General features: G+C 58.7%; 81 protein-coding genes and 1 pseudogene (1 of these 82 cut by a window edge). 29 read left to right on the plus strand and 53 right to left on the minus strand.

What is annotated here, in order from left to right:
- On the minus strand, positions 1-1,279 hold the 5' portion of the coding sequence (locus tag KW848_RS24510) for a bifunctional diguanylate cyclase/phosphodiesterase (protein WP_218538352.1). The gene continues 1,028 nt to the left of window position 1, outside the view; only the first 1,279 of its 2,307 coding nucleotides appear in the window; the start codon lies at positions 1,277-1,279; its stop codon lies off the left edge, out of view.
- Positions 1,280-1,536: 257 nt separating this feature from the next.
- Between KW848_RS24510 and KW848_RS24515 the strand changes: the two genes are divergently transcribed.
- From KW848_RS24515 to KW848_RS24530, 4 genes are all read left to right on the plus strand, one after another.
- Complete coding sequence (locus KW848_RS24515) at positions 1,537-2,889, plus strand: HD domain-containing phosphohydrolase (protein WP_218538353.1); 1,353 nt, start codon at positions 1,537-1,539, stop codon at positions 2,887-2,889.
- 238 nt (positions 2,890-3,127) lie between these two features.
- Positions 3,128-3,562 carry an NUDIX domain-containing protein gene (locus KW848_RS24520; RefSeq protein WP_111452009.1) on the plus strand — a complete coding sequence of 145 codons (435 nt, stop codon included), beginning with the start codon at positions 3,128-3,130 and terminating at the stop codon, positions 3,560-3,562.
- A 24-nt stretch (positions 3,563-3,586) separates the two neighbouring features.
- On the plus strand, positions 3,587-4,225 hold the full coding sequence (locus KW848_RS24525) for a LysE family translocator (RefSeq protein ID WP_192410286.1): 639 nt from the start codon (positions 3,587-3,589) through the stop codon (positions 4,223-4,225).
- Positions 4,226-4,227: 2 nt separating this feature from the next.
- Entirely contained in the window at positions 4,228-4,725 is a 498-nt protein-coding gene (locus tag KW848_RS24530) for a GNAT family N-acetyltransferase (RefSeq protein WP_218538354.1), read from the plus strand.
- Between the two features lie 124 nt (positions 4,726-4,849).
- Here the strand turns inward: KW848_RS24530 and metR are convergent, their stop codons facing one another.
- Entirely contained in the window at positions 4,850-5,767 is a 918-nt protein-coding gene (gene metR / locus KW848_RS24535; protein ID WP_008155262.1) for a transcriptional regulator MetR, read from the minus strand.
- Positions 5,768-5,886: 119 nt separating this feature from the next.
- On the opposite strand from metR, the gene metE reads away from it, so the two are divergent.
- Positions 5,887-8,199 (plus strand): 5-methyltetrahydropteroyltriglutamate--homocysteine S-methyltransferase, encoded by a 2,313-nt coding sequence (gene metE, locus KW848_RS24540; protein ID WP_218538355.1) that lies wholly within the window; start codon positions 5,887-5,889, stop codon positions 8,197-8,199.
- A 74-nt stretch (positions 8,200-8,273) separates the two neighbouring features.
- Here the strand turns inward: metE and KW848_RS24545 are convergent, their stop codons facing one another.
- The 3 genes from KW848_RS24545 to KW848_RS24555 form a co-directional block, all read right to left on the minus strand.
- Complete coding sequence (locus tag KW848_RS24545; protein WP_218538356.1) at positions 8,274-11,180, minus strand: hypothetical protein; 2,907 nt, start codon at positions 11,178-11,180, stop codon at positions 8,274-8,276.
- Positions 11,181-11,214: 34 nt separating this feature from the next.
- Positions 11,215-12,327: a hypothetical protein gene (locus KW848_RS24550; RefSeq protein ID WP_218538357.1), complete on the minus strand. Its 1,113-nt coding sequence runs from the start codon at positions 12,325-12,327 to the stop codon at positions 11,215-11,217.
- A gap of 180 nt (positions 12,328-12,507) precedes the next feature.
- A complete protein-coding gene (locus KW848_RS24555; RefSeq protein WP_218538358.1) occupies positions 12,508-18,099 on the minus strand; it encodes a dermonecrotic toxin domain-containing protein in 5,592 nt (1,863 codons plus the stop codon).
- A 189-nt stretch (positions 18,100-18,288) separates the two neighbouring features.
- On the opposite strand from KW848_RS24555, the pseudogene KW848_RS24560 reads away from it, so the two are divergent.
- A pseudogene (locus KW848_RS24560) lies at positions 18,289-19,324 on the plus strand (alpha/beta fold hydrolase).
- 115 nt (positions 19,325-19,439) lie between these two features.
- Here KW848_RS24560 and KW848_RS24565 read toward each other — a convergent pair.
- From KW848_RS24565 to KW848_RS24635, 15 genes are all read right to left on the minus strand, one after another.
- Positions 19,440-19,769, minus strand: a complete 330-nt coding sequence (locus KW848_RS24565; protein ID WP_178082235.1) for a GlpM family protein — start codon at positions 19,767-19,769, stop codon at positions 19,440-19,442.
- Between the two features lie 8 nt (positions 19,770-19,777).
- Positions 19,778-21,106, minus strand: coding sequence for a sigma-54 dependent transcriptional regulator (locus KW848_RS24570; protein WP_218538359.1), 1,329 nt, complete (start codon positions 21,104-21,106; stop codon positions 19,778-19,780).
- Positions 21,103-23,004 carry a sensor histidine kinase gene (locus tag KW848_RS24575; RefSeq protein ID WP_192410292.1) on the minus strand — a complete coding sequence of 634 codons (1,902 nt, stop codon included), beginning with the start codon at positions 23,002-23,004 and terminating at the stop codon, positions 21,103-21,105. Before KW848_RS24575 ends, KW848_RS24570 begins: the two co-directional genes overlap by 4 nt.
- Positions 23,005-23,332: 328 nt before the next feature.
- On the minus strand, positions 23,333-24,067 hold the full coding sequence (locus KW848_RS24580) for an amino acid ABC transporter ATP-binding protein (RefSeq protein ID WP_074874020.1): 735 nt from the start codon (positions 24,065-24,067) through the stop codon (positions 23,333-23,335).
- Positions 24,064-24,735, minus strand: coding sequence for an amino acid ABC transporter permease (locus KW848_RS24585; RefSeq protein ID WP_033053683.1), 672 nt, complete (start codon positions 24,733-24,735; stop codon positions 24,064-24,066). Before KW848_RS24585 ends, KW848_RS24580 begins: the two co-directional genes overlap by 4 nt.
- Entirely contained in the window at positions 24,735-25,481 is a 747-nt protein-coding gene (locus tag KW848_RS24590; RefSeq protein ID WP_111451999.1) for an amino acid ABC transporter permease, read from the minus strand. The genes KW848_RS24585 and KW848_RS24590 overlap by 1 nt, the downstream gene beginning before the upstream one ends.
- Before the next feature lie 193 nt (positions 25,482-25,674).
- Positions 25,675-26,589, minus strand: coding sequence for a glutamate/aspartate ABC transporter substrate-binding protein (locus KW848_RS24595; protein ID WP_111451998.1), 915 nt, complete (start codon positions 26,587-26,589; stop codon positions 25,675-25,677).
- 269 nt (positions 26,590-26,858) lie between these two features.
- Entirely contained in the window at positions 26,859-28,136 is a 1,278-nt protein-coding gene (gene mtr, locus KW848_RS24600) for a tryptophan permease (protein ID WP_218538360.1), read from the minus strand.
- 118 nt (positions 28,137-28,254) lie between these two features.
- On the minus strand, positions 28,255-29,592 hold the full coding sequence (locus KW848_RS24605; RefSeq protein WP_218538361.1) for an amidase family protein: 1,338 nt from the start codon (positions 29,590-29,592) through the stop codon (positions 28,255-28,257).
- 44 nt (positions 29,593-29,636) lie between these two features.
- Positions 29,637-31,337 (minus strand): NAD(P)/FAD-dependent oxidoreductase, encoded by a 1,701-nt coding sequence (locus KW848_RS24610; protein WP_218538393.1) that lies wholly within the window; start codon positions 31,335-31,337, stop codon positions 29,637-29,639.
- Between the two features lie 26 nt (positions 31,338-31,363).
- Positions 31,364-31,849, minus strand: coding sequence for an aromatic-ring-hydroxylating dioxygenase subunit beta (locus tag KW848_RS24615; protein ID WP_218538362.1), 486 nt, complete (start codon positions 31,847-31,849; stop codon positions 31,364-31,366).
- Positions 31,827-33,104 carry a Rieske 2Fe-2S domain-containing protein gene (locus tag KW848_RS24620; RefSeq protein WP_223528588.1) on the minus strand — a complete coding sequence of 426 codons (1,278 nt, stop codon included), beginning with the start codon at positions 33,102-33,104 and terminating at the stop codon, positions 31,827-31,829. The genes KW848_RS24615 and KW848_RS24620 overlap by 23 nt, the downstream gene beginning before the upstream one ends.
- Before the next feature lie 40 nt (positions 33,105-33,144).
- Positions 33,145-34,092, minus strand: coding sequence for a flavin reductase family protein (locus KW848_RS24625; protein WP_218538364.1), 948 nt, complete (start codon positions 34,090-34,092; stop codon positions 33,145-33,147).
- 7 nt (positions 34,093-34,099) lie between these two features.
- Positions 34,100-34,510, minus strand: coding sequence for a DUF4440 domain-containing protein (locus tag KW848_RS24630; protein WP_218538365.1), 411 nt, complete (start codon positions 34,508-34,510; stop codon positions 34,100-34,102).
- Positions 34,491-35,858, minus strand: a complete 1,368-nt coding sequence (locus KW848_RS24635; RefSeq protein ID WP_218538366.1) for an MFS transporter — start codon at positions 35,856-35,858, stop codon at positions 34,491-34,493. The genes KW848_RS24630 and KW848_RS24635 overlap by 20 nt, the downstream gene beginning before the upstream one ends.
- A gap of 105 nt (positions 35,859-35,963) precedes the next feature.
- Between KW848_RS24635 and KW848_RS24640 the strand changes: the two genes are divergently transcribed.
- Positions 35,964-36,851, plus strand: a complete 888-nt coding sequence (locus KW848_RS24640; protein ID WP_218538394.1) for a LysR family transcriptional regulator — start codon at positions 35,964-35,966, stop codon at positions 36,849-36,851.
- A 63-nt stretch (positions 36,852-36,914) separates the two neighbouring features.
- Here the strand turns inward: KW848_RS24640 and glpD are convergent, their stop codons facing one another.
- The 4 genes from glpD to KW848_RS24660 form a co-directional block, all read right to left on the minus strand.
- Positions 36,915-38,453 carry a glycerol-3-phosphate dehydrogenase gene (glpD, locus tag KW848_RS24645; protein ID WP_218538367.1) on the minus strand — a complete coding sequence of 513 codons (1,539 nt, stop codon included), beginning with the start codon at positions 38,451-38,453 and terminating at the stop codon, positions 36,915-36,917.
- Positions 38,454-38,729: 276 nt separating this feature from the next.
- A complete protein-coding gene (locus KW848_RS24650) occupies positions 38,730-39,485 on the minus strand; it encodes a DeoR/GlpR family transcriptional regulator (protein WP_027922833.1) in 756 nt (251 codons plus the stop codon).
- A gap of 254 nt (positions 39,486-39,739) precedes the next feature.
- Positions 39,740-41,245 (minus strand): glycerol kinase GlpK, encoded by a 1,506-nt coding sequence (gene glpK / locus KW848_RS24655; protein WP_033057460.1) that lies wholly within the window; start codon positions 41,243-41,245, stop codon positions 39,740-39,742.
- Between the two features lie 76 nt (positions 41,246-41,321).
- Positions 41,322-42,173 (minus strand): MIP/aquaporin family protein, encoded by an 852-nt coding sequence (locus KW848_RS24660; protein ID WP_218538395.1) that lies wholly within the window; start codon positions 42,171-42,173, stop codon positions 41,322-41,324.
- 370 nt (positions 42,174-42,543) lie between these two features.
- Between KW848_RS24660 and ybaK the strand changes: the two genes are divergently transcribed.
- Together ybaK and KW848_RS24670 are read left to right on the plus strand one after the other, a co-directional pair.
- Entirely contained in the window at positions 42,544-43,014 is a 471-nt protein-coding gene (ybaK, locus tag KW848_RS24665; RefSeq protein ID WP_007971306.1) for a Cys-tRNA(Pro) deacylase, read from the plus strand.
- Between the two features lie 106 nt (positions 43,015-43,120).
- On the plus strand, positions 43,121-43,903 hold the full coding sequence (locus KW848_RS24670) for a PhzF family phenazine biosynthesis protein (RefSeq protein WP_218538368.1): 783 nt from the start codon (positions 43,121-43,123) through the stop codon (positions 43,901-43,903).
- A gap of 111 nt (positions 43,904-44,014) precedes the next feature.
- Here KW848_RS24670 and KW848_RS24675 read toward each other — a convergent pair whose 3' ends face one another.
- Together KW848_RS24675 and argF are read right to left on the minus strand one after the other, a co-directional pair.
- Positions 44,015-45,124, minus strand: coding sequence for an ABC transporter ATP-binding protein (locus tag KW848_RS24675; protein WP_218538369.1), 1,110 nt, complete (start codon positions 45,122-45,124; stop codon positions 44,015-44,017).
- The gene (gene argF, locus KW848_RS24680; protein ID WP_033053690.1) at positions 45,121-46,041 is read right to left on the minus strand and encodes an ornithine carbamoyltransferase; all 921 of its coding nucleotides are present in this window, start codon (positions 46,039-46,041) and stop codon (positions 45,121-45,123) included. Before argF ends, KW848_RS24675 begins: the two co-directional genes overlap by 4 nt.
- Positions 46,042-46,458: 417 nt before the next feature.
- Here argF and KW848_RS24685 point away from each other — a divergent pair, with 417 nt between their 5' ends.
- The 3 genes from KW848_RS24685 (at position 46,459) to grxD (ending at position 49,428) form a co-directional block, all read left to right on the plus strand.
- The gene (locus KW848_RS24685) at positions 46,459-46,749 is read left to right on the plus strand and encodes a hypothetical protein (RefSeq protein WP_192410295.1); all 291 of its coding nucleotides are present in this window, start codon (positions 46,459-46,461) and stop codon (positions 46,747-46,749) included.
- Between the two features lie 134 nt (positions 46,750-46,883).
- On the plus strand, positions 46,884-48,989 hold the full coding sequence (locus KW848_RS24690) for a molybdopterin oxidoreductase family protein (RefSeq protein ID WP_218538370.1): 2,106 nt from the start codon (positions 46,884-46,886) through the stop codon (positions 48,987-48,989).
- Positions 48,990-49,086: 97 nt separating this feature from the next.
- Positions 49,087-49,428, plus strand: a complete 342-nt coding sequence (grxD, locus tag KW848_RS24695; RefSeq protein ID WP_007943565.1) for a Grx4 family monothiol glutaredoxin — start codon at positions 49,087-49,089, stop codon at positions 49,426-49,428.
- A gap of 175 nt (positions 49,429-49,603) precedes the next feature.
- Here the strand turns inward: grxD and bfr are convergent, their stop codons facing one another.
- Entirely contained in the window at positions 49,604-50,077 is a 474-nt protein-coding gene (gene bfr, locus KW848_RS24700; RefSeq protein WP_008155586.1) for a bacterioferritin, read from the minus strand.
- A gap of 198 nt (positions 50,078-50,275) precedes the next feature.
- Positions 50,276-50,494: a bacterioferritin-associated ferredoxin gene (locus KW848_RS24705; protein ID WP_008155585.1), complete on the minus strand. Its 219-nt coding sequence runs from the start codon at positions 50,492-50,494 to the stop codon at positions 50,276-50,278.
- Positions 50,495-50,796: 302 nt separating this feature from the next.
- Here KW848_RS24705 and KW848_RS24710 point away from each other — a divergent pair, with 302 nt between their 5' ends.
- Complete coding sequence (locus tag KW848_RS24710) at positions 50,797-51,399, plus strand: peroxiredoxin (RefSeq protein ID WP_111451990.1); 603 nt, start codon at positions 50,797-50,799, stop codon at positions 51,397-51,399.
- 75 nt (positions 51,400-51,474) lie between these two features.
- Here the strand turns inward: KW848_RS24710 and rnt are convergent, their stop codons facing one another.
- Together rnt and pyrC are read right to left on the minus strand one after the other, a co-directional pair.
- Positions 51,475-52,152: a ribonuclease T gene (gene rnt / locus KW848_RS24715; protein ID WP_008155580.1), complete on the minus strand. Its 678-nt coding sequence runs from the start codon at positions 52,150-52,152 to the stop codon at positions 51,475-51,477.
- Positions 52,149-53,195 carry a dihydroorotase gene (gene pyrC / locus KW848_RS24720; RefSeq protein ID WP_008155578.1) on the minus strand — a complete coding sequence of 349 codons (1,047 nt, stop codon included), beginning with the start codon at positions 53,193-53,195 and terminating at the stop codon, positions 52,149-52,151. The genes rnt and pyrC overlap by 4 nt, the downstream gene beginning before the upstream one ends.
- A gap of 159 nt (positions 53,196-53,354) precedes the next feature.
- On the opposite strand from pyrC, the gene KW848_RS24725 reads away from it, so the two are divergent.
- Positions 53,355-54,263: an OmpA family protein gene (locus KW848_RS24725; RefSeq protein ID WP_218538371.1), complete on the plus strand. Its 909-nt coding sequence runs from the start codon at positions 53,355-53,357 to the stop codon at positions 54,261-54,263.
- A 129-nt stretch (positions 54,264-54,392) separates the two neighbouring features.
- Positions 54,393-55,610 carry an argininosuccinate synthase gene (locus KW848_RS24730; RefSeq protein WP_007898502.1) on the plus strand — a complete coding sequence of 406 codons (1,218 nt, stop codon included), beginning with the start codon at positions 54,393-54,395 and terminating at the stop codon, positions 55,608-55,610.
- 154 nt (positions 55,611-55,764) lie between these two features.
- On the opposite strand, the gene KW848_RS24735 is transcribed toward KW848_RS24730, so the two are convergent.
- Positions 55,765-56,397, minus strand: coding sequence for a hypothetical protein (locus KW848_RS24735; protein WP_192410298.1), 633 nt, complete (start codon positions 56,395-56,397; stop codon positions 55,765-55,767).
- Positions 56,398-56,977: 580 nt separating this feature from the next.
- Here KW848_RS24735 and KW848_RS24740 point away from each other — a divergent pair.
- Positions 56,978-57,604, plus strand: a complete 627-nt coding sequence (locus KW848_RS24740) for a response regulator transcription factor (protein WP_218538372.1) — start codon at positions 56,978-56,980, stop codon at positions 57,602-57,604.
- Between the two features lie 88 nt (positions 57,605-57,692).
- Here KW848_RS24740 and KW848_RS24745 read toward each other — a convergent pair whose 3' ends face one another.
- From KW848_RS24745 to metG, 8 genes are all read right to left on the minus strand, one after another.
- Entirely contained in the window at positions 57,693-57,872 is a 180-nt protein-coding gene (locus KW848_RS24745) for a PA3496 family putative envelope integrity protein (protein WP_007898493.1), read from the minus strand.
- Between the two features lie 106 nt (positions 57,873-57,978).
- Positions 57,979-58,617 carry an endonuclease III gene (nth, locus tag KW848_RS24750; RefSeq protein ID WP_111451985.1) on the minus strand — a complete coding sequence of 213 codons (639 nt, stop codon included), beginning with the start codon at positions 58,615-58,617 and terminating at the stop codon, positions 57,979-57,981.
- A 25-nt stretch (positions 58,618-58,642) separates the two neighbouring features.
- Positions 58,643-59,230, minus strand: coding sequence for an Rnf-Nqr domain containing protein (locus KW848_RS24755; protein WP_218538373.1), 588 nt, complete (start codon positions 59,228-59,230; stop codon positions 58,643-58,645).
- The gene (locus tag KW848_RS24760; protein WP_218538374.1) at positions 59,223-59,834 is read right to left on the minus strand and encodes an RnfABCDGE type electron transport complex subunit G; all 612 of its coding nucleotides are present in this window, start codon (positions 59,832-59,834) and stop codon (positions 59,223-59,225) included. The genes KW848_RS24755 and KW848_RS24760 overlap by 8 nt, the downstream gene beginning before the upstream one ends.
- Positions 59,831-60,823, minus strand: a complete 993-nt coding sequence (locus KW848_RS24765; protein WP_218538375.1) for an RnfABCDGE type electron transport complex subunit D — start codon at positions 60,821-60,823, stop codon at positions 59,831-59,833. Before KW848_RS24765 ends, KW848_RS24760 begins: the two co-directional genes overlap by 4 nt.
- The gene (rsxB, locus tag KW848_RS24770) at positions 60,810-61,820 is read right to left on the minus strand and encodes an electron transport complex subunit RsxB (protein ID WP_218538376.1); all 1,011 of its coding nucleotides are present in this window, start codon (positions 61,818-61,820) and stop codon (positions 60,810-60,812) included. The genes KW848_RS24765 and rsxB overlap by 14 nt, the downstream gene beginning before the upstream one ends.
- The gene (locus KW848_RS24775; RefSeq protein WP_218538377.1) at positions 61,817-62,386 is read right to left on the minus strand and encodes an electron transport complex protein RnfA; all 570 of its coding nucleotides are present in this window, start codon (positions 62,384-62,386) and stop codon (positions 61,817-61,819) included. Before KW848_RS24775 ends, rsxB begins: the two co-directional genes overlap by 4 nt.
- Positions 62,387-62,528: 142 nt before the next feature.
- Positions 62,529-64,580 (minus strand): methionine--tRNA ligase, encoded by a 2,052-nt coding sequence (gene metG, locus KW848_RS24780; RefSeq protein ID WP_218538378.1) that lies wholly within the window; start codon positions 64,578-64,580, stop codon positions 62,529-62,531.
- A gap of 386 nt (positions 64,581-64,966) precedes the next feature.
- Here metG and apbC point away from each other — a divergent pair, with 386 nt between their 5' ends.
- A complete protein-coding gene (apbC, locus tag KW848_RS24785; RefSeq protein WP_192410306.1) occupies positions 64,967-66,061 on the plus strand; it encodes an iron-sulfur cluster carrier protein ApbC in 1,095 nt (364 codons plus the stop codon).
- A gap of 171 nt (positions 66,062-66,232) precedes the next feature.
- Here apbC and KW848_RS24790 read toward each other — a convergent pair whose 3' ends face one another.
- Positions 66,233-66,991, minus strand: coding sequence for an SDR family oxidoreductase (locus KW848_RS24790; RefSeq protein ID WP_111451978.1), 759 nt, complete (start codon positions 66,989-66,991; stop codon positions 66,233-66,235).
- A gap of 167 nt (positions 66,992-67,158) precedes the next feature.
- On the opposite strand from KW848_RS24790, the gene KW848_RS24795 reads away from it, so the two are divergent.
- From KW848_RS24795 to groL, 4 genes are all read left to right on the plus strand, one after another.
- Entirely contained in the window at positions 67,159-67,890 is a 732-nt protein-coding gene (locus tag KW848_RS24795; RefSeq protein WP_008155551.1) for a HugZ family protein, read from the plus strand.
- A 66-nt stretch (positions 67,891-67,956) separates the two neighbouring features.
- Entirely contained in the window at positions 67,957-68,433 is a 477-nt protein-coding gene (locus KW848_RS24800; RefSeq protein ID WP_218538379.1) for an FxsA family protein, read from the plus strand.
- A gap of 248 nt (positions 68,434-68,681) precedes the next feature.
- On the plus strand, positions 68,682-68,975 hold the full coding sequence (locus KW848_RS24805) for a co-chaperone GroES (RefSeq protein ID WP_008155545.1): 294 nt from the start codon (positions 68,682-68,684) through the stop codon (positions 68,973-68,975).
- A 49-nt stretch (positions 68,976-69,024) separates the two neighbouring features.
- The gene (gene groL, locus KW848_RS24810) at positions 69,025-70,668 is read left to right on the plus strand and encodes a chaperonin GroEL (RefSeq protein WP_008155543.1); all 1,644 of its coding nucleotides are present in this window, start codon (positions 69,025-69,027) and stop codon (positions 70,666-70,668) included.
- Between the two features lie 184 nt (positions 70,669-70,852).
- Here the strand turns inward: groL and KW848_RS24815 are convergent, their stop codons facing one another.
- Positions 70,853-71,596 (minus strand): phosphatase PAP2 family protein, encoded by a 744-nt coding sequence (locus KW848_RS24815; protein ID WP_134096520.1) that lies wholly within the window; start codon positions 71,594-71,596, stop codon positions 70,853-70,855.
- 54 nt (positions 71,597-71,650) lie between these two features.
- On the minus strand, positions 71,651-73,600 hold the full coding sequence (locus tag KW848_RS24820) for an LTA synthase family protein (RefSeq protein ID WP_218538380.1): 1,950 nt from the start codon (positions 73,598-73,600) through the stop codon (positions 71,651-71,653).
- A 204-nt stretch (positions 73,601-73,804) separates the two neighbouring features.
- On the opposite strand from KW848_RS24820, the gene colR reads away from it, so the two are divergent.
- The 5 genes from colR (at position 73,805) to KW848_RS24845 (ending at position 77,534) form a co-directional block, all read left to right on the plus strand.
- Complete coding sequence (gene colR, locus KW848_RS24825) at positions 73,805-74,488, plus strand: two-component system response regulator ColR (protein WP_008155536.1); 684 nt, start codon at positions 73,805-73,807, stop codon at positions 74,486-74,488.
- Positions 74,478-75,755 carry a HAMP domain-containing sensor histidine kinase gene (locus KW848_RS24830; RefSeq protein ID WP_218538381.1) on the plus strand — a complete coding sequence of 426 codons (1,278 nt, stop codon included), beginning with the start codon at positions 74,478-74,480 and terminating at the stop codon, positions 75,753-75,755. The genes colR and KW848_RS24830 overlap by 11 nt, the downstream gene beginning before the upstream one ends.
- A gap of 162 nt (positions 75,756-75,917) precedes the next feature.
- Positions 75,918-76,586 (plus strand): class I SAM-dependent methyltransferase, encoded by a 669-nt coding sequence (locus KW848_RS24835; protein ID WP_218538396.1) that lies wholly within the window; start codon positions 75,918-75,920, stop codon positions 76,584-76,586.
- 4 nt (positions 76,587-76,590) lie between these two features.
- The gene (locus KW848_RS24840) at positions 76,591-77,304 is read left to right on the plus strand and encodes a lipopolysaccharide kinase InaA family protein (RefSeq protein WP_218538382.1); all 714 of its coding nucleotides are present in this window, start codon (positions 76,591-76,593) and stop codon (positions 77,302-77,304) included.
- A 2-nt stretch (positions 77,305-77,306) separates the two neighbouring features.
- A complete protein-coding gene (locus KW848_RS24845) occupies positions 77,307-77,534 on the plus strand; it encodes a hypothetical protein (protein ID WP_111451973.1) in 228 nt (75 codons plus the stop codon).
- Positions 77,535-77,726: 192 nt separating this feature from the next.
- Here the strand turns inward: KW848_RS24845 and KW848_RS24850 are convergent, their stop codons facing one another.
- From KW848_RS24850 to pobA, 9 genes are all read right to left on the minus strand, one after another.
- Positions 77,727-80,753: a multidrug efflux RND transporter permease subunit gene (locus tag KW848_RS24850; protein ID WP_218538383.1), complete on the minus strand. Its 3,027-nt coding sequence runs from the start codon at positions 80,751-80,753 to the stop codon at positions 77,727-77,729.
- Positions 80,754-80,766: 13 nt separating this feature from the next.
- The gene (locus KW848_RS24855; protein ID WP_111451971.1) at positions 80,767-81,915 is read right to left on the minus strand and encodes an efflux RND transporter periplasmic adaptor subunit; all 1,149 of its coding nucleotides are present in this window, start codon (positions 81,913-81,915) and stop codon (positions 80,767-80,769) included.
- A 204-nt stretch (positions 81,916-82,119) separates the two neighbouring features.
- On the minus strand, positions 82,120-83,217 hold the full coding sequence (locus KW848_RS24860; protein WP_056741997.1) for a DUF1513 domain-containing protein: 1,098 nt from the start codon (positions 83,215-83,217) through the stop codon (positions 82,120-82,122).
- 14 nt (positions 83,218-83,231) lie between these two features.
- Positions 83,232-84,296 (minus strand): imelysin family protein, encoded by a 1,065-nt coding sequence (locus tag KW848_RS24865; protein WP_218538384.1) that lies wholly within the window; start codon positions 84,294-84,296, stop codon positions 83,232-83,234.
- A gap of 26 nt (positions 84,297-84,322) precedes the next feature.
- A complete protein-coding gene (locus tag KW848_RS24870; protein WP_218538385.1) occupies positions 84,323-85,750 on the minus strand; it encodes a di-heme oxidoredictase family protein in 1,428 nt (475 codons plus the stop codon).
- Positions 85,751-86,027: 277 nt separating this feature from the next.
- Positions 86,028-87,374, minus strand: coding sequence for an imelysin family protein (locus KW848_RS24875; protein WP_218538386.1), 1,347 nt, complete (start codon positions 87,372-87,374; stop codon positions 86,028-86,030).
- 207 nt (positions 87,375-87,581) lie between these two features.
- On the minus strand, positions 87,582-89,633 hold the full coding sequence (locus KW848_RS24880) for a bifunctional diguanylate cyclase/phosphodiesterase (RefSeq protein WP_111451966.1): 2,052 nt from the start codon (positions 89,631-89,633) through the stop codon (positions 87,582-87,584).
- A gap of 442 nt (positions 89,634-90,075) precedes the next feature.
- The gene (locus tag KW848_RS24885; RefSeq protein WP_218538387.1) at positions 90,076-91,593 is read right to left on the minus strand and encodes an MDR family MFS transporter; all 1,518 of its coding nucleotides are present in this window, start codon (positions 91,591-91,593) and stop codon (positions 90,076-90,078) included.
- Between the two features lie 80 nt (positions 91,594-91,673).
- Positions 91,674-92,858 (minus strand): 4-hydroxybenzoate 3-monooxygenase, encoded by a 1,185-nt coding sequence (pobA, locus tag KW848_RS24890; protein ID WP_218538397.1) that lies wholly within the window; start codon positions 92,856-92,858, stop codon positions 91,674-91,676.
- A 188-nt stretch (positions 92,859-93,046) separates the two neighbouring features.
- Between pobA and KW848_RS24895 the strand changes: the two genes are divergently transcribed.
- The gene (locus KW848_RS24895) at positions 93,047-93,943 is read left to right on the plus strand and encodes a helix-turn-helix domain-containing protein (protein ID WP_218538388.1); all 897 of its coding nucleotides are present in this window, start codon (positions 93,047-93,049) and stop codon (positions 93,941-93,943) included.
- A 9-nt stretch (positions 93,944-93,952) separates the two neighbouring features.
- Here the strand turns inward: KW848_RS24895 and KW848_RS24900 are convergent, their stop codons facing one another.
- Positions 93,953-94,174, minus strand: a complete 222-nt coding sequence (locus KW848_RS24900) for a hypothetical protein (protein WP_033053702.1) — start codon at positions 94,172-94,174, stop codon at positions 93,953-93,955.
- A 188-nt stretch (positions 94,175-94,362) separates the two neighbouring features.
- Complete coding sequence (locus tag KW848_RS24905; RefSeq protein ID WP_218538389.1) at positions 94,363-95,268, minus strand: LysR family transcriptional regulator; 906 nt, start codon at positions 95,266-95,268, stop codon at positions 94,363-94,365.
- A gap of 113 nt (positions 95,269-95,381) precedes the next feature.
- On the opposite strand from KW848_RS24905, the gene KW848_RS24910 reads away from it, so the two are divergent.
- On the plus strand, positions 95,382-96,269 hold the full coding sequence (locus tag KW848_RS24910) for an MBL fold metallo-hydrolase (RefSeq protein WP_218538390.1): 888 nt from the start codon (positions 95,382-95,384) through the stop codon (positions 96,267-96,269).
- Positions 96,270-96,536: 267 nt separating this feature from the next.
- The gene (locus tag KW848_RS24915; protein WP_218538391.1) at positions 96,537-97,151 is read left to right on the plus strand and encodes an NAD(P)-dependent oxidoreductase; all 615 of its coding nucleotides are present in this window, start codon (positions 96,537-96,539) and stop codon (positions 97,149-97,151) included.
- Positions 97,152-97,356: the final 205 nt, after the last annotated feature.

The raw sequence follows: 97,356 nt of genomic DNA on the forward strand, positions 1-97,356 counted from the left end.
GCAGTACCAACGTATCGCGGATCTTGGCGGCCAGGGCTGCGGATTGGGTCGGGTCGCCGACGTCCAGTTGCAAGATCGCGAACTCGTCACCGCCGAGGCGGGCGACCACATCGTTTTCGCGCACACAGTCCTTGATCCGGCGGGCAACCTCTTGCAGCAACAGGTCGCCCACGGGATGGCCGAGGGTATCGTTGATGCGTTTGAAGTGATCCAGGTCCAGGTAAAACATGGCGAACGGTGCCGCCCCCCGACGCGCCGAGGCGAATGCCTGGTGCAACCGCTCGATCAGCGTCGCCCGGTTGGCCAGCCCGGTCAGCCCGTCGGTGCGGGCCAGCAGGGCGATTTTCTCTTCGGCCAGTTTACGTTCGGTGATGTCGATGATGATGCCTTCGACTTCCAGCAAACGGCCTTCATCGTCGCGCACCGGGATATAGCGGTTTTCGACCCAGCGCCAGGCGCCTTCGCCAGTGCGCATCCGGAATTCGATGGAAGCGCCTGCCGCATGACGGTCCAGCACCCGGGCCATGGCGGTGTCGACCTTGGTTTGATCATCGGGATGGATCAGTTCCTGAGCCCAGTTGGTCGAGGCGACCAGTTTCGCCGCGACATGACCGTATTTGGTGATGTTGTGCGAGATGTACATCAACGGAAACGACGGTTCGCCGCGTAACCGATACAGAATGGTCGGGCTGTTCTGCACGATGATGTTGGCGTCGGACAGTTCTCGGGTGCGTTCTTCGACCGCCTGTTCGAGCAGCGACATCTTCAGCTCTGCGTCTTCGGTCATTTGCCACTTGGCCGTCAATGCGCTGGCCATCTGGCGGATTTCGATGGCATCGAAGGGTTTTTTCAGAATCAGCAGGCGATCGCCCAGTTCCAGGCGTTCGTCGATGTCTTCCCAGGAATAGTCGGAATAAGCGGTGCAAAGCGCCACTTGCAGCTTGGGATCGACTTGCCATAGCCGTTCGATGGTTTCCAGCCCGTCCCAGCCTGGCGGCATGCGCATATCGATGAAGGCCATCGCGTAGGGCATGTCGTTGGCCAGCGCCGTCTCGACCTTGTCCAGGGCTTCGAGGCCCTGAAACGCCGAATCGAGCACGAAGCTCTGCAGCGATAGCGCCGCAGGAGTGCCGAACAGGGCATTTTCGGCGCTGATCAGGCTGTCGTCTTCGATCGATGGGGGACTAAGGATCTTGGCAAAGTCCGCATGAATCGAGGCTGTGTCGTCGACGATAAGAATCCGTCGGTTGGTCCGCGCCAGCAGCGTATTTATCGACATACGCCAGTACCGGCGGCAGCTTGATGCGGTTTTCGCATGGGGGCTTCCTTTCCCTGATCACCTGACCGAACGTGCAGATTTGGATCCGAGTCAGCTCAGCATAGTCGCCTGTCCAGCACTTCGCGCAACTCAATGAGCTGAATCATTTCTGTTGGCGGGCTGAAAATCATCTAGCCTGTAGGTCAGGCTCCGGCAATAGGGGATGTTTGCCTCGGGGCCTGCCACAACGATGTGCCCGTTTTTCTTGAGGTGACGCCATGGAAGAGCAACTCCCCACGACTTTGAACGATAAACCCAAGGTGCTGCTGGTCGATGACGAGGAGTCAATCCTCAACAGCCTGCGTCGCCTGTTACGCGGCCAGCCCTACGAGTTGCTGCTGGCCACCAGCGGTGGCCAGGCGCTGGAGATCATGGAGCAACACTCCATTGACCTGGTGATGACCGACGCACGCATGCCCAATATGGACGGCGCCACGCTGCTGGCCCGCATCCATCAGCTTTACCCGACGACCACCCGGATTCTGCTCACCGGCTACGCGGACATGCCGACGATCATCAAAGCGATCAACGAAGGGAAGATTCACCGCTACATCAGCAAACCCTGGAGCGACGAGGAAATGCTCCTGACCTTGCGCCAGTCCCTCGCTCATCAATACTCCGAGCGCGAACGCCAGCGTCTGGAGCAGTTGACCCGGTTGCAGAACGACCAGTTGAAGTCGCTCAACATCACCCTGGAAAAACACGTCGCCGCCCGCACTGCCGAACTGCAGCAGACCGCCGACATGCTCGACCTGGCCTACGAAGAGCTCAAGCACAGCTATGTCACCGGCACCGAGGTGTTCTCGCTGCTGGCCAACCTGCGCCTGCCGCCGGCCAAACAGACCAACCGCCAGATCATCGAACTGGTGCGGGTGTACTGCAAACTTCATGGCCTGGACGAGGGCACCAGTCGCGACCTGACCATGGCCGCGGCGCTCTACAACATTGGCAAGCTGAGCTGGACCGACAGCATGATGACCGCACCCGCGGACCTGCTGCACCACAGCGATCGGGAGCGTTATCGCGGTTATCCCAAGCAGAGCGAATCGCTGTTGATGACGCTCGATCCGATGAAGGACGCCGCCCGTCTGATTCTTCATCACCAGGAGCGCTGGGACGGCAGCGGCTTCCCCGACCGGCTCAAGGGCGAGGCGATTCCGTTCGGTTCGCGGCTATTGAAACTGGCGGTGGATTTCATTGAGTTGCAGCGTGGGCTGATCCTCGAGCGGCAGATGAACAGCGATGAAGCACTGGTCTACATCCGCAACTATGCCGGGCGACTCTACGATCCCGAGTTGGTGGAGGATTTCATTCAGGTCTGTGCCGCCTACCTGAGCGATGTCTCGTTGGCCGATCCGTCGGTCAAGGTGCTGACCACACGGGAAGTGGCGGCGGGCATGATCCTGGCGCGCAACCTCAATGCCGACAACGGCATGCTGCTGCTCAATGCCGGCAAGGTGTTGAACGGGCCACTGGTGGAGAAGTTGATCGCCTTCGAAGCCATGGAAGGCGCGAAATACAGCATTTTCGTGAAGGTGCCGGAAGACGTTGCGGTTCTCGAGGCCAGTTAGTTTTCCAGACTCTAGACAATCCCCTTGTGGGAGCGGGCTTGCTCCGGGCGGCGTTCCGACGAAGGCGGTTTTTCATTCAACATTGATGTTGACTGACCCGCCGCCTTCGTCGGAACGCCGCCCGGAGCAAGCCCGCTCCCACAGGGGATTTGCGGATGTCTGCAGAGATGTTTTTCGGCGTGACGAGGCAGCGGAGCCATGTGATCCTTGCGCCTTTTGCCAAGGGCGATCCTGATCCATGACGCTGTCATCCGCTGCTTCACCCCGCCTCATCCGCATCGCCGCTGCCCTGTTGATCGGCCCGGACGGGCGCACGCTGTTGGTCCGCAAGCGCAGCACCGAAGCGTTCATGCAGCCGGGGGGCAAGATCGAAGCCCATGAGCAACCGGTCCAGGCGCTGGCCCGTGAACTTGAAGAAGAATTGGGCCTGGTCATCGATCCGGCACACGCCACTTATCTCGGGCAATTCTCGGCACCGGCCGCCAATGAGCCGGGTTTTACCGTCCAGGCCGAACTCTTTCAGCTGACCATCGATTCAGACGTATCGCCGGCGGCGGAAATCGAAGAGGTGCGCTGGATCGACCCGGCCACTGACGGCAATGTCACGCTGGCGCCATTGACACGGGACCTGATCCTGCCGTTTTATCGAGCCTTGTTAACCGAAACTGCCTGATTATTCCCGGACAAAGGACTGCCCATGATCCCGCTTCAAGACTTGCTGATTTTCGCCGCTGCCGCGTTGCTGATGGTGCTGACGCCGGGGCCGAACATGATTTACCTGATCTCCCGTTCGATCTGCCAGGGCCGCAAGGCCGGTGTGACGTCGTTGCTGGGTGTGGTCGCGGGGTTTTTCGTGCACCTGTTCGCGGCCGCTGCCGGTTTGACCGCGGTATTTCTGGCGGTGCCGATGGCCTACGAAGTGCTGAAGTGGGCTGGCGCGCTGTACCTGATGTGGTTGGCGTGGCAAGCCGTCAAACCGGGTGCGCGTTCACCGTTCGAAGCGCAGCAGTTGCCGCCGGACTCGTCGCGCAAACTGATCACCATGGGTTTTCTGACCAGCGCCCTGAACCCGAAGATCGCCGTGTTTTACTTGTCGGTGTTTCCGCAGTTCATTACGCCTGAGCATGGCTCGGTGTTCACGCAAAGCATCACGCTGGGGCTGACTCAGATCGGCGTCAGTTTCAGCGTCAATCTGCTGATCGCGCTGTTCGCCGCGGGCATCGCCTCCTGGTTCGTCAACAACCCGTCCTGGCTGGCGGTGCAGCGCTATTTCATGGGGTTCGTGCTGTCGGCGCTGGCAGTGCGACTGATGCTGGAACAACGACGGATGGCTTGAACATGTGGATTGAACGGCTTGATGCCAGTCATGCTCTGGATTATCGGGCGCTGATGCTCGAAGCCTATGACCTGCATCCCCAGGCGTTTACCTCCAGCGTGCGCGAACGTGCTGTGATGCCATTGAGTTGGTGGGAATCACGCCTGAGCGGCAAACTGGACGTGGTATTCGGCGCGTTCGAAGGCGGTGAGTTGGCGGGCATCGTCGGGCTGGCCTTCGAGCCTCGGGAAAAGGCCAGGCACAAGGCGACATTGTTTGGCATGTACGTATCGGGCAAGGCCCGGCAACGCGGAGTCGGTTATCACCTGGTACAGGCTGCCCTGGCTGAAGCGCAGGACCATAAAGGTCTGAGGCTGATCCAGCTGACCGTCACCGCTGGTAATGAGGCTGCGTTCAAGTTGTACCAGCGTTGCGGTTTCGTCCAGTTTGGCCTGGAACCTTTGGCGGTACGGGTCGGTGAAGACTACTTCGACAAAATCCACATGTGGCGGGAACTCTGAACCCACCGCAATCCCTGTGGGAGCGGGCTTGCTCGCGAAAGCGGTGTCAAATTCAACAATAATGTTGACTGAAACACCGTATTCGCGAGCAAGCCCGCTCCCACATTTTGATCGTCGTCAGGCTCTAGCGAACTGCGCTGACGCCATCCAGTGTCGAGAACGACGTGTCCTTGGCCGTCAGCAGGAAGTCGCGCATGTACGGCGCATCCAGCATGTCGGCGCGAATCCCCGCGTACAACGTCGCAAACAAACCTTTCTCGCCCAGCCGCTTGGCCTTCACATAACCCCGTGAGCTGTATTCATGCAGCGCCCAATGGGGCATGCCGCACACGCCGCGGCCGCTGGCCACCAATTGCATCATCATCACCGTCAGTTCCGACGTGCGGACCTGAGCCGGTTCGATATCGGCCGGTTCCAGGAAACGGGTGAAGATGTCCAGCCGATCACGCTCCACCGGGTAGGTGATCAGCGTTTCCGTGAGCAAATCTTCCGGGACGATGTAGGCCTTGCTCGCCAAACGGTGCTGATTGGCGACCGCGAGCATCGCTTCATAGGTGAACAACGGCACATAAGTGATCCCGGCCAGTTCCAGCGGGTCGGAGGTCACCACCAAATCCAGATCGCCACGGGCCAGCGCAGGCAGCGGGGCGAATGAGAAGCCTGAAGCCAGGTCCAGCTCGACTTCCGGCCAGGCATCGCGGAACTGGTCGATGGTCGGCATCAGCCATTGAAAGCAACTGTGGCACTCGATCGCCATGTGCAAACGCCCGGCAGTGCCACCGGCCAGCCGCGCGATATCGCGCTCGGCGCCGCGCAGCAACGGCAGAGTGGCGTCGGCCAGTTGCAGCAGACGCAAACCGGCGCTGGTGAAGCGCACCGGTTTGGTCTTGCGCACGAACAACGGCATGCCCATGCGCTCCTCCAGTTCCTTGAACTGGTGGGACAGGGCCGACTGCGTCAGGTGCAAGCGGTCGGCCGCATCCACCAGGCTATCGGCTTCGCGCAACGCGTGCAGGGTCTTCAGGTGACGGATTTCAAGCACCGGGGGCTCCATGAGGAAAACTTGTGATCAACACGAAAAGGTTGAGTTTGTCTCATGTTGGGTTAGCTGTCGACAATAGCGCCATGTTTTACAGCAACTTTTAGAGGGAGCAATTTCACATGGCCTTGGCACACACACTGGGTTTCCCGCGCATCGGCGCTGACCGCGAACTGAAAAAAGCCCTCGAATCCTACTGGAAGGGCGATCTGGATCAGGACGCGCTGAAAAGCGTCGGCCGCCAATTGCGCGCCACCCATTGGCAATTGCAGAAAGACGCCGGCATCGACCTGCTGCCCGTGGGCGACTTCGCCTGGTACGACCAGGTCCTGACCCACTCCTTGACCTTCGGTGTGATTCCCGAGCGTTTCGACAGCGCCAAGGACTCGCGCGGCCTGCCAACCCTCGACACCCTGTTCGCCATGGCCCGTGGCGCCACGACGGCCTGCTGCGGCGGCGAACACAGCAAAGCGCAATACGCCCAGGAACTGACCAAATGGTTCGACACCAACTACCACTACCTGGTCCCGGAGTTCAGCGCTGATCAACAATTCAAACTGAGCTGGGAACAGCTGTTCGACGAAGTCGACGAAGCTAAGGCCCTCGGCCACAACGTCAAACCGGTGATCATCGGTCCACTGACTTACCTGTGGCTGGGCAAAGCCAAAGGCAATGACTTCGACAAGCTCGACCTATTGGAACGCCTGCTGCCAATCTACGGTGAAATCCTCGGCCGTCTCGCCGCTCAGGGCGTGGAATGGGTGCAGATCGACGAACCGATCCTGACCCTTGACCTGCCACAGGCCTGGAAAAACGCCTTCGAGCGCGCCTATCACATCCTTCAATATTCGCCGCTGAAAAAACTGGTGGCTACTTACTTTAGCGGTCTGGAAGACAACCTCGGCCTGGCGGTCAGCCTGCCAGTACAAGGCCTGCACATCGATGCCGTGCGCGCCCCGGATCAACTCGGCCAGGTGCTGGACCGTCTGCCGACCTACAAGATTCTCTCGGTGGGCCTGGTCAACGGTCGCAACGTCTGGCGCTGCGAACTGGAGCAAGTGCTCGCGCAACTGCAACCGGCCCAGGAACGCTTTGGCGACAACCTGTGGGTCAGCAGTTCCTGCTCGCTGCTGCACAGCCCGGTGGATCTGGATCGCGAAGACAAACTCGACCCGGAACTGAAAAGCTGGCTGGCATTTGCCGTGCAGAAGTGCGGTGAAATCGCCGTGCTGCGCGATGCCCTGAACGACCCGCAATCACCCAAGGTGCAAGCCGCCCTCGCCAAAAGCCGTGGGATTCAGGCCAGTCGCGCCGAGTCGCCGCGTATCCACAAAGCCGAGGTGCAGGCACGGATAAGCGCCATCCGTGACAAGGACAGCCAACGGCACTCGCCGTTCGCCAAACGCATCGAACAGCAACGTGCGCGATTGAAACTGCCGGCCTTCCCGACCACCACCATCGGCTCGTTTCCGCAGACCGGTTCGATTCGTCTGGCGCGCCAGGCGTTCAAGCAAGGCAAGCTGTCGGCCAACGATTACACCGACGCCATGCACAGCGAAATCCGCCATGCCGTGCAAGTCCAGGAACGCCTGGGGCTGGACGTGCTGGTGCACGGTGAAGCCGAACGCAACGACATGGTCGAGTACTTCGCCGAGCAACTGGACGGCTACCTGTTCACCCGTTTTGGCTGGGTGCAAAGCTACGGTTCGCGCTGTGTGAAACCGGCGATCATCTATGGTGACCTGAGTCGGCCGAACGCCATGACGGTCGACTGGATCACCTATGCGCAAAGCCTGACCGACAAGGTCATGAAAGGCATGCTCACCGGTCCCGTGACCATGCTGATGTGGTCGTTCCCGCGTGAAGACGTCTCGCGCAAAATCCAGGCGCAGCAACTGGCGCTGGCCCTGCGTGACGAAGTGGTGGACCTGGAAGCTGCCGGTATCAAGATCGTGCAGATCGACGAAGCCGCCTTCCGTGAAGGCTTGCCGCTGCGCCGTGCGCAATGGCAGGAATACCTCGACTGGGCGGTAGAAGCGTTCCGCTTGAGCGCCTCCGGTGTGCGGGACGAAACCCAAATCCACACTCACATGTGCTACAGCGAATTCAACGACGTGATCCAGTCCATTGCGGCGATGGACGCCGATGTGATCACCATCGAAACCTCGCGCTCGGACATGGAATTGCTGGAGGCTTTCGAGGCCTTCGACTACCCGAATGACATCGGGCCGGGCGTGTATGACATCCACTCGCCACGGGTGCCGGACACGGCGGAAATGGTGAAGTTGATGAGCAAAGCCGTGAAGCGCATTCCGGCTGAGCGGTTGTGGGTGAACCCCGATTGCGGGCTGAAGACCCGGGCGTGGCCGGAGACTGAGGCGGCGTTGGTGAACATGGTGGCGGCGGCGCGGCAGTTGAGGAGTCAACTGGCTTAAGTCCTCGTTCCGTAAATGTCGCCCCGGCAAAACAAAACCCGCTGACCGGTTAACGGTCAGCGGGTTTTTACTGCTTAAGTCACTTTGCTCAGAACGACCCAGGCCATGTCGTAATCATTGCCGTTGCCACTGGGCTGGCCGCTGTCGAGATAAAGCGTTACCTCAGGAACGTTCGGCGTGAAATACAAATCCAGAACCATCCAGTTAAAGGAGCCAATCGTCTGATAAGGCGATGCGGCACCTGTGCTGGTGCTTAAGCGAAGCACCGGAGAGTCGTGACGGCCATCCATTCGGGCTACGGCAAATTGGTATCGGTACATGGCCCCCGGTTGCAAGTTATAGAAGGACTTTTGCAATACCGTACCGTGTGAACGCATCGTATAGGTGTAGTTGTTCAGCGCGTAAAAGCCCCTTCCGGGAGCCGCGTAAAATGAAAAGTCACTCGCGCCACCACCCGCCCCGCCCGGGGCCCAACCTTGCCAGGCCACGTATTTGAAATCTGCAAGATCGCTTAACAACCCTTGCTGAACGGTGAAAGCGTGTGGCAGCGATTGTTTGGAACCATCGATGGTTCGCGCCGTGATGACATGCCTGGTCACTGCGAACCACCGCGCAGGGACCGTCCACACGCCGTTGTCTGCAACCGGGAAGCGCCCGAGACTGGCGTCGCCATCATAGACGTCGACCTGCTGTTTCGGGGTTGCCTTGCCTTGAATGATGATGTTGCTCTGGTAGTAGGTTGCGCCGTTATTGGGTACCTGGCGGTCACCAGTCGTGACGGAAGTAATGGTAGGCGTCTGCGCTTCCTGCACAACAAAGGCCCAGATGGCGGAGGGCCGGTTTGTGCCGGGGTTCTGCACGGTGAAACTGTACGAGCCCGGCGCCAGGGTGGTGAGGGTGTGTGACCAGGTTTTCCCTGCGGTGGAGGTTGGTGTGGCCACGATCACGCCATGGTTGCGCAGTTCTACGGGGACACTCACTCCAGCAGTGCCCGTCAGCGTTGCCCGGGTGGCAAATGTCTGGCTGTTGCGGGGGATATCGCTGCCATTGCCGTCCTTGACTATCGTGATGTCCGGGTTCGGAATCGGTGAGCCGATGTTCAATCGCCGCCGTTCCGAAACCCGTTGGGTTTTGGTAAAGGGGTTGGTGACGGTATAGACCAGCTCGACGGTGTTGTTTCGATTGGCCAGCAGTTTCTCGAAGGGCACGGTTCGCGTAATGTCTTTGCCCACCATTTCAGGCTGCACCTCTATCGGCGGTGACGACCAGGAGTCCTGCTGGTTGGCCCCAATGAAGTCGAGCCTGACGATGTGCAGGGCACGCATGCCGGGATAAGGCTCGATGGTGACCGCTGCACCGTTGGGTACATTTTCCGGGATCAACACATCGTCTTTCGCATCGATGACTTCCGGTCGCAGCAATTGGGCCGTGATGTCGCCGATTTCCAGCACCAGGGTTTCGGAACCCACGTCTTCAGTGTCTTTGCGGCGGACGGTGTACTCGACCAGTACCTTGGCCCCTTCCCATTTTTCAATATGGTCTTTGGGGACGGTGAACTCGATGTCCTTGTCCACCATATCCGCGCTGACGGGGCTGGACGCCGCGTAGAAATCCTCTATTCCTGCCGCCGTTATGACGTACCAGTAAATGTAAACGACATCGTTGAGAATGATGGCCCCTGGCTGGCTTTTCACGATCACGTGGGCCGGGTCGGTGTCTACCGCGACAGACCCCCCTTTGGCTTCAGGCACCACAGGTGCAGCCAGCTTCAGGGGCATGCCGATCATCTTGGCGTAGGTCGTGCGTGAGTAGCGCGGGGTGGTGGGTTTGGCGGCTTGGGTCAGTCTATAGTCAACTTTGACGAAACCCCGAGCGATCAGGTGGACCCGGTCATAGGGAATCATGAACGTGTGCGAACGGCTCGACGCTTCGGGTTTCCATTGCATATCCACGGGCACCTGACGGCCACCAGCGCTGACGCCGCGCCAGCTCAGATCCACCACGTCCCCAGGTACAAAACTGACTTTGGAGGAGAAGATATGTGTTTCGACGTCCTCCCCCAGCAGTGCATCAAGGTCGAGCTGTTGTTCGCCATCCGCCTTGTCGATAACGGGGGGTTCGAGTAGCACGAGCGTGGGGTCGAACAGGAAGAAGATCGGAGGCGCATCGGCAGCGCTGTGATTGTCCACCACATCCTTAAGGTGATAAGTGAGCCGCAAAGGATTTACGGGGGGCAGATTCGTCAGGAGGTTTTTAGGGATCGTGAACTTTATGGGCTTGCCAACCTGGCTGGTAGTGACCAGGGGCAGCTCGATCTTTTTATCTCCCCACAGGACAAAAATGGTGGAGTTCTTGCGCATGTTCTCGTAGGGCGCGATGGTGATGGGCACCCCGTTGTTGTCGTCCAGATAGTCCTTGGTGACGCCGTTATCGAGGATGTCCCGCTCCACCTCGATAGGCGCCAGTCCCTGATGGAAAGCCTCCGTCGGATCCGGGTCCGGTCCGCCGGGCAGGGTGGTTTTGATCAGTACTTTCAGTGCCGGTGAGCGTTCGTAGTCGCCCCCGACATTGCTGATCCTGCGTACGCCGACCACCAGATCGCACACGCCGTCGGGCAAATCATTCTGTGAGATGACCTGGAGTATCCGTAGATTCACCTGTGTATCACTGACAGTGCCATTCGCAAGTGTGATCGGGATCCCAGACGAGTAGATCGCTTCAACTATCCAGTGATCACCTGCCGACATGCTGCTCCACGGGTCGATCGCCGTTATCAGCCCTTTTAGCTGGTTTATTTCTTCCTGGAACGCGCGTCTATTGATACCGTATTCGGCCTCATCATCCGCCAGCAGGCTGATCAAGCTGGTTATCACGAGCACAGGAACGCTATTGACTCTGATATCGCCGGGTTTTGGCAGCGGTGGAAGCAGGTCAATTTGCCGTGCTTTGACAGGGGGCTCGGGTGTGTTGAAAACGCTCATGGCGGATTACCTCTGAACAGGTGGGTAATGGGAGTCAATCGATCCTGCGGGTGTTGCCGACAATGAAGACCTGGACGTACTTCGAGCGTCGGCGTTCGCCGCTGGCGGTGACTTGCGTGTACGCCACGTTGGCAAAACCACCGGCCAGGCGCTGGACCACGGCGTTGGACACCTCGAAGGTCAGCGCTGTCTGGGAGGCAACCGTTCGAGAGTCGGTGAACAGCTGGGGCAGGCCTGTGCGGGGTTCGCCTCGCCAGTCGAGTTCCACCACATCCGTTGGGGCAAAGACCGAGGCCGGGGTCGCGACCGTCACGATGACGGACTTGGCCCCTAGCGCAGTCATGTAGATGGCGTTGTCCTGATCGGTTTCGGACACCACCGGGGCGGGCAGGCGTTGTGCGTGATTGGCGTCCTGGATATAGACCATCAACCCGATCGAGTGGTCAGAGGCCATGTTGCCCACCTCGTCAGTTACCCAGTACTGAAGCAAGGCCTGGCCACTGCCGTCGGCCGCGATCATTTCCTGGGAAATCGTGAGCTCGACCGGTTGACCGATCTCGGACTTCAGAACCTTGTGTGCGATGCGCCAGCCGACATACTGAATCGCCACGGTATCGTTGGGGCGCATGCCCTGCCAGGGCTGCACGGTGACAATGACGTCCTGTGTGCCGTCGATGATCGACGGCGTAATGACGGGGGGCCGCAATAACCTGTGGCCCGGGTATTCCGGTTGTGGGTCGATTCCCCCGGGCAGTTCGGTTTTGACGAACACCTCAAGATGCCCCGACTCCACGCTATTGACCCGGTAGAACCAGGTACTGAAGCCCTCGGGAATGTCCTTGACCTGGACTCTTCTCAAGAGCGGCTCGCCGTTATAGTCACTTGGCACGGTGAACCAGATGATCGGCAGGGCGGGCGAGGTCGGGTGGCGAATGAACACTTCCACCCGGTCACCGACGAAGATTTGTGTGGGGGGAATAACGATCGCCATACCGTTGATGTTGCCTCGGGCCAACGTTCGGTTGATGCCCACATCCGCGTCTTCGATCGCCGTGAGGGCGCCGGGAATATCAAGCCTGCTTTCGCTCACGATCGAGGTGGCAAACCGGGCGGGGCTATTTTCCACCAGTTGTTCGTCAATATTCATGATGTGTCCTCAAGTCAGAGCGAACTGATGCCGCCAGATCACAGCGGATGGGCTCTTATTTAAGGTTCCGGCGTTGAAACCGGCTACTGTCAAATGTGACAGGTCAAGGCACTTTTCAGACGGGTGGCAAGCTTCGCCTATACGCCGCAGGGGCATTACCGCCCCCCGGCGCTGGTGGTGTCAGAGGTTCTGGAAGTGCTGCAAGGCTAACGGCCTGCCGATTTCACCACGCCAGATAGAGTCGACCGGCGCACCGGTTTGCGCCTGTTTTTGTTGCCATTGCAGGCCGAGTTGGCGTTGTTGCGCTGTTTTGAGATGGGCTCTGACGAACTCGTCGAAGCGCGGTTGGGGCTTGTTGTAATGAAAATGGGCATACCACAGGGGCTGTGCCGGAGTTTGCGTCAGGTCGAGCACTTCGTACTCCTGCAGGAAGTCCCTGCGCCCGTTCTTCGGGCGTGCGAGCTCGGTCAATTCACCGTTCTTGCGAATCTGCACCGCACCCTGTTTGAGCAGATAGTCCAGATACCCCTCTGTGGGCGTCTGGCTGATGAGGGAGTGCCGGATGCGTAAGTCTTGTCCTTTGCGCGTCAGTTCGGCAGCCTTTTCGCGCAGTTGCCCGATGAGAGGGGCCTGGGGGTCGAGGCGTTCGATCTGGCTGGCGCGCAGGCGAAGCTCGGTGGCTTCAGTCAGCATCATGTGTTCAAGGTCGACGGGCAGCATTTTTTGCCTGGCGTAGGCTTCGACCTTGTCCTGGTACGCCGCCTGGGTGTTCAGGCGACTCTTTGCCTCCGCCAACAAAGGCCTGACATCCGTGGGGGCATGCTGTTGGCTGACCCGCAGGGGATTCTCCTGCAGACGGTATTTGCCGTGTAACCCTGGCAACCAGTTTTCGGTATAGCCATCGATGCCCTTGAGTGTGAATCGATCCTGGCCGCTGATCACGTCACCGATCAACAATTGACCTTGTTCGGTTTCAAAGATCTTTTTCACGATAGGCCCGGTCGGCCGTGGCACAGATGTTTGCCTGATGGCCTGGCGAGCTCGTTCGGCGGTTTTTTCTATGCCGTCCAGGAGCAGCGGGACATAGGTGAGATCGAAATGTTGAGGATAGCTGGCTGTCCATGCCGTCAGCTCCTTGCGAAATTGATCGTAGGCCGCCAGACACTCTTCAAGAATCCTGGTGCGTTCCGCGGGGCGGGCGTTCACTTGGTGAAGACAGTGTTGGGTAGCCAGGACCCGATCGATCCTGGCCCGTGCGTCAGCCATCTGGGTTTGCAGATAAAACCAGGAGACATCATTAACCGCATCAAACCGACTGACGACTTGCAAGTATTGACCCGTTTTCAGGTACTGCCGGTTCTCCGGCAGCAATGCGGCTGCCATTTTGTTTTTTTCTGTCGCTACGACTCTTCGTTGAGCGTCATTGGTGATGCGTTTGCTCCATTCATCAATCTGTGCGCTGGTCGCGTCGATCAATTCGAGCGCCTTGACCATCCCTACCCGTGCATTTTTGCGCTGTTGCAGAAGGCTCAATATGGGCTTGAAGTCTGTGTTGGGCAGAGTATCCGACTGGTTTGCAAAATCGTCGAGTTCCTCCAGGTGCTGAGCGATGCGCCTGGCGCCAAACCTCAACCGGTGCAGTGAGCGGTCCACTATCACCCAGGCCATTCGGCTTTTTACGTCGTTAATACCTGCCCGTTTGTTGCCATGGCTCAACGGCAACAGTTCTTCGAGTTCCAGGTAACCGGTTTTGGCCAGTTCTATTTCTTTCAGGCAAGCGGCGTCCAGGTGCTTGATTTGTGCCATGTGGGTTTGAGGTGGGCTGATTTTGTAGCGCTCCAGCGCCTCATTTGTGCGCTTGCTCAGGGTGCTCAGTTGCTCGATCCTGGTATCGGTGCTGGCTGTCAGTGCTTGTTGGCGCCGAAAAACCCGATCGACCCACCAACGCGGCAGTCGCTCGCGGATGACCGTCGGCCAGATCGGATCAAGCCTGTTGGCCAGGTAACTTTGTACCCCACCCCCTCCCGCCAGGCCGCCATTGAAGGCAGTCCCGTAAACGGCGAAGTGAGTGTTCCATTGCCCGCTGGCATCGAGGGCTACGGGTTGTTTATAGCTTTTGAGCTGAGTCCCGCTCAGCCGCCAGGCCCCGTCATGCAATTCCACCTTGTAGATGATTCCGTACCTGACAATGAAGTCACCGTCGGCGTGTCGATAGACATTGCGATAAACGCCGTCCGTACCGGGTTGAAGGCCCGCCAGGGAAACTGGTTTTTCGTAGTGATAGCCAGCGAATCGGGCTGCGATGTGCCGGGCCTCTCGTGCCGATATCAGCGGTGTGGACGAAGCGTCAGTGCCTCTGAACATCCTGCTCAACTGGCGATGAAACGTTCGTGTGCGGATCGCGCTGAGTCGCAAGCTGAAACCCGAGAGAAAGTCCATGCCTGCATCGATCAACGCCTGCAACACCATGGTTATTTCAGCCATGCCTTGCACGTGATTACCTTTGCGAAAGGCCGCGACGGCTTGATTGGCGCTGTTCCAGGCATCATAGAGGCCGACACCGGTACCGATGATGGGCAAGACGCCAATGGCCATTTTCAAATAGGTGAACACCTTCTCGCCCTTGACTGCGTATTGCTCCAGAAAGAGTTCGCTGTTGGAGCGTGAGGTGTTGCGATGAGCCAGGATCAGGCGGCCCATCTCGGCATGCAATAGATGGGCTGGTAATGAAGTGCTTTTGGGCCACGGGCGCCCGACGCCGATGATCCCGTCGAAGTTTTTCAGCAAGGCTTGCGTGATGCGGCCCAAGTGATTTGCCTTCAGGCCATCAAGGGCGCGCTCTGCCAGATAGTTGGCCATTTCACTGCCAAGGCACAGATCGAACAACGCCTTTCGGGCTTGCTCCAGACTGTCGTATCGGCGCAGGAACACGCCGTCCGGGGTGTCGGGCAGGTACAGCAGCGTGAGTCCGCTGATTTTCTCCTCAATGAAGGTAATGCCCGACAGGGTGGTTGGCTTGTAGTCCGTATCTTTGCCTCCCGCGCTCAACAACGCGGGCAGCAGTACGATCTGCTGGCCATTGGCGGACCAGTCCTGCGCCGTCGCAGCTTCAATCGCGACGTTGAGGATTTGCCACTCGGTGGCGTTGATTGCACCTCGCAGGAGGGCAAAGCGTCCCTGAATGGCGAGTTGCAAGCGGTAGGGTTCGAGCAGGCATTCGTGGTGGTATTCACGTTCGAACGCCGATGCTGTCGCAGGTCCGCTGTAGGTGCTGCGTATCAGCTCTTCGTAGTGACGCGCCAGATCGAGTTCCGGCACGAGGGCGCACAGGTACGACAGGGTGATGCCTTTGACCAGCGCATCGCGCTCGGTATCGGAGCTGGCGGTGACTTCGACACGCATGAAGCTCAAGCGCTGCTTGATGCTGTCGTCGATGTTCAGCAGCGCCAGCTCATGGATCGACAGTTTGCTGCGGCTTTGGCTGGCGACCCATACGGTTTTGGTCGGCGTTCCCGGTGCGCCTGGGGCCACGGTGAAGTGTTGTTCGGATGTCACTGCATCAGGCAGGTCCAATTGCACGGCGAAGCTGTGCTGGAGTGAGAAATCCTTGCGCAGCCGGGCATCGATGCGTTTGGCGGCGAAGTCACTGACCAGCGGCAAAGTGAGCTCGTGTAACGCGTGGGCGCGTTGCAAGGCTGGTACATAGCGTTCGATCAATGCATTGAGCTGCAAGCGTTCACCCGGTGATGCCTGGGTGAGCCATTGGGGGAACTGGCGGGTCAATCGTGCGCTCAGGTTTTGCTCGACGATTTGTGCGAAAGCGAGGTCGCGGTTCTGGTGGCTGGGCACCTGCAGGGCGGCAAGCGTCTGCTCGCGTAACTGTCCCAGTGCGTTCGCGTGTTGTGCGGGTTGGGAATCGATGGGGTATTGCTGGCGGATCTCGGCTGCGCGGCGTTCGAAGGTCGTAACTTGTCGATGCAAGCTGTACTCGAAAGGGTCGGTGGCGATCGGGGTCAGGTGCAACGCCGCGTGCCCGTCGGCGGCATGCAGTTTAAACAGGGAACGCTCCATTTCCCGGCGATTGGCGAACCGTTGCAAACCTCCGCCAGCACCGGTGCAGTAGAGCAACAGGCTTTGCGTTGAGGACGGGTCTTGCAGCGTCGCGGTGTCGGCGAAAACCAGCAGCCCCTCCAGCTCCTGGCGCTGCGCAACGGTTTCAACGTCGCCGGTTTCGCTGACCGATAAGGTCACGAAGGCAGCGGCGCTCTGATCGGAGCGATCGGCGCTGGCAGGCGTTTTCAACACGGCTTCAAGCAGCTTGTGTTCGGCGGTATCGATCTGCTCCAGCTTGAGTTGGATGTTGGCCTCGGCTTGCAGGGCCTTGAGTCTCGCCTGATAGAGTGCGGTGTATTGAATGTTGATCGTCGACGTATCGAAAACGCGCTCGCGTTCCAGCAGGGCGGATGCCGCGGTCATGGCGGCCTGGTCGGCCTCGTCCAGGGATGCAAACAGGGCCTTGAGCGCTGTCACCTGTGGATTGTCGAACGTCTCCTGATCGTGTTTTTTCAGCATGTTTTCGATGGCGCTGTATTGCTGCCTGAGTGCGGCCTTGCGCACGAACAAAGAGAATTCGTGCCCGGGATTACCGAGCGGGAAGGAGGGGGCGAGCGCCTGATCGTCCTGCTCGTGTACCGGTGCGGGGAGGTCCGGCGCTTCGCTAAAGCCTCCTTTTGCGCGGCGTTGCGCGTCGACTTGATTGACAGCGAGCAGTGCATAGGCCGCCTGTTCGGCAATGTCGTCGCCAAGGCCGGTGCATACGCTTTCCAATTGAATGGCATGCAAACGCTCCAGTAATTGGGCTGCACCGACCTCCAGCGGGGCACTCGGGTTGTTGTAGTCGACGACGCTGTGACCGTCAGTCGTGACACTCCAGGGGATTTCGTGTTGATGCCTGATCAGCCAGCTGTCCAGCTCGCTGCGCTGACTGAAGTGCAACAGCGCTGGCCGGTGGGTGGGCAAATACAGCAACTGCTCGGTGGATTGTCCCCCGTAAAGGCTGATGCCCAGCACACCAGGAAGTTTGGCGAAACGATTGTCAGCGCGTTGCAGGGCCAACTGTTCGGCGATGACTCGCTGGCCTGCCACTTCGGACTTTCCGTCGACAGGATCGAGGATCGCCAGCAGCGGCTTTAACTGCTCGGCACTTAACGCACCCTCGGCGACGGCCAGCTGGCCTGCAGCGTCAACGTGTGTGCGGTACAACCGGGCGGCCAGGTGCCGTCTTGATAATGGCGAGCCATTGGCTCGGCCGTTCCAGTACGTGTTCCAGCCGTCCGTCAGGCGCTGCTTCAGACCCAGGGCCTTGAGTTGTTTGAGCAGCTCGACGGCAGAGGTGGCGAAGTGTCGATGGCTGCGATCGATCCCCGTCACCCGACAGGTGGGGATATGCCGCGGGTCCAGATCCGGTTGTTGCAGCAGGAAGGCGCAGGCTTCTGTCAGGCTGCAACGGCGCGAAGAGCGCTCGGCGGTGGCCGGAAAAAACAGGCCGACCCGCTCGCCATCCAGATCCAGTCGTTGCTTGAGCGTTTGCGTCAAGAGGCTGTGAACGCTGGGGGAGGTCGCCATGAGCTTGAGCATTTGCTGCTGGCTGTCTCGCCAGCGCTGCGAGGCCTGGAGGAACGAATGTTCATTCTGCATCGCCGGGATGGTGGCGAGTGCGAGGCCAAAATCACTGAGGGTGATTGGGTCAGTGTCGTGATGTTGTTCGAGCATGGTGTGCCTGGCTTCAAGGTGGACGGTTGGCAGGCATTGAATGCGAAGGGGCTCGGGCGGTGGTGGTACATAGTTATCGCATTGACCGTTCAGCGAACTTCATCAAACTGTCATGTAACTGTGGCAGCGCGCTTGAACAAACTTCATCAGACTCGCGCTCTACTGGAGTCCTGCGTTTCGGTGTTTTTCATGCGTGCACGATTTTTTTCCACAGCGGTTTTCCTGGCCGCGCTGTTGTTCGGCCTGCCGTCCCTGGCGGCGTCTCGTTGCGATATCAATGTTCCGACCGAACGGGTCGATCTGGCACAGGTGAGCCTGGCGTACCAGAGCATCGGCCGTGCCTCGGACCCTGCGTTGTTGCTGGTGATGGGCCTGGGCGGGCAGTTGATTCACTGGCCGGACGAGGTGGTGGTTGCGCTGTGTCAGCAGGGTTTTCGGGTGATTCGCTATGACAATCGCGATGTCGGGCTCTCGACCTGGCGGCAACCCCCCCCCTGACGCCAACCTGACCTTCGAAGTGCTGCGCTACAAACTGGGTTTGCCGGTGTCGGCGCCGTACACCCTGACCGATATGGCAGACGATGCCTTTGGCTTGATGGATGCGTTGCACGTCGAGCAGTTCCACGTGCTGGGCGCGAGCATGGGTGGGATGATCGCCCAGCACATGGCGGCGATGGCGCCGCAACGGGTCGAGAGCCTGACCCTGATCATGACCAGCTCCGGGGCCGAAGGCTTGCCGGCGCCGAGTGCGGCGTTGGTGCAACTGTTGTCGCGTCGTGGGGCGCCCAATCGCGAGGTGGCACTGGAGCAGCAAGCCGATTTGCTGGCGGCGCTGGGCAGCCCGACGGTAAGCGATGATCGGCAAGTGCTACTGCATCAGGCGGCACTGTCTTATGACCGGGCGTTCAACCCCGAAGGCGTGAAGCGCCAGATCATGGCGATCCTCGCCGAGCGCAGTCGTGTGGCGCTGCTCAATCAACTGCGCGTACCGACGCTGGTGGTTCACGGCACTGCTGATCCGTTGCTGCCGGTCATGCACGGCGTTCATCTGGCGGCGCATATCCGCGGCAGTCAGTTGAAGCTGATTCCTGGGCTGGCGCATCGATTCCAGGAAGCGTTCAAGGCGCCGTTGCTGGCAGCGGTGTTGCCGTATTTGCAGGCCCATCGCGAAGACACCTCGCATTGGGCGCAGATTGATCCGGTGGCTGAACACAACCTCCTGTAACCCCCCAATCCAACTGTGGGAGCGGGCTTGCTCGCGAAGAGGGAGTGTCAGCTGGCATTAATGTTGGCTGAAACACCGCCTTCGCGAGCAGGCTCGCTCCCACAGTGATTTGCGCTCAATTCTGGAAGTGGACCCAAACCGAAACCAGCACCGTAGCCGCCATCAACCAAGCCACCGCTGCCACAGCGAGCGAAGCCTCCAGCCGCATCCGGTCCACCATCACATACAACGTCGCCAGGTAGATGAAGTAAGGAATGATCGACCACATCCCAAACACGATGGTGGTCTTCAAATCCTCCAGCGAGCGACCCTTGCCGACGATGTAATGCGCAATCAGCGCAAAGGTCGGAAACAGCGGCACCAATCCTGCGATGTAATAGTTTTTGGTCTTGGCCAGTGCGGCGAGGATCACCACCACGGCTGCGCCCAGGGTTGCTTTGAGGATCAGGTCCATCAGTGGCTCAGCCCGTACTTCTTCACTTTGTCGAACAGCGTGGTCTTGGCCATCCCGAGTTCCAGACTGGCCTGGGTCAGGTTGCCGCCACTGCGCTGCAATGCGTCGCTCAGCAGGTTGCGTTCAAACGCTTCTACCGCTTCGGCGAAGGCCAGGCCCTGATTGCTGCCGCTGGCGCCGGATTTCTTGAAGGCCGGCAGACCGAGGGCAAAACGCTCAGCGACGTTGCGCAGTTCGCGTACGTTGCCCGGCCAGTCGTGGCTCATCAGGTTCGACAGGGTCTGGTTGTCCAGGTCCGGCACGGCACGGTCGAAGCGCAGGGACGACTGCTGCAGAAAGTGTTCGAACAATTGCAGGATGTCTTCGCGGCGTTCGCGCAGCGGTGGCAATTCGAGGGTCACCACGTTCAAGCGGTAATACAGGTCGCTGCGAAATTCGCCCGCCTTGCTCGACTCGTCCAGATTGGACTTGGTCGCCGCGATCACCCGGCAATCCACCGCCACGCTCTGGTTCGACCCGAGGCGTTCCAGGGTGCGTTCCTGCAACACCCGCAGCAGCTTGATTTGCAGCGGTAGCGGCATGCTTTCCACTTCGTCGAGGAACAGCGTGCCGCCGTCGGCGTGTTCGATTTTGCCGATCCGGCGCTTGCCGGCGCCGGTAAAGGCGTTGGCTTCATGGCCGAAGATTTCGCTTTCGAACAGGTTCTCCGGCAGGCCACCGCAGTTCAGCGCGACGAACTGCTTGGTGTGCCGCCGACTGAAATCGTGCAGGCAACGCGCAACCAACTCTTTACCGGTGCCGGTTTCGCCTTCGATCAGCACGTTGGCCGACGTATCGGCGACGTTGGCGATCAGTTCCCGCAGGTTCTGCATGGCGGGCGAGCGGCCGATGATCCGGCCTTCGAGGGAATCCCGTTCCGCCAGTTGCCGACGCAACGAAGAGACTTCCCGCGCCAGGCTGCGTTGCTCCAGCGCACGGCGTGCTACATCGACCAGACGCTCGGGGGAGAAAGGTTTCTCCATGAAGTCATAGGCGCCTTTCTGCATTGCGCCGACGGCCATGGAGATGTCGCCGTGACCGGTGATCAGCACCACCGGCAGGCTGCGGTCGCGGGCCTTGAGACGGGTCAGCAATTCCAGACCGTCGATGCCCGGCAGGCGGATGTCGCTGATGACGATGCCGGCGAAGTTGTCGCCGACCCGCTCCAGCGCTTCTTCGGCGCTGCCGACGCCCACGCAGGGAATGTCTTCCAGGGTCAGCGCCTGTTGGCAGCCGAGCAGCACATGGGGGTCGTCTTCGACGATCAGCACACTAAGGTCGTTGTTCATATTGGCTCGGCGTGAGTGGGGCTTACCAACGGTAAACTGAGGACGAAAGTGGTACCACCGCTGGCCGGGTGCTCGACACCCAGGTGCCCGCCAGTGGCGGCGGCCAGGCTGGCGGAAAGGGTCAGGCCAAGGCCCAGGCCCTGTTCGCCGGGTTTGGTGGTGAAGAACGGCTCGAACAAATGCTTGCGCGCTTCGGCGTCGATGCCGTGGCCGTTGTCGCGTACACGAAGGCGATATTTGCCATCGTACTCTTCGCCTTCGAGCCATAGTTCTGGCAGCGGCTGTGCCTGCATGGCGTCGAGGGCGTTGCCGACCAGATTGACCAGAATCTGCTCCAGACGGGTCTGGTCGATCTGCACCTGCACATCGGCGAAGTCTCGGTGCAGTTGCAGATGCGCGCTTTCCACGCGACCACCGAGCAGCTGCAAGGCTGCATCCACCCCTTTGCCGAGGCTGGCCTGACCTTTGTCGTCTCCGCGGCGAGCGAACGAACGCAGGCTCGCGGTGATCCGGCCCATGCGGTCGATCAATTCGTTGATGGTCTTGAGGTTGGTGCTGGCAACGTCCAGTTGACCACGTTCCAGAAACCGCACGGTGTTGCCGGACAAGGTCCGCAACGCCGCCAGTGGCTGGTTCAATTCGTGGGCGATGCTGGTGGACATCTGGCCGATGGCCGCGAGTTTACCGGCCTGCACCAGTTCATCCTGGGCACGGCGTAGCGTCTCTTCAGCCACACGTCGTTCACGGATCTGGCCCTTGAGCCGTTCGTTGCTGGCGCGCAGGTCGGTGGTGCGTTCGGTAATCCGACGCTCCAGTTGATTGTTGGCTTCCTGCAAGGCTTCCCGGGCGGCGAGGCGCGTGGCAATGACCTTGCGCCGCTCGTTCCAGGCGATCAGCAGGAACGCCACGAGGGCAAACGCCACCGCCACCAGAATCCCCTGATTGATCGCTTCGCGACGCAAATCCTGCAGGGGGGTGAGCAGGGTGAAATTCCACGGGGTATCGCTCAATGGCCGGGTTTGCGAGAGGTAGCTGATGTCCTCTTCATCGGATTCCACTTCGCTGTTGGCGGGGAAGGTCAGTTTTTCCTCGCCTTCGGCCAGTTGTTCACGGGCCAGCGGTTGCAGTTCGTTCAGTGGGAACCAGTAGTACTGAAGGCTGCGGGCCAGTTTTTCCTTGGTCTCGTCGCTCAGCGGCACAACCGATTTCAGGCGCCGTGCCGGATCGCTGGAAAGAATGATGATGCCGTTTTCATCGCTGACGAACGCTTCCAGCCGCGCGCGCTGCCAGCGTTCTTCCATGGCTTCGAGGCGCACCTTGACCACCGCGACGCCAATGATCTTGCCGTGTTCTTCCAGGCCATGAGCCAGGTAATAACCGGGCTCGCCGTTGGTGCTGCCGATGCCATAGAAGCGCCCCGGCTGACCGCGCACGGCATTCTGGAAATAGGCGCGAAAGGACAGGTCTTCGCCCAGGTAACTGTCGACATCGCGCCAGTTACTGGTGGCCATGACCCGGCCAGTGGTGTCCATCACGTAGATAGCCCGACTGCGGCTGCGCCGGTTCAGGCCTTCGAGGTATTCATTGACCGTCTGTCGGTGTTCTGGCGACGGGTCGGCCAACAGCGTTGAAACGCTGGATTCGAGTTCCAGCAGGCTGGGCAAGTAGGTGTACTTGCTGATCTCGCTCTCGACGGCGCGGGCGTGCAGTTCCAGCTGGCGCTGGCCGTTCTCGCTGAGGCTGCGAATCCCGTAGTGTTCACTGACCCAGAAGCCGAGGTAACCCAATCCGATCATCAGGGCGATGACCAGCGGCGGCAGGAACAAATGGCGAATCAGACGGGGTTTCACGGCGAGTGATGGCGGCGCGGCGCGATAGAGATTGGTGTCGCATTTCATCACAGATGCCTTGGGTCAACCACAACACAAATCTCCAGACCACCACCGGCCCCTGTGGGAGCGGGCTTTTGTGGTGAGGGGCTTTAATGGTGAGGGGGTCCTGTGGTGAGAGGGGATTCTGTGGCGAGGGGATTTATCCCCGTTCGGCTGCGCAGCAGTCGTCAACCCATCGCATACGGTTTGACTTTGAAGTGCTGGGGCCGCTTCGCAGCCCAACGGGGATAAATCCCCTCGCCACAGAATCCCCACTCACCACAGAACCACTCACCCCCCCAAAAAATCCCTCATCACAAAAGCCCGCTCCCACATTTGGGGAGCGGTGCCTTTCTTAGTGCTGCAGAATCTTGGCGAGGAAGTGCTGCGTACGCTCGGCGCGGGCGTTGATGTCGCCGAAGAACTCCTCTTTCTTGCAGTCTTCGATGATCTTGCCCTGGTCCATGAAGATCACCCGGTCCGCCACTTTACGGGCGAAGCCCATTTCGTGGGTCACGCACATCATGGTCATGCCTTCGTGGGCCAGTTGCACCATCACGTCGAGTACTTCGTTGACCATTTCAGGGTCCAGCGCCGAAGTCGGTTCGTCGAACAGCATGACGATCGGGTCCATCGCCAGCGCACGGGCAATCGCCACACGCTGTTGCTGGCCACCGGAAAGCTGGCCCGGGTGCTTGTGCGCATGGGCAGACAGCCCGACGCGCTCAAGCAGTTGCAGGCCTTTCTTGGTGGCTTCTTCCTTGCTGCGGCCCAACACCTTGATCTGCGCGATGGTCAGGTTTTCGGTGATGGTCAGGTGCGGAAACAGTTCGAAATGCTGGAACACCATGCCAACGCGCGAACGCAGTTTCGGCAGGTCAGTCTTCGGGTCGGCGATGGACGTGCCATCGACCACCACGTCGCCTTTCTGGAACGGTTCCAGGGCATTGACGCATTTGATCAGGGTGGATTTGCCGGAACCGGACGGCCCGCACACCACAATCACTTCGCCTTTTTTGACCTCGGTGCTGCAGTCAGTCAGTACCTGGAAGTCGCCATACCACTTGTTGACATTCTTGATAGAGATCATACGGCAAACCTTTTTTGCAGACGCTTGACCAGCAGCGAGGCGGCAAAGCTGATTGTGAAGTACGTGAGACCTGCAAAGATCAGGAACTCGTTGGAGCGACCGATGATGTCGCCACTGGCACGGGAGGCGTTGAGGAAGTCCACCAGACCAACCGCGTAGACCAGCGAGGTGTCCTGAAACAGGATGATGCTCTGTTGCAGCAGCAGCGGGGTCATCTTGCGGAACGCTTGCGGCAGGATGATCAACCGCATCATCTGGCCATACGTCATGCCCAGGGCTTGGGCTGCACCCATCTGACCCTTGGAAATCGACTGGACGCCGGCCCGGACGATTTCGCAGAAGTACGCCGCTTCGAACATCATGAATGCCACGATGCACGAGGCAAATGCGCCGATCGGGGTGTCTTCGCCGGTGATCCAGCGCAGTACGAACGGCACCGCCAGGTAGAACCAGGTGATCACCAGCAGCAGTGGAATCGAGCGGAAGTAGTTAACGTAGGCGCCGGCAATGTTCGACAGCAGTTTGCTGTGGGACAGGCGCATCAGCGCCAGGATCGTGCCGAGGATGATCCCGCCGACGACGCCCAGCGCCATCAATTGCAGGGTCATGACCATGCCGTTCCACAAGCCCGGCAGGGACGGGATGATGCCCGAGAAGTCGAATTCCATCATTTACCCCCTACGGAGATCAGGCCCGGTACGGCGACTTTCTTCTCGACCATGCGCATCAGCAGCATCAGGCCCATGTTCAGGGTGAAGTAGATCAGCGTGGCCAGGGTGAAGGCTTCGAACAGGTTGGCGGAGAACTCGGCGGTCTGTTTGGTCTGCGCGAGCAACTCCATCAGGCCGATCAGCGACGCCACGGAAGAGTTCTTGAACACGTTCAGGAATTCCGAGGTGAGCGGCGGAATGATGATCCGGTAAGCCTGGGGCAGCAGCACGTTCCAGTAGATTTGCGGCAGTTTGAAGCCCATGGCGCGAGCGGCGGATTCCTGGCCGCGAGGCAGCGCCTGGATACCGGTACGCACTTGTTCGCAAACACGAGCGGCGGTGAACAGGCCCAGGCAGACGACGACGCTGAGGTAAGCCGAGGTGGTCGGGTTCAGGTCCTGCTTGTACCAGTCTTGCAGGTTCTGAGGCAGCAGGTCGGGCACCAGGAAGTACCAGATGAACAGCTGAACCAGCAGTGGCACGTTACGGAAGAGTTCGACGTAACAGGTCGCAATGCCCGATACGATGCGGTTCGGCACGGTGCGCATGACGCCCAGCATCGAGCCCAGCAGCAGTGCAACGATCCAGGCCACGACGGCGATGGCGATGGTCCAGCCCAAACCGGAGGCGTACCAGTCGAGATACGTCTCGCTGCCCACTCCGGTGGACTTGAAGAACACGCCCCAGTCCCAGTTGTAATTCATTAGGGTCTCCCCTCAGATCGATCGATGTACAAGTGCCCGCCTGGGGAAGCTCCGTTCCCGCCCTGATCGTGAAGACCGGGCACACACGAGCGGCTCGACAGCCACCGGTTCGAGTGTTTCCAAAAATGCCAGCAGGGAGTGACTATCCCCCGAAAGGGCAGTGGCCCTTTCAGGAGATAAGGTTAGTCAGAAATCAGGATTTCTTTTCGTCAGCCGCTTTATCGGTCGGATTGGCGATCAGGGCCTTGAGCTCGTCGCTCATCGGGAACATGAGGTTCAGATTTTTTGGCGGGATTGGCTGCATGAACCATTTTTCGTAGATCTTGTTGATCTCGCCGGACTTGTAAGTCGCGATGATTGCGTCATCCACAGCTTTCTTGAATGGTGCGTCGCCCTTGCGGACCATGCAGCCGTAGATTTCGTAGGACTGTGCAGTACCGGTCACGGCCCAATCGGTTGGCTTCTTGGCCTTGGCCATTTCACCGGCCAGCAAGGCGTCGTCCATCATGAAAGCCACGGCGCGGCCGCTTTCCAGCATGTTGAACGACTCGCCGTGGTCTTTGGCGGAGATGACGTTCATGCCCATTTGCTTGTCGGCGTTCATCGACTTGAGGATGCGCTCGGACGTGGTGCCAGCGGTGGTCACGACGTTCTTGCCTTTCAGGTCCGGGAAGTCCTTGTAAGGCGAATCTTTCTTGGACAGCAGCTTGGTGCCGATTTCGAAGATGCCGACGGAGAAGTCAACTTGCTGCTGACGTTCGACGTTGTTGGTAGTGGAGCCGCACTCGACGTCCACGGTGCCGTTCTGCACCAGCGGGATACGGGTTTGCGAAGTCACGAGGTTGTATTTGACCTGGAGGTTCGGCATGTCCAGGTCTTTTTTGATGGCTTCAACGATTTTCAGCTGGATATCGTGGGAGTAGCCAACCGGTTTGCCGGAAGCGTCCGCGATGTAGGAAAACGGAATGGAAGCGTCACGATGCCCGAGGGTGATAACGCCGGACTCTTTGATCTTCTTCAGGGTGCCGGTGAGTTCGGCGGCGAAAACTGGAGTGCTGATCAGAGCGGCAGCAATGGCTGCGCCCAGGAGATGGGGAACGATGCGCATCAAATTTTCCTCGACATTGTTTTTATATGGAGCCAGTTCATCGGCTCTTTTTTGTGCTTCGAATGCTTGCCGGCTCCTGAAGGGTTGGCACAGCTGTCATTCGTCCAAGAGTGTAGAGCATGACTCGTGCCAGGCCAGGCTGAATAGATCAACCTATTGATTTATAAGGGGATTAAATATTTATGGCGAGATTTTTGATGGTGGGTAAATACGGTTATCCGAATCGACCGACTGGTCGCGTTCGGAAAACCGAATGGTGTTCAGGCCTGCTAACGCCACACCGGCAACCAACCCAGTGAAAACAGGACATGTGAAACCGCGCTGATCACGCCGAAAAACAGCACCAGGGCAATCATGGGCTGGCCTCCCCAGACGCGATACCGCGGGCTGCCAAAGCGTTTGCGTGAGGCGCTGGCCAGCAATGCCGGGGTGATGACGGCCCAGAGGGTCGCCGCCAGACCGGCGAAACCGATGGCATGGATAAATCCTTCGGGCCACAACAACCCGCAGAGCATGGGCGGTAGAAAGGTGGTGGCCGCAGTTTTCAAGCGACCTCGCGGGCTGTCATCAAAACCCAGCACATCGGCCAGATAATCGAAGAGCCCCAAGGTCACACCGAGAAAGGAGCAAGCAACGGCGAAGTTGGAAAAAAATGTGAGGAACACGTCGATTTTTGCGCTGTTGAGCATTGCTCCCAACGCGCTGATCAGTACGTCGATATTACCGCCACGCTGAGCGATATCCTTGAACCCGTCCCGGGGAATGTTGCCCATGCTGCAAACCATCCAGACGACGTAGAGCCCAAGCGCGATGAGGGTGCCGCTGACTAGGCAGGCACGGATACGCTGCGGGTCTTTGCCGAAGTGTTTCACCAGGCTTGGAACATTGCCGTGAAAACCGAAGGACGTCAGGCAGAAGGGCAGGGTCATCAGCAGGTAAGGGAGGTAGTGGCTATCCGTGGCGTTTCGATTGAGCAGCGTCGCCGGTTGCACATGACCGAGCAGCCCGCCGAAGGTCAGGAAAAACGCGATGATCTTTGCGCCAAAGATCAGCGTGGTCACCCGGCTCACCGCTGCCGTGCTCAGCCATACGATGAGCGCGACCGTCAGCGTGAAAAACCAGCCCCCGGTACGTGCCGACAGATTCCATTCCAATGATTGGGCGCTGTGATGAATCACCGAGCCGCTGGCCGAGATGTAAGCGTAAGTTAGCGTGTACAGGACAAACACGATGCTCAATCCGTTCAACACATTCCAGCGACGACCCAGCAAGTCTTTGGTGATCGTTGAAAAACTGGCGCCCGGACGATAGTTGAGGTTGGCCTCAAGAATCATCAACCCGGAATGCAAGGTGCAGAACCAGGCAAACAACAGGACCGCGACAGAGCCATAAAACCACAGGCCGGACATGACGACCGGCAGCGAAAACATGCCGGCGCCGACAATGGTGCCACCGATCATCATGGCGCCGCCGAGCACCGAAGGCGACCGTTCGAGTGCGACGGGGGTAGTGGATGAGGTGGAAGAGGACGTAGAAGTGCTGCGCATGGCAAGGCCTGCATTTGAATTATTAGAGGGCTGTTCTTTCGGCGGGCTGTGCTGCCGGCCGCGCGTGCGAAAGGATCAGCGCCATTCAGCGTTGCTGATGAATGGCGCCGACAGCGCGTTAGTGCATGGCCAGCAAGCGTGATAACTGACGGGCTCTCTCCAGCAGCAGGCTGTCCTGACCGGGCAATGCGTCGAACGAGAGTCCGACCGGCAGCGAGTGTTTTTCCGCTACGGGAACGGTGACACTGGGAGCTGCCAGATTGCTGGCCGGGTCGGTGTTGCGCACGAACGTTTCGAAGTTGCTTTCTGCCTCGCAATCGGTGAGCAACGGTGCCGTGCAGCTGACGGTGGGGTACGCAATCACATCCAGTTGATGGACATTGAACAGACGGCTGTATTCCCGACCCAGCTGCAGCTTGCTCATCAATGCCTGCACATAATCCTTGTAGGAAATCGCCGGGCTTTCGAGTTGTGCCGTCAGTATTTTCTTAATGCCCGGGTCCTGGATCTGCGCCAGGATGCTCAGGAAGTTGTCGCCCCAGCCTTCCTTCATCAAGAAACGCGGGAAGTCGATAAAGAACTCATAAATCGGCAACGGGAACTGAATGCTCTCGTTGATTTCCCCGATCAACAGGTCATCGACTGGAACCAATTCCACGCCCTGATCTGCCAGTACTTCGATCGCTGCGAAGCAGTCGCGTCGGACTTTCTCTTCGAGATCGGCCCAGAGGAATTTTTCCGGAATGCCCACCCGTAGCGGTCTGGTGTCGTCCGGGGCGGCGGGGGGGGACCCGATCAGTTGATGGTGGATGAACTGGCAGTCTTGCAGGGTGCGGGTCAGTAGCCCCGGCGTGTCCTTGGTCTGGGAAACGGGCACGATGCCATCGACCGGGTAGCAACCCGTGGTGGGACGGAATCCGACGATCCCGCAGAATGCTGCGGGGATGCGCACCGAACCGCCGGTGTCGGTGCCCACGGCGCAGGGCACCAGACCGGCGGCGACGGCTGCCGCACAACCGCCGCTGCTGCCGCCGGCGCTGTAGCGTTCGTCGACCGGGTTGACCACGGCGCCGTGGGTTCGGTTGGCCGACGTCACCCCGAACGAAAGTTCATGCATGTTGTTTTTACCCACGACTCTGGCGCCCAGCTGCTTGAAGCGCTGGACAATCCCGGCATCGGACGACGGGTAGTAGGCGGCCAGCCCCGGCGTGCCTGCGGTGGTCGGCATGCCGTTGACATTGATGTTGTCCTTGAAGGAAACGGGCATGCCATACAGGCCGGCCTCTCGGTCCGCGCCGGGGGTGCCCTCGAACGCTGTCGGATCGAATGTGATGAAGCTGTTCAGGTGTTGATGATCACGCTGTTTGTCGCGCTGGGATTGGTGCCAGGTGTCCAGGCAGTGACTGCCACTGCGAAATCCGCTGACGAGTTCTTCAATTGAATGTTGGCTGTACATAAAACGGGTCTCGGCTATGGGGATGGAGGCTTGCGATGAAGGCATCAGCAATAGCGGTATTGAGCGTGCAGCCCGTCCAGCGGATTGTCGGCAATCAAGTCGCCACCCAGACTGCTGATCACCGCACAGGCACCGTTGAGCGCTGTTTGAATGGCGCCTTCCGCCCAGCCTCCGGTGAAAGAGCAGCCGCACCCGGCGAGGTACAACCCCGTGTCCTGTTGTGAGTCGAGGGCTGTTTTGAATTGGTAGAACAAACGTTCCGAGTAAATATCGTCACCTGGAAAGTTGAGTTTGAAGGCCCCCAGTGAATGCTTGTCGGTCAGCCAGTCATACTCCAGGACGTATCGCTGGTAGTTACCATTGAGCGGTAAAAGGTGGCCGGCAAACTCAGGTGCACTCATGGCCAGTTCATCGACAAGACGCAAGCAGCGTTGAACTTTGTCGGTCATTGAAACCATCTTGTGGGAGTCGTCTTCCCAGGTGTAACTGATCAATACCACGCCCCAGGAATCAGGGTCTTGCGGCGCGTAATCCAGGCAATACACGCCCTTCACCAAGGTGTCCGTCTGGATGTTCTGTGGCAGACCGTGTTTCAACCAAAACTTGTCTTTGGTCAGGATGAACAGCTTGGACGAACCGACCATGTGGGTTTCGTTGATCGCCCGGGCGACATCTCGATTCACGAAGGCCTGGTTCTGTGTGAGCTTCATGTTCACTTGCAGCGCCCGGGTTGTAGTCGTGGTGATCACCCGGTCGCAGGCATAGGTCTCACCATTACTGCCGGCCAGCAGGATTTCACCGTTATCGCCCTTGTTGATGGACTCGATGCGGGTGCGGCAGATTCGGTCGCGCAATGGCATGCCGTTGAATGATGTATCGGCAATCAACTCCGACAGCGACGAGATGCCCATTGGCACCAGTCGTTGATTGACTTCGAGGCCATTGACCACCAGCCGCAGGATCTCGGTAAAGGAGGCGCGGTAAACCGATTGGAAACCGCCCGAGCCAATCCCCAGAGACCCGAATAGATGGAAGTCTTCGGGTTTGCGCCACTGTTGTCCGCCGGGCGGGTTGCTGCCGGTGAAAATCCGCACCATGGCCGAATAGAACGAGCTGTCGCCGAAACAATCCAGATAGCGCTGCCATTCCGGCTGCACTTCCGGGTAATTGTGTTGCTTCAGTAACTCGGTCAGTAATAACGGTGGCGCCAGGCAGGTGCCGTCATCGAAGGTCACGCCCTCTTTCAAAAAGGCATTCCAGCCCCGATGGACCGTGCTGAAGATGGCCGGTGGCGGCTGCATGGCGGCCCAGTGGTAAGTCTCCCCGCGGTAGTGAATTTCGGTATCCACCACACCGGGGTCAGGAAACGCTTCAGTGGTTTCGATGCCGAACCGGTTCAGGTAGTGAAACAAACCGACCTCGCTGGGAGGAAAACGCATCGCCCCCATTTCGGCGATGAATTGCGGGTGGTCATCGTCAAAGCGTTGGGTCAGCAACCGACCGCCCAAGTGTTCCTCGGCAGCCTCGAACAGTGTGACGCGGTGGGCGCCGGCACGGAGTAATTCATAGGCAGCGACCAGCCCGCTCAATCCGGCGCCGACAATGCCAATGTGTTTGTCGGCCGCTCCGGGTGGCAAGTAACCGATTGCATCAACGGCATTGCGCAAAAACTGGCCGTAGTCGTACAACAGATCGACATACGGAAAAGAACAGGGAAATGTGGCTTCGTCGAAGCCGGTACTCATAACGTTCACGTGTGATTCTCGATAAATCAGATGATTAACTGCAGGCTTTCAATCGCACGGGAGGGATTGAGCAGAAGTACTTTTTTGCCTTTGATTTTCCAGGTGCCTTCGACGTTAATCAGTTGATGCTCGACGGTGACCGGGTAATGCCATTCGCTGTCACCGCGGGCTTCGCAATAGAGCATGTTGGTGCTGCTCGATGCGCTCAGTTCGTCGTCTTCCATACGGATCAACGAACACTGGGCAATATGCAAGCTGCGGCTCTTGGGCTGTTGCGAGTAGTTGCGCGCATTGGCCAATCGGTTGATGCGCAACGTCGTCAGAAACCGGTCTTCATACAGCAGCGACGACTCATGAAGGGGGCTGGTCTGTTCTCGTCGCAACGGTATCCAGTAGGTGTACTCGGGGGTCAGCAGTTGTTGCCAGGCACCGAAATCTTGTTGGTCCAACAGCTGGATTTCGGTGGCGATCAACTGTTCGATGGCGTGTTTATTGTTCGGATCGAGTTGCATTGTTTCCCCGCATCAAGTGCTGCCAGCTGTTGTAAAAGTTGCGCATCGCCATTTCGCTGGTGCCCGAAACCACCTGCGTCCGCTCATAGGATTCGTTCGATTCAAAGAGTCGCGCCACGTTGACCCACTCGTTGGCGTCGCTGCGCAATCCCTCCGTCGCCCGCTCGTACATTTCCACATCGTCGTGGGCAACCATCGAGCAGGGGGAATTGATCAGGTTGTTGTACTGGACGGTTCTTTCCAGCAACTGGATGGGGGCACCCAACAACTCGAAGATCCACGACTCGACCACCGTCTCCTGGGCGCTGATCGGCTTGATCACCCGCAACGTCTGGATCGGTCCCTTGACCATCAGGTTCGGGAAATAGACGGTGTTGTGTCGGGTGTCTTCGAGAATCTCGGTGGCCTGGCGCTCGCCATAGCTCTGGACCATCAGGTCCCAATAACCCGGAATATCGGCATAGGCTTTATGGATTGAGTTGCTGACGCCGGTATGCCCATGGCCGTTGGGCCAGGTGCGAATGCCCATGTTGGCGAAAAACTCGTAGGACGCCATGAACGGTGCAAACAGTTCGACCGCCATGGGCGAAGGGCTGCTCTGGTCGCTGGTTTCCTTCCACAAGCGAATTGCCTCGCCCGCCGAGGACTCATGGGCAATCATCGGGTGACAGGTATCGGTCTGGTTATCGACGACCATTTTCCAGTTGCAGTGATGTCGGTGCAGGAGCGGCTGGCCAACGACGCGAAGCTGACCCAGGGGCGAGCGCAGCACCATGTTGTCCAGTGTCGATAATGACTCGCCGAAAAACGTGTTGAAGTCGATGCCTTCCACCTGGAGGCGGACAAACACAAAACCGCGATAATTCTCCACCGCTGCGACGGCTTGCATCCCCTTGTGGGCGGAGCAGGCGCTGAGGTCGCAATCGTCGTATTCCTTCTTCACCGGAATACTCAACAGTTCGCCATCGGTCTTGAATGTCCACGCATGGTAAGGGCAGCGGATGAACCGGCCGACGTTGCCGCGAGGCTCGGCCAATACTTTCACGCCTTTGTGCGGGCAGCGGTTATGCAGGACAACTATCTCGCCATTTTTTTGCCGGACCATTGCCAATGGTTGTTGGGCAATGTCGGTGGTGAAAAAGTCACCAGGCTGCGGGATCAGACTGTCGTGCCCCACGTAGCACCAACTGGCGGCGAAGACGCTGTGTTGTTCTTGTTCGAAGAGTTGCTGATCAAGGAAGAGCGATTTGTGCACTTCTCTGCCGTTGAAGTAATTGTCCAAACGGTTTACCTCGTTAGATAGCCAGCTTCAGGCGTTGGCTTTTGGCTCGCGAGACGCAGGGATAAATCCTTGCGCTACAGGCAGCTTCTTTTTCGCTCATGATGAAATCGCGATGGTCGACTTCGCCCTCAAGGACCTCTAGCGCGCAGACGCCGCACTCACCGCGTCGACAGTCGTAGAGCGGGTCTAGACCGGCAGCCTCCAGCGCCTCCAGCAAGGTTTGATCTTGATCGACGTTGACGCTGATACCCGACTCGACGGCGTCAATCACAAAGGCCGACTCATCGTCTTCCCGGACCACATTGAAGATTTCAAAATGGATGCGCTCGCGCGCCAGGCCATTGGCTTCGGCATGGCAAAACACGTCGTTGAGCATCGATTGCGGACCGCAGACGTAGAGCCGGTCGTGTGGCGAAAGGTCTGCCAGGACCTGGCTGACGGAGCGGCGGCCATCGGGTTGACTGGAGAAGTGGAAGTGCAGGCGCTCCTGCAACAGTGCCTTCATTGGCAAGGCATAGGCCGCGTCGTCGTCGCTCCTGGCGAAATAATGCAGATGTGCGCTTCGATTTAATGACGCCAGGTGATGAAGGATCCCGGTCAGTGGTGTAATGCCGATGCCTCCGGCAAGCGCAATGTCTCTGCCGACGCTTTCAACGAGCGGGTAGGTGAACGTATTGAACGGGCCATCGAGCTGCACCGTGTCGTTGACGGCCAGCGAACGAATGTAGCGACTGCTGACCGAGTCGGCAGTGAGCCGGATGGCAAAGATGACGCTGCCTTGCGGCGTAGTGCGGTCTGCCAGCTGTACCGCCGAGTAGTGCCGCCATTCATTCAGTTCGGGGATGAACCATTTGAAATGTGCGCCCGCTGCTGGCGACGCAGACCCCGCTGCTAGCGGGCTGACGGTGATTTCTTTGATAGACGCCGAGAGCATTCGGCAATCAGTGATGGTGTAGTTCATACGATAATCAGCTTCCCTGACTTAGCGGCGTTTCATGCAGGTAGATCCATTGGGCGTTGTGGTGATGCATGCCAATGATCGCCACCGAAACCCGTGAGCTTTCGCGCTGGGCGAGGTGATGGGTTTCCTTGTAGCGGATCGCCACGCTGTTGCCTTCCTGCCAGACCGTCTGCAGGTCGCTGATGACGATCTCCAGGCCTGGCTTGGCGCCGACTGCACCTTTGAACATCTGTTCGACCGTCGCCCGGCTGACAATGGCGGCCGAGGTGGTGACCAGGGTGAAGTGCTCGGCAAAGGCCGACATCAGCGGTTCAAGCACGGCCTGCCCCTTGCCGTTTGCGTCGGTGAACAGGGTGTGGATCAGCTCGTGCACGTGATGAATGCTGTGGTGCGCCTGTTCAACTATTTTGTTGTGCATGACAGTCCTTTTGAGTGTTCAACTGACTCAGTTGAAAGAGTGGGAACAGGCCCACCAGCGCGGCGATAGCAAAGGTCACGTGGTAGGCCTGGGTGGTATCGAAATGCTTCAAGAGCAGGTTGAAAACCATCAGGAAGAGGGCGGCGCCGATGCTGAATGACATCTGTCGGTTGATGTTCCAGATGACACTGGCCTTGTGGGTGTCATTGCCCTCGAAGTCCATCAGCGACGTGGTTTGTGCTGTGTTGGCGCCGATGCCGCCGCCGATTCCCATCAAGCTGTAGGCGATGACAATCACCATAAAATCTGAGGGATCGTTCACCAGTAACAGGGTGGCGATGCCGGCGCTGTGCAAGAGCATGCCGAGGGCAAACAGCCGCTTCGCGCCCATCCGGTTATAGACCCGGCCACAGATCAGCATCGCGATGAACGCGCCGATGGCGTACAGGATCATGAACATCCCTGTCAGTCGGGCACTGAAGTGCAGAGTGTTTTGCAGGAAAAAGATGCTCATCAAGTTGACCCCCGTGAACACACCGGGAATCGCGTAATAGATAAAGATGGAGGTGCTGAGTTTTTTGCTTTTGAGCAGGCTCAGTTCAATGATCGGGTTTTTGCAGGTGCGGTAGTGCAGCCCGTACAGCACGACGAAAGCAACGCCGGCCATGACGAAGAGGGCGGCCACCCATGCCGGAGCGTCGCCGCCATACAACGACATGCCCATCAGCAGGCTGCCGAGTGCCGCGCTGACCAGCAGCAAGCCCTTGATGTCGGGCCGGGGTAAACTCGTCGGCCGCGCTTCGTTGATCCAGAACCAGGACAGCAATGCCGCGATCAGCGAGAACGGGATGTTGCTGTAGAACACCCAGCGCCAGGAGCTGCTGTCGACGATGACACCGCCGATGGTCGGTGAAATGGCGGGCGCTATCAGGGCAACGGCCATGACCAATGTGGATATTTTCGCCCGCTGCTCGCCCTTGAACAGGTTGAACGTCAGCGCCTGGCCGACAGGAATCAAAAGGCCGCCACCAATCCCCTGGACGAAGCGCCAGATCACCAAATCGTTGAAGCTGTTGGCCAGTCCGCACATCCACACCGAGGCGGTGAACACGATCATCGAGGCGGTGAGGATTTCCCGGCTGCCAAGACGACCGGCCAGCCAGGTGCTGACCGGGATGATCAGAGTCAGCCCCAGAATATAAGCGTTAGCCACCCAGGCAACGTCTGAAGTACTAACGTGCAGCGCCGCCGAGATACTCGGTAATGCGACCGCCGACATAAAGATGTTAATGCAGTCTATAAAAAAGCCGATCAGAAATATCAGTGCAACTTTGTAGCGATAGGTCATGTTGTTTCCCCTTTGCCACAAAGCATAGGGGCGGTGGACTTGAACTGTCGATACGACTATCCTTGAAACAATGTTTGACGGGATTTAACAGTGAGCCTTATTGCTATGCACACTCATCTTAATCGGGTCCAGACATTCCTGGCCGTGGTCGATTTTGGTTCTTACACCAAGGCTGCCAATTACCTGAGCATCAGCAAAGCCATGGCCAGCCTGCATGTCAAGGCGCTGGAGGACGTGCTGTCAGCGACGTTGTTGATTCGAAATACCCGAAATATATCCCTCACCGAAATCGGTCAGGACTTTTATGAAGAGTTCAAAGGTATTGTCGCGGACATCGATAATGCCTTCGATAATGTATTAAAAGGGCATGATCGGGTGTCCGGCAAGTTGCGCTTCAGTTCCACCAGTGAATACGGCGAGGCCTATATTCTTCCGTTGATACCGCAATTTATAGAGCGTTATCCGGAAATAAAACTCTGTTATAACTTCAACTCGTCACTCAATGATCTGGTGGCGGAAAAGTTAGACCTGGTTATCCGTTTAGGTAACTTGGCGGACTCGGCTTTCAAGAGCCGTAAACTGGCGGATTATGAAATTGTCCTGGTGGCTACCGAGACGTTTCTTGCACGTCACCCGGTGCAGAATCCTCAGGACCTGAATTCGGTACCCTGGATCGCCAACAGCAACCTGCAGGCACCGACCCAGTGGTCGTTGCGCCATCCGCAATTGGGGGCTGTCGAGATCAACGGAATCAATCAATTTGAATCCAATTCTTCCACGGCCATCCGCTCCATGACGTTATCGTCGCTAGGCGTCTCGGTGCTGCCCGCTTGGATGGTCAAGGAAGACATTGCCAGCGAGCGGCTGATGCGGTTATTGCCCGACTATTCGCTGCCCTCTCAGTCAGTCAACGTGGTGTTCCCCAACAGCCCGCATTTGCCCCACAAATCGAGGGCGTTCATTGATTTCCTGTTGCTGCATCTAGCGCAGTAAGCACGTACAAAAAAAGCCCCTGAATCGTGAGATTCAGGGGCTTTCGTTTAAGCGGATCAGGGATCATGCCGCTTCGATCTTGCTGCGGTTCTGCTCGACCTTGCTCAGGTAATCCTTGAGCTTTTCCTGTTCCGCCGGAGTAGTGAACAACCCCAGCTTGCTGCGGCGCCACAGAATGTCGTGCGCGGTGGTTGCCCATTCTTCGCTGCACAGGTAATCGACTTCACGGGTGTAGAGCCCGCCGCCGATGTGTTCGCCCATATCGCCGAGATTCTGCACGCCTTCGAGCATGCGCCAGGTGCGGCTGCCATAGGTGGTGGCCCAGCGGCGGGCGATTTCGGTCGGCACCCAGTCGAACTTGTCGCGGATCAAGGCGCACAAGGCTTGCGGGGTGGTCATGTCTTCGCCGCCCGGCAGGGGAGCGCTGGCGGTCCAGCTCGGCTTGATGTCTTTGAAGTACGGAGCCAGTTGCGCCAGCGCCGACTCGGCCAGTTTGCGGTAGGTGGTCAGCTTGCCGCCGAACACCGACAACAGCGGCGCTTCTTCGCCGGTGCCCGACAGCGCCAGGGTGTAGTCGCGAGTGACAGCCGACGGGTTATCGGATTCGTCGTTGCACAGCGGGCGAACGCCGGAATAGCTGTGCAGGATGTCGTCGCGGCTGATGCGTTTCTTGAAATGGGAATTGACCACTTTCAACAGGTAATCGGTTTCGCTTTCAGTGATCGCCACTGCTGCCGGATCGCCGGTGTACTCGCGATCGGTGGTGCCGATCAGGGTGAAGTGGTTCAGGTACGGAATGGTGAACACGATGCGCTGATCTTCGTTTTGCAGAATGTGCGCGTGTTCGCCTTCGTACAGTTTCGGCACGATCAGGTGGCTGCCCTGGATCAGGCGGATGCCGTACGGCGATTCCATCTTCAGGTCGTCACGAATGAACTTGGCGACCCAAGGGCCGGCGGCGTTTACCAGTGCCTTGGCGCGGATCGAAAACAGACTGCCATCGGCGCGTTCCAGATGCAGGTGCCACATGCCCTTGGTGCGGCGGGCGCTGACGCAGCGAGTCTGGGTGTGAACGTGGGCGCCTTTTTCGCGGGCGGCCATGGCGTTCAGCACCACCAGACGAGCATCGTCGACCCAGCAATCGGAGTATTCGAAGCCTTTGGTGATTTCGCTTTTCAGCGGGCTGTCCGGGCCGAACTTCACGCTTTTCGAGCCTTCGAGTTTTTCCCGCTTGCCAAGGTGGTCATAAAGGAACAGACCGGCGCGGATCATCCAGGCTGGACGCAGGTGTGGACGGTGCGGCAGCACGAAGCGCATCTGCTTGACGATGTGCGGGGCCTTGGCCAGCAGCACTTCGCGTTCGGCCAGGGCTTCGCGCACCAGGCGGAATTCGTAATGTTCAAGGTAGCGCAAGCCGCCGTGGATCAGCTTGCTGCTGGCTGACGAGGTGTGGCTGGCCAAGTCGTCTTTTTCGCATAGAAACACCGAAAGACCGCGACCGGCGGCATCCGCTGCGATCCCCACGCCATTGATCCCGCCACCGATGACGGCGATATCGTAGATCTCAGCGAGAGGGGGCGTAGGCAAGGTAGAAGTGGGCATCGGCTAGCCTCGGGCTTTTATGATTTTCTGTATTGGAATTCGAACATTAATGTTCATTTGCGAAAATGGTAGCCCATAAAGTCGCCCACAGCCAGTTAACTTCGATTGAAAATACTGATCGAAGGGCCGTGAAAGGAAAATTTTCGAACATTGAGAGAGTGAAGAGGGGAGATTTGCCGCGACTTCTGTAGGAGCATGGCTTGCCCGCGATGGCATACTCGAGGCCGCCATCGCCGGCAAGCCGTGCTCCTACAGGTTATTTAACCGCTTTCGCGGTTAAACGACTTCTAGCCGAATCTTGTGCTGACTCAACAACTGCGCCAGCGCCGGCACAGGTTGCTGATCGGTTACCAGGCAATCAATCAAACTGATCGGCCCCAGACGAATCATGGCGTTGCGCCCGAATTTGCTGGAGTCAGCCGCCAGTATCACCTTCCGGGCATTGGCGATGATCGCCTGGGACACCCGAACTTCCTGATAGTCGAAGTCCAGCAGACTGCCGTCTTCATCGATACCGCTGATGCCGACCAAGGCGAAATCAACCTTGAACTGGTTAATGAAGTCGACACTGGCCTGACCGACCACACCACCGTCGCGCCGCACGTTGCCACCGGTCAGCAGGACATCGAAGTCGTCCTTGGCGCTGAGCATCGAAGCCACATGCAGGTTGTTGGTGATGATCTTCAGGTGATTGTGATTGAGCAACGCCCGGGCGATGGATTCGGTGGTGGTGCCGATATTGATGAACAGCGAGGCGTGATCGGGGATTTGAGCCGCAATGGCTTCACCGATACGCTGCTTTTCATCACGCATCTGATCGGCACGCATGGCGTAGGCGGTGTTTTCGACGCTGGAATCGTAGGCTGCGCCGCCGTGGTAGCGACGCAACAAATTAGCTTCCGCGAGCTGATTGATATCGCGGCGGATGGTTTGCGGTGTAACGACGAACAGCGTAGCCATTTCCTCGATGCTGACATAGCCGCGTTCGCGGACCAGTTCGAGGATTTGCTGCTGACGGGGAGGCAGATTCATGGGGCTTCCTTTGGGCTGCCGTGCAAAAATTTGCCCATGATGACGCAGGAATCTGCTCCCTGCCAGTTTCCAAATAACGTGAAAGCTACTGCGCTCGGCAATCCTGCGTTAAAAACAGGCTCGGACTGCTCATTTACAACCTCGTAAAGTCGGGTGCGACCCCAGCCGGTCCTCGCCTGTTTTTGCCTTGTCTTGCCTTCGCTCGCTACGCTTTCACGCTATTTGGACATACAGATACGAGTACTCAGCCCGGCTTATTCAGCGCCTTCATGCGGTTCCCAATCGCGGGTGCGGCTGACGGCTTTTTTCCAGCCGGCGTAGAGTTTTTCCTTCGCGGTTTCGTCCAGGGTCGGTTCGAATTCGCGCTCGATCACAGCCTTGCCGCGCAACTCGTCCAGGCTGCCCCAGAAGCCACACGCCAGACCAGCCAGGTAAGCCGCACCGAGTGCGGTGGTTTCGCGCATTTGCGGACGCTCGACCTGAGTGCCGAGGATGTCGGCCTGGAACTGCATCAGGAAGTTGTTCGCGACTGCGCCGCCGTCGACACGCAGGGATTTCAAGCGTTCGCCGGAGTCCTGTTGCATGGCATCGAGAACGTCGCGGGTCTGGTAGGCAATCGACTCCAGGGCTGCACGAATGATGTGATCCACGCGTACGCCGCGAGTCAGGCCGAACAGCGCGCCACGGGCATACGGGTCCCAGTACGGAGCACCCAGACCGGTGAAGGCGGGTACCAGGTACACGCCGTTGCTGTCCTTGACCTTGTTGGCGAAGTATTCGGTGTCGTGGGCGTCGTTGATGATTTTCAGTTCATCACGCAGCCATTGAACGGTGGAACCGCCGTTGAACACGGCGCCTTCCAGCGCGTAAGCCACTTCACCGCGCGGGCCGCAAGCGATGGTAGTCAACATGCCGTGCTTGGATTTCACCGCTTTGTCGCCGGTGTTCATCAGCAGGAAGCAGCCGGTGCCGTAGGTGTTTTTCGCCTGGCCTGGCTCGACGCACATCTGGCCGAACAGGGCCGCTTGCTGGTCACCCGCGATACCGCCGATGGCGATGCCGCTTTTGGTGTGGCCGTAGATTTCGGACGAGGATTTAACTTCCGGCAGCATTTCGCGCGGAATATCCAGCACCTCCAGCATCTTCGCGTCCCACTCAAGCGTGTGGATGTTGAAGAGCATGGTGCGCGAGGCGTTGGTGTAGTCGGTGACGTGCACTTTGCCGCCGGTAAATTTCCAGATCAGCCAGCTGTCGATGGTGCCGAACAACAGTTCGCCTTTGCGCGCGCGTTCGCGGCTGCCTTCGACGTTGTCGAGGATCCACTTGAGCTTGGTGCCGGAGAAGTACGGGTCGGTGACCAGGCCGGTGGTGTCGCTGATGTATTGCTCGTGACCGTCGCGCTTGAGCTGCTGGCAGATCTCGGTGCTGCGGCGGCACTGCCAGACGATCGCGTTGTAGATCGGGCGGCCGGTGGTCTTGTCCCAGACCACGGTGGTTTCGCGCTGGTTGGTGATGCCGATGGCGGCGACCTGGTCGTGATGCAGGCCGGCTTGAGCCAGGGCCTCGACCATCACGGCGCTTTGGGTGGCGAAGATTTCCATCGGGTCGTGTTCAACCCAGCCGGCTTGCGGGTAATGCTGTGCGAATTCGCGCTGGGCGGTGCAGACCACGTTCGCGTCGCGGTCGAAAATGATCGCGCGGGAGCTGGTCGTACCCTGATCGAGGGCAATGATGTAGTTCTTATTCTGAGTGTCGGTCATGTCGATTGCCTTGGACGAAAAAAGGGGAGTGAGGTCCGGCGCGTGATCTGATGGGCAGGATCACGCGCCAACGGTATCAAGAAGTTCTTGGTTTGCCGTCAATGGCCGGTACTGCTTCCTTTGTAGCAGGTAGGGCGCTGGGCAGATGACGGGCAATCAGCCCGCGATACGCTGCAGCACCGAGGCAGGCACCGACAATCGGTGCAAAAATCGGAATCAGGAAATACGGGATATCGCGCCCGCCGGTGAAGGAAATTTCACCCCAGCCAGCGAAGAAAGTCATCAGTTTAGGACCGAAGTCGCGCGCCGGGTTCATCGCAAAACCGGTCAGCGGCCCCATCGAGCTGCCAATCACGGCAATCAGCAGGCCGATCAGCAGCGGAGCGAGCGGACCCTTTGGCAAGCCATTGTTGTCGTCGGTCAGGGACATGATCACGCCCATCAGGATGGCGGTGATGATCACTTCAACCAGGAAGGCTTGCGCCGTGGTCAAGGCCGGATTGGGGAAGGTGGAAAACACCGACGCCAATTCGAGGCTGGCCTGAGTACCACGAACCATATGGTGAGTTTGTTCGTAATCGAAGAATAAATTGCTGTACAGCGTGTAAACCAACAACGCTCCACAGAAGGCCCCAGCGATCTGGGCGAGAATATAGAAAGGCAGTTTGCGCTTTTCGAAGTCAGCGAAAATGCTCAGGGCAATGCTGACGGCGGGATTGAGATGAGCCCCGGAAACGCCGGCGGTCAGGTAGATCGCCATGCTCACGCCGACCCCCCAGATGATGCTGATTTCCCAAAGGCCGAAGCTGGCACCCGCGACCTTGAGCGCGGCAACACAGCCTGTACCAAAAAAGATCAGCAGCGCAGTGCCCAGAAATTCGGCCATGCATTGGCTTGAGAGCGACGGTTGTTGTAAAGCAGTTGTCATTGAAAACCTCATTTTTGTTGTTGTCTGGCGCTTTTGCATCATGGTCAAAGCGCGATTTTCGCCGAGACAGGATCCCCATCCTGTTCTCGGCCTGCTGCTGGGTGCTGCGATAGGAACATTCGTACAGTATTCAGATTCGAAAAAATATAGACAAGAAACGCTGCTGTCAAAGGTCGAAAGTGAACCGTCAGTCACAATCGAACTATTAGTCACGTGAATGACCGCATCGTTCACGGGGCAGACCGAAGGTGGACGAACGGCATAAGGCGCCGCCAAGCCTTTGAAATAACGCCGCAATAGAGCCTTTTATGGAGCAATGGCCTAGAATCCAGCACAGTATTTTTCTACTGCCGCCCAGTCTGGAGCTGTCATGACCCCCGCATTGGATTTGTTGAAAAAAGTTCGTGCCGAACATCGCGTGCACAGTTACGAACATGATCCGAAGGCCGCGTCCTACGGGCTGGAGGCCGCGGAGAAGTTGGGGCTGGATCCGGCGCAGGTGTTCAAGACCTTGCTGGCGGCCAGCGAAAAAGGTGAATTGTTGGTGGCCGTCGTGCCGGTCGTCGGAAGTCTGGACTTGAAAGGCCTGGCTCATGCCGCAGGCGTGAAAAAAGTCGAAATGGCCGATCCTGCCGCTGCGCAACGATCCACCGGATACCTGTTGGGTGGGATCAGCCCGCTGGGACAGAAAAAGCGCTTGCGCACCTTTATCGATAATTCGGCTCAGCCCTTCGCCAGCATTTTTGTCAGTGCGGGGCGACGAGGGCTGGAAGTCGAATTGGCACCCGCGGTGCTGGCCGAACATACCCAGGCGAAGTTCGCTGATATCGGCCGCGCCTGACGCGGACTATTAGCCCGGCGCTGTATGGTGCAAATGTATGGGCTCTGTCACTGGTGCCGGGGTGTCGGCAGCTTCATGCTCGGAGGTCTGACAAAGGGAGAAGGTTATGCAGCTTGAGTTTCATCAGGTCGATGCGTTCAGTGATCGGCCGTTCAGTGGCAACCCGGCGATGGTCTATCGCCTCGATGCCTGGCTTGCCGATGAGTTGATGCAGAAGATCGCCGCCGAGCACAACCTCGCCGAAACCGCTTTTGTGGTGCGCGAAGGGCAGGGCTGGCACATCCGCTGGTTTACCCCGACCACCGAAGTGCCGTTGTGCGGTCATGCGACCCTGGCCAGCGCTTACGTGCTGTTTGAAATCTATAAGGAACCGGTCGAGCGGCTGGACTTCATCTGCAAGTCCGGCCTGCTAAGCGTGAGCCGTGAAGGTGAGCGCTTGTGGCTGGATTTCCCGGCGCTCATTGCGTCGGAAGTGGGTGTGACCCTGGATGTCGAGCGCGCGCTGGGTGTGGAGGCGGTTGATGTGCTGGGGTCGAACGAGTTGTTCGTGGTGCTGGAATCCGAGCAGGCGGTGCTCGAATGTCAGCCGGACATGGCGGCACTCGCGAAACTGCCGTGGCCGGGGGCAATCGTCACGGCCAAGGGCAGCCAGCATGATTTCGTTTCCCGTTACTTCGCGCCGGCGATCGGCATCAACGAAGACCCGGTGACGGGGTCGACTCATTGCAGCCTGATCCCGTACTGGTCGAAACGCTTGGGCAAGTTGAGCCTGACGGCTTGTCAGCGTTCGGCTCGAGGCGGGGAGTTGTTCTGTCGGCTGGAAGGGGATCGGGTAAAAATCGGCGGGAATGCGACGCTCGTTGCGAGCGGAACGCTGATGCTGGGTTGATGCTGATCTTTGTAGGAGCAAAGCTCGCTCGCGATGAACGATGACGCGGTGCATCAGTTAAACTGCGGCGATGCTATCGCGAGCAAGCTTTGCTCCTACAGAAATGGGGTGTCAGTGGGCGCTGCTGTAACGGCGGACACCGGACTCGACGACCGGAATCTGCGCCGCCGTACTGCCCGACGCCTGAAACAGCACCAGGTGTTCAGCCGCGACACGAATGCCGACCTCTGAACCCACCTGATGATCGGCATGGCTCGGGAAAATCGATTCCAGCTGCGCGCCGGTCGGCAACAGCAAGCGATACAAGGTGGACGCACCCTGGAAAGACTTGCCGACAATCTGCGCCTTCAGCGTGCTGTCCGGTGCATAAACGATATCGTCCGGACGCAGCAACACATCCACCGCCCCGCCAACCGGCCAGGTGTAGGCACGATTACCGCGTAACTCACCCAGCTCGGTCTGCACCGACTCGGGGCTGCTCAGCTGACCGCGAATGAAATAACCCTGACCGATGAAACTGGCGACATACGGCGTCAGCGGTTCGTGATACAGGTTGTAAGGCGTGTCCCACTGCTCCAGGCGGCCTTCCTTGAAAACCCCCACATGATCACTCACCGCGAACGCTTCTTCCTGATCGTGGGTTACCAGAATTGCGCTGGTGCCACGGGCCTTGAGAATGTCGCGCACCTCATGGCTGAGCTTGCGTCGCAGCTCGCCATCAAGGTTGGAAAAGGGTTCGTCGAGCAGTAGCAGTTGCGGTTCCGGCGCCAGGGCACGGGCCAGTGCGACGCGCTGCTGTTGACCACCGGACAGTTCATGCGGGAAGCGCTTGCCGAGGTTTTTCAGGTTGACCAGTTCCAGCAGCTCTTCGGTAACGCGATCCTTTTGCGGGTGCTTGCGGATCCCGAAGGCGATGTTCTCGGCGACGCTCAAGTGCGGAAACAGTGCGTAATCCTGGAACACCATGCCGATCCGGCGTTTCTCCGGGGCGAGGGTGAAACCAGCGCGGGAGATTGTCTCGCCCGCCAACTGGATTTCACCTTCGTGTACCGGTTCGAAACCGGCAATTGCCCGTAGCGTGGTGGTTTTGCCGCAACCCGAAGAGCCCAGCAGGCAACCGATGTCGCCGGCATTCAAATGCAGGTTGAGGTTCTGCACGACGCGCTGGTCTTGATAGCCGCAGGCGAGATTGCGCAGGTTCAACAGTAATGGATGGCTCATGCGTGGTGGTACGCCGGTTCGACGAGAAACTCGAGCAGGGCCTTTTGTGCGTGAAGACGGTTTTCGGCTTGATCCCACGCGACGGAGCGCTGGTCATCGAGCAGGTCGACGCTGATCTCTTCGCCACGGTGGGCCGGCAGGCAATGCATGAACAGCACGTCCGGTGCGGCCAGGTCGAGCAGGGCGCGGTTGACTTGAAACGGCGCGAACAGTTTCAGGCGCTTGGCGGTTTCCTCTTCCTGGCCCATGGAGGTCCAGACGTCGGTGCTGACCAGATGGGCGCCGCGTACGGCATCCTTCGGATCGCGGACGATGGTGACCCGATCGCCGGCCTTGGCCACGAATTCAGGGTTGGGTTCAAAGCCTTCCGGGCACGCGACTCGCAACTGGAAGTCGAACTGGATCGCCGCTTCTATATAGCTGTTGCACATGTTGTTGCCGTCGCCGATCCAGGCCACGGTTTTGCCCTGGATCGAACCGCGGTGTTCGAGGAACGTCTGCATGTCGGCCAGCAACTGGCACGGGTGCAGGTCATCGGACAGGCCGTTGATCACGGGCACGCGGGAGTTGGCGGCGAATTCGGTCAGGGTGCTGTGGGCAAAGGTACGGATCATCACGGCGTCGAGCATGCTCGACATGACGATCGCGCAGTCGCCGATCGGCTCGCCACGGCCCAGTTGGGTGTCGCGCGGCGACAGGAAGATCGCCTGGCCACCGAGCTGGATCATGCCGGCTTCGAAAGAAATACGGGTGCGGGTCGAGGACTTCTCGAAAATCATCCCGAGCACGCGGTTTTTCAGAGGCTCGAACAGTACGCCGCGGTTACGCAGGTCTTTGAGCTCAACGCCTCGACGGATCACGCTGACCAGCTCTTCGGGCGTGCAATCCATCAGGGAGAGAAAGTGCCTTGCGCTCATCATTGACTACCTTTTTGCAACAGACCGCAGATACTCAAAGCCTTGTTTAACTGAAAAACGGGCGAGACCTGCGGCGTAAGCCGCACGGGGCGACGAAATAGGGGAAGGCGCGATCTTATAATTAAATGTCGCGTCTTACCAATAGGGCTACGGTTTTTAGGGGATTTCAGAGGGGCTACGGGATGACCGCAGTAGCGCTTTTGAAGCCTGTTTCCTGACAGCAGCCGGTCATTTGTACACTGGGGTCACGGGGCTTTGCAATCAAACGGGGCGCAGACGGCATAGCCGCGGTCGGTTTCTGGCCTGTCATTTGAAGCATTTGTGCTCGGGATCGATCGATATGTCTGGTCTGAAACATTTGCTAAAGCAAAGTGGCGGGTTATAACTAACGCACGAACGACGCAGGAAGCCTTCGGAATGGAATCGAAAGAACGACAGTTAATGGAATTACTCGGCCTCACGGCTCGCTCGCTGACCCACCTCACCGCGTCCATGACCTCGATGTCCTTCGAGTTGATGCGCAGTGAAGACGAAGTGACCAAGGCCGCCGGCCGGCGGATGATCGACCGCATGGCAACCATCAGCACCGGGCTCGACGAGCACTGGCGGCTGATCGGTGAACTCACCGGTGTTCATCTCGCTCAAGAGCAGATCGAAACCATCCAGGAGATCCAGTTGCAGACGCCGCCGAAGCTGCCGCCCAACTGATCCCCTGCGGTCATCGGCTGGCCTGATGGCCGCCGATTCACAAGATGAACGTCGCTGGCGCAGCCGTGGATCAGGCGCCATAGTTTTGTTCCCGCGGCCGATATTGCCCGCCCAGAACAAGACAGAGACTGGCCATGACCAAGACTCTCCATCACCGTGCGTGCCACTTGTGCGAAGCCATCTGCGGCTTGACCATCGAAACCACCGAGGTCGAAGGCGCAGTGCAGATCACGTCGATCAAGGGTGACGCTCAGGATACCTTCAGCCGAGGGCACATCTGCCCCAAGGCCGTCGCCCTGCAAGATATTCAGAACGATCCGGATCGTCTGCGTCAGCCGATGCTGCGGGTCGGCAGTGAATGGCAGCCCATCGAGTGGGAAGACGCCTTCAACCTTGTAGCCGAACGTCTGGCGGCGATTCAGGAGCGTCACGGACAGAACGCGGTGGCGGTCTATCAAGGCAACCCCAGCGTGCACAATTACGGGCTGATGACCCACAGCAATTACTTTCTCGGCCTGTTGAAAACCCGCAACCGGTTTTCCGCGACCTCGGTCGACCAGTTGCCCCATCACCTGACCAGCCATTTGATGTACGGCCACGGTTTGCTGTTGCCAATCCCGGACATCGATCACACCGATTTCATGCTGATCCTCGGCGGCAATCCGCTGGCCTCCAACGGCAGCATCATGACCGTGCCGGATGTGGAGAAGCGCTTGAAGGCCATTCAGGCCCGCGGCGGCAAAGTGGTGGTGGTCGATCCGCGCCGCAGCGAAACCGCGGCGATTGCCGACCAGCATTTGTTCGTGCGCCCCGGTGGCGATGCGGCGTTGTTGTTCGGACTGCTCAATACCTTGTTCGCTGAAGGCCTGACCCGCGACAGTCATTTGCCGGTGGACGGTCTGAATGAGGTGCGCGAGGCGGTCGCGGACTTCACCGCCGAGGCCATGAGCCCACTGTGCGCGGTGCCCGCCGAACAGATCCGCCAACTGGCGCGGGACTTTGCGGCGGCGCCGACAGCGGTCTGCTACGGCCGCATGGGCGTTTCTACCCAGGCGTTCGGCACCTTGTGTCATTGGGTTGTGCAACTGATCAACCTGGTCACCGGTAATCTCGATCGCGTGGGAGGGGCGCTGTGCACCGAACCGGCGGTGGACTTGGTGGCATCCACCTCAGGTGGGCATTTCAATCTGTGGCAGAGCCGGGTCTCCGGGCGTCCTGAATACGGTGGCGAACTGCCGGTCTCGGCGCTCGCCGAAGAGATGCTTACCGAAGGGGAAGGGCAGGTCCGCGCGCTGATTACCGTGGCGGGTAATCCGGTGCTGTCGACGCCCAATGGCCGACAGCTGGAACAGGCGCTGGACGGTTTGGAGTTCATGGTCAGCATCGACCTGTACATCAATGAAACCACGCGGTATGCCGACCTGATCCTGCCGTCCACATCGGCCCTGGAAAACGATCATTACGACACGACGTTCAATATGTTCGCGGTGCGTAACGTCACTCGGTTCAATCGCGCGATCCTGGCCAAACCTGAAGGTGCGTTGCATGACTGGGAGATTTTCGTAGGGCTGGCCAAGGCGTTTGCGGCAAAGACCGGTAAGGAACTGAAACCAACGATCCCGCCAGCGCAGATGATCGACCGTGGCTTGCGGATGGGGTTGTATGGCGATACTTCAGAACAGAAATTATCACTGGCGACCTTGTTCGATCACCCGCATGGTGTCGATCTCGGGGCGCTGAAATCCAACCTGACGCCTCGCCTGAAAACCGAAAACCAGCGCGTCCAGGCTGCGCCGCCAGCGATCCTTGCTGACCTGGCGCGTTTTGCAGCCCTGCAAGCACCCCCGGCCGATGAATTGCTGATGATTGGCCGCCGTCATGTGCGCAGTAACAACTCGTGGATGCATAACTATCACCGCCTGGTGAAGGGCAAGCCGCGCCATCAATTGCTGATGCACCCGGATGACCTGGCCAGCCGTGGGCTAAACGACGGGCAGCGCGTGCGGGTCAGTTCGCGGGTCGGTGTGATTGAAGTTGAAGTGCTCGGCAGTCTGGATATGATGAAAGGCGTGGTCAGCCTTCCGCACGGTTGGGGCCATGCGCGGCCAGGCGTGCAGATGACCATTGCCAGTGGTCAGCCGGGCTCCAGCGCCAATGACCTGACCGACGAATGTCTGCTCGATGAGTTGTCGGGCAATGCGGCGTTGAATGGCGTGCCAGTGACCGTGGCGGCGGCTTGACTGAGTCTGTCGGGGAGACCGAGCATGGCGCTCGGGTTTCCGTTACAATGCGCCACCGTGCCGACCCCTGAGTCGGAAAGTTCAGCCGAGGTGCTCCATGGATATCATCGAAACGATTAAAGAGCAGATTGCTAACAACACCATTCTGCTTTACATGAAAGGTTCGCCGAATGCCCCGCAGTGCGGCTTCTCCGCGAAAGCCGCGCAGGCCGTGATGGCATGTGGTGAAAAGTTTGCGTACGTGGACATCCTGCAGAACCCGGAAATCCGCGCCAACCTGCCAAAATACGCCAACTGGCCAACCTTCCCGCAACTGTGGGTGGGCGGTGAGCTGGTCGGCGGTAGCGACATCATGACCGAGATGGCTGCAGACGGTTCGCTGCAGACCACCATCAAGGCTGCTGTCGAAGCTGCTGCTGCCAACAAGACCGAAGCCTGACCCGCTCTTTGTAGGAGCAAAGCTTGCTCGCGATGCAGGCGCCGCGGTTTAGCAAGAACACCGCGTCATCGTTCATCGCTGGCAAGCCATGCTCCTAAAAGAGCAGGCATTAAAAAGCCCCGCCTCTTAAAAGAGAGCGGGGCTTTTTATTGTCTCGAGTTTAGCGGGCGCTAACTTACTCTTCGCCCATCTGCGATTGCAGATAGTTCTCAAGACCGACTTTATCGATCAGACCCAGTTGGGTTTCCAGCCAGTCGATATGTTCTTCTTCGGATTCAAGAATATCTTCGAGCAGTTCACGGCTGCCGAAGTCACCAACGGTCTCGCAATGAGCGATAGCCACTTTGAGATCCGCGTGACCGGTGCGTTCGATACGCAGGTCGCACTCAAGCATTTCCTGGGTGTGTTCGCCGATCTGCAGCTTGCCCAGGTCCTGGACGTTCGGCAGGCCTTCAAGGAACAGGATGCGCTTGATCAGCTTGTCCGCGTGCTTCATCTCGTCGATGGATTCGTGGTATTCGTGCTTGCCGAGCTTGTTCAGGCCCCAATCTTCGTACATGCGTGCATGCAGGAAGTATTGATTGATCGCGACCAGTTCATTGGCAAGGATTTTGTTGAGATGCTGGATGACTGTAACGTCGCCTTTCATGATGGGGTCCTGCCCTAAGTAGCTGTCAATGAGGCAGAGTCTGAGCCGCGACATTAAGAGTGTCAAACCTAAGTTATTGAAACTTAAGTGAAAATTAATCTGAATAAGAATGTTTGTGTTCCGCGTCTAGCGCGTAAGCGATTGATTTTCAGACATAAAAAAACCGGACATCAAGTCCGGTTCTTTGAAATACGTTAATTACGCGGCAGTAAATTCTACAGGGTAGGGAATCGCGGCCTGGGCCGATTGCAGTTTGGTCAGGGTTTCGCGGACCACTTCCTTGGCAAGGCAGGCACATTTACCGCATTGGCTAGCTACGCCGGTGGCCTGACGGACTTCCTTATAGCTGCAGCAACCTTCATAGATCGCTTCGCGGATTTGACCGTCGGTGACGCCAGTGCAGAGGCAAACATACATAAGTGAAAACCGTCGCTGGTTGTGACTCAATTGCGATGGATCTTAATGTTAACGAGAATGATTGTCAAAGTGGTTTCTGAAAGCTTTGATCAGGGCTGACGAACGGTTTCCTCTCAGCTTCGATCACGAGGACAACCCGTCGACTGCATTTCCCTTGTCAAAAAAACCGTTAAGGACAGGGTAAAAACGCAGTGTATGATGGCCGGTCCTTATGAAGCGGGTTCGTGTCACAGGGCTGTCGCCTGAAGGTGGCAAGCTGGCGCAAACCCGGAACTTCACGTTTTTACACCAGGAGATATCCAATGAGCGTACTCGTAGGCAAACAAGCCCCTGACTTCACCGTACCGGCTGTACTCGGCAATGGCGAAATCGTAGACAGCTTCACCCTGTCGTCGGCCATCAAAGGCAAATACGGCCTGGTGTTCTTCTACCCACTGGACTTCACCTTCGTTTGCCCGTCCGAGCTGATCGCTCTGGACAACCGCATGTCTGACTTCAAGGCACGCAACGTTGAAGTGGTCGCCGTTTCGATCGACTCGCACTTCACCCACAACGCCTGGCGCAACACCCCGGTCAACAATGGTGGTATCGGCCAGGTCCGTTACACCATGGCTGCCGATATCAAGCAGGAAATCATGAAGGCTTACGACGTTCAGTCCGCTGACGGCGTAGCTTTCCGTGGTGCGTTCCTGATCGACGACAAAGGCGTTGTCCGCTCGCAGATCATCAACGACCTGCCGCTGGGCCGTAACATCGAAGAGCTGGTTCGTCTGGTCGACGCGCTGCAATTCCACGAAGAGCACGGTGAAGTCTGCCCTGCCAACTGGAAAAAAGGCGACAAAGGCATGACCGCTTCCACCGAAGGTGTTGCGGCTTACCTGACCGAGCACGCTGCTGCGCTGTAAGGCACGTTTGAGGCATAAAAAAACCGGCCGTTGAGGCCGGTTTTTTTATGGGCGGGGTAAGTCCAGCGACCGGGATCAGTCGTTGAAGTCTTCCCAGCCGCCCATTTGTTTCCAGCGATTGACGATGCCGCAGAACAGCTCGGCCGTCTTCTCGGTGTCGTAGCGCGCCGAGTGAGCCTCGCGACCGTCAAAGTCGATGTCTGCTGCCTGGCAAGCCTTGGCCAGTACAGTTTGACCGTAAGCCAGACCGGCCAGGGTCGCGGTATCGAAGCTGGAGAACGGATGAAACGGGTTGCGTTTCATGTCCAGACGCGCGACAGCGGCGTTGAGGAAACCCAGATCGAAGCTGCTGTTGTGCCCGACCAGAATCGCCCGTTTGCAGCCGTTGGCTTTCAGGGCCTTGCGGATGCCGCGGAAGATATCGGTTAGGGCCGTTTCTTCGCTCACCGCCATACGCAGCGGGTGATCGAGTTTGATCCCGGTGAATTCCAGCGCGGCCGCTTCAATGTTCGCGCCTTCAAAAGGCTCGACGCGGAAGAAATAGGTGTGATCGGGATACACAAACCCTTTTTCATCCATGGCGATAGTGGTTGCGGCAATTTCCAGCAAGGCGTCAGTGGCAGAGTTGAAACCACCGGTTTCAACGTCGACAACGACTGGCAGGTATCCACGGAAGCGCTCAGCCATCGGGTGGCGCGAACCACCTCCGCCGCCTTGACCGTCCTGTTCGTCGTCGAAATGGTCTTCACTCACGCGTGTTCCTCCAGCAGGCGCCAGCGCAGTTTTTCACCGGCGCGCAGCGGGATTACGGTCAGCTCGCCAAATGGCAGGCTGGTTGGGGCGGTCCACTCTTCGCGGACCAGGGTGATGCGGTCGGTGTTCACCGGCAGGCCGTAGAAACGCGGGCCGTTCAGGCTGGCGAAGGCTTCGAGCTTGTCCAGCGCGTTGCGCTGTTCGAAGGCTTCGGCATACATCTCGATCGCTGCATAAGCGGTGTAGCAACCGGCACAGCCGCAAGCGGCTTCTTTGGCGTGCTGGGCATGGGGCGCCGAGTCGGTGCCGAGGAAGAACTTGTCGCTGCCGCTGGTGGCGGCGTCGAGCAGGGCTTCCTGATGGGTGTTGCGCTTGAGGATCGGCAGGCAGTAGAAGTGCGGCCGAATCCCGCCCACCAGCATGTGGTTGCGGTTGTACAGCAGGTGATGCGCGGTGATGGTCGCGCCAACATTGGCCGAAGCCTCGTTGACGAACTGCACGGCGTCGGCGGTAGTGATGTGTTCGAACACCACTTTGAGGCTCGGGAAGCGCTCGACCACACGACGCATGTGCTCATCGATAAAGATTTTTTCGCGATCGAACACGTCGACATCGCCACGGGTGACTTCACCGTGAACCAACAAGGGCATCCCGACTTCGGCCATGGCCTCAAGTGCAGGGAAAATCTTGTCGATGCTGGTGACGCCAGAGTCCGAGTTGGTGGTCGCGCCGGCCGGGTACAGCTTGGCGGCGTGAATGAAGCCGCTGGCCTTGGCCTCGCGAATTTCTTCGGGCTGGGTGCGGTCGGTCAGGTACAGCACCATCAACGGTTCAAAGCGGCTGCCAGCCGGGCGTGCAGCGAGAATCCGCTGGCGATAGCCGTCGGCTTCAGCGGTGTTACGCACCGGAGGTACCAGGTTGGGCATGATGATGGCGCGACCAAAGGTGCGCGCGACATCCGCGACTGTATTGGGCAACACAGCACCATCGCGAAGATGAATATGCCAGTCGTCGGGACGCAGCAGGGTCAGGCGGTCGGACATGAGGGGATTCCAGGCGGGTCAAACTGAGGGGAATGCTACCGGAAAAGACTCTTCCAGGCACTCGCTATCAAGTTTTGCAGGAAGCTTCCGATATCCAACAGGTATGCCGTAAACATCTGTGTGTCGGTCTTTTTGTTGTAGAAGCCAGTGGAGCCTCCCGTGCGCCAGCGTTATTTAGCCTTGCTCAGCGTGTTTGCCAGCCTTCCTGCGATGGCGCTCACTTTCCAGACCCGTCTGGAGAGCATCGAGTGGACGGTCGAAGGAGACAAGTTCGAGTGCCGCCTGGCTCAGCCGATCACCGATTTTGGTTCGGGTGAATTCGTGCGTCGCGCTGGCGAGCAAGCGACGTTCCGTCTGAAGGCCTATAACTCGATGATCGGCGGCGGTTCGGCCACCTTGCTGGCGGCGGCTGCACCCTGGCAGCCGGGGCGTGGCGACATCAACCTCGGTTCTGTGCGAATCGGCAGCGGCAATGTGTTGTTCAACAGTTCGCAAGTTCAGGCGGGCCGCTTGATCAGTGGCCTGATGGATGGCCGCAGTCCGGTCGTTCGACATGATTCGGGCGATGGCCGGGTGTCGGAAGTGCGTCTGTTGCCAGTCAAGTTCAGCAAGGCATTTAACGACTATCAGGGCTGCGTGGCGAAGCTGCTGCCGAAGAATTTCGAGCAGGTCAAGCAATCGCAGATCGGCTTCCCCGGCGAAGGCATCGAACTCGACACGCAGGCCAAGGCGCAATTACAAGTAATGCTGGAGTTCATGAAGGCTGATCCGACGGTCAACCACATCGAACTCGATGGTCACTCCGATAACAGCGGCAACCGCCTGACCAACCGTGACCTGTCGCGGCGTCGGGCCCTGGCCGTCATGGAGTTCTTCAAGGCCAACGGCATTCAGGAATCGCAGATCACCGTGCGCTTTCACGGCGAGCGTTATCCATTGGTGCCCAATACCAATTCCGCCAACCGGGCGAAGAACCGTCGGGTCAATGTGCACCTCGCGCGCGTTGCGCCCACCGAAAAGCCGGCCCCTCAGGCCACTGCTTCGGCGAGCGCCGCGTCGACCTCCTGAACCCGCTGTTATCGTCGCTCACTCGACATAATCTGTCGCTTCGTCGTCATAAGCTGTCGCGCCTCTGTAAATTATCCTGCATGACCGGTAGACTTGACGGCTTTCCGTAGAACCCCGTGGAGTGATGGCATGGCGGACGTAAACAAGGTCGTTCTGGCGTATTCCGGCGGCCTGGACACTTCGGTGATCCTCAAGTGGCTGCAGGATACTTATAACTGTGAAGTCGTGACCTTCACCGCTGACCTGGGTCAGGGCGAAGAAGTCGAACCTGCACGCGCCAAGGCACAGGCCATGGGCGTGAAAGAGATCTACATCGACGACTTGCGCGAAGAATTCGTGCGCGATTTCGTTTTCCCAATGTTCCGCGCCAACACCGTTTACGAAGGCGAGTACCTGCTGGGTACTTCCATCGCTCGTCCGTTGATCGCCAAGCGCCTGATCGAAATCGCCAACGAAACCGGCGCTGACGCCATTTCCCACGGCGCCACCGGCAAGGGCAACGACCAGGTTCGTTTCGAACTGGGCGCCTACGCCTTGAAGCCAGGAGTGAAAGTGATCGCTCCGTGGCGCGAATGGGACCTGCTCTCCCGTGAAAAGCTGATGGATTATGCTGAAAAGCACAACATCCCGATCGAGCGTCACGGCAAGAAAAAATCCCCGTACTCGATGGATGCCAACCTGCTGCACATCTCCTATGAAGGCGGCGTGCTGGAAGACACCTGGACCGAGCACGAAGAAGACATGTGGAAATGGACCGTCTCCCCGGAGAAGGCTCCAGATAAAGCACAATACCTGGAACTGACCTACCGCAACGGCGATATCGTTGCACTGGACGGCGTCGAAATGACCCCGGCTACCGTGCTGGCGACTCTGAATCGTATCGGTGGCGAACACGGTATCGGCCGTCTCGACATCGTTGAGAACCGTTACGTGGGCATGAAGTCCCGTGGCTGCTACGAAACCCCAGGCGGCACCATCATGCTGCGCGCCCACCGTGCGATCGAATCGATCACCCTGGACCGCGAAGTGGCTCACCTCAAAGACGAGCTGATGCCTAAATACGCCAGCCTGATCTACACCGGTTACTGGTGGAGCCCTGAGCGTCTGATGCTGCAACAGATGATCGACGCGTCCCAGGCCCACGTGAACGGCGTTGTGCGCCTGAAGCTGTACAAGGGCAACGTGATCGTCACCGGTCGCAAGTCCGACGAATCGTTGTTCGATGCCAATATCGCGACCTTCGAAGAAGATGGCGGCGCCTACAACCAGGCCGACGCGGCGGGCTTCATCAAGCTCAACGCGTTGCGCATGCGTATTGCGGCGAACAAAGGCCGGAAGCTTTTCTGAGATCTTTGAAACCGTAGAGTTGTGGCCTTGTCGGTGACAAGGCCACAATTTCTGAATAGGGGGGAGTTTTCCTGCCGGACATCGTGTTATCAACGCTCTTTTTGTATCGGTAATACCTTCCTTCTGTTTCCTCTCTCTGAATGCTCTTCAAGCGTTACCTGCTGCATGTCAGGTAAAAAGAGTGATCAAGAATCGTCAGGCCGTGTGAATTCAAATTGTAAGCAATGCAAAGCGTTGGGCCGTTGCGATTCTTTGCCTGTTTTGATTGCTTGCTTGCGCTTTCCTTCAGTAGTGCCTCCGAATCGGTACAGGTGAGAAATACGATCACTTGTGCAGGGCTTCCCTGTGGGTGCCGGTTTTTTTCAATCCAGGCGCCGAACTCCATTTTCTTGTGTAGCCACCGCGCATCGACGATGTGCAGGTTTTTTAGCTGCTCGGCCATGCAAACGTGCTGTAGAGCCGAGAGGCCCGTCTGAATACTGATCCGGGCGGGAGGGTCCTTCAGGTTGTCGGGCCGCTGACCGCGTTCTGCGTTGTCCATCACTTTTATAAAATGCTTTCCCTTGCCGTAATCGGATGGCGCATACAGCGACCGGTAGTTGAAGTTGAGTGTGGCGAAGAAAAGAAAAAGCAAATAAAAAGGGAAACTAATCAGGAACCAGACATAGAGTTCCCGCTCCTTGTTGTCGAGAAAGGGCAGTGAGACGGCGGCCGAAGTTTCAGAAATAGCGGCAAATATCGCAATGACGGTCATGGGGTTGATGATTTTTTTCTTTTGTTTGTTCATGTTTTTTGCTCATAAAGTATTGTCTTTTCTCGAATGATTAGTGTTTTTGGTTTTGATCTTAATAACTAAGTGGTCGGTGTTTATATTGGTGTGGTACTCCTTTTTAAGTTTTGAATTTCGAGGGTTTTATAGTAGCGGTATTGAGTGTGTGGCGGGTACCTCTGTTGATGAGTTTTAAGTGGTGATGGGGTGAGTTTGTTGATGAAGTGTTGCTTGGTGTGATTTTTTATTACAATCTTGATGTCCGGTGTTTGTGGTATGGGGGTTTCAAGTGGTAAATATCAGTTACTTTTAAGGGTAGCTCAATAGTCAGTATTCGTTGGATCGTCTTGCGACGATCCCTGCTATTTGGTTTTCTGGTTGTAAACAGAAACAAAAAACTGCGGATAATCGAAATGTTTTCAGGTCGATAAAATTTTTATCCCCTCGGTATTTTTGGGAGTTTTGTAAGACAATTCTCTAATATCTGTAGGGAATGTCTCTCGGTGTGGGTGGCCGAGGGGGGCGGCATGCCATGGGTGAAACGACTAGGCTATCGTGCGGGCTCTAAAAATTCGAACAGCGAAAATTGGACTTGCCCATGAATAAAGTGCTGATCGTGGATGATCACCCCGTCATTCGTCTTGCGGTACGTATGCTAATGGAACGTCACGGCTACGAGGTTGTTGCAGAGACAGATAATGGCGTGGATGCGTTGCAACTTGCCCGTGAGCATATGCCGGATATTGTTATCCTGGATATTGGAATACCAAAACTTGATGGGCTGGAAGTCATTGCGCGTCTGACATCGACAGCAATGCCTATGAAAGTACTGATACTAACTTCTCAGGCACCCGGGCATTTCTCTATGCGTTGCATGCAATCGGGTGCTGCTGGGTATGTTTGTAAGCAACAGGATCTCACCGAGTTGCTCAGTGCAATAAAGGCAGTATTGTCGGGCTACAGTTACTTTCCGAATCAAGCCTTGCATACCGTACGTTCCAGTTTGGGGAACGCCAGTGAAGCCGATATGGTGGATCGGCTGTCGGGACGGGAAATGATGGTCTTGCAGCAATTGGCCCGAGGCAAGACCAACAAGGAGATTGCCGATGGAATGTTCCTCAGCAATAAGACTGTCAGTACTTACAAGACGCGTCTGTTGTTGAAGCTCAATGCCCGCTCCCTGGTCGACCTGATCGAATTGGCTCAACGCAATGGTCTGGTGTGACTGCCTCGGCGTTTGACGAGGCGCGATGAGCGGGGGGGCATCAAGCGGCACTTAGTAAAAAGCCTCCGTTTCGGGAGGCTTTTAGGTGTCATAGGTCAAAATCGTAATCGGCCAATTGCTTTTGCAGTCGGCGCTCCTCCAGCAGATTGTCGATGGTACGGCGTTTGCTCAGGTTGGTCTTCGCCACTTCAACCACTGGTTCAGCATCATCAGCCTCAACAGGGGTGAAGTCGTCTTCTACGTCCAATTGCTCTTTGCCAGTGCTCATAGTGTTACTCCAGGCTAAGGCTGCCTTTGGCGCTCCTTATATCGATAATCTCCCGGCGGGTAAAAAAGATTTTTTCAATCGATAAATTGAAAAACCTAATAGCGCCTCAATCGTCCGACGTTTTTTGCTTGTATTCGCACAAGTCTTCGATCCGACAGCTGCCGCAACGAGGCTTGCGGGCCAGGCAAACGTAGCGTCCGTGGAGGATCAGCCAGTGATGGGCATCCAGCAGATATTCCTTCGGCACGAACTTAATCAGTTTTTGCTCAACCTCGACCACATTTTTGCCGGGAGCAATGCCGGTACGGTTGCTGACCCGGAAAATATGCGTGTCCACGGCCATGGTCAGCTGACGGAATGCGGTATTGAGTACCACGTTGGCAGTCTTGCGGCCGACGCCGGGTAACGCTTCCAGCTCTTCACGGGTTTGCGGGACTTCTCCTCCATGACGTTCCATCAGTAAGCGACAGGTCTCGATCACGTTTTTCGCTTTGCTGTTGAACAGGCCGATGGTCTTGATGTATTCCGACAGTCCCTCGACACCCAAGGCATAAATCGCCGCCGGTGTATTGGCCACCGGATAGAGTTTCGCGGTGGCCTTGTTGACGCCGACATCGGTCGACTGCGCCGAGAGAATCACGGAGATCAGCAATTCGAACGGCGAGGAGTAGGCCAGTTCGGTCTTCGGTTCCGGGTTGTCTTCGTGAAAACGGCGAAAAATTTCCAGACGTTTTGCGGCATTCATGGGCAGTGCATTTCCTCGAAGGCGGTCAGTGTGAGGGCGTCGAGCGGGTCCAGGCCTGACGTGCGGCGATCAGCAGTCCCAGCAGAATGAAACCACCAGGGGCCAGGGTGGCCAGGCGCAAGCCACCGTCGGTGGTCAGCACCCAGCCTTGCCAGTCCGCTTGCGCAGTGCCAGCCAGCCATGGCAGGTGGCTGCCGAATGTTCCGTTGCCGATGAATTCGCGCAGCACGCCAAGGCCCGCCATCAACGCACCGAACAGGCCACACAGGCGCAGGCGATCACGCCAGGCGCTCTGTAGAAAACCGGTGTGTTCCAGCACAACACATTGCAAGGCAATCAGTCCCGCATAGAACCCTACATGTTGGTGCCATTGCAGCGACCAGATTTGCACGGCGAGTTCCGTGCAACTGGTCAGTGTGGCCGCCAGCAGGACGCTGGCAAGCAAATGTGTCTCTGGGACAAGTCGGGATCGCAAGGCGCCCATGCTCACTCCAAAGGTACTGATCACCACGATAAACATCAGCCACAAGCCCAGAGCGGACACCAATGAATCCGTGGCACCGATCAGCGGTGCAAGCATCAGCGAATGCTGCAGCATCGATGACTTATTCATGAGCGCTGCTCCCGATCATCTGTTGCTGATGTTCGTCGAAATAGCGCAACGCGTCATGGATGGCGTTGATGACCGCTCTCGACGTAATGGTCGCCCCCGCCATTTGATCGAATTGCCCCTGATCCTTTTTCAAGGCCCAGCCATTGTCGGCAGGTTCGGTTCGGGACTTTCCGGAAAAAGCCTGAAGCCAGGCATTGGGCCAGTCGGCGAGTCGACCGCCCAGCCCCGGAGTTTCCGATTGCTTGAGCGTTTTTACGCCCAGTACCTTGCCGTTTGCGCCGATGGCGATCAGCAATTCGATGGAACCCTCGTAACCCAGGGTCTGGCTGCGCAGCAACACGGCGCTGGTCTGGCCTGTCTTGGTTGCCAGATAGCCACCCAGCAGCGTGCTATTGGCTAACCCAGTGTTTTCAAGGGCGAGTGGTTGTTCCAGTGGCTGATTGTCGTAGCTTTCAGCAGGAAGCAGGTCCAGCAGGTTACGACTGTCGATCAGGCGCTGTTCGGCCGCAATGCGCGGCGCGCTGGTGTGCTGCACGAGGTAAGTCGCGCCAATCCCCAGGCCTGCCAGCAACACCAGGATCACAACGCTCGACGCTCGGCTCATGGCGTCCCCCGTTCCTGTCTGGAGGCGGCAAACCGCTCCAGCGCCGGCACACAGAGGTTCATCAACAGCACGGCAAAGGCGACGCCGTCCGGATAACCTCCCCAGGTACGAATCAAGTACGTCAGCAGCCCGACGCCCGCGCCGAACAGCAGTCGCGCGGCGGGGCTTTTTGCGCCGGACACCGGTTCCGTGACGATGAAGAATGCGCCCAGCATGCTCGCGCCAGTGAGCAGATGAAACAGCGGTGAACCATGGGAGTCGGAGCCCGAGCCGTTCCAGCACAGCAGGCTGATGATGAACAGGCTGGCCAGCATGCCGACCGGCGCATGCCAGCTGAACACCCGTCGTTGCAGCAAAAATGCGCCGCCCGCCAAAAAAGCCAGGTTGACCCATTCCATGCCTCGGCCGCCGAAATGACCGAAGGCCGGGTTAGCGGCAAACAGTTCGTCCATGGTCAGGCTTTTGTTGATCCGCAGGCTGTCCAGCGCCGTGGCCTGGACCCACGCATCTGGAGTCTGGCTGAGGCTGAACCCAAACACCTGCTGCAAACCGCCGAGCAGGTCGAGTCCATGGGACGACGGCCAGTGGGTCATCTGTTGGGGAAAGGTCACCAGCACCAGGGCGAAGCCCAGCATTGCCGGGTTGAACGGGTTCTTGCCAACGCCGCCATACAGGTGTTTGCCGAACACCATCGCGAACGCTGCGGCACAGACCGTCAGCCACCACGGGCAATAAGGCGGCAAGGCCAGCGCCAACAGCGTCGCGCTGACCAGTGCGCTGCCGTCGCTCAAGGTCGGCTTGAGCGGTTGCTCGCGCAAGCGCAACACGGCCGCTTCAACGGCCAGTGCGGTAACACCCGTCAGAATCAGGTTGATCAACACGCCCCAGCCGTACAGCCAGAAAAACACCAACATCCCCGGCACGGTGGCCAGCAATACCAGCTTCATGGCCTGCTGAAGGCGCTCGTCGACCGATTCAAGGGGCGGCATAGGCATCTACCTGACGCTCGGCTTCAATTACCGCGAGTTCCAGGGCTTCAATCTGCTCCACCGGCGCTTCGCTGGCCTGGGCTTTCTTGAGTTCGGCGCGGCGCATGGCCAACTGGATCTTTGCCCGATTCAGCTGCGCATTTTTCGCCGGAACGACGGGTGCTGCGACTGGTTGTGCAGTGCTTTCCAGTTGCGCCAACGCCTGTTCGCTAGCCTCGAATTGCTGTTGCAAGACAATCAATTGCGACTGCTGTTCGAAGGTCGGCGGATGCCCGAACGCCTTGAGTGACTTGTTCAGTTGCGCCCGACTCATCGCCAGATCGATCTTGGCCTTTTTCAACGCCGCATCGGCATTGGCTGCCTTCTGTGCGCGGACGCGCTCAAGAGCGGCCTGAACCGGATCAAGCGTTGCGACCTCACTGTGCTGGACGGCGCGCTGGGCCCGGGCCTGACGTTCGGCGATTTTCTGTTCTTCTTCGCGATGCAGGCGAGCGTTGCGCTGTTCGAATCGGCGCCGTGCGTGATCGCGCTTGGCCGCCCGGGCGCGTTGTTCCTCAAGGCTGAACGCCAGGCCGCCGACAACCGGCAGCACAGTGTCCAGCGGCAACGGCCGCATTTCGATGCAATCCACCGGGCAGGGCGCTACGCACAAGTCGCAACCGGTGCATTCGTCGATGATCACCGTGTGCATCAGTTTCGCCGCGCCGACAATGGCATCCACCGGGCAGGCCTGGATGCACTTGGTGCAACCAATACACTCGGCTTCACGAATATAGGCGATCTGCGCCGGGGCCGAACCGCGACTGACGTCCAGTTCCAGCACCGGCACTTTCAGCAGCTCGGCCAGGGCCGCGATGGTTTCGCTGCCGCCCGGCGGGCACTTGTTGATCGGTTCGCCGCTGGCAATGCCTTCGGCGTACGGTTTGCATCCGGGGTGGCCGCACTTGCCGCATTGGGTCTGCGGCAAGAGGGCATCGATGCGTTGAATCAGACTCATGTTTTGATCAGTCCGCTGAATCCGAGAAAGGCCACTGCAATCAGTCCGGCGCCGATCAGGTCGATGGGCAGGCCGCGAAAGGGCAGGGGGATATCATTTTCGAGGGTGCGTTGGCGCAAGTCGCTGAACAGGCTCAGTACCAGCCAGAATCCCAGCCCGGCGCCCAGGCTCAGGGCCAGGGCGTGGAAGAAGCCTTTGTCGTCCTGAGCGTTGAGCAGCGTCAGCCCGAGTACGCCAGCGTTGCCCAGCAGCAGGGGCCAGAGGCCATCGAACGCAAGCTTTGGAAGTAACCGGGAAAGCATTTTCAGCAGCGGGCCAATCAGCAGAACGCTTAATGGCAGGAACACGAAAAGGCGCAGCGACGTCAGCTCCAGCGGGACCAGCAACCAACGGTAGGCCGAGTAGCCCAGCGTACCGACGATCAGCATCAAACACGTCGTCGCAAGGCCCAACGCGTGGACTTGTCGGTGCTCGTTGCCCAGCAGCGGATCGACGCCCAGCGGCCAGTGCAACACGAGGTTGTTGATCAGGGCAGTGCTGATAAGCGTAAGAACAATTTCGGTCATGATCGTGCCGGCAAGAACGGGGCTTTTTAACGGAGCGGTCTAAAAAGCTTAGGCATTATCCGGCAAGGACGGAGGGTGGGCCAGACATGAAAATCCCACAGTCGCGCCAGGCGCGACTGTGGGATCGGTTTACAGCAGAGCCTTACTTGATGCGCTGACCTGGCTTGGCGCCGCTGTCAGGGCTGAGCAGGTAGATTTCTTCACCGCCAGGGCCAGCCGCCATCACCATGCCTTCGGAGATGCCGAACTTCATTTTCCGTGGTTTGAGGTTGGCGATCATCATGGTCAGGCGACCATTGAGCTTGGACGGATCCGGATAAGCGCTCTTGATCCCGGAGAACACGTTGCGTTGCTCGTCACCGATATCGAGGGTCAGGCGCAGCAGTTTGTCGGCGCCTTCCACGTGTTCGGCCTTGAGGATCAGGGCGACGCGCAGGTCGACAGCGGCAAAGGCATCGAACTCGATTTCCGGCGACAGCGGATCCTTGGCCAGTTCGCCATTGCCGGCAGGTGCAGCGTCGCCGGTGTCGGTAGCGCTGGCGGTCAGGTCTTCTTTCGAGGCGTCGCTCATGGCTTGCACTTTTACCGGATCGATACGGGTCATCAACGGTTTGAACTCGTTCAGCTGATGGTTGCTGAGCAAGGTCGCGTGGTCGTTCCAGGTCAGCGGCGCGACGTTCAGGAACGCCTCGGCGTCGGCGGCCAGCAGCGGCAGCACCGGCTTGAGGAAGATCACCAGCTGGCGGAACAGGTTGACGCCCAGGGCGCAGATGGCCTGGACTTCGTCTTGCTTGCCTTCCTGTTTGTTCAGCGACCATGGGGCCTTGTCGGCGATCCAGGCATTGGCACGGTCGGCCAGGCCCATGATCTCGCGCATGGCACGGGCGAAGTCGCGAGCCTCGTAGGCTTCGGCGATGCTCGGCGCTGCGGCCAGGAACGCTTCGGTCAGTTCCGGCGCGGCATTGCCCGCCACCAGTACACCGGCGTTGCCTTTGTGGATGAAACCGGCGCAACGGCTGGCGATGTTGACGACTTTGCCGACCAGGTCGGAGTTGACCTTCTGCACGAAGTCTTCGAGGTTCAGGTCGAGGTCATCGACGCCACGGCTCAGCTTCGCCGCGTAGTAGTAGCGCAGGTATTCCGGCGACAGGTGGTCGAGATAGGTCCGGGCCTTGATGAAGGTGCCGCGGGATTTCGACATTTTCTGACCATTGACGGTCAGGTAGCCGTGTACGTTGATACCGGTCGGTTTACGGAAACCGGCGCCTTCGAGCATGGCTGGCCAGAACAGAGCGTGGAAGTTGACGATGTCCTTGCCGATGAAATGGTACAGCTCGGCGGTGGAATCCTTGCCCCAGAACGCGTCGAAATCAAGTGTAGGCGTGCGGTCGCAGAGGTTCTTGAAGCTGGCCATGTAGCCGATCGGCGCGTCGAGCCAGACGTAGAAGTATTTGCCTGGCTCGTCGGGGATTTCGAAACCGAAGTACGGCGCATCGCGGGAGATGTCCCACTGTTGGAGGCCGGCGTCCAGCCATTCGGCGATTTTGTTCGCCACGGCTTCTTGCAGGGTGCCGCTGCGGGTCCAGGCTTGCAGCATTTCCTGGAAGTCCGGCAGCTTGAAGAAGAAGTGCTGGGAATCCTTGAGCACCGGCGTGGCGCCAGAGATCGCCGACTTCGGATCCTTCAGGTCGGTCGGCGCGTAGGTCGCACCGCATTTTTCGCAGTTGTCGCCGTACTGGTCTTCGGTGCCGCATTTCGGGCAGGTGCCCTTGATGAAGCGGTCGGCCAGGAACATTTTCTTTTCCGGGTCGAAGTACTGAGTGATCGAGCGCGTGGCAATGTGCCCGGCGTCGCGCAGCTTCAGGTAGATCTGGCTCGACAGCTCACGGTTTTCTTCGGCGTGAGTGGAGTGGAAGTTGTCGAAGTCCACCAGGAACTCGGCAAAGTCGGCGCTGTGTTCAGCCTGGACGTTGGCGATCAGTTGTTCCGGGGTGATGCCTTCCTTTTCCGCGCGCAACATGATGGCCGAACCGTGGGCGTCGTCGGCGCAGACATAAATGCATTGATTGCCGCGGTGCTTCTGGTAGCGCACCCACATATCGGTCTGGATGTATTCCAGCATGTGGCCAAGATGGATCGAACCATTGGCATAGGGCAGGGCGCTGGTGACGAGGATCTTGCGTGGCTCGGACATGGGGCTCGGCTACTTGATGAAACGGAGGTCGGCCACTATAAAGCGCCAGCGCATATTTTTCACCCCCGCGGCCCAAGGGCTTATTGTTACAAACGTGCTTTTGTGGCGAGGGGATTTATCTCTGGTGAGGGGATTTATCTGTGGCGAGGGGATTTATCCCCGTTGGGTGGCGAAGCCGCCCCCAAAATGGTCTACATCGGCATATCGGCACATTGTGTTCGATGGTTTTACGACTGCTGCGCAGTCGAACGGGGATAAATCCCCTCGCCACAGATAAATCCCCTCGCCACAGGCAAGCTCTCCAGCCACAGTAATCTGTTCGCCACAAATGTGTGTCCGGCGTAGGATACCCGCCTGATTTTCCAGTCTTGCTATCGGAGTTGCCCATGAACGCCGTCAATCGCGCAGCGGTGGAAGCCGTCCTTCGCCAATACACCGACCCTTATTTGAACCAGGACCCGGTCAGCGCCGGGTGCGTACGCGGCATCGACATTCAGGGTGATCGCGTCAGCGTCCAGCTGGAGCTGGGTTATGCCGCCGGCCTGTTCAAGAGTGGCTGGGCGCAATTACTGCAAATGGCCATTGAAGGGCTGGACGGTGTGACCATTGCGCGCGTCGAGATCACCAGTGTCATTGCCGCGCACAAGGCTCAAGCGCAGATCCCGGGTCTGGCCAACGTCAAGAACGTGGTCGCCGTGGCATCCGGCAAGGGTGGCGTGGGCAAATCAACCACCGCCGCCAACCTGGCATTGGCCCTGGCCCGCGAAGGTGCCAAGGTCGGGATTCTCGACGCGGACATTTACGGTCCGAGCCAGGGCATCATGTTCGGCATCCCCGAAGGCACCCGACCCCAGGTCAAGGATCAGAAGTGGTTTATTCCGATCGAGTCCCACGGTGTCGAAGTCATGTCCATGGCGTTCCTGACTGATGACAACACGCCGATGGTCTGGCGCGGACCGATGGTTTCCGGCGCCTTGTTGCAACTGGTCACTCAAACCGCCTGGGGCGACCTGGATTACCTGGTCATCGACATGCCACCAGGCACCGGCGACATCCAGCTGACCCTGGCGCAGAAAGTCCCGGTGGCCGGCGCGGTGATCGTTACCACGCCGCAAGATCTGGCATTGCTGGACGCACGCAAGGGCGTGGAGATGTTCCGCAAGGTCAACATCCCGGTACTGGGCGTGGTGGAAAACATGGCCGTGCACATCTGCTCCAACTGCGGGCATGCCGAGCATCTGTTCGGTGAGGGCGGTGGTGTGAAGCTGGCCAACCAGTACGGCGTCGAGCTGCTGGCTTCGTTGCCGCTGGCGATGGCCATCCGCGAACAGGCCGACGGCGGCAAGCCAACGGTAATCGCAGAACCTGACAGCCCGATTGCAATGGTTTACCAGGAACTGGCCCGCCATGTCGGCGCGCGGATCGTGTTGCAGGAAGCGGCGACACCGGCCATGCCGAACATCACCATCAGCGACGATTAATGAGCTGAAATACGATTCCCTGTGGGAGCGGCTGTGGCGAGGGGATTTAGCGAAACGTCGCACCGCCCCGTTGGGTGGCGCAGCCGCCCCCAAAAAACTGGGCCTGCTTCGCAGTCCAACGGGGATAAATCCCCTCGCCACAGCCGCTCCCACATTTGTTTTGCGGTGGATTTAGATGCGCAACCCGCCATCCAGCTCCAGAATCCGACCATTGATGTAGTCGTTCTCGAAGATGTACGCCGCCGAATGGGCAATCTCTTCAGGCGTGCCCATGCGCTTGAGTGGAATCACCGACGTTATCTTCTCCAGCGCCTCAGGCTTCATGCTCAGCGTCATTTCGGTTTCGATAAAACCCGGCGCAATGCCTGCCACACGAATACCGTAGCGTGCCAATTCCTTCGCCCAGGTCACGGTCATCGCGGCGACACCGGCCTTGGCGGCGGAGTAGTTGGTCTGGCCGGCGTTGCCAGCACGGGAGATCGACGAGATATTAATGATCGTGCCGCTGTTGTTCAGCTCGATCATTTTGGCCGCGACCTCACGGGTGCACAGGAATACGCCGGTCAGATTGACGTCGATGACCGACTGCCACTGGGCCAGACTCATCTTGGTCATCTCGCCGTCCTTGACCTTGATGAGCAAGCCATCGCGCAGGATCCCGGCGTTGTTGATCAGGCCATGGATCGCCCCGAAGTCTTCGGCCACCTGGGCGGCCATATGGGTCACTTGCTCCTCATTGGCGACATTGCACAGATAAGCGCGAGCCTCGACGCCTTTGGCCTTGCAAGCGGCGACGGTGTCGTCGAGCTTTTCCTGGTTCAGGTCCACCAGCGCCAGCTTCGCGCCTTTGCCGGCGAAATACTCGGCCATGGAACGGCCTAAACCCTGGCAACCGCCGGTGATAATGATTACTTTGTCAGTGAGTTGCATTCGCATGCCCCAATAGCAGGTCAGAGAAGTGGTTTCCTTTTAGAGAGTAGCCTCTCGATCTGCACCTGATGGCCTGGCTGCACATGAGAACTGCCCCGATGGCGTGCTGGAACTTATCCCCAGGCGCCTGTCCGTTTTTTTGACGGATTCTAATAAGGAGTCATAAATTGAGCGTTGAAGCGGCCAAGAATGCCCGAGAATTGCTTCTCAAGGAATACCGTGGAGTGCTCTCGACGCACTCCAAGGCGATGCCCGGTTTCCCGTTTGGCTCCGTGGTTCCGTACTGTCTGGACGAACAGGGTTGGCCGCTGATCCTTATCAGCCGCATCGCCCAGCACACCCACAACCTGCAGAAAGATCCAAAATGCTCACTGTTTGTGGGTGAGCGCGGGGCCGAAGATGTGCAAGCCGTTGGTCGCCTGACCTACCTCGCCGAAGCAGAAAAGCTCGAGGACGAGTCAGCCATCGAAGCGGCAGCTGAGCGTTACTACCGCTATTTCCCGGATTCGCAGAGCTACCACAAGGCCCACGATTTCGATTTCTGGGTGCTCAAACCGGTACGTCATCGCTACATCGGCGGCTTCGGTGCGATTCACTGGGTCGATCAGTTAACGCTGGCCAACCCGTTCGCCGGAAAAGCCGAAGCGAGCATGGTCGAGCACATGAATGCCGATCACGCCAAAGCCATCGCCCATTACGTCGAACTGGCGGGCCTGCCGAAAACCGAGCCGGCGCAACTGGCGGGTATCGACACCGAAGGCATGCACCTGCGCATTGGTCAGGGGCTCTATTGGTTGCGGTTTCAAGCACCGTGTAATACGCCGACACAAGTGCGCGAAGCCTTGGTTTTCCTGGCTCACGCCGAACATTGGCCGAAAAATGAAGTGGCCGACGCTTGAATTCACGAATCGGCGACGTCATCTAGGGAAGACTGGCAAGGCATTCTTGCGTTGAGGAACCATTTGATGCGCCCTTTTTTATTGCTCTTTGTACTGTTTCCGGTGTTGGAGCTGTTCGTATTCGTCAAGGTCAGCGGGGCGATCGGGTTTTTCCCGGCCCTGCTGCTGGTCATTCTCGGCTCGATGCTCGGCGTGTTCGTGCTGCGTATCGCTGGTCTGGCAACTGCATTGCGTGCTCGTGAAAGCCTGAACCGCGGCGAGTTGCCGGCACAGACCATGCTCGAAGGTTTGATGCTGGCGCTGGCGGGTGGCTTGTTGATCCTGCCGGGCTTCGTCACTGACGTGCTGGGTCTGATCATGTTGCTGCCGATCTCTCGTCGACTGTTGGCCAATAAAATGCGCCAGCGTGCCGAAGAGGCGGCAATCCGTCAGCGTGCATTCGCCGACGACCTTCAGCCACGTGGCGGTCCTGCTCCACGCGAGCAGCTGGGCCGTGCGCCCAATGTGATCGAAGGCGAATTCGAACACCGCGATACCAAGTAGTCCGCACCACCGGCACGGCACCTTCGGGTGCCGTGTTCGTTTGTGGGGCAGCAACCTGAAAAAATTTGCTTCCTCGCCCTTGTAATAAGCTTATGCGCCCTTATGTAACGGTCACCGCAAGGTTTCTGGCGATTGCGCCAGACAGACTTCCGCGGTTCGCTCGACGAACCGCACCCGGCACTGCCGGATTTGTTAAACCCGCCGGGAATACACCGGCCGATGAAAACCACAATTAGGAGAGATCGACAATGAAGCTTCGTCCTCTGCATGACCGCGTCGTCGTCCGTCGCAGCGAAGAAGAAAAGAAAACCGCTGGCGGTATCGTCCTGCCAGGTTCGGCTGCTGAAAAGCCAAACCAGGGTGAAGTTCTCGCCGTAGGTCCAGGCAAAGCACTGGAAAACGGTGAAGTGCGTGCACTGGCTGTGAAAGTGGGTGACAAGGTTGTGTTCGGCCCGTACTCCGGCAGCAACACCGTGAAAGTCGACGGCGAAGACCTGCTGGTAATTGGCGAGAGCGAAATCCTCGCCGTTATCGAAGGCTGATTCCCCGCTCATTTTCCCGCTACTACAAAGTATTTAAGGAATATCGATCATGGCTGCTAAAGAAGTTAAATTCGGCGATTCCGCCCGCAAGAAAATGCTCGCCGGTGTCAACGTCCTGGCTGACGCAGTAAAAGCGACCCTGGGCCCTAAAGGCCGTAACGTGATCATCGAGAAGAGCTTCGGCGCTCCGACCATCACCAAGGACGGCGTGTCCGTTGCCAAAGAAATCGAGCTGAAAGATCGCTTCGAAAACATGGGCGCGCAGCTGGTCAAAGACGTTGCCTCCCGTGCCAACGATGACGCAGGCGACGGCACCACCACCGCTACCGTTCTGGCTCAATCGATCGTCAACGAAGGCCTGAAAGCCGTCGCTGCCGGCATGAACCCGATGGACCTCAAGCGCGGCATCGACAAAGCGACCATCGCTATCGTCAAAGAGCTCAAAGCCCTGTCCAAGCCTTGCGCTGACACCAAGGCCATCGCTCAGGTCGGCACCATCTCGGCCAACTCCGACAGCTCCATCGGCGACATCATTGCCGAAGCCATGGAAAAAGTCGGTAAAGAAGGCGTGATCACCGTTGAAGAAGGCTCTGGCCTGGAAAACGAACTGTCGGTTGTTGAAGGCATGCAGTTCGACCGTGGCTACCTGTCCCCGTACTTCGTCAACAAGCCAGAGACCATGACTGCCGAGCTGGACGGTCCGCTGATCCTGCTGGTCGACAAAAAGATCTCTAACATCCGCGAAATGCTGCCAGTACTGGAAGCCGTTGCCAAAGCCGGCCGTCCACTGCTGATCGTGGCCGAAGACGTTGAAGGCGAAGCCCTGGCGACTCTGGTTGTGAACAACATGCGTGGCATCGTTAAAGTCGCAGCCGTCAAGGCTCCAGGCTTCGGCGACCGTCGCAAGGCCATGCTGCAGGACATCGCTGTTCTGACTGGCGGTACCGTTATCTCCGAAGAGATCGGTCTGAGCCTGGAAAGCACTACCCTGGAACACCTGGGTAATGCCAAGCGCGTGATCCTGTCCAAAGAAAACACCACCGTGATCGACGGTGCCGGCGTTGAGGCTGACATCCAGGCTCGCGTTCTGCAGATCCGTCAGCAAGTGGCCGACACTTCGTCCGACTACGACCGTGAAAAACTGCAAGAGCGTCTGGCCAAACTGTCCGGCGGCGTTGCAGTGATCAAGGTTGGCGCGGGTTCCGAAGTTGAAATGAAAGAGAAGAAAGCCCGCGTTGAAGACGCCCTGCACGCTACCCGTGCAGCCGTTGAAGAAGGCGTGGTACCTGGCGGCGGCGTGGCACTGGTTCGCGCTCTGCAGGCTATCTCCGAGCTGAAAGGCGACAACGATGACCAGAACGTTGGCATTCAGTTGCTGCGTCGCGCTGTTGAAGCGCCACTGCGTCAGATCGTTGCCAACTCCGGTGACGAGCCAAGCGTAGTAGTCGACAAGGTCAAGCAGGGTTCGGGTAACTACGGTTACAACGCTGCTACCGGCGAATACGGCGACATGATCGAAATGGGTATCCTGGACCCGGCTAAAGTGACTCGTTCGGCTCTGCAAGCGGCTTCGTCGATTGCCAGCCTGATGATCACCACCGAAGCCATGATCGCTGAGATCAAGGAAGACGGTCCAGCTGGCGGCGGCATGCCAGACATGGGCGGTATGGGCGGCATGGGCGGCATGATGTAAGCCAGCCTTACCCCTATAAAAAAACCCCGCCTGCGCTAAGCAGGCGGGGTTTTTTATTGCCCGGAATTTACCCTGTCCCGTAGGAGCATAGCTTGCTCGCGATTCAGGCGCCGCGGTGTATCAGTTACACCGCGTTATCGTTCATCGCGAGCAAGCTTTGCTCCTACAGGTTCTGCGCGAGGCTTCAGGCGCTGACAGGTTGTGCTTCGGACTCTCGATCAGCCTTCGAGGCTGGGCGATACAGGATGTAGTAATACGCCCCCAGACAAATCAGCCAGCAGAAAATCGCCGTCCACACGTTGTGCGAAAAGAAGTGCGCGCCCTGCATCATCCGGCTGATGGAAAACACCGTGCCCAAGGCGAAAGCGAACACAAATGCCTTGCGCGCCAGGCGCGGACGACGGTCACGCAGGACAAAGAACAGCGCAAACAGTGTGAAACCGGTTGCCGCATGACCGCCGGGCCAGCAACGGCCGGGTTTATCGGTGTGCGGGCGAGGGCTGAGCAGTTCGCTATAGGTTTCGTGACCGCCAAACTGCTCAAGGCTCCACGGGCATTGAACGGCCGTCACCGCCTTGACTGGTGTGACAAAGGAGGTTGCCAGCGCCAAAGACAGCACCAGACAACCCAGTTCCCGTTTGATCGGTTTGAGCCGGTCCATGAAAAAGGAGGCGATGAAACCAAAGATAGCCAACACCGAGAAGGCGATGACCACCTGCTTGGCGCGGTCATGCAGGATGTCTTCCAGGAAGTAACTGTGCCGCCCGATGAAATCCCCCGTGATCGGGTCATAGAGCAGTTTGGCAAGGTCCATGTCCAGGGACGTCAGTTCGAGCAACACCAGAACGATCGCCGCGAAGACGGGAACGCCCAGGCACACCCAGAAATTGAGTGGTCGGGAGGCGGGGCGGACAGCAATTGATGACATGGAGGATCCTGAACAAAGGAAAAAGCCCCGGGGCATCAGCCCGGGGCGATTCGATTAATGTGCGCTGACTTGGTCGGTGCCCTCCATGGGCGTCTTCCAGCCAAGCAGCTGTTGCTTGAAGCCATAACTGGCGGTTTGGTAATAGGTGATCGCACGGACAATCAATGGATCGCTGGCGGTGGCCTGGGATTCGCGGCTCTCGGTCAGTGCATCATCATGGCGCCGCAGCCCTTGGCGAGGGCTCAGGATCGCCAAATTCTTACCGTCGAACAAGCCCAGATGCTGGTAATTACCAACGACCACGCGGGGCGGCAGTGGATTGTCCTGCAGCAAGTTGCGACCGAAGAAGGTCGATTGATAATCCAGGTTCAGCAAACCGAGCAAGGTCGGCGCCAGGTCGATCTGGCTGGCCAGTTGCGCGGTTTCCCGTGCATCGATCAGCTTCGGTGCATAGATGAACAGCGGAATCTGATAGTTGCTGATCGGCAAGTCTTCCATGCCGGCGCTGCCGGCCGTGTGGTCGGCGACGAAGACGAAGATTGTATTGTCAAACCATGGCTTTTGGCGCGCCTGATCGAGGAACTGACCAATGGCATAGTCGGTGTACTTCACCGCACCGTCACGACCGTTGCCGGATTTGATGTCGATCCGGTTGTCCGGGTAGGTATAAGGACGATGGTTGGAGGTGGTCATCAATTGCAGCAGAAACGGCTGCTGTTTCGCGTAGTCAGCATCGGCCAGTTTGAGGGTTTGCTTGTAGAGGTCTTCGTCAGCCATGCCCCAGGCATTTTTAAAGTGGATCTCTGATTCATCGACGCTGCTCTGGTCCACCACCCGGTAACCGTTGCCACTGAAGAACGCGTTCATATTGTCGAAGTAACCGCGTCCGCCATAGACGAACACGCTGTCGTAACCCACGGCGCTGAGTTGCTGGCCGAGGCTGGCGAAACCGCTTTCACGCCCCACACGCTTGACGATCGAACGCCCTGGAGTTGGCGGGATCGCCAGGGTGATGGCCTCGAGGCCGCGATCGGTGCGGGTGCCGGTGGCGTAGAAGTTATTGAAGTACAGGCTCTGTTTGCGCAAGGCATCGAGATTGGGTGTCAGGTTACGGGTGTCGCCGTTACTGCCCATGTACTTGGCGCTGAAGCTTTCAATCGTCACCAGCACAATGTTGGGTTTGCGCACAGTGCCCGGGTTGTCGATCATCCGGCGAATGTCCTGTGGATCCTCGCCGATGAAATGCGCGTTGGGTTCACTCAGTTCGGCACGAATCTGCTGAGCAACAATTGCCGGTGGCAGGCTGCTGTAGAACTGCGGGTAATCCAGTTCGTTGTTACGGAATGCAGCGAAGAACTGATAGGGACCATTGCTCGCCAGTTCGTTCTGATAGGCGTTACCGCCCTGGGCGCGCGGCGAATCCTGGCTGAGCAGTTGCAAGCTCAGGCCTGCGACAATCAACAGGCCCAGCGCATTCAGCAGGCGCCCGCGCAATGGCGGCAACGGTGCGTCCAGCGCGGCATTGAACGGTTTGCGCAATGCAAAGCTCAGGGCGATGGCCAACACGGCGAGGATGCTCAGCAGTGTGCCGATCGGGTAGGACTCAAGGAGGTTATTCAGCACTTCATCGGAATACACCAGGTAATCGACGGCGATGAAGTTGAATCGCACACCAAACTCATCCCAAAACAGCCATTCGGCCACGGACGTGAACAACATGGCGAACAGGCTGACGGTCAGCAGCCCCTGAAGAAGCCAGCGGTGGCCACGGCGACGCCACAAGGCCGGTGGGCAGAGCAGCAAGTAGAGGCCCATCGGCAGCGCTGCATAGGCAATGAAGCCCAGGTCGTACAGCAGGCCGATGCCAAACACTGACAGAAATCCGCTACCGGCCTCGTCCAGATGGGTGAGCAGCAGCACCGTGCGGGTCAGCAAGAAAATCACCAGCCATGCGCCGGTCACGAGCAGGAGAAAGCGCATTGGCGCGGTCTTGAAGAAGTCCATTGTGTGTACATTCCTTAACAACAAATGCGTGGGATTTTCGCCCCACCACTGTAGTTGGCTTGTGAATCGATAGTGAAAAACTTGTTAAGCCTAACATTTGGTTGAGCGGATTGATTCCAGGTACCGTAATCCTAGCCCTGAGCCACACTTGGCCTTAAGCTGCGCGGGCCAAGACGGCCGTTACTGTGTATGCAGGAGATAACCATGCGAATTCTATTGGTTGAAGACAACCGCGATATCCTGGCCAACCTGGCCGATTACCTGGGGCTCAAGGGTTATACCGTAGATTGCGCGCAGGACGGTTTGTCAGGCTTGCACTTGGCCGCCACCGAGCATTACGACTTGATCGTGCTCGACATCATGTTGCCAGGCATCGACGGTTACACCCTGTGCAAACGCCTGCGCGAAGACGCGCGCCGCGACACGCCGGTGATCATGCTCACCGCCCGCGATCAATTGGACGACCGGCTGCAAGGTTTCAAATCCGGCGCCGATGATTACCTGATCAAACCCTTTGCCCTGTCTGAATTGGCGGCGCGCATCGAGGCGGTCATGCGTCGTACCCAGGGTGGTGGTCGCCGTACGTTGCAGGTTGGCGATCTGAACTACGACCTCGACACCCTGGAAGTCACCCGCGAAGGTCGCCTGCTCAAACTCAACCCGGTGGGCCTGAAGTTGCTGGCCGTGCTGATGCAGAAAAGTCCGCACGTACTGCGCCGCGAGATTCTCGAAGAGGCGCTGTGGGGGGATGACTGCCCGGACAGCGACAGCCTGCGCAGCCACGTCCATCAATTGCGCCAGGTGATCGACAAGCCGTTCGCCAAACCGTTGCTGCAAACCGTGCACGGTGTGGGTTATCGCTTGGCCGAGGGCCGTGATGGAGTTTAAGCAAAGCCTTGCTCAACGGATCATCATCGCCTTTGCGTTGATGAGCGCACTGGTCGCGGGAACCTTTGCCATGGGCATTGTGGCGACTGTGCACCTGGTGGAAGAAAAACTGATTTCGGCAGGACTGGGGGGCGATTTACAACGGCTGTTGCTCATGGACAGTGTCACGGACTGGAGCCATCGCCCTGAGCCGGATCAGCTGTTCTATTTCAGTGGCGGGCCGGGGGATTTCAATCTCCCCAAGGACTTGCGGCACCTGGACCCGGGCTTTCACGAAGTGTTTCGCGAACAGCTGTCGTATCACGCGATGGTCGAAGTCGTCGACGGCCGGCGTTATGTGCTGTTGCAGGACCAGAGCGATTTCGAAGAGCGTGAACGGGTGCTGTTTGCCGTGGTGCTGGTGGGCTTCGTCCTGAGTCTGGCATTGGCGGTGTTTCTCGGCTGGATACTGGCGCGCAAAGTGATGGCACCCGTGGTGCGACTGGCCCGCCAGGTCCGTCACCGTGACCAATTGTTAGGTCTGGCGCCACCCCTGGCGCCGGATTACGCCGCTGATGAGGTGGGCGAGTTGGCCGTGGCCTTCGACGCCACCCTCGGGCGCTTGCGCCAGGCGTTGACCCGCGAACGGTTGTTCACCAGTGACGTCAGCCACGAGCTGCGCACGCCATTGATGGTGCTGGCCAGTTCCTGCGAGCTGTTGCTGGAAAACCCTGGCATTGATCAGCGTGGACGTGCTCAGGTCGAGCGAATCGCCCGCGCCTGTGAAGAGATGCGCGAGCTGGTGCAAACCTTTCTGATGTTGGCCCGCGCACAACGTGAAGACGCCAGCATGTCGCCCCAGCAGACCCTGAACCAGGTCGCCGATGGACTGCTCCATCAGTGGCGCGAGCCGATCGAGGCCAAGGGGCTGACGCTGATCTTTGAACCGGGAAATCCGGCCAACACGAGCTACAACGCAACCCTTCTGCACGCGGTCATGGGCAACCTGCTACGTAATGCGCTGCATTACACCGAGCGCGGGTTTATTCGCCTGACGCTGACGGCCACCGGTTTCATGGTCGAGGACAGTGGCGTGGGCATTCCCGAGGACAAACGCGAGGCAATGTTCGAGCCCTTTGTGCGGGGCAGCGAGAAACGCGGCGAAGGCCTGGGCCTGGGGTTGTCGCTGGTGCAGCGGATCTGTGAAAACCAGGGCTGGAGCGTCAGCCTGACGAACATGGAACCCAACGGCTGTCGTTTTCAGGTGGAGTTGTCAACGAACAACTGATCGCCTTGTTGAAACGCATTTATCCGGTGCATTCGTTTTCATCTTGTAAGTCCTCGAAACAATTCGCGGTTTTACATGACATATTTTTCACAACGGTATGACCTGTCGCTGACACGGTGCTACCTATCGTGGGAGTCATCAGCAGCTCAGGAAATCTTGATGATGGACGGCCCGGTCAAACTTGAATTTTCCGAAAAATACGACGATCAACACGCTCAACAATACCTGCGTAAACACAAGGATGGCCTTGGCCGCCGCCTGTCCCACTGGCGTGACGAGCAACTGGCACGCAAGGCGCTGGCACTGGCCGGTGATCCGGGGCTGATCCTCGATTTGCCCTGTGGTGCGGGACGTTTCTGGCCATTGCTGGCGGAAAAAACCAATCGTGCGATCATTGGCGCCGACAACTCCGAATCCATGCTGAAGATTGCCATGAAGGCGCAACCTGCCGAGGTGGTGAAACGGGTACAACCCTTGCACACCTCTGCATTCGACATCGCCTTGCCTGATAACTCGGTCGACAACATTTTCTGTATGCGTTTGCTCCATCACATCGGTGAAGCCGAGCATCGACTGGCCATTTTGCGTGAATTCGAGCGCGTCACACGTGATAGCGTGATCCTTTCCCTATGGGTGGACGGCAATTTTAAAGCGTGGAAACGCAAGCGCCTCGAGAAAACCCGTGCGCAGGGAGGTTACCAAAATCGCTTTGTGTTACCGGCTGCTACGGTTGAAAAGGAATTTGAGCAGGCGGGTTTTCTCATTCAGGAACAACTGGACTTTTTACCGCTCTATGCCATGTGGCGGGTCTACGTATTACGCAAGAGGTAACAGAATGGCAGTGCAGTGTGCAGCAGAAACGGACGTCGCTCCTCAGGATCGCTTCGACTATTTCTGGAATCAGCGCGGTGAATGGGTCGAAGAACCCAACGTCCGTCGCGGTGGAGAAAGCGGCGTGCAGCGCGTCGTGAGCAGCAATGGACAGTTGCTTTACGTTAAACGTCAGACCGGGCATATCTATCGCAGCTTGCTGCATCCATTCGGTCGGCCGACAGTATTGCGCGAGCGCGATGCGCTCATCGGCCTGAACCTGCTCGACGTTCGCGTTCCGGAACTCGTTTTCTGCGGTGCACAGCGCGATCCGGTGCATAAATGGCGCGCATTGCTGATCACCAAGGCGCTGGACGGCTTCGAGGAAATCGAACACTGGTACGCTGGCGGCGGTCGCGAGCGTCACGGTGAGGCTGTGCATGATCGCGTGTTGAAGGAACTGGCCGAGAGCCTGGCCCGGATGCACAAGGGCCGCTGGCAGCACGGCTGCCTCTACTTCAAGCACGTATTCGTGGGCATCACCGGCGAAGGCGAGGCTTGCAAAGTTGAAGTGGCCTTGATCGATCTGGAGAAAGGCCGGCAGCGTTTGACCGCCCGGCAAGCGGCGACTCATGACATGAAGCAATTGCGTCGCCACTCGTCGTTCAGCACGACGGACTGGCAGAAACTCGTCTACTTTTATAGGACGGCGTTTGGCAGCGCTATCAAGGGTTTATAGCAATGAAACTCGAAATTGCACGAGGTGTATTTTTATTAGGTGCCTTGGCAGTTGCTTCTCTGGCGGTGGCGGCTTGGGAGCAGCCCCGCACGCAAGTCCTCAGTTCAGTGAATGGCGACGCGCACTGTCCGTTGCCACGTGTTGCGAAGGCATCCGTGGCATCCCAACCCGATCATGATTTATTGCTGTTCATGTTCGGACTTTCTCAAGGATTGAGGCCACAAAGTTGAACAGATTGAAGCCCAAATAAAAGGCCTCGCTAATGCGAGGCCTTTTTTTATGAAGAAGACTTGCACAACTCAATGTGGGAGCGGCGGTGCGGCGATCCGACTTGCTCGCGAATGCGGTGTGTCATTCAGCATTGATGTGACAGGTACATCGCATTCGCGAGCAAGCCCGCTCCCACAGGTTATGTGTGTTCCCTAGGGTTTATCGGGTTTTGCCAAAAGCGTGTACACGCACGGCAGCACAAACAACGTAAACAACGTCCCGATCGACATCCCCGTGGCGATCACCATGCCGATGTCGAACCGGCTGACGGCGCCCGCCCCCGTGGCGATGATCAACGGCACCATACCGAACACCATCGCAGCGGTGGTCATCAACACCGGACGCAAACGAATGGCCGCCGCTTCCTCCACGGCTTCGCGCGGCGTCAGGCCTTTGTCCTTGCGTAACTGGTTGGCAAATTCGACGATCAGGATTCCGTGTTTGCTGATCAGCCCGATCAACGTCACCAGGCCGACCTGGGTGTAGATGTTCATGCTCGACCAACCCAGGAACAGCGGGATCAGCGCGCCACAGATTGATAGCGGAACGGTCACCAGAATCACCAGTGGATCGCGGAAGCTTTCGAACTGGGCCGCCAGGACGAGGAAAATGATCGCCAGCGCCAGGGCGAAGGTGACCCACAGCGCACTGCCTTCCTGGACGTATTGCCGGGATGCGCCGGCATAGTCGAACGCATAACCCACCGGCGCCTCTTCCCGGGCGATCTGGCGCACGGTGTCGATGGCTTCACCCATGCTGACCAGCGGCACCCCGGACAGGATGGCCGAGTTGAGTTGCTGGAACTGGTTCAACTGCCGTGGACGCGCCCGGTCGGTCACGGTGATCAGGGTCGACAGGGCCAGCAGTTCGCCCTGGGTGTTCTTGACGTAATAATTGTTCAGCCAGTCGGGGTTATCCCGGAAGGGCCGTTCGACCTGCGCGATGACTTTGTAGCTGCGACCTTCAATGGTGAAACGGTTGATCTCCGACTCACCCAGCAATGTCGCGAGTGTCCCGCCCAGGTCCTGCATGGAAACACCCATCTGTGCGGCCTTGGCGCGGTCGATATCGACCACCACTTCCGGTTTGTCGAAGGCCAGGTCGACGTCGACGAAGGCGAACTTGCCGGATTCCATTGCCCGCTTTTTCACCCGGTCGGTCACTTGCAGCAGCGACTCGTAGTCCTTGGCGGAGTTGATGACGAACTGAAACGGCAGCCCCTCGCCGGTACCGGGCAGGGAAGGCAGGTTGAAGCCGAAGATTTGCAGCCCGGAAATGCTCTCCAGTTTGGCCTGTACCTCGGGCAGGATCTGCATTTGCGTGCGGCTGCGTTCGTTCCACGGCTTGAGCAGGAAGCCGCCGATCCCCGATTGCACGCCGTTGAAGCCATTGATCTGGAACGACGAGTAGTACTCGGGAAACGTCTTGAAGATCGTGACGAACTCGTCAGTGTAGGCGCTCAGGTAGTCGAGGTTGGCCGGTTGCGGGGCGTTGGCCATCATGAAAATGATGCCCTGGTCCTCATCCGGCGCCAGTTCCGACTTGGTGAATTTGAGCAGCACCGGAATCAGGCACAGCACGATCACCGCGAACACCAGCACCACCGGCCGGGTGTTGAGGGTGCCGTGGAGTATGCTTTGGTAACGGCGCTTGAGGCCTTCGAAAATCATGTCCAGGCGATGGGCCAGACCGCTGGGATTTTCGTCGTGACGCAGCAGGAGGGCGCACATCATTGGCGACAGGGTCAGGGCGACGATGCCCGAAATCACCACCGCGCCGGCCAGAGTCAGGGCGAACTCCTTGAACAACGCCCCCGTGAGCCCCGTCAGGAAGCCGATCGGCGCATAGACCGCCGCCAGGGTGATGGTCATCGAGACCACCGGCATGGCGATTTCCCGGGCGCCTTCGATGGCCGCATCCAGCGGCGTCTTGCCTTCTTCGATGTGCCGGTGGATGTTTTCCACCACCACAATGGCATCGTCCACCACCAGACCGATGGCCAATACCATCGCCAGCAACGTCAACAGATTGATCGAGTAGCCCATCATCTGCATGAAGAACATCACGCCGATCATCGACAGCGGGATGGTGACGACCGGGATCACCACCGAACGCAGTGCGCCGAGGAACAGGAACACCACCACGATGACGATCAGCACCGCTTCGAACAATGTTTTGATCACCTCGTTGATCGAGGCCTGGATAAACAGCGTGGCGTCGTAGGCGATTTCACCTTTGAGGTTCGGCGGCAGCTGGGCTTCCAGGTCCGGCATGATCTTGCGCACTTCCTTGATCACGTCCAGCGGGTTGGCGCCGGGTGTGGCCTTGATGCCGATGTACACCGAAGGGGTGCCGCCGAAGGAGCTGATCGAATTGTAGTTTTCCGCCCCCATTTCAACCCGCGCCACATCGCTGAGCAGCACGCGACTGTCGCCCTCGACCTTGAGCGGAATCGCGGCAAAGGCTTCCGCGGACTTGAGCTCGGTATTGGCGTTGATGCTGGTGACGACGTACTCGCCTTTCACTTCGCCGGCGGCGGAGAGGAAGTTGTATTTGCGCACGGCATCGGTCACGTCGCTGGCACTCAGGCCGAAACCGGCCAGCTTGACCGGGTCCAGCCACAGGCGCATGGCAAATACCTGGTTGCCGAGAATCTCGGCTTCAGCCATGCCCGGCAGGGTCGCCAGTTTCGGCTGGATCACCCGCGACAGGTAGTCGGTAATTTGCGGGTTGCTCAGCTCCTTGCTGAAGAAACTGATGTACATCAGTGCCGAGGCGTCGGCGGCTTCCTTGCTCAGCACCGGGTCTTCGGCGTCCTGAGGCAGCTGGTTTTTTACCTCGTTGGCTTTGGCCAGCAGTTCGGTGAACAAGCGGTCGCTGTTGGAGCCGATGCGCGCGTAGATGGAGATCACCGAGAAGTTCTGGCGACTGACCGAGGTCATGTAGTCGATGCCCTCGGCGCTGGCCAGACTTTGCTGCATCGGTTGGGTGATGTAGCCCTGAATGGTTTCGGCGTTGGCCCCGGGATAAGCGGTGGTCACCGTGATCAGGGCGTTTTCCATTTGTGGATATTGGCGCAGCGGCAACTTGCTCCAGGCCTGGAAGCCCAGCAGCACAATCAACAGGCTGACCACGGTGGCGAGCACCGGGCGGCGGATGAACGGGTCGGTAAAAGCCATGGGGATTCCTTGATCAGTCCGCGCGCGGCGGGCTGTTCTTCTCGGCTAAGGTCTTGTCGTCGCTGATCGCAATGTGTACGCCGTTGTCCAGTTTGATCTGGCCGGCCGTGACCACTTTTTCGCCGTTCTGCACACCTTTGGTGATCATCACTTGCCCATCGCGGCGCTCACCGGTTTCGATGAAACGCCGTTCGGCGATCAGGATCGGTTGGCCCTTGTCGTCTTTTTCCAGGCTGCCGTCTTCGGCTTTTTTCTGCGCGACGACATAGACCGAGTTGCCGTACAGCGTGTAAGTGATCGCGCTTTCCGGCACGACGATGCGCGGCTGCGGGTCGGGCAACAACACTTGCAGGCTGGCGAACATCCCCGGCAGCAGTTTGCCGTCGGGGTTGGCCAGAGTCGCGCGGACCTGAACGTTGCGCGTGCTGTTTTCGACTTTCGGGTTGATCGCGCTGATGGTGCCGGGAAAGGTTTGTGTCGGGTAGGCCGCGACAACGATCTGCACCGGTTGGCCGAGGGCGATCTTCGGTACCGACTGCTCGGGCACGAAGAAGTCTACATAGAGGCTGCTGAGGTCTTGCAGGGTGGCAATCATGGTGCCGCTGGCGAGATAGTCACCGATGTCCACCTGACGAATGCCGATGGTCCCGCTGAACGGTGCGAGCAAGCGTTTTTTGGCCAGCGCCGCCTTGAGCTGATTCACCGTGGCCCGGCTCTTTTTCAACACGGCAGAGAGCCGGTCGAATTCGCCTTTGGAAATGGCCTGGCTGCCCACCAGTTGACTGCCGCGACCGTAATCGAGCTGCGCCAGCCCCAGGTCTGCCTCCGCGGTTTCGAGCAGGGCGGTTTCTACCACGCTATCAAGCACAAGCAGCGGTTGGCCGACCTTGACCTTCTGACCTGACTCGAACTGCAAATCGATGACGGTGCCGTCGGTCTCCAGGCTCAGGTCCACGCCTTGCAGCGCCTTCAGGGTGCCGACGGTGGGCAGGCGAGCTTGCCACGGCCGTTCGGTGGCAGTGGCCACAGCGACACTGATCGCTGGTTTCGGCACAGCAAAACCCTGAATCATCGTATAGATGGAGAAGGCTTTGTAACCGGCCAGGACCAGCACGATCAGCAAAACAACACCCAACATGATCAGCATGCGGCGACGCAGCATATTTCCACTTCCTTGGAGAAAATCAGGTGACTCAGTCGGGCACATTACTCCGAGTGTGCCGGGGATTCCAACTGGCACTTTTTACAGGCCAGCGCAAAACCTGTAGGAGCTGAGCTTGCTCGCGATAGCGGTGTGTCAGCCAACGAAAATATCGACTGATACACCGCTATCGCGAGCAAGCTCAGCTCCTACAAAGGACCGTGTTTAGATGAGGTGAAGGTGGTTGTCCCAGAGCCCTGCGGGTAGGTCGAGGGGTTTTGCAACAAGGCTTGTCTGGCGGCAGTCGTAGAACCGGCAGCGCCCCTGACCCGAGGTCACGACAAAGCCGTCGGCTACCGCGCCGACCCCGGCGCAATCGGGAAGCGGCGCGTCCAGTCGCACTTCACCGCTGTCCAGGTCCCAGATGAAAAAGCGGTTGCCCCGTGGCGCGGTCAACGCCACCAGGCGCAGTTCGCTGTGCACCGCGACGCTGGCGGTGTAATGCCCCATGGCCTGCAACTGATGTTCAGGCACCGGGAAGGCTACGAACGGCTGGCCGGGACGCTTGATCGCCAGCAGCTCCGACGACTCGTGAGACGGCCCCATGAACTGCTGACCGGCGACGATGGTGCCGTCGCTGGCAATTCCCAAATGACGCACGCTGTTCATCTGCTGGGCGAGGGTTTCTTTGCTCAGCAGGGTGCCGTCGCGTTGCATCAGCACCAGGCTCGGTTCCATGGCGTTGAGGTTCATCTCGACGCGGCTTTCGGCCTCGGTGCGAATGCCGCCGTTGGCCACTACCAGGGTTTCGCCATCGGGCATCCACGACACCTGATGCGGGCCGACGCCGTGGGTCGAAATCTCGCCGCTATGCACCAGCCGCTCGCCTTCGAACTTATACACACCGAGCAAGCCGCGACCCGGATCGGAGGTGTCGTTCTCGGTGGCGTACAGCCAGTCGCCGCTCTTGTGAATCACCGCGTGACCGTAGAAGTGCCGGTTCGGCAGTGAGGTCACGGTTTGCAGCAGCGTGCCGTCGCGCAGGTCGATCAGGTAACTCTCGGTGCCAGGACGACGGGCGACGAACAGCGCAATCGGCAGCGTCGGGTGGTTGATGATGTCGTGGCAGCGCTGGCCGACCTGGGTGGCAAACACCCGGGTGCCGTCCAGCCGGTAACCGACGGCGTAATGCTTGCCATCGGTATCGTCCCGCGCCGAGAGCAGCAGCGGGCTTTTGTCCTTCTGCTTGAACAGCGTCCAGCCGCCCAGTGTCACCGCACCCAGCAGCAAACTACCTAACGTCAGAGCCTGGCGTCGCAGCATGGAACTTGCCCTCATCAGTCACCGTCGTTGGCGTTGAAGCCCAGTTGGATGCCCAGCGCCTTGGCCAGTTCGCCTTCGTGCAGGCGGTGGACGGCGTTGAGGCTGTCGTAGAGGTCGTTGAGTTGCTGGCGACCGGCATCGTCGTTGAGCATCTCGGTCAGCGAGCGCTGGTTGCTGGCGAACAGCGTCAGGGACGCGGCGTAAGCGGCGTCGATCTTGTCGGCCAATGGTTTCTGCTCGTTCGGCAACAGACCACGCAGGCCTTTGTTGTCGACGCCTTCCCACACTGTTTTGGCGGCGGCGAGGCTGGCTTCCAGGCCAGTCAGGGACGACTGGCTGCGCCATGCATCGGCCTGGAACGGTTGCGGCACACCCTTCGTCTGACGGCCCATCGGCGTGCCGAGTTTTTTCTTCAGGCTGTCGAGGGCGGTGACTTGCACACGCAGCAGATCGGCGATGGCTTCGTGGGAATCGGCGTAGCGCTGGTTCGGGAATTTGCTCATCTGCGCGAGCATGCCGTCGGTGTTGTTCCAGCTTTTCAGAATCTCTTCGGCCAGTTGTTTCTGACGCTCGCCGATCGCGATCAGCAGCGGGCAGTACTTGGCTTTCTGTTCGGCGTTGGCCACATCAGGTTTGCTGTCGAACAGGATGTATTCGTAGGCGGAAAGGCCTTGAACCACAACGCTGGATTTGGCCAGGGCAGCGGCATCGATCTGCGGCTGTGCGGTGACCAGTTGCTCGACCTGACGGCCGACGAGGTTTTTCTTGTCCGGCCAGAACTGCACCTGCCAGGCGCGATTGCCTTCGGCCAGCGGCCCGATCAGCAACGGTTGCAGCTCGGCCCAGGCTTTCTGCGCATGCAGGAAGTCGGCGCGGGCGGTGTCGAGGTTTTCCTTGCCTTCGCAGTAGGCCAGGGCGCTGACGGCCAGTTGGCGGTCGGCTTCAACCCAGCGTGTGTAGGTCGGCAGGATCACCGACTTGGCGATGGCTGCTGACGTAACGGCCTGCGGATCCTGAGGCGAACAGGCGCCCAAGGCTAGTGCGGCAAGGCTGGTGAACAACAATTTGGGACGGAACATGTCGGGCTCCCGCTATGGAATACGTATTAAAGAGAATTCAAGAACGCCAGCAACGCAGCGCGCTGCTCGGCATTGAAAGACAAAACCTGTTGCTGCGCTGCTGCGGCTTCGCCGCCATGCCAGAGCACGGCTTCGAGCAGATTGCGGGCGCGGCCATCGTGCAAAAACTGGGTGTGGCCACTGACCGCCTGCGTCAGGCCGATGCCCCACAACGGCGGGGTGCGCCAGTCGCGGCCACTGGCCTGGAATTCGCTACGGTGGTCGGCCAGACCGTCGCCCATGTCATGCAGCAGCAAATCGCTGTAAGGGCGAATCACTTGATTGGCCAGTTCAGGTTCTGCGGCGTTGGCGGCGGTGGTGTATTTCGGGGTGTGGCAGGACTGGCATCCGGCCTGGAAAAACAGAGTCTTGCCGGCCAGCACCTCGGGGGCGCTGACATCGCGGCGGGCCGGGACGGCGAGGTTACGGCTGTAGAACAGCACCAGACGCAGGATGTTGTCGCTGACTTCCGGTTCGCCCTGCGCGCCATTGCCGTTGGGCGCTTGCTTGCAAGCGGTTTGCGCGGCGGTGCAGTCATCGACGGGGCGCAAACTGGTGGTGAGGCCCATGTCGCCGGAGAACGCATGAACGTTCTGTTGATTGAGGTTGGGTTGGCCGGCCTTCCAGCCGAATCGCCCGAGAACGGTTTTTTGCTGCGCGTCATCCCAGACCCGGTTCGGGCGTCCGGCGATCCCGTTCTTCGCTTTTGCCTGAGCCTCGGCATTGGCCAGGATCGCCTCGTCGGGGATCGCTTCGAGCAGGCCCAGGCCAATCATTGGCGGTGCGACCCTGGCCGAGAAGCGCGTGTCAGGGTGCATCGGGCCGTAGCCGAGCTGGGTGATCTGCAACGTCGGCTTGCGCAACTCGACTTCGGTGCCGTCCTTGAAGCGAATCGGAACGGGCGTGTAATCGACGCGCACTTTGCCTTCCGGCACGACACCCGGCACGGACATGTCCTGCAATTGTCCGCCGTAGACCGGTTCCGGGACGACACCGAGCTGCTCGATGACCCTGGCATAGGCCGGCGCATCGGGAATCGACAGGCGTACCAGCATCGACACGGCGTTCTGCGCATCAGGCGCGGGCGGATGACCGCGGCCGTCCTTGATGTGGCAGCCCTGGCATGCGTTGGTGTTGAACAACGGCCCGAGACCATCCCGGGCGGTGGTGGTCGACGGGGCGATCACCCAGGGACTACGGAAAAAGCTGTTGCCGACACTGAAGTCCACGCGCCGTGACGGCGGCAGGTTGGCAGACGGCAGGGAAAATGCGTTCTGATCGGTCTTGCGCACGGTTGCGCTGCCACCGGACCGGGCTTCACCGGGTTCGGCCTGGGTAAAACGCGGGGCGTCATCGCAGGCACTCAGGCCCAGGGCCAGAAACAGTGCGGACAAGCGAAGAGGCAGCGAGGGCATCAGACATCCTGCAAGACGAGCAAAACAAGGGCGCAAAGTCTAACAGGGCAGGGGAGATTGAATAAGAGGAATTATCGTTTGGTTGATGTAGCGCAGGGTTTACTTGAAACGGTGATCCCCTGTGGGAGCGGGCTTGCTCGCGAAGGCGGACTGTCAGCCAACATCAATGTTGAATGTAAAACCGCTTTCGCGAGCAAGCCCGCTCCCACATTTTGATCTGCGTTAGGGCCAATAAAAAGGCGACCCGAAGATCGCCTTTTTATTCAGCCAGCGTTGATCAGAATTCGTGATCAGCGTTGTCCGGGTTCAGGTCGCTGATGCCCAGTTTGCCAGCGGCGGCTTCGATCGAACCGGTCTGCTTGACCAGCGAAGCGATAGCGTCGCGCACGATCTGGTTGCCAGCGGTGTTGCCGGCGGCGATCAATTGGTCGTAGTGCTCACCCTTGTTGGCGTGATCGACCATGATCTGGATTTTGGCTTCGGTGGCGGCCAGGTCGGCTTTGAGCGCGGTGTCGGCAGCCGGGTCGGCTTTGGCCACCAGGGACGACAGGCTGGCGCCAGTCATTTTGGTGCCGTCGACGCGGGTGTATTCGCCCAGGTACACGTTACGAATGCCTTTGGCATCGTAGAAGTGCGAGTTGTGGGTGTTGTCGCTGAAGCAATCCTGTTCGTCTTCCGGGGAGTTCGCTTCCAGGGAAACCTTCATGCGCTCGCCCGCCAGTTCGCCCAGGGACAGGCTGCCCATGCCGAACAGCATTTTGCGCAGGCCGGATTCAGCTGGCTCGGTTTCCAGGGTGGCGCGGTAGTTGTCGGCCACGTTCGGCTTCCAGTTACCGACCATTTCTTCCAGGTCGCTGACCAGCAGTTGGGTCACCGACTTCAGGTAAGCGCGACGACGATCGTTATGACCGCCGGTGGCGCCTTTGCCTTCCAGGTAATCGGAAGCTGGACGGTTGCCGGCGCCAGGGCCGGTGCCGTTCAAGTCCTGGCCCCAGAGCAGGAATTCGATAGCGTGGTAGCCGGTGGCGACGTTGGCCTCGGAACCACCCAGCTCGTTCAGGCTGGCAAGTTTTGCCGGGGTGATATCTTTCACGTCGACCTTGTCTTCGCCGACCTGAACCTGGGTGTTGGCGATGATGTTGGCCGTGGCGCCCGGGTTACCCAGTGCGTGCTCGTAGGATTTGTCGACGTAGTCGATCAGGCCTTCGTCCAGCGGCCAAGAGTTCACCTGACCTTCCCAGTCGTCGATGATGGTATTGCCGAAGCGGAACACTTCGCTTTGCAGGTAAGGAACGCGGGCAGCGACCCAGGCAGCCTTGGCCGCTTTCAGGGTGTCGGCGTTCGGCTTGGCGAGGAAGGCGTCGACGGCGGTTTGCAGGGTCTTCGCGGTAGATTCGGCATCGCTGTAGACGGCGAAGACGATGTCGGCGTAATGCGCGACAACGGCTTTGGCGGCGGCCTCGTCGACTTTGCTGGCAGCGGCGGGTGCAACAGCCGGGGCCGTGGTGCTGGTGGCCGGCGTCGGTGCTTGCGCAGCGACAGCTTTGTCTTTGCCTTCGCCACAACCGGCGAGGGAAATAGCGATGGCCAACAGACTGGCGGTAGCCAGAGGCATACGAATCATGGCGAACATCCTGCTTCGAGAGGGGTGGAAAGGCGCAGCAAGCGCGCAAAACTGCGACATAATGCAAATCTTTCGCATTATCTGTAAAGGGTTGTACCTGGAAATATTTCTTATTCAGGGGGGAGTTGTGTCGTGGATCAAGAGCACGCAGCTTCGTTTCACTCGACAGCTGCTACAGAGTGAAACGAGGCTGCGATCTTTTGATTTCTACAAAATAGCCGCGTTACTGCGTTGGGCCTGTTTCAGATACGCGCTCAATTCCCGCGCCGGCAGCGGCTTGCTGTAGAGATAGCCCTGACCTTCGTGGCAGCCCTCGGAAATGATGTAGGCCTCTTGCTCGGGGGTTTCCACGCCTTCGGCAATCACCTGCATGCCCAGGCTCTTGCCCAGCTGGATGATGGCCCGAACGATGGTCGCGTCGTCGTCGTCATCGAGCAGGTCCTGAACGAAGCTCTTGTCGATCTTGATCTTGTCCAGCGGCAGGCTTTTCAGGTAGCTCAATGACGAGTAACCGGTGCCGAAGTCGTCGATCGCGATCAGCGCACCGGAGCGGCGTAGGCTCAGCAGGTGCTGGGCGGCCGTGCTGATGTCTTCCATCAAGCCGGTTTCGGTGACTTCCAGCTCCAGGCTGCGCGGTGGCAGGCGGTACATCTGCAGCAGGTTGTTGACCACCCGTGGCAACTCGGCGTGGTGCAACTGCACCGTGGACAGATTCACCGCCATGCGCAGGTCGACGAAACCCAGGTCATGCCACTCGCGCAATTGCTTGCACGCCTGATCCAGCACCCATTCGCCGATGGCGATGATGGTGCCGTTCTGCTCCGCCAGGGGGATGAACAAGTCCGGCGGAACCAGCCCGTGCTCGGGATGCTGCCAGCGAATCAGCGCCTCGACACCCACCACCCGGTGATCGCGATAGCTGATCTGCGGCTGGTAGACGAGGTAAAACTGACCACGGACCAGAGCGTCGCGCAGGTCTTTTTCCAGCTCGCGACGGCGGCGCATCTCGGTGTCGACGCTGGCGATATAGAACTGATAACGGTTGCGCGAGCGAGTCTTGGCCAGGGTCATGGTCTGCTCGGCTTTTTGCAGCAGTTTCTCGGTGCTGTCACCGTCCTCGGGGAACAGGGTGATGCCGATGGTGGCGCGCAGGCGAATCTCCTGATGATCGAGGGCAAAGGCCGCTTCCAGGTCATCGAGAATGCTTTGGGCCAGTTCGGCCGCTTCGTAGGGTTGTTCGATGTCGGCCTGAACCAGGGCAAACTGGTCGCCGCCGAGGCGGGCGAGGGCGCCAAGGCGTCCGCTGTGAGCTCGCAGGCGATCGGCCAGGGCCAGCAGCAGTTGGTCGCCGGTCTGGTAGCTGAATTGTTCGTTGATGCCCTTGAAGTCGTCCAGGCCGACCACCAATACCGCGACCCGACGTTGCAACTTGCCGGCGTCTACCAGGATTTTGTCCAGTTGCTGCTGTAATTGCTGGCGGTTCGGCAGGCCGGTGAGGAAGTCGTACTGGGCCATGCGTAGCAGGCTGTTTTCCGCTTCGTGGCGCAAATGGGTGTTGCGCTCGATGGACTCGAGCAACTGGTTGGCGGTGTTGATCCAGATTCCCAGTTCGTTCTTTTCGTGCCCCTTGAGCAGCGGGATTTTGTGTGCGCTGGGGCGATCCGGATTGATTTCCGTGAGGTGTTCGATGATCCGCGACAGCGGCTTGGTCAGCAGCCAGTGATAGACCAGGTACAGCACCAGCCCCATGGCCATTGCACGCAACACGCCGGAGATGAAGATGATCACCGAACTGACGATGAAACCCTGGCCGTAGGTGGCGGTGTCGAGGGTGATGCTCAGGTCGCCGTAATATTCGCTGTAAGGGCCGCGACCCACCAGTTGGGTGGTGAAGGTGCGTTCCTTGCCGAGGATCAGGTCGGTCAGCCAGCGACTGTCGGAATGCTGCAACTCGCGGGTCTTTTGCGCGAGCATGGCTTCGTTGGGATGGCCAATGGAGGCCTTGCGCACAGCGTCGTCCTGAAACAGGCCTTCGATCACTTGCATACCCATTTCCCGGTCCAGGCTGTAGACGGCCTGGGTCGAGGGGTCGCGGAACATGTCGAGGATGCGTTGGGCATCGCTGGCCACGGCCTGGCGTGTTTTATAGGCATCGAAAACGATCTGCGCGCAGCTCAAGACCACGCCAACGATCAATGCCGACAGGAGCACGACCCGGAGCAACTTCACCGACAAGCTGTTCTTGAGTTCCAGCTTCAAAGAGTCATTCCTTGTTCCGTGCGGGTAGCGTCAAGTTGTCTGAGTATTGGCAATCCGGTGATGGCAGTCAAAGGGACAATCAATCACATGGGGTTTTGCTTGTAGCTTGGCCGAAATGCTGGCGTTTGGACTATTTGCGCTGTTTGTACTGTGTCGGTTGTTGGAGCCTTCAACTTGAGGGGGATTTGGACATATTTTCCGTTTGGTTGATGTTAGACGGCTGTGGCGTTGGGGCAAGGGGCTGAAGACTGGTTTCATCGTGGGAAATCGGTCTGGTTTTTGCGGATGTACCTGTTGAGTGGTGAGGGGCGAAAGGCGAACGCCGATCCCCCTGTGGGAGCGGGCTTGCCCGCGATGGCGGCCTGACAGCCGACCAATCTCTTCCTGCCAAACATCCAATCCCTGTGGGAGCCTGCTCGCGAATGCAGGCGACACGGTCCTTCTACCGAACCTTATCCTCGCGCCCACGCAATATCCTATCCGGCATGGCAACCGCCGCCGCCAGCCCCAGCAGCGACACCGCCGCACTGACCATCAGCAAATGCCGGAACGTCAGCAGCAGCTCAGCGCGCAAGGCGTTCTGCGCATCTCCCGGCGCGGCGTTCAAACCATCGAGCAAAACGTTCCCCGAACTGCCCTCGGCAATCATCGAAGAGCCGGCCAGGTGGGCGAAACTTGAGTCCTGCAACAACGCCAGCAGCAGTGCCGACATCAACGCCACGCCCACTGCACCGCCCAGTGAGCGGAACAGGTTGGTGGTGCTGGTGGCGACACCGATGTCCCGTTGTGCCACCGAGTTCTGCGTTCCGACCAGGGACGTCGGGAACTGCATGCCGCTAGCGATCCCGCTGAGCAACATGAACAGACTACTGAGCACAAAGGCCTGGGGAGGACTGAACGCCATACCGAGAATCGAGATCGGCATGAGCAGGGCGCCGGTCAGAATCATGGGCTTGTAGCGCCCGGTCACCGAGGTCCGGCGGCCGGCGAAATACGCGCCGATCGGCAAACCCATCGCCAGCGGCAACAGGTGCAACGCAGCGCTGTCGGCCCCGGCGCCGGTCACGCTCTGGAAGCGCAGCGGCATCAACACAATCAGCGAGATCGCCTGGAAGCTGGTGAAGAAAATCGTGCACCAGCACAGGATCGCATTGCGATTGGCGAACAAATGCATCGGCAGCAGCGGCTCCCGTGCGCGGCGTTCATGCCAGACGAACAGCGCCAATACCAACACTGCACAACCGAGCAGGCCCAGCACGTCGGCACTGCGCCATGAATGGCCCTGGCCGACTTGGGTGATGCCCAGCAACAAGGCGGTCAAGCCGATGATCATCAGCACCGTGCCGAGGTAATCGATGATTGGTTTGCGTTGCGGCACTGGCAAACCCACCAGCGTTCGATTGGCCACCAGCCAGGCACCGAGGCCCAACGGCAGGTTGATCAAGAACACCCAGCGCCATGACAGGTACTCGGTCATGTAACCGCCGAGTACCGGGCCGGCCACGCTGGCCACGGCGTACATGCTGCTGAAATAGCCTTGATAGCGGCCGCGCTCCCGGGGCGGCACGATGTCGCCAATGATCGCCTGGCTGACCGAAATCATCCCGCCAGCACCGATGCCCTGAAGAATCCGCGCCAGCACCAGCTGCTCCATGCTCTGGGCCATGCCGCAGAAAAACGATGCGACCGTGAACAAACCCATGCCAAACAGCATCAACGTGCGGCGACCGTACAGATCGCCCAATTTGCCGTAGATCGGCACGGCCACCGTCATCGCCACCATGTAGCCGGAAATTACCCAGGCCAGCAGGCTGACGTCCTTGAATTGTGCGGAAATGGCCGGCATCGACACGGCGACGATGGTCTGGTCCAGCGCGCCCAGAAAGATTGCCAGCATCAGGGCGATCAACACGCTGCGAATGGCCGGTTTGGGCGTTTCAGGCTGGTTGAGATTGGTCACGGGTTTGAACCTGCGGACAGTGATTGACCCGCAAGGAGCAAGGCGAGCGGGGATGCTCGCCAGTGTAAGTCGGTAGCAGGCTATTCGATAGCCTCGTATGGAAGGCCGACGTAATTTTCTGCAATGGTTTTTCGACCGGCCTCGGAGTCGACGAAGTACTCCAGTTCTGACTCGGCAATCCGCTGGCTGAAGGCGTCGTGATCATCGAAACGGTGCAGCATCGAGGTCATCCACCAGGAAAACCGTTCGGCTTTCCATACCCGACGCAGGCAGACCTCGGAGTATTTCTCCAGCAAATCCACACGGCCTTCCCGGTAAACCTTCAGCAGAATGTTGAACAGCGTACTGACGTCGCTGGCCGCCAGGTTCAGGCCCTTAGCGCCGGTGGGCGGGACGATGTGCGCGGCGTCGCCGACCAGAAACATCCGCCCGTACTGCATCGGTTCGACGACAAAACTGCGTAACGGCGCGATGCTTTTTTCGATGGAAGGCCCCGTGATCAACGACGCTGCCAAGGCGCCAGGCAGACGGGATTTGAGTTCATCCCAGAAGCGCTGATCAGACCAGTTCTCGACGTGCTCGTCGGCCGGCACCTGGAGGTAATAGCGGGTGCGGGTGGCCGAACGCATGCTGCACAGGGCAAAACCGCGCTCATGCCGGGCGTAAACCAGCTCTTCGTGGACTGGCGGCGTGTCAGCGAGGATGCCGAGCCAGCCAAACGGATAGACCCGCTCGAACACTTTCAGGCACTCGGCGGGAATCGACTGCCGGGCCACGCCATGGAAACCGTCGCACCCGGCGATGTAGTCGCAATCGAGTCGATACAGCTCGCCGTCCTTCTCAAAAGTCACGAACGGCTCATCGGTTTTCATCCCGTGAGGAACGACGTTGCCGGCCTCGTAAATCGTTTGCGCACCGGCCTCCCGACGAGCGGCCATCAGGTCGCGGGTGACCTCGGTCTGACCGTAGATCATCACCGTTTTGCCACCGGTGAGGGCGTGCAGGTCGATGTGTACGCGGCGTCCGTCGAGGGCCAGTTCGAAGCCTGTGTGGACCAGCCCTTCGGCGTCCATGCGCTGTCCCACCCCGGCCTGGCGCAACAGCTCTACCATGCCTTGTTCGAGGACGCCGGCACGGATTCGTCCGAGCACATAGTCCGGGGTCTGGCGTTCGAGAATGAGGGTGTCGATGCCGGCGTTGTGCAGCAATTGGCCGAGCAATAAACCGGACGGACCGGCGCCGATAATGGCGATTTGGGTTTTCAGCATTTTCATTGTTTTTATGACTCGCAAGCTTCACACGACCAGGGCCTGTGAATAATTTTTATGGATCGAGTGCTTGCATTTTTCTCTCGCGAGTCTGTCAATTGAAGGGGAAAACTGAGCCGATACCTGTACATTCTGCCAATCGGTGCGATTATCGCCCGCCTACCCCCGAGGCCTGGATTGAAGTGATGAACAAGCCTGACCTACCTTCGATTCCAGTGTTCAAGCTCTACGGTGAAAGCCTGGATTGGCCGACCCCGGACTTGCTGCACTGTGAAACCATTTCCAAACGCAGCCGCGAACACCAATGGGAAATCAAACCCCACCGCCACGCCGACTTGTGCCAGTTGCTCTTCGTATTCAAAGGTCAGGCAGAGCTTGAAATCGAAGGCAAACGTACGCAGCTGACCGAGCCGGCGATCCTGGTTTTGCCGCCGTTGTCGGTGCATGGCTATCGGTTTTCCGAGGACGTCGAAGGGTTTGTCGTGACCCTTGCCGCGCCGCTGATTGCTCATCTTCAGGCGCAACTGGGCAACTCGGTGAACGCACTGGCCCAGGCCGAGAGTTATCCGGCGGGCAAGGAAGGCGAATACCTCAACAGTCTGTTTTCAGCGCTGCAAGACGAATACACCGGCCACCAGCCAGCTCGCGAAATGCTCATGCATTCGCTGGTCAGCGTGATCATGGTGTGGATCAGCCGCCAGGTGATTTCCCGCCGCAACGCCAGCCAGCGTCCGCAGCGTGCCCGGGAATACCTCAACGGTTTTATCCAACTGGTGGAAGAGACCTATCGCCAGCACGTCAAGGTCGAAGACCTGGCCCATCGGCTGGGGATTTCCGTGTCCCACCTCAACGGCACCTGCCGTGAGCTGGCGGGACAACCGGCGCTGCAGATCATGCACGAACGTCAATTGCTGGAGGCCAAGCGCTTGCTGACCTACACCAGCATGACCATTTATGAAATGTCCGACGTGTTGGGGTTCTCTGATCCGACCAACTTCACGCGCCTGTTCCGGCGTCGAGTGGGGATCTCGCCCAAGGCTTTTCGCGACCGCTTGAAAGCCGATCAGGGCAACGAGGCCTGATTCCCTTCTTTACTTGAGGGCGTTGAGGGTCGCGTTGTGGGGAATGCAGCGTTCGAAGTTGCAGCTTGCGTATTCACGGGGTACTTGTCGCAACTGCTCAACGCGCCAGGCCGCGGTGCCATACAGCGCGAGCGTGGCCGCGCAGGTGATGAAAATCGCGAGGTATCTTCTTGTTTTGATGTTCATGGCGTTGACCTCTGAACGAATACCCTTCGGTACTACTTTCAGCATAGGTCAGCGCCAGTGAGTTGCCAGCAACGCGGCTTGCGTATGTACCCCGACATTCAGAGCACTGATACCCCCTGTGGGAGCGGCGGTGCGGCGATCCGACTTGCTCGCGAATGCGGTGGGTCAGTCGCCATCATTGTTGAATGATCGACCGCTTTCGCGAGCAAGCCCGCTCCTACATTTTGATCCGGTTACAGGCCGATATCCCACTCCGGCTCCTCGGGGAATCTGAGCACCAGAAAATCCAGCATGCTGCGCAACGCCGCCGGCATGTGTTTGCGTGAGGCATACACCGCGTAAATGTTCATCTGCCGGGGTTCGGCGTGGGGCAGCAGGCGGATCAGTTCGCCGCTGTGGATATGCACGCCGGCCTGATAACTGGGGAGCATCGCCACCCCGGCGCCGGCCATTGCCGCGCGCGCCAACGTGCTGGCTTCGTTGGCGCTGATGTTGCCTTGCACCGGCACTGACACCTGCTCACCGTCCTCCTCGAAATGCCAGAGGCTTTTGCCGAAGTAGGAGTGGGTCAGGCAATTGTGCTGGCTCAGGTCTTCGACCCGCAGCGGTGTCGGGTGTTCGAGCAGATAAGCGGGGGAGGCGCAGATCACCGAGCGGCAGACTGTCAGCCGTCGCGCGATCAGGTTCGGGTCCAGGTCGTTGCTGGTGCGGATCGCCAGATCGATGCGCTCATCCACCAGGTTCACCGTGCGGTCGAGCATCTGCAGGTCGATGCTGACGCCGGGATAACGTTTGACATAAGCGGCCATGGCATCCGCCAGTTGTGCCTGACCGAACGAAGTACTGACGCTGATCCGCAGCAGCCCGCGCGGCGCATCGTCCGGTTCGGTGACAGCGGCTTGCATGTCTGTGGACAGGTCGAGCATCTGCCGACATCGAGGCAGGATTTCACTGCCGGCGGCGGTCAGGCTCAGCTTGCGCGTGGTGCGATGCATCAGGCGGGCGCCGACCCAATCCTCCAACTCCGCCAGATAGCGCGAAACCACTGGCCGAGACAGGTCCAGGTGATCGGCGGCAGCCGACTGGCTGCCGAGGTCAACCACCGTGACGAACACCCGCATTGCTTGTAGACGATCCATGATTTGCCCGCTTTCAGAAACAAACTATGTTCAAGCATCGCATTTTTTGTACTGAGTCATGCAACTAAGCTCTGTCCATCGCCAAGCACGGCATTCGGACACCGGAGCAACAGATGATCGGCTTCACCTCGCTTAAACGTATTTTGCTGGCCACCGCCACCCTCGGTTTCGCCGCCCACGCAGCGGCTGCCTCGACCCTGACCCTGGACGTCTACAACCCGGGCGACAAGGCGATCTTCCCGGTGACCTCGGTGTTGGTCAGCGGCGAGAAAGACGCGATTTTGGTGGACGCACAATTTGGCAAATCCCAGGCCGAGCAAGTGGTCGAAAAGATCCGCGCCAGCGGCAAGCAACTGACCACCATCTACATCAGCCACGGTGACCCGGATTACTACTTCGGCCTCGACACCCTGACCGCCGCATTCCCCAACGCCAAAGTGTTTGCCTCGCAGCCGACCGTGGACCACATCCAGAAAACCGTCGACGGCAAACTGGCGTTCTGGGGGCCGAAAATGGGCGCCGACGTGCCAGCCAAAACCATGGTGCCGGATGTACTCAAGGGCGACAGCCTGATGCTTGAAGGGCAGAAGTTGCAGGTGGTGGGGCTGGACGGCAAGCAGCCGGATCGCAGCTTCGTGTGGATTCCGTCGATCAAGGCTGTGGTCGGTGGCGTCGTCGTCGCAGAAAACATTCACGTGTGGATGGCCGACACCCAGACGCCGCAGTCCCATGCCGATTGGCTGACTACGCTGCATTCCATCGAAACCCTGAAACCGAAAACCATCGTGCCGGGTCATTACCTCGGTGAGAGCGCCCGTTCGCTGGCCGCCGTGCAGTTCACCGCCGATTACATCAAGGCCTTCGACGAAGAAACCGCCAAGGCAAAAGACGCTGCCGCGCTGATCGCCGCGATGAAAAAACGCTACCCGACGCTGGGTGAAGAAAGCTCGCTTGAACTGAGCGCCAAAGTCGCCAAGGGCGAGATGAAGTGGGGTGAATGAGTCATGTGGTGAGGGGATTAACTGTTGCTGTTGGACTTGTCTGTTGCTATTGGACTTGTCTGTGGCTGTAGGGCTTTCCTGTGGCGAGGGGATTTATCCCCGTTCGGCTGCGAAGCAGTCGTCAACGCTTGGGACTGCTGCGCAGTCCAACGGGGATAAATCCCCTCGCCACAGATAAATCCCCTCACCATAGGTAAAGCCTTCACCACAAAGTCCTTTCATCATCCAGATTTGTACTGATTCACCAACATCCAACTGGAGAATGTCATGAGCAAAATCGCAATCATTGGTGCCACCGGTCGTGCCGGTAGCCAACTGCTGGAAGAAGCCCTGCGTCGTGGTCACAGCGTTACCGCGATCGCCCGCGACACTTCGAAGATCGGTCAGCGTGCCGGTGTGGTCGCCAAGAATGTCGATGCCCTCGATGCCGAAGCGTTGCAAGCGGCAGTCGCTGGTCATGACGTGGTGATCAGCGCTGCGCACTTCGCGACCCTTCCTGCCAGCGCCGTGATCGGGCCGGTGAAACAGGCCGGCGTCAAACGCCTACTGGTGGTGGGCGGTGCCGGTTCGCTGTTGCTGCCGGACGGAACCCGGGTCATCGACAGCGAAGGGTTTCCGCAGGCGTACAAGGCTGAGGCCAGTGCCGGTGCGCTGTTCCTGGAAAACTTGCGGCAGGAAAAAGACCTGGACTGGACCTTTGTGTCGCCGTCGGCAGAGTTTGTCGAAGGTGAGCGCACGGGGACGTTTCGGGTTGGCAAGGATGATTTGCTGGTGAGTAGCGAAGGGCGGAGCTGGATCACTTTTGCCGATTATGCGATTGCGATGATCGATGAAGTGGAAGCGCCGAAGCATTCCCGCCAGCGGTTCACAGTCGGATACTGAATCCACTGAAAACTAATGTGGGAGCGAGCCTGCTCGCGAAGACGGACTTACATTCAACATAGATGTCGACTGTCTGGACGCCTTCGCGAGCAGGCTCGCTTGTATGGTAGGACTTGAAGGGAGGAGGAGGGACAAGGCTCGATTCCGACTGTTGACGCAGTACAGACCGTGGGAGATTTCGCCCCTCCTCCTTTCACCCAAGCGC

Source organism: Pseudomonas sp. PDM25 (assembly GCF_019219045.1).
In the GTDB taxonomy this organism is placed as follows: domain Bacteria; phylum Pseudomonadota; class Gammaproteobacteria; order Pseudomonadales; family Pseudomonadaceae; genus Aquipseudomonas.

Coding starts and splice junctions, on each gene's coding strand:
- KW848_RS24515 (WP_218538353.1), top strand. CDS start 1,537: ATGGAAGAGCAACTCCCCACGACTTTGAACGATAAACCCAAGGTGCTG.
- KW848_RS24520 (WP_111452009.1), top strand. CDS start 3,128: ATGACGCTGTCATCCGCTGCTTCACCCCGCCTCATCCGCATCGCCGCT.
- KW848_RS24525 (WP_192410286.1), top strand. CDS start 3,587: ATGATCCCGCTTCAAGACTTGCTGATTTTCGCCGCTGCCGCGTTGCTG.
- KW848_RS24530 (WP_218538354.1), top strand. CDS start 4,228: ATGTGGATTGAACGGCTTGATGCCAGTCATGCTCTGGATTATCGGGCG.
- metE (WP_218538355.1), top strand. CDS start 5,887: ATGGCCTTGGCACACACACTGGGTTTCCCGCGCATCGGCGCTGACCGC.
- KW848_RS24545 (WP_218538356.1), bottom strand. CDS start 11,180: ATGAGCGTTTTCAACACACCCGAGCCCCCTGTCAAAGCACGGCAAATT.
- KW848_RS24550 (WP_218538357.1), bottom strand. CDS start 12,327: ATGAATATTGACGAACAACTGGTGGAAAATAGCCCCGCCCGGTTTGCC.
- KW848_RS24555 (WP_218538358.1), bottom strand. CDS start 18,099: ATGCTCGAACAACATCACGACACTGACCCAATCACCCTCAGTGATTTT.
- KW848_RS24570 (WP_218538359.1), bottom strand. CDS start 21,106: ATGAACAACGACCTTAGTGTGCTGATCGTCGAAGACGACCCCCATGTG.
- KW848_RS24575 (WP_192410292.1), bottom strand. CDS start 23,004: ATGAAATGCGACACCAATCTCTATCGCGCCGCGCCGCCATCACTCGCC.
- KW848_RS24580 (WP_074874020.1), bottom strand. CDS start 24,067: ATGATCTCTATCAAGAATGTCAACAAGTGGTATGGCGACTTCCAGGTA.
- KW848_RS24585 (WP_033053683.1), bottom strand. CDS start 24,735: ATGGAATTCGACTTCTCGGGCATCATCCCGTCCCTGCCGGGCTTGTGG.
- KW848_RS24590 (WP_111451999.1), bottom strand. CDS start 25,481: ATGAATTACAACTGGGACTGGGGCGTGTTCTTCAAGTCCACCGGAGTG.
- KW848_RS24595 (WP_111451998.1), bottom strand. CDS start 26,589: ATGCGCATCGTTCCCCATCTCCTGGGCGCAGCCATTGCTGCCGCTCTG.
- mtr (WP_218538360.1), bottom strand. CDS start 28,136: ATGCGCAGCACTTCTACGTCCTCTTCCACCTCATCCACTACCCCCGTC.
- KW848_RS24605 (WP_218538361.1), bottom strand. CDS start 29,592: ATGTACAGCCAACATTCAATTGAAGAACTCGTCAGCGGATTTCGCAGT.
- KW848_RS24610 (WP_218538393.1), bottom strand. CDS start 31,337: ATGAGTACCGGCTTCGACGAAGCCACATTTCCCTGTTCTTTTCCGTAT.
- KW848_RS24615 (WP_218538362.1), bottom strand. CDS start 31,849: ATGCAACTCGATCCGAACAATAAACACGCCATCGAACAGTTGATCGCC.
- KW848_RS24625 (WP_218538364.1), bottom strand. CDS start 34,092: ATGAACTACACCATCACTGATTGCCGAATGCTCTCGGCGTCTATCAAA.
- KW848_RS24630 (WP_218538365.1), bottom strand. CDS start 34,510: ATGCACAACAAAATAGTTGAACAGGCGCACCACAGCATTCATCACGTG.
- KW848_RS24635 (WP_218538366.1), bottom strand. CDS start 35,858: ATGACCTATCGCTACAAAGTTGCACTGATATTTCTGATCGGCTTTTTT.
- KW848_RS24640 (WP_218538394.1), top strand. CDS start 35,964: ATGCACACTCATCTTAATCGGGTCCAGACATTCCTGGCCGTGGTCGAT.
- glpD (WP_218538367.1), bottom strand. CDS start 38,453: ATGCCCACTTCTACCTTGCCTACGCCCCCTCTCGCTGAGATCTACGAT.
- KW848_RS24650 (WP_027922833.1), bottom strand. CDS start 39,485: ATGAATCTGCCTCCCCGTCAGCAGCAAATCCTCGAACTGGTCCGCGAA.
- glpK (WP_033057460.1), bottom strand. CDS start 41,245: ATGACCGACACTCAGAATAAGAACTACATCATTGCCCTCGATCAGGGT.
- KW848_RS24660 (WP_218538395.1), bottom strand. CDS start 42,173: ATGACAACTGCTTTACAACAACCGTCGCTCTCAAGCCAATGCATGGCC.
- ybaK (WP_007971306.1), top strand. CDS start 42,544: ATGACCCCCGCATTGGATTTGTTGAAAAAAGTTCGTGCCGAACATCGC.
- KW848_RS24670 (WP_218538368.1), top strand. CDS start 43,121: ATGCAGCTTGAGTTTCATCAGGTCGATGCGTTCAGTGATCGGCCGTTC.
- KW848_RS24675 (WP_218538369.1), bottom strand. CDS start 45,124: ATGAGCCATCCATTACTGTTGAACCTGCGCAATCTCGCCTGCGGCTAT.
- argF (WP_033053690.1), bottom strand. CDS start 46,041: ATGAGCGCAAGGCACTTTCTCTCCCTGATGGATTGCACGCCCGAAGAG.
- KW848_RS24685 (WP_192410295.1), top strand. CDS start 46,459: ATGGAATCGAAAGAACGACAGTTAATGGAATTACTCGGCCTCACGGCT.
- KW848_RS24690 (WP_218538370.1), top strand. CDS start 46,884: ATGACCAAGACTCTCCATCACCGTGCGTGCCACTTGTGCGAAGCCATC.
- grxD (WP_007943565.1), top strand. CDS start 49,087: ATGGATATCATCGAAACGATTAAAGAGCAGATTGCTAACAACACCATT.
- bfr (WP_008155586.1), bottom strand. CDS start 50,077: ATGAAAGGCGACGTTACAGTCATCCAGCATCTCAACAAAATCCTTGCC.
- KW848_RS24705 (WP_008155585.1), bottom strand. CDS start 50,494: ATGTATGTTTGCCTCTGCACTGGCGTCACCGACGGTCAAATCCGCGAA.
- KW848_RS24710 (WP_111451990.1), top strand. CDS start 50,797: ATGAGCGTACTCGTAGGCAAACAAGCCCCTGACTTCACCGTACCGGCT.
- pyrC (WP_008155578.1), bottom strand. CDS start 53,195: ATGTCCGACCGCCTGACCCTGCTGCGTCCCGACGACTGGCATATTCAT.
- KW848_RS24730 (WP_007898502.1), top strand. CDS start 54,393: ATGGCGGACGTAAACAAGGTCGTTCTGGCGTATTCCGGCGGCCTGGAC.
- KW848_RS24735 (WP_192410298.1), bottom strand. CDS start 56,397: ATGAACAAACAAAAGAAAAAAATCATCAACCCCATGACCGTCATTGCG.
- KW848_RS24740 (WP_218538372.1), top strand. CDS start 56,978: ATGAATAAAGTGCTGATCGTGGATGATCACCCCGTCATTCGTCTTGCG.
- KW848_RS24745 (WP_007898493.1), bottom strand. CDS start 57,872: ATGAGCACTGGCAAAGAGCAATTGGACGTAGAAGACGACTTCACCCCT.
- nth (WP_111451985.1), bottom strand. CDS start 58,617: ATGAATGCCGCAAAACGTCTGGAAATTTTTCGCCGTTTTCACGAAGAC.
- KW848_RS24755 (WP_218538373.1), bottom strand. CDS start 59,230: ATGAATAAGTCATCGATGCTGCAGCATTCGCTGATGCTTGCACCGCTG.
- KW848_RS24760 (WP_218538374.1), bottom strand. CDS start 59,834: ATGAGCCGAGCGTCGAGCGTTGTGATCCTGGTGTTGCTGGCAGGCCTG.
- KW848_RS24765 (WP_218538375.1), bottom strand. CDS start 60,823: ATGCCGCCCCTTGAATCGGTCGACGAGCGCCTTCAGCAGGCCATGAAG.
- rsxB (WP_218538376.1), bottom strand. CDS start 61,820: ATGAGTCTGATTCAACGCATCGATGCCCTCTTGCCGCAGACCCAATGC.
- KW848_RS24775 (WP_218538377.1), bottom strand. CDS start 62,386: ATGACCGAAATTGTTCTTACGCTTATCAGCACTGCCCTGATCAACAAC.
- metG (WP_218538378.1), bottom strand. CDS start 64,580: ATGTCCGAGCCACGCAAGATCCTCGTCACCAGCGCCCTGCCCTATGCC.
- apbC (WP_192410306.1), top strand. CDS start 64,967: ATGAACGCCGTCAATCGCGCAGCGGTGGAAGCCGTCCTTCGCCAATAC.
- KW848_RS24790 (WP_111451978.1), bottom strand. CDS start 66,991: ATGCAACTCACTGACAAAGTAATCATTATCACCGGCGGTTGCCAGGGT.
- KW848_RS24800 (WP_218538379.1), top strand. CDS start 67,957: ATGCGCCCTTTTTTATTGCTCTTTGTACTGTTTCCGGTGTTGGAGCTG.
- KW848_RS24805 (WP_008155545.1), top strand. CDS start 68,682: ATGAAGCTTCGTCCTCTGCATGACCGCGTCGTCGTCCGTCGCAGCGAA.
- groL (WP_008155543.1), top strand. CDS start 69,025: ATGGCTGCTAAAGAAGTTAAATTCGGCGATTCCGCCCGCAAGAAAATG.
- KW848_RS24815 (WP_134096520.1), bottom strand. CDS start 71,596: ATGTCATCAATTGCTGTCCGCCCCGCCTCCCGACCACTCAATTTCTGG.
- KW848_RS24820 (WP_218538380.1), bottom strand. CDS start 73,600: ATGGACTTCTTCAAGACCGCGCCAATGCGCTTTCTCCTGCTCGTGACC.
- colR (WP_008155536.1), top strand. CDS start 73,805: ATGCGAATTCTATTGGTTGAAGACAACCGCGATATCCTGGCCAACCTG.
- KW848_RS24830 (WP_218538381.1), top strand. CDS start 74,478: ATGGAGTTTAAGCAAAGCCTTGCTCAACGGATCATCATCGCCTTTGCG.
- KW848_RS24835 (WP_218538396.1), top strand. CDS start 75,918: ATGGACGGCCCGGTCAAACTTGAATTTTCCGAAAAATACGACGATCAA.
- KW848_RS24840 (WP_218538382.1), top strand. CDS start 76,591: ATGGCAGTGCAGTGTGCAGCAGAAACGGACGTCGCTCCTCAGGATCGC.
- KW848_RS24845 (WP_111451973.1), top strand. CDS start 77,307: ATGAAACTCGAAATTGCACGAGGTGTATTTTTATTAGGTGCCTTGGCA.
- KW848_RS24850 (WP_218538383.1), bottom strand. CDS start 80,753: ATGGCTTTTACCGACCCGTTCATCCGCCGCCCGGTGCTCGCCACCGTG.
- KW848_RS24855 (WP_111451971.1), bottom strand. CDS start 81,915: ATGCTGCGTCGCCGCATGCTGATCATGTTGGGTGTTGTTTTGCTGATC.
- KW848_RS24860 (WP_056741997.1), bottom strand. CDS start 83,217: ATGCTGCGACGCCAGGCTCTGACGTTAGGTAGTTTGCTGCTGGGTGCG.
- KW848_RS24865 (WP_218538384.1), bottom strand. CDS start 84,296: ATGTTCCGTCCCAAATTGTTGTTCACCAGCCTTGCCGCACTAGCCTTG.
- KW848_RS24870 (WP_218538385.1), bottom strand. CDS start 85,750: ATGCCCTCGCTGCCTCTTCGCTTGTCCGCACTGTTTCTGGCCCTGGGC.
- KW848_RS24875 (WP_218538386.1), bottom strand. CDS start 87,374: ATGATTCGTATGCCTCTGGCTACCGCCAGTCTGTTGGCCATCGCTATT.
- KW848_RS24895 (WP_218538388.1), top strand. CDS start 93,047: ATGAACAAGCCTGACCTACCTTCGATTCCAGTGTTCAAGCTCTACGGT.
- KW848_RS24900 (WP_033053702.1), bottom strand. CDS start 94,174: ATGCTGAAAGTAGTACCGAAGGGTATTCGTTCAGAGGTCAACGCCATG.
- KW848_RS24905 (WP_218538389.1), bottom strand. CDS start 95,268: ATGGATCGTCTACAAGCAATGCGGGTGTTCGTCACGGTGGTTGACCTC.
- KW848_RS24910 (WP_218538390.1), top strand. CDS start 95,382: ATGATCGGCTTCACCTCGCTTAAACGTATTTTGCTGGCCACCGCCACC.
- KW848_RS24915 (WP_218538391.1), top strand. CDS start 96,537: ATGAGCAAAATCGCAATCATTGGTGCCACCGGTCGTGCCGGTAGCCAA.